This window comes from Streptomyces sparsogenes subsp. cuspidosporus, from assembly GCF_039532705.1.
Classification (GTDB): Bacteria; Actinomycetota; Actinomycetes; order Streptomycetales; family Streptomycetaceae; genus Streptomyces; species Streptomyces sparsogenes.
Window position 1 is genome coordinate 57,672 of sequence record NZ_BAAASD010000012.1, and the last position, 113,550, is coordinate 171,221.

At 72.8% G+C, this 113,550-nt stretch carries 105 protein-coding genes, 7 tRNA genes and 1 pseudogene (1 of these 113 cut by a window edge); 88 read left to right on the plus strand and 25 right to left on the minus strand.

The window, feature by feature from the left end:
• Positions 1 to 141 precede the first annotated feature (141 nt).
• Genes ABFY07_RS16795 through ABFY07_RS16805 form a run of 3 tightly spaced genes read right to left on the minus strand, consistent with a single transcriptional unit; the run spans position 142 to position 2,784 of the window.
• Positions 142 to 879 carry an FAD:protein FMN transferase gene (locus ABFY07_RS16795; RefSeq protein ID WP_346175385.1) on the minus strand — a complete coding sequence of 246 codons (738 nt, stop codon included), beginning with the start codon at positions 877 to 879 and terminating at the stop codon, positions 142 to 144.
• Between the two features lie 41 nt (positions 880 to 920).
• Complete coding sequence (locus ABFY07_RS16800) at positions 921 to 1,409, minus strand: FMN-binding protein (protein WP_346175283.1); 489 nt, start codon at positions 1,407 to 1,409, stop codon at positions 921 to 923.
• Positions 1,410 to 1,455: 46 nt separating this feature from the next.
• Positions 1,456 to 2,784 (minus strand): ferredoxin reductase family protein, encoded by a 1,329-nt coding sequence (locus ABFY07_RS16805; protein ID WP_346175386.1) that lies wholly within the window; start codon positions 2,782 to 2,784, stop codon positions 1,456 to 1,458.
• 283 nt (positions 2,785 to 3,067) lie between these two features.
• Between ABFY07_RS16805 and argH the strand changes: the two genes are divergently transcribed.
• The 3 genes from argH (at position 3,068) to ABFY07_RS16820 (ending at position 6,518) form a co-directional block, all read left to right on the plus strand.
• Positions 3,068 to 4,498: an argininosuccinate lyase gene (gene argH / locus ABFY07_RS16810; RefSeq protein ID WP_346175284.1), complete on the plus strand. Its 1,431-nt coding sequence runs from the start codon at positions 3,068 to 3,070 to the stop codon at positions 4,496 to 4,498.
• Positions 4,499 to 4,606: 108 nt separating this feature from the next.
• Positions 4,607 to 5,581, plus strand: a complete 975-nt coding sequence (locus ABFY07_RS16815; RefSeq protein WP_346175285.1) for an aldo/keto reductase — start codon at positions 4,607 to 4,609, stop codon at positions 5,579 to 5,581.
• Positions 5,582 to 5,696: 115 nt separating this feature from the next.
• Positions 5,697 to 6,518, plus strand: coding sequence for a class I SAM-dependent DNA methyltransferase (locus tag ABFY07_RS16820; protein ID WP_346175286.1), 822 nt, complete (start codon positions 5,697 to 5,699; stop codon positions 6,516 to 6,518).
• 74 nt (positions 6,519 to 6,592) lie between these two features.
• Here the strand turns inward: ABFY07_RS16820 and ABFY07_RS16825 are convergent, their stop codons facing one another.
• Entirely contained in the window at positions 6,593 to 7,264 is a 672-nt protein-coding gene (locus tag ABFY07_RS16825; protein ID WP_346175287.1) for a lysophospholipid acyltransferase family protein, read from the minus strand.
• 274 nt (positions 7,265 to 7,538) lie between these two features.
• On the opposite strand from ABFY07_RS16825, the gene ABFY07_RS16830 reads away from it, so the two are divergent.
• From ABFY07_RS16830 to ABFY07_RS16840, 3 genes are all read left to right on the plus strand, one after another.
• Positions 7,539 to 8,684, plus strand: a complete 1,146-nt coding sequence (locus tag ABFY07_RS16830) for a glycerophosphodiester phosphodiesterase (RefSeq protein ID WP_346175288.1) — start codon at positions 7,539 to 7,541, stop codon at positions 8,682 to 8,684.
• A gap of 191 nt (positions 8,685 to 8,875) precedes the next feature.
• Entirely contained in the window at positions 8,876 to 9,397 is a 522-nt protein-coding gene (locus ABFY07_RS16835; protein ID WP_065966030.1) for an RNA polymerase sigma factor, read from the plus strand.
• A 285-nt stretch (positions 9,398 to 9,682) separates the two neighbouring features.
• A complete protein-coding gene (locus tag ABFY07_RS16840; RefSeq protein ID WP_065966032.1) occupies positions 9,683 to 10,186 on the plus strand; it encodes a GNAT family N-acetyltransferase in 504 nt (167 codons plus the stop codon).
• 78 nt (positions 10,187 to 10,264) lie between these two features.
• Here the strand turns inward: ABFY07_RS16840 and ABFY07_RS16845 are convergent, their stop codons facing one another.
• The 3 genes and pseudogenes from ABFY07_RS16845 to ABFY07_RS16850 form a co-directional block, all read right to left on the minus strand.
• Positions 10,265 to 10,630 (minus strand): hypothetical protein, encoded by a 366-nt coding sequence (locus ABFY07_RS16845; protein ID WP_065966056.1) that lies wholly within the window; start codon positions 10,628 to 10,630, stop codon positions 10,265 to 10,267.
• 118 nt (positions 10,631 to 10,748) lie between these two features.
• A pseudogene (locus ABFY07_RS43400) lies at positions 10,749 to 10,850 on the minus strand (hypothetical protein); the annotation flags it as partial.
• 12 nt (positions 10,851 to 10,862) lie between these two features.
• Entirely contained in the window at positions 10,863 to 11,231 is a 369-nt protein-coding gene (locus ABFY07_RS16850; protein WP_065966034.1) for a hypothetical protein, read from the minus strand.
• A gap of 120 nt (positions 11,232 to 11,351) precedes the next feature.
• Here ABFY07_RS16850 and ABFY07_RS16855 point away from each other — a divergent pair, with 120 nt between their 5' ends.
• From ABFY07_RS16855 to ABFY07_RS16900, 10 genes are all read left to right on the plus strand, one after another.
• Positions 11,352 to 12,002: an HAD family hydrolase gene (locus tag ABFY07_RS16855; protein ID WP_065966036.1), complete on the plus strand. Its 651-nt coding sequence runs from the start codon at positions 11,352 to 11,354 to the stop codon at positions 12,000 to 12,002.
• Between the two features lie 333 nt (positions 12,003 to 12,335).
• Complete coding sequence (locus ABFY07_RS16860; RefSeq protein WP_346175289.1) at positions 12,336 to 13,457, plus strand: methionine ABC transporter ATP-binding protein; 1,122 nt, start codon at positions 12,336 to 12,338, stop codon at positions 13,455 to 13,457.
• Positions 13,454 to 14,212: a methionine ABC transporter permease gene (locus tag ABFY07_RS16865; protein ID WP_346175290.1), complete on the plus strand. Its 759-nt coding sequence runs from the start codon at positions 13,454 to 13,456 to the stop codon at positions 14,210 to 14,212. The genes ABFY07_RS16860 and ABFY07_RS16865 overlap by 4 nt, the downstream gene beginning before the upstream one ends.
• Before the next feature lie 91 nt (positions 14,213 to 14,303).
• Complete coding sequence (locus ABFY07_RS16870) at positions 14,304 to 15,125, plus strand: MetQ/NlpA family ABC transporter substrate-binding protein (protein WP_346175291.1); 822 nt, start codon at positions 14,304 to 14,306, stop codon at positions 15,123 to 15,125.
• Between the two features lie 58 nt (positions 15,126 to 15,183).
• Positions 15,184 to 16,002, plus strand: a complete 819-nt coding sequence (locus ABFY07_RS16875; RefSeq protein WP_346175292.1) for a MetQ/NlpA family ABC transporter substrate-binding protein — start codon at positions 15,184 to 15,186, stop codon at positions 16,000 to 16,002.
• Between the two features lie 147 nt (positions 16,003 to 16,149).
• Entirely contained in the window at positions 16,150 to 16,800 is a 651-nt protein-coding gene (locus ABFY07_RS16880) for a GNAT family N-acetyltransferase (protein ID WP_346175293.1), read from the plus strand.
• A 358-nt stretch (positions 16,801 to 17,158) separates the two neighbouring features.
• Positions 17,159 to 18,412, plus strand: a complete 1,254-nt coding sequence (gene cbiE / locus ABFY07_RS16885; RefSeq protein ID WP_346175294.1) for a precorrin-6y C5,15-methyltransferase (decarboxylating) subunit CbiE — start codon at positions 17,159 to 17,161, stop codon at positions 18,410 to 18,412.
• A gap of 2,016 nt (positions 18,413 to 20,428) precedes the next feature.
• Entirely contained in the window at positions 20,429 to 24,142 is a 3,714-nt protein-coding gene (cobT, locus tag ABFY07_RS16890) for a nicotinate-nucleotide--dimethylbenzimidazole phosphoribosyltransferase (RefSeq protein WP_428836944.1), read from the plus strand.
• A gap of 167 nt (positions 24,143 to 24,309) precedes the next feature.
• On the plus strand, positions 24,310 to 25,530 hold the full coding sequence (cobA, locus tag ABFY07_RS16895; RefSeq protein WP_065966060.1) for a uroporphyrinogen-III C-methyltransferase: 1,221 nt from the start codon (positions 24,310 to 24,312) through the stop codon (positions 25,528 to 25,530).
• 54 nt (positions 25,531 to 25,584) lie between these two features.
• A complete protein-coding gene (locus tag ABFY07_RS16900) occupies positions 25,585 to 26,403 on the plus strand; it encodes a TrmH family RNA methyltransferase (protein ID WP_346175296.1) in 819 nt (272 codons plus the stop codon).
• Here ABFY07_RS16900 and ABFY07_RS16905 read toward each other — a convergent pair.
• Positions 26,378 to 27,907, minus strand: a complete 1,530-nt coding sequence (locus ABFY07_RS16905) for a serine/threonine-protein kinase (protein WP_346175297.1) — start codon at positions 27,905 to 27,907, stop codon at positions 26,378 to 26,380. The genes ABFY07_RS16900 and ABFY07_RS16905 overlap by 26 nt on opposite strands.
• A gap of 254 nt (positions 27,908 to 28,161) precedes the next feature.
• On the opposite strand from ABFY07_RS16905, the gene ABFY07_RS16910 reads away from it, so the two are divergent.
• From ABFY07_RS16910 to ABFY07_RS16925, 4 genes are all read left to right on the plus strand, one after another.
• The gene (locus tag ABFY07_RS16910; protein WP_346175298.1) at positions 28,162 to 28,428 is read left to right on the plus strand and encodes a hypothetical protein; all 267 of its coding nucleotides are present in this window, start codon (positions 28,162 to 28,164) and stop codon (positions 28,426 to 28,428) included.
• Positions 28,429 to 28,701: 273 nt separating this feature from the next.
• On the plus strand, positions 28,702 to 28,905 hold the full coding sequence (locus ABFY07_RS16915; protein WP_346175299.1) for a hypothetical protein: 204 nt from the start codon (positions 28,702 to 28,704) through the stop codon (positions 28,903 to 28,905).
• A gap of 277 nt (positions 28,906 to 29,182) precedes the next feature.
• Positions 29,183 to 30,115, plus strand: coding sequence for a phosphotransferase (locus ABFY07_RS16920; protein ID WP_428836943.1), 933 nt, complete (start codon positions 29,183 to 29,185; stop codon positions 30,113 to 30,115).
• Positions 30,116 to 30,185: 70 nt separating this feature from the next.
• Positions 30,186 to 30,476, plus strand: a complete 291-nt coding sequence (locus tag ABFY07_RS16925) for a TFIIB-type zinc ribbon-containing protein (RefSeq protein ID WP_346175300.1) — start codon at positions 30,186 to 30,188, stop codon at positions 30,474 to 30,476.
• Positions 30,477 to 30,540: 64 nt separating this feature from the next.
• On the opposite strand, the gene ABFY07_RS16930 is transcribed toward ABFY07_RS16925, so the two are convergent.
• The 5 genes from ABFY07_RS16930 to ABFY07_RS16950 form a co-directional block, all read right to left on the minus strand.
• Positions 30,541 to 30,612, minus strand: a tRNA-Val gene (locus ABFY07_RS16930).
• A gap of 35 nt (positions 30,613 to 30,647) precedes the next feature.
• Positions 30,648 to 30,719: transfer RNA gene (locus ABFY07_RS16935), tRNA-Val, on the minus strand.
• Between the two features lie 22 nt (positions 30,720 to 30,741).
• A tRNA-Val gene (locus tag ABFY07_RS16940) sits at positions 30,742 to 30,813 on the minus strand.
• A 1-nt stretch (position 30,814) separates the two neighbouring features.
• Positions 30,815 to 30,885: transfer RNA gene (locus ABFY07_RS16945), tRNA-Cys, on the minus strand.
• A gap of 26 nt (positions 30,886 to 30,911) precedes the next feature.
• A tRNA-Gly gene (locus ABFY07_RS16950) sits at positions 30,912 to 30,984 on the minus strand.
• Positions 30,985 to 31,166: 182 nt separating this feature from the next.
• Between ABFY07_RS16950 and ABFY07_RS16955 the strand changes: the two genes are divergently transcribed.
• Genes ABFY07_RS16955 through ABFY07_RS16965 form a run of 3 tightly spaced genes read left to right on the plus strand, consistent with a single transcriptional unit; the run spans position 31,167 to position 33,917 of the window.
• A complete protein-coding gene (locus ABFY07_RS16955; RefSeq protein ID WP_065966069.1) occupies positions 31,167 to 32,219 on the plus strand; it encodes a chorismate-binding protein in 1,053 nt (350 codons plus the stop codon).
• Complete coding sequence (locus ABFY07_RS16960; protein WP_065966072.1) at positions 32,216 to 33,043, plus strand: aminotransferase class IV; 828 nt, start codon at positions 32,216 to 32,218, stop codon at positions 33,041 to 33,043. Before ABFY07_RS16955 ends, ABFY07_RS16960 begins: the two co-directional genes overlap by 4 nt.
• A 43-nt stretch (positions 33,044 to 33,086) precedes the next feature.
• On the plus strand, positions 33,087 to 33,917 hold the full coding sequence (locus ABFY07_RS16965; protein WP_346175301.1) for a GNAT family N-acetyltransferase: 831 nt from the start codon (positions 33,087 to 33,089) through the stop codon (positions 33,915 to 33,917).
• Between the two features lie 49 nt (positions 33,918 to 33,966).
• Here ABFY07_RS16965 and ABFY07_RS16970 read toward each other — a convergent pair whose 3' ends face one another.
• Positions 33,967 to 34,518, minus strand: a complete 552-nt coding sequence (locus ABFY07_RS16970) for a DsbA family protein (RefSeq protein ID WP_346175302.1) — start codon at positions 34,516 to 34,518, stop codon at positions 33,967 to 33,969.
• Between the two features lie 200 nt (positions 34,519 to 34,718).
• Here ABFY07_RS16970 and ABFY07_RS16975 point away from each other — a divergent pair, with 200 nt between their 5' ends.
• Both ABFY07_RS16975 and ABFY07_RS16980 read left to right on the plus strand, forming a co-directional pair.
• The gene (locus ABFY07_RS16975) at positions 34,719 to 35,153 is read left to right on the plus strand and encodes a hypothetical protein (protein WP_346175388.1); all 435 of its coding nucleotides are present in this window, start codon (positions 34,719 to 34,721) and stop codon (positions 35,151 to 35,153) included.
• A 68-nt stretch (positions 35,154 to 35,221) separates the two neighbouring features.
• Positions 35,222 to 35,392, plus strand: a complete 171-nt coding sequence (locus ABFY07_RS16980; RefSeq protein WP_346175303.1) for a hypothetical protein — start codon at positions 35,222 to 35,224, stop codon at positions 35,390 to 35,392.
• Positions 35,393 to 35,410: 18 nt separating this feature from the next.
• Here ABFY07_RS16980 and ABFY07_RS16985 read toward each other — a convergent pair whose 3' ends face one another.
• Both ABFY07_RS16985 and ABFY07_RS16990 read right to left on the minus strand, forming a co-directional pair.
• On the minus strand, positions 35,411 to 35,968 hold the full coding sequence (locus ABFY07_RS16985) for a CGNR zinc finger domain-containing protein (RefSeq protein ID WP_346175304.1): 558 nt from the start codon (positions 35,966 to 35,968) through the stop codon (positions 35,411 to 35,413).
• A 255-nt stretch (positions 35,969 to 36,223) separates the two neighbouring features.
• Entirely contained in the window at positions 36,224 to 36,637 is a 414-nt protein-coding gene (locus ABFY07_RS16990; RefSeq protein ID WP_003959770.1) for an SsgA family sporulation/cell division regulator, read from the minus strand.
• Between the two features lie 191 nt (positions 36,638 to 36,828).
• On the opposite strand from ABFY07_RS16990, the gene ABFY07_RS16995 reads away from it, so the two are divergent.
• The 9 genes from ABFY07_RS16995 to ABFY07_RS17035 all read left to right on the plus strand — a co-directional run bounded on the left by ABFY07_RS16995 (position 36,829) and on the right by ABFY07_RS17035 (position 42,769).
• Positions 36,829 to 37,284: a TIGR02611 family protein gene (locus ABFY07_RS16995; RefSeq protein WP_346175305.1), complete on the plus strand. Its 456-nt coding sequence runs from the start codon at positions 36,829 to 36,831 to the stop codon at positions 37,282 to 37,284.
• Positions 37,285 to 37,361: 77 nt separating this feature from the next.
• Positions 37,362 to 37,433 (plus strand) — tRNA-Val (locus ABFY07_RS17000).
• A gap of 220 nt (positions 37,434 to 37,653) precedes the next feature.
• Positions 37,654 to 38,934, plus strand: a complete 1,281-nt coding sequence (locus tag ABFY07_RS17005; protein WP_346175306.1) for an ABC transporter substrate-binding protein — start codon at positions 37,654 to 37,656, stop codon at positions 38,932 to 38,934.
• 10 nt (positions 38,935 to 38,944) lie between these two features.
• The gene (locus ABFY07_RS17010) at positions 38,945 to 39,946 is read left to right on the plus strand and encodes a carbohydrate ABC transporter permease (protein WP_346175307.1); all 1,002 of its coding nucleotides are present in this window, start codon (positions 38,945 to 38,947) and stop codon (positions 39,944 to 39,946) included.
• Positions 39,947 to 39,975: 29 nt separating this feature from the next.
• On the plus strand, positions 39,976 to 40,800 hold the full coding sequence (locus ABFY07_RS17015; RefSeq protein WP_428836945.1) for a carbohydrate ABC transporter permease: 825 nt from the start codon (positions 39,976 to 39,978) through the stop codon (positions 40,798 to 40,800).
• A gap of 11 nt (positions 40,801 to 40,811) precedes the next feature.
• Complete coding sequence (locus ABFY07_RS17020) at positions 40,812 to 41,456, plus strand: DUF624 domain-containing protein (protein WP_346175309.1); 645 nt, start codon at positions 40,812 to 40,814, stop codon at positions 41,454 to 41,456.
• A gap of 188 nt (positions 41,457 to 41,644) precedes the next feature.
• Positions 41,645 to 42,112 carry an SRPBCC family protein gene (locus ABFY07_RS17025; protein WP_346175310.1) on the plus strand — a complete coding sequence of 156 codons (468 nt, stop codon included), beginning with the start codon at positions 41,645 to 41,647 and terminating at the stop codon, positions 42,110 to 42,112.
• A gap of 65 nt (positions 42,113 to 42,177) precedes the next feature.
• A tRNA-Val gene (locus tag ABFY07_RS17030) sits at positions 42,178 to 42,249 on the plus strand.
• A gap of 142 nt (positions 42,250 to 42,391) precedes the next feature.
• Positions 42,392 to 42,769, plus strand: coding sequence for a VOC family protein (locus ABFY07_RS17035; protein ID WP_346175311.1), 378 nt, complete (start codon positions 42,392 to 42,394; stop codon positions 42,767 to 42,769).
• Positions 42,770 to 42,808: 39 nt separating this feature from the next.
• Here the strand turns inward: ABFY07_RS17035 and ABFY07_RS17040 are convergent, their stop codons facing one another.
• Complete coding sequence (locus ABFY07_RS17040) at positions 42,809 to 42,985, minus strand: hypothetical protein (protein ID WP_158080284.1); 177 nt, start codon at positions 42,983 to 42,985, stop codon at positions 42,809 to 42,811.
• 130 nt (positions 42,986 to 43,115) lie between these two features.
• Complete coding sequence (locus tag ABFY07_RS17045; protein ID WP_346175312.1) at positions 43,116 to 43,841, minus strand: 3'-5' exonuclease; 726 nt, start codon at positions 43,839 to 43,841, stop codon at positions 43,116 to 43,118.
• 161 nt (positions 43,842 to 44,002) lie between these two features.
• On the opposite strand from ABFY07_RS17045, the gene ABFY07_RS17050 reads away from it, so the two are divergent.
• The 4 genes from ABFY07_RS17050 to ABFY07_RS17065 all read left to right on the plus strand — a co-directional run bounded on the left by ABFY07_RS17050 (position 44,003) and on the right by ABFY07_RS17065 (position 48,863).
• Positions 44,003 to 44,581 carry a DUF4365 domain-containing protein gene (locus ABFY07_RS17050; RefSeq protein WP_346175313.1) on the plus strand — a complete coding sequence of 193 codons (579 nt, stop codon included), beginning with the start codon at positions 44,003 to 44,005 and terminating at the stop codon, positions 44,579 to 44,581.
• Positions 44,581 to 45,819, plus strand: a complete 1,239-nt coding sequence (locus tag ABFY07_RS17055; protein ID WP_346175314.1) for a hypothetical protein — start codon at positions 44,581 to 44,583, stop codon at positions 45,817 to 45,819. The genes ABFY07_RS17050 and ABFY07_RS17055 overlap by 1 nt, the downstream gene beginning before the upstream one ends.
• Positions 45,820 to 46,173: 354 nt before the next feature.
• Positions 46,174 to 48,153: a threonine--tRNA ligase gene (thrS, locus tag ABFY07_RS17060; RefSeq protein ID WP_346175315.1), complete on the plus strand. Its 1,980-nt coding sequence runs from the start codon at positions 46,174 to 46,176 to the stop codon at positions 48,151 to 48,153.
• A gap of 149 nt (positions 48,154 to 48,302) precedes the next feature.
• A complete protein-coding gene (locus ABFY07_RS17065; protein WP_346175316.1) occupies positions 48,303 to 48,863 on the plus strand; it encodes an HIT family protein in 561 nt (186 codons plus the stop codon).
• A gap of 73 nt (positions 48,864 to 48,936) precedes the next feature.
• Here the strand turns inward: ABFY07_RS17065 and ABFY07_RS17070 are convergent, their stop codons facing one another.
• Together ABFY07_RS17070 and ABFY07_RS17075 are read right to left on the minus strand one after the other, a co-directional pair.
• A complete protein-coding gene (locus ABFY07_RS17070) occupies positions 48,937 to 50,592 on the minus strand; it encodes a hypothetical protein (protein WP_346175317.1) in 1,656 nt (551 codons plus the stop codon).
• A 171-nt stretch (positions 50,593 to 50,763) separates the two neighbouring features.
• Positions 50,764 to 52,965: an elongation factor G-like protein EF-G2 gene (locus ABFY07_RS17075; protein ID WP_346175318.1), complete on the minus strand. Its 2,202-nt coding sequence runs from the start codon at positions 52,963 to 52,965 to the stop codon at positions 50,764 to 50,766.
• Between the two features lie 191 nt (positions 52,966 to 53,156).
• On the opposite strand from ABFY07_RS17075, the gene pgsA reads away from it, so the two are divergent.
• From pgsA to ABFY07_RS17150, 15 genes are all read left to right on the plus strand, one after another.
• A complete protein-coding gene (gene pgsA / locus ABFY07_RS17080) occupies positions 53,157 to 53,825 on the plus strand; it encodes a phosphatidylinositol phosphate synthase (protein ID WP_346175319.1) in 669 nt (222 codons plus the stop codon).
• Positions 53,822 to 54,760, plus strand: a complete 939-nt coding sequence (locus ABFY07_RS17085) for a phosphatidylinositol mannoside acyltransferase (protein WP_346175320.1) — start codon at positions 53,822 to 53,824, stop codon at positions 54,758 to 54,760. Before pgsA ends, ABFY07_RS17085 begins: the two co-directional genes overlap by 4 nt.
• Positions 54,757 to 55,929, plus strand: a complete 1,173-nt coding sequence (locus tag ABFY07_RS17090) for a glycosyltransferase family 4 protein (RefSeq protein ID WP_346175321.1) — start codon at positions 54,757 to 54,759, stop codon at positions 55,927 to 55,929. Before ABFY07_RS17085 ends, ABFY07_RS17090 begins: the two co-directional genes overlap by 4 nt.
• 119 nt (positions 55,930 to 56,048) lie before the next feature.
• Entirely contained in the window at positions 56,049 to 56,588 is a 540-nt protein-coding gene (locus tag ABFY07_RS17095) for a hypothetical protein (protein ID WP_065966115.1), read from the plus strand.
• 125 nt (positions 56,589 to 56,713) lie between these two features.
• The gene (gene pdxS, locus ABFY07_RS17100) at positions 56,714 to 57,628 is read left to right on the plus strand and encodes a pyridoxal 5'-phosphate synthase lyase subunit PdxS (RefSeq protein WP_346175322.1); all 915 of its coding nucleotides are present in this window, start codon (positions 56,714 to 56,716) and stop codon (positions 57,626 to 57,628) included.
• A 97-nt stretch (positions 57,629 to 57,725) separates the two neighbouring features.
• Positions 57,726 to 58,307, plus strand: a complete 582-nt coding sequence (gene pdxT / locus ABFY07_RS17105) for a pyridoxal 5'-phosphate synthase glutaminase subunit PdxT (protein ID WP_346175323.1) — start codon at positions 57,726 to 57,728, stop codon at positions 58,305 to 58,307.
• 62 nt (positions 58,308 to 58,369) lie between these two features.
• Positions 58,370 to 59,122, plus strand: a complete 753-nt coding sequence (locus tag ABFY07_RS17110; protein WP_065966121.1) for a YebC/PmpR family DNA-binding transcriptional regulator — start codon at positions 58,370 to 58,372, stop codon at positions 59,120 to 59,122.
• Positions 59,123 to 59,479: 357 nt separating this feature from the next.
• On the plus strand, positions 59,480 to 60,013 hold the full coding sequence (gene ruvC / locus ABFY07_RS17115) for a crossover junction endodeoxyribonuclease RuvC (RefSeq protein ID WP_346175324.1): 534 nt from the start codon (positions 59,480 to 59,482) through the stop codon (positions 60,011 to 60,013).
• Positions 60,010 to 60,621, plus strand: coding sequence for a Holliday junction branch migration protein RuvA (gene ruvA / locus ABFY07_RS17120; RefSeq protein WP_065966124.1), 612 nt, complete (start codon positions 60,010 to 60,012; stop codon positions 60,619 to 60,621). The genes ruvC and ruvA overlap by 4 nt, the downstream gene beginning before the upstream one ends.
• Positions 60,622 to 60,703: 82 nt before the next feature.
• On the plus strand, positions 60,704 to 61,783 hold the full coding sequence (gene ruvB, locus ABFY07_RS17125; protein WP_346175325.1) for a Holliday junction branch migration DNA helicase RuvB: 1,080 nt from the start codon (positions 60,704 to 60,706) through the stop codon (positions 61,781 to 61,783).
• A gap of 197 nt (positions 61,784 to 61,980) precedes the next feature.
• On the plus strand, positions 61,981 to 62,436 hold the full coding sequence (gene yajC, locus ABFY07_RS17130; RefSeq protein ID WP_065966128.1) for a preprotein translocase subunit YajC: 456 nt from the start codon (positions 61,981 to 61,983) through the stop codon (positions 62,434 to 62,436).
• A gap of 148 nt (positions 62,437 to 62,584) precedes the next feature.
• Positions 62,585 to 64,387: a protein translocase subunit SecD gene (gene secD / locus ABFY07_RS17135; protein WP_346175326.1), complete on the plus strand. Its 1,803-nt coding sequence runs from the start codon at positions 62,585 to 62,587 to the stop codon at positions 64,385 to 64,387.
• A gap of 1 nt (position 64,388) precedes the next feature.
• A complete protein-coding gene (gene secF / locus ABFY07_RS17140) occupies positions 64,389 to 65,522 on the plus strand; it encodes a protein translocase subunit SecF (RefSeq protein ID WP_346175327.1) in 1,134 nt (377 codons plus the stop codon).
• Positions 65,519 to 66,100, plus strand: a complete 582-nt coding sequence (locus ABFY07_RS17145) for an adenine phosphoribosyltransferase (RefSeq protein WP_346175328.1) — start codon at positions 65,519 to 65,521, stop codon at positions 66,098 to 66,100. Before secF ends, ABFY07_RS17145 begins: the two co-directional genes overlap by 4 nt.
• Before the next feature lie 200 nt (positions 66,101 to 66,300).
• Complete coding sequence (locus ABFY07_RS17150) at positions 66,301 to 68,805, plus strand: RelA/SpoT family protein (RefSeq protein WP_346175329.1); 2,505 nt, start codon at positions 66,301 to 66,303, stop codon at positions 68,803 to 68,805.
• A 148-nt stretch (positions 68,806 to 68,953) separates the two neighbouring features.
• On the opposite strand, the gene ABFY07_RS17155 is transcribed toward ABFY07_RS17150, so the two are convergent.
• Together ABFY07_RS17155 and ABFY07_RS17160 are read right to left on the minus strand one after the other, a co-directional pair.
• Positions 68,954 to 70,183: a DUF349 domain-containing protein gene (locus tag ABFY07_RS17155; protein WP_346175330.1), complete on the minus strand. Its 1,230-nt coding sequence runs from the start codon at positions 70,181 to 70,183 to the stop codon at positions 68,954 to 68,956.
• Between the two features lie 211 nt (positions 70,184 to 70,394).
• The gene (locus ABFY07_RS17160) at positions 70,395 to 71,270 is read right to left on the minus strand and encodes a peptidylprolyl isomerase (protein WP_346175331.1); all 876 of its coding nucleotides are present in this window, start codon (positions 71,268 to 71,270) and stop codon (positions 70,395 to 70,397) included.
• Between the two features lie 146 nt (positions 71,271 to 71,416).
• Between ABFY07_RS17160 and ABFY07_RS17165 the strand changes: the two genes are divergently transcribed.
• From ABFY07_RS17165 to ABFY07_RS17180, 4 genes are all read left to right on the plus strand, one after another.
• Entirely contained in the window at positions 71,417 to 72,133 is a 717-nt protein-coding gene (locus tag ABFY07_RS17165) for an MBL fold metallo-hydrolase (protein WP_065966141.1), read from the plus strand.
• Between the two features lie 13 nt (positions 72,134 to 72,146).
• The gene (gene hisS, locus ABFY07_RS17170) at positions 72,147 to 73,409 is read left to right on the plus strand and encodes a histidine--tRNA ligase (RefSeq protein WP_346175332.1); all 1,263 of its coding nucleotides are present in this window, start codon (positions 72,147 to 72,149) and stop codon (positions 73,407 to 73,409) included.
• Between the two features lie 331 nt (positions 73,410 to 73,740).
• Positions 73,741 to 74,400, plus strand: coding sequence for a vitamin K epoxide reductase family protein (locus tag ABFY07_RS17175; protein WP_346175333.1), 660 nt, complete (start codon positions 73,741 to 73,743; stop codon positions 74,398 to 74,400).
• An 83-nt stretch (positions 74,401 to 74,483) separates the two neighbouring features.
• Complete coding sequence (locus ABFY07_RS17180) at positions 74,484 to 75,944, plus strand: replication-associated recombination protein A (protein ID WP_346175334.1); 1,461 nt, start codon at positions 74,484 to 74,486, stop codon at positions 75,942 to 75,944.
• A 5-nt stretch (positions 75,945 to 75,949) separates the two neighbouring features.
• Here the strand turns inward: ABFY07_RS17180 and ABFY07_RS17185 are convergent, their stop codons facing one another.
• Entirely contained in the window at positions 75,950 to 76,852 is a 903-nt protein-coding gene (locus ABFY07_RS17185; RefSeq protein WP_346175335.1) for a DUF2470 domain-containing protein, read from the minus strand.
• Positions 76,853 to 76,908: 56 nt separating this feature from the next.
• Between ABFY07_RS17185 and rpsD the strand changes: the two genes are divergently transcribed.
• The 15 genes from rpsD to nusB all read left to right on the plus strand — a co-directional run bounded on the left by rpsD (position 76,909) and on the right by nusB (position 91,409).
• Entirely contained in the window at positions 76,909 to 77,520 is a 612-nt protein-coding gene (gene rpsD / locus ABFY07_RS17190; protein WP_346175336.1) for a 30S ribosomal protein S4, read from the plus strand.
• Positions 77,521 to 77,746: 226 nt separating this feature from the next.
• Positions 77,747 to 78,178 carry a DUF948 domain-containing protein gene (locus ABFY07_RS17195; protein WP_346175389.1) on the plus strand — a complete coding sequence of 144 codons (432 nt, stop codon included), beginning with the start codon at positions 77,747 to 77,749 and terminating at the stop codon, positions 78,176 to 78,178.
• A gap of 9 nt (positions 78,179 to 78,187) precedes the next feature.
• Positions 78,188 to 78,517 carry a DUF6167 family protein gene (locus ABFY07_RS17200; RefSeq protein ID WP_346175337.1) on the plus strand — a complete coding sequence of 110 codons (330 nt, stop codon included), beginning with the start codon at positions 78,188 to 78,190 and terminating at the stop codon, positions 78,515 to 78,517.
• On the plus strand, positions 78,517 to 81,186 hold the full coding sequence (gene alaS, locus ABFY07_RS17205) for an alanine--tRNA ligase (protein WP_346175338.1): 2,670 nt from the start codon (positions 78,517 to 78,519) through the stop codon (positions 81,184 to 81,186). Before ABFY07_RS17200 ends, alaS begins: the two co-directional genes overlap by 1 nt.
• A gap of 5 nt (positions 81,187 to 81,191) precedes the next feature.
• Positions 81,192 to 81,656, plus strand: coding sequence for a Holliday junction resolvase RuvX (gene ruvX / locus ABFY07_RS17210; protein ID WP_346175339.1), 465 nt, complete (start codon positions 81,192 to 81,194; stop codon positions 81,654 to 81,656).
• 96 nt (positions 81,657 to 81,752) lie between these two features.
• A complete protein-coding gene (mltG, locus tag ABFY07_RS17215; protein WP_346175340.1) occupies positions 81,753 to 83,651 on the plus strand; it encodes an endolytic transglycosylase MltG in 1,899 nt (632 codons plus the stop codon).
• Positions 83,652 to 83,657: 6 nt separating this feature from the next.
• A complete protein-coding gene (locus ABFY07_RS17220) occupies positions 83,658 to 84,506 on the plus strand; it encodes a shikimate dehydrogenase (protein ID WP_346175341.1) in 849 nt (282 codons plus the stop codon).
• A 359-nt stretch (positions 84,507 to 84,865) separates the two neighbouring features.
• Complete coding sequence (gene aroC, locus ABFY07_RS17225) at positions 84,866 to 86,050, plus strand: chorismate synthase (protein ID WP_346175342.1); 1,185 nt, start codon at positions 84,866 to 84,868, stop codon at positions 86,048 to 86,050.
• The gene (locus tag ABFY07_RS17230; protein WP_076970613.1) at positions 86,047 to 86,577 is read left to right on the plus strand and encodes a shikimate kinase; all 531 of its coding nucleotides are present in this window, start codon (positions 86,047 to 86,049) and stop codon (positions 86,575 to 86,577) included. The genes aroC and ABFY07_RS17230 overlap by 4 nt, the downstream gene beginning before the upstream one ends.
• Positions 86,574 to 87,665 carry a 3-dehydroquinate synthase gene (gene aroB / locus ABFY07_RS17235; protein WP_346175343.1) on the plus strand — a complete coding sequence of 364 codons (1,092 nt, stop codon included), beginning with the start codon at positions 86,574 to 86,576 and terminating at the stop codon, positions 87,663 to 87,665. Before ABFY07_RS17230 ends, aroB begins: the two co-directional genes overlap by 4 nt.
• On the plus strand, positions 87,662 to 88,102 hold the full coding sequence (gene aroQ, locus ABFY07_RS17240) for a type II 3-dehydroquinate dehydratase (protein ID WP_065966174.1): 441 nt from the start codon (positions 87,662 to 87,664) through the stop codon (positions 88,100 to 88,102). The genes aroB and aroQ overlap by 4 nt, the downstream gene beginning before the upstream one ends.
• A 149-nt stretch (positions 88,103 to 88,251) precedes the next feature.
• Positions 88,252 to 89,157: a Pro-rich N-terminal domain-containing protein gene (locus tag ABFY07_RS17245; protein ID WP_346175344.1), complete on the plus strand. Its 906-nt coding sequence runs from the start codon at positions 88,252 to 88,254 to the stop codon at positions 89,155 to 89,157.
• Between the two features lie 60 nt (positions 89,158 to 89,217).
• A complete protein-coding gene (locus ABFY07_RS17250; RefSeq protein ID WP_346175345.1) occupies positions 89,218 to 90,333 on the plus strand; it encodes a M24 family metallopeptidase in 1,116 nt (371 codons plus the stop codon).
• 60 nt (positions 90,334 to 90,393) lie between these two features.
• Positions 90,394 to 90,960 carry an elongation factor P gene (efp, locus tag ABFY07_RS17255; protein ID WP_346175346.1) on the plus strand — a complete coding sequence of 189 codons (567 nt, stop codon included), beginning with the start codon at positions 90,394 to 90,396 and terminating at the stop codon, positions 90,958 to 90,960.
• Positions 90,961 to 90,962: 2 nt separating this feature from the next.
• Positions 90,963 to 91,409 (plus strand): transcription antitermination factor NusB, encoded by a 447-nt coding sequence (nusB, locus tag ABFY07_RS17260; RefSeq protein ID WP_065966183.1) that lies wholly within the window; start codon positions 90,963 to 90,965, stop codon positions 91,407 to 91,409.
• A gap of 168 nt (positions 91,410 to 91,577) precedes the next feature.
• Here the strand turns inward: nusB and bldD are convergent, their stop codons facing one another.
• Positions 91,578 to 92,078: a transcriptional regulator BldD gene (gene bldD, locus ABFY07_RS17265; protein ID WP_014056259.1), complete on the minus strand. Its 501-nt coding sequence runs from the start codon at positions 92,076 to 92,078 to the stop codon at positions 91,578 to 91,580.
• A gap of 197 nt (positions 92,079 to 92,275) precedes the next feature.
• Here bldD and pyrR point away from each other — a divergent pair, with 197 nt between their 5' ends.
• The 14 genes from pyrR (at position 92,276) to ABFY07_RS17335 (ending at position 109,228) form a co-directional block, all read left to right on the plus strand.
• Entirely contained in the window at positions 92,276 to 92,869 is a 594-nt protein-coding gene (gene pyrR / locus ABFY07_RS17270; RefSeq protein ID WP_346175347.1) for a bifunctional pyr operon transcriptional regulator/uracil phosphoribosyltransferase PyrR, read from the plus strand.
• A gap of 187 nt (positions 92,870 to 93,056) precedes the next feature.
• Positions 93,057 to 94,034, plus strand: a complete 978-nt coding sequence (locus tag ABFY07_RS17275; protein WP_346175348.1) for an aspartate carbamoyltransferase catalytic subunit — start codon at positions 93,057 to 93,059, stop codon at positions 94,032 to 94,034.
• Positions 94,035 to 94,036: 2 nt separating this feature from the next.
• Complete coding sequence (locus tag ABFY07_RS17280) at positions 94,037 to 95,332, plus strand: dihydroorotase (protein ID WP_346175349.1); 1,296 nt, start codon at positions 94,037 to 94,039, stop codon at positions 95,330 to 95,332.
• Positions 95,329 to 95,943, plus strand: a complete 615-nt coding sequence (locus tag ABFY07_RS17285) for a PH-like domain-containing protein (protein WP_346175350.1) — start codon at positions 95,329 to 95,331, stop codon at positions 95,941 to 95,943. Before ABFY07_RS17280 ends, ABFY07_RS17285 begins: the two co-directional genes overlap by 4 nt.
• A complete protein-coding gene (carA, locus tag ABFY07_RS17290; RefSeq protein ID WP_346175351.1) occupies positions 95,940 to 97,082 on the plus strand; it encodes a glutamine-hydrolyzing carbamoyl-phosphate synthase small subunit in 1,143 nt (380 codons plus the stop codon). Before ABFY07_RS17285 ends, carA begins: the two co-directional genes overlap by 4 nt.
• Positions 97,075 to 100,386 carry a carbamoyl-phosphate synthase large subunit gene (carB, locus tag ABFY07_RS17295; RefSeq protein WP_346175352.1) on the plus strand — a complete coding sequence of 1,104 codons (3,312 nt, stop codon included), beginning with the start codon at positions 97,075 to 97,077 and terminating at the stop codon, positions 100,384 to 100,386. Before carA ends, carB begins: the two co-directional genes overlap by 8 nt.
• Positions 100,387 to 100,600: 214 nt before the next feature.
• Positions 100,601 to 101,743 (plus strand): quinone-dependent dihydroorotate dehydrogenase, encoded by a 1,143-nt coding sequence (locus ABFY07_RS17300; protein ID WP_346175353.1) that lies wholly within the window; start codon positions 100,601 to 100,603, stop codon positions 101,741 to 101,743.
• Positions 101,740 to 102,591: an orotidine-5'-phosphate decarboxylase gene (pyrF, locus tag ABFY07_RS17305; protein ID WP_346175354.1), complete on the plus strand. Its 852-nt coding sequence runs from the start codon at positions 101,740 to 101,742 to the stop codon at positions 102,589 to 102,591. The genes ABFY07_RS17300 and pyrF overlap by 4 nt, the downstream gene beginning before the upstream one ends.
• Before the next feature lie 204 nt (positions 102,592 to 102,795).
• Positions 102,796 to 103,119: an integration host factor gene (locus ABFY07_RS17310; protein ID WP_065966208.1), complete on the plus strand. Its 324-nt coding sequence runs from the start codon at positions 102,796 to 102,798 to the stop codon at positions 103,117 to 103,119.
• A gap of 38 nt (positions 103,120 to 103,157) precedes the next feature.
• Positions 103,158 to 103,751, plus strand: coding sequence for a guanylate kinase (gmk, locus tag ABFY07_RS17315; protein WP_065966210.1), 594 nt, complete (start codon positions 103,158 to 103,160; stop codon positions 103,749 to 103,751).
• Between the two features lie 105 nt (positions 103,752 to 103,856).
• Positions 103,857 to 104,129 (plus strand): DNA-directed RNA polymerase subunit omega, encoded by a 273-nt coding sequence (gene rpoZ / locus ABFY07_RS17320; protein WP_005319902.1) that lies wholly within the window; start codon positions 103,857 to 103,859, stop codon positions 104,127 to 104,129.
• Positions 104,130 to 104,223: 94 nt separating this feature from the next.
• On the plus strand, positions 104,224 to 105,432 hold the full coding sequence (gene coaBC / locus ABFY07_RS17325; protein ID WP_346175355.1) for a bifunctional phosphopantothenoylcysteine decarboxylase/phosphopantothenate--cysteine ligase CoaBC: 1,209 nt from the start codon (positions 104,224 to 104,226) through the stop codon (positions 105,430 to 105,432).
• Positions 105,433 to 105,699: 267 nt separating this feature from the next.
• Positions 105,700 to 106,908, plus strand: coding sequence for a methionine adenosyltransferase (metK, locus tag ABFY07_RS17330; protein WP_346175356.1), 1,209 nt, complete (start codon positions 105,700 to 105,702; stop codon positions 106,906 to 106,908).
• A gap of 136 nt (positions 106,909 to 107,044) precedes the next feature.
• On the plus strand, positions 107,045 to 109,228 hold the full coding sequence (locus tag ABFY07_RS17335) for a primosomal protein N' (protein ID WP_346175357.1): 2,184 nt from the start codon (positions 107,045 to 107,047) through the stop codon (positions 109,226 to 109,228).
• A 597-nt stretch (positions 109,229 to 109,825) separates the two neighbouring features.
• Here ABFY07_RS17335 and ABFY07_RS17340 read toward each other — a convergent pair.
• Positions 109,826 to 110,344, minus strand: a complete 519-nt coding sequence (locus ABFY07_RS17340) for a hypothetical protein (protein ID WP_346175358.1) — start codon at positions 110,342 to 110,344, stop codon at positions 109,826 to 109,828.
• Between the two features lie 325 nt (positions 110,345 to 110,669).
• Here ABFY07_RS17340 and fmt point away from each other — a divergent pair, with 325 nt between their 5' ends.
• Positions 110,670 to 111,602, plus strand: coding sequence for a methionyl-tRNA formyltransferase (fmt, locus tag ABFY07_RS17345; RefSeq protein WP_346175359.1), 933 nt, complete (start codon positions 110,670 to 110,672; stop codon positions 111,600 to 111,602).
• Between the two features lie 327 nt (positions 111,603 to 111,929).
• A protein-coding gene (locus tag ABFY07_RS17350) for an ABC transporter ATP-binding protein (protein WP_346175360.1) crosses the window boundary here: on the plus strand, positions 111,930 to 113,550 show its 5' portion. Its footprint extends 317 nt past the window's final position; only the first 1,621 of its 1,938 coding nucleotides appear in the window; its start codon is at positions 111,930 to 111,932; the stop codon falls past the right edge of the window.

Consider the following 113,550-nt stretch of genomic DNA (forward strand, 5'->3'; position numbering starts at 1 on the left):
CAGCGCCCAAGGACCCGGGGCTCACAGCGCCCAAGGACCCGGGGCTCACAGCGCCCAAGGACCCGGGGCTCACAGCGCCCAAGGACCCGGGACTCACAGCGCCCAAGGACCCGGCGCGACTCGGGCTCCGGGCGCGGCGCGTCAGACGCACATCGCCGCGTCGTACCGCGTGAAGCCGCTCGTCCGCCATGTGGTGCCGTCGGCCGTCACGGCGAACGCCGCCGCGTCCGGCAGCCGCTGAAGCCAGCGCCGGGCCCGCTCGGCGCCCATCGCACAGGCCGCGGTGGCCCAGGCGTCCGCGTCGGCCAGGCCGCGGCACACCACGGTGACCGAGGCGAGCTGGTCCGCGGGGGGCGCGCCGGTGTACGGGTCCAGGATGTGGCAGCCGCGCTCGGCCGGGCCCGAGGTCGCCACCGCCAATTCGCCGCGCGCCTCCACCACGGCGGCCAGTTCTCCGGGGCGCAGGGGGTTGGCGATGCCCACCCGCCACGGCCCCCCGTGGGTCTGGACGTCCCCGCCGCCGTTGACGCACACCGACCCGGCGCCGGCCGACACCAGCATCCGGGCGGCGCGCTCCACCGCCCAGCCCTTGACCAGGCCGGTGGGATCCACCTCTCCGGCGTAGCGGGCGCTGAACCAGCCACCGCTCGTCCGCTCGGCCTCGTCGCACAGCCGCAGCACGTCCCGCACATCGGCGTCGCACCGCGACAGCTCCAGTTCGCCGCGGCGCAGCCGGCTGAGCTGGCTGTCCGCCCGCCAGGGGGAGAAGACCTCGTCGACCCGGTGCAGCCAGGCCGCCGCCCCGTCCAGCGCGGCCCGCACCCGGGGCCGGCCGGCGTCGGGCACCTCGCGGACGTCCAGGGAGAAGACCGTGCCCATGGCCTCCTCGACGTGCAGCATGCGCCGCGGCTCGCCGTCCCTCACAGCCCGGCCTTGTCCAGCGCGCTCTGCAGCGACTTCCGGTAGCCCTCGCTGGTGTACGTGGCGCCGGAGACGGTGTCGATCCTCGCGCTCTGGGCGGTCAGCGCCGCCTGGTTCAGCTTGGGGACCGAGCTCGCGGCGATCTGTTCGCTCCGCGGGCCGGAGTCGGGGGTCTTGACGGCCGTGGCGGCGGTGATCCTCCCACCGCTGACGGTCACGCTCACCTGGACCGGGCCGTACTGGGTCCGGGCCGCGTCGCCGGTGACCGTACGCCCGCCGCCTCCGCCGCCTCCGCCGTCACCGCCCCTGCCGCCCGCGGCGGGCGGCGCCGCCGGCGCGGTGGCGGACGCCTGCCCGGCGGGGCTGCCCGGGCCGGCCGCGGCGACCGGCTCCGAGCCGGGCTGCTTCAGGGCGAGCAGCAGCACGACCCCGGAGACGGTGGCCGCGGTGCCCAGGACGATCCGGCGCAGCGGATGTTTCCTCTTCATGACTCCGCCTCCCTCGCGTTTCGACTGCACTACACGGTTCGCAGGACTACATCTCGAAGGACTCGTGGTGGATGCGGCGATCGGGCACCCCGGCCTCGCGCAGCGCCGCGTACGCGTGCTCGGCCAGGCCCGGAGGCCCGCACAGAAAGACGTCGTGGCGGTCGATGTCGGGCAGCACGGTGCGCAGCCGCTCGGCGGTGATCTCCGGGCGCGCGCCGTCCGGCCCGTTCACGGCGTACAGCAGCCGGGCCCCGCGCTCCTCGGCGATCCGCTGGAGCTCGTCCCACAGCGCCAGGTCCTCCATGCTGCGGGCCCGGTAGAGGAGCGTGATGTCGCTGCCACGGCCGGGCAGCGTCTCGAACAGCGCCCGCAGCGGGGTGATCCCCGCCCCGCCCGCGATCAGCAGCACCTTGCTGCGGCTGCGCCGGCCGGGGGTCATCGACCCGTACGGCCCCTCGGCCCACACCCGGGTCCCCGGCTCCAGCGCGGCGAGCGCCGAGCTGTGCCCGCCCACCGCCTTGACCGTGATCCGCAGCCGCTCGGGCTGCGGGGGAGCGGACAGCGAGTACGGATGCGAGCCCCACCGCAGGCCCGGCGCCAGGAACCGCCAGCGGAAGAACTGCCCCGGCTCCGCGCCCAGCCGGTCCAGATCCCGCCCGCCGATCACCACCGAGACCATGCCGGGCGCCTCGGGCACGACCGCCAGCACCCGCATCCGGTGCCGCAGGTTAAGCCCCACCGGGACCAGCACCCGGAACCACACCAATGCGGCGGTGACGGTGCCGTACAGCGCGTACCAGGCGGTGCGCGCCGTCTCGTCGGCGACGAACTCGGCGCCGGCGGCCAGCTGGTGCCAGAAGGCCAGGTACACGCCCGCGTAGGTCATCAGGTGCAGGTAGTACCAGGCCTCGTACGGCATCCGGCGGCGCACCGCCCCCGCGGAGACCAGGCCGACCAGGAGCAGCAGCGCGGTGCCGATCACCGCCCCGATCATGTCGGGGTACCCGGTCACCACGGTCACGGTCTGGTCGACGACGCCGGTCCGCGCCTGGGTGGCGTACCCCCAGATGATCAGCACGATATGGGCGAGGACGAGGCACAGCGTGTACCGGCCGCTCATGGCGTGCCACCGCGCGACCCGGTCCGACCCCACGCGCCGCTCCAGCGCCGGAACGCGCGCCATCAGCAGCACCACCAGCGCGATGGAGTACCCGCTGAGCAGCCCGGTCAGCCGCCCTCCGCCGACCAGCCAGGCGGCCTCGCCGACCACGTTCGGGGTGTTCCGCCACCACAGCGCCACCACGGCCGCGGCCCCCGCCCAGCTCAGCAGGGAAAGCGGCACGGCGGGAGAGCGGCGGGGACGGATGCGCCGCATCACCTCCCGCCGCTCGGTCCGGCTGTTCGTCACCGTCGTCAACGGCCTGTCCCCTTTCCGCACGCGTCCGCGCGTCACCGGACGGCTCCGGTGCCGGGGAGTACGGTTCGGGGGCGCCCGTGTCTCAACGGCGCCGAGATTTCCCGAAACCCCAGCCACCGCCCGCCATGCGCTCGTGACACTTTGACGAAACATACGGCCCAGTGCATACTTATGCCATCGGTCGGGAGGCCTCCGTCGCCATCCGGTGGTCGCACCCCCATAGCCTTCAAGGAGCAGCAGCGTGAGCAACGGCAACAACGGTGACGTACGCCTGTGGGGCGGCCGCTTCGCCGACGGGCCGTCCGAGGCACTGGAGAAGCTGAGCGCCTCCGTGCACTTCGACTGGCGCCTGGCCCCGTACGACATCGCCGGGTCCCGCGCCCACGCGCGCGTCCTGCGCGGGGCGGGGCTGCTCACCGAGGACGAGCTGGAGCGGATGCTGGCGGGGCTCGACCGGCTGGAGGCCGACGTCGCCTCCGGCGCGTTCACCGGCACCATCGCCGACGAGGACGTGCACAGCGCCCTCGAGCGCGGGCTGCTGGAGCGGCTCGGCCCCGAGCTGGGCGGCAAGCTGCGGGCCGGCCGCTCACGCAACGACCAGGTCGCCACGCTCTTCCGGATGTATCTGCGCGACCACGCCCGGATCATCGGCGGCCTGATCGCCGATCTCCAGGGGGCGCTGGTCGGGCTCGCCGAGGCCCACCCGGATGTCGCCATGCCCGGCCGCACCCACCTCCAGCACGCCCAGCCCGTCCTCTTCGCCCATCACGTCCTGGCCCATGTCCAGGCGCTGTCCCGGGACGCGGAGCGGCTGCGCCAGTGGGACGAGCGCACCGCCGTCTCGCCGTACGGATCGGGGGCGCTGGCCGGCTCCTCCCTGGGCCTCGACCCGCAGGCGGTCGCCGCCGACCTGGGCTTCGAGCGCGGCTCCTCGGCCAACTCCATCGACGGCACGGCCTCCCGCGACTTCGTCGCCGAGTTCGCCTTCATCACCGCGATGATCGGCATCGACCTCTCCCGGATCGCGGAGGAGGTCATCATCTGGAACACGAAGGAGTTCTCCTTCGTCACCCTCCACGACGCCTTCTCCACCGGCTCGTCGATCATGCCGCAGAAGAAGAACCCGGACATCGCCGAGCTCGCCCGCGGCAAGTCCGGCCGTCTGATCGGCAATCTCACCGGCCTGCTCGCCACCCTCAAGGCGCTGCCGCTGGCGTACAACCGCGACCTCCAGGAGGACAAGGAGCCGGTCTTCGACTCCTGCGACCAGCTCGAGGTCCTGCTCCCCGCCTTCACCGGCATGATGGCCACGCTGACCGTCAACCGCGAGCGCATGGAGGAGCTGGCCCCGGCCGGCTTCTCGCTGGCCACCGACATCGCCGAATGGCTGGTCAAGCAGGGTGTGCCGTTCCGGGTGGCGCATGAGACGGCGGGGGAGTGCGTCAAGGAGTGCGAGCGGGAGGGCATCGAGCTCGACCAGCTCAGCGACGAGCAGTTCGCGAAGATCTCGCCGCACCTGACGCCCGAGGTCCGCACCGTCCTCAACGTGCACGGCGCGCTCGCCTCCCGCGACGGCCGCGGCGGCACGGCCCCCTCCGCGGTGGCCGCGCAGCTCGCCGAGGTGAAGGCCGACCTGGCCGTGCAGCGGGAGTGGGCGGACGCCAAGCGCTGACACCGCGCGCCGCCGCACGGCACACTGACCGGACGGCCACCCGGCCCGGCACCCGGCCGTCCGGCCCGTCGTCCGACCCGCCGTCCGATACGAGGAGGCAGACAGACCATGCCGTTCGCGCGCCTCGCGGCAGCCACCACCCCCACGGCCCGGATCGGCCTCGGCCTGGCCGCCGTGGGCCGCCCCGGCTACATCAACCTCGGCCGGGAGCGGGACCTGCCGGCCGGGCGCGGCGTCGAGGCGATGCGCGAGCGCACCCATGAGCTGCTGGACGCCGCGTACGCGCGGGGCGTGCGCTACCTCGACGCCGCCCGCTCGTACGGGCGGGCCGAGGAGTTCCTGGCCGGCTGGCTGGAGAGCCGCCCCGAGGCGCGGGACGTGGTGATCGGCAGCAAGTGGGGCTACACCTACGTCGCCGACTGGCGCACGGACGCCGAGACCCACGAGGTCAAGGACCACAGCCTCGCGACGTACGAGCGCCAGAGCGCGGAGAGCCGCGCCCTGCTCGGCGACCGGCTCGACCTCTACCAGGTGCACTCCGTCACCCCCGGCAGCCCGGCCCTCACCGACCCCGGGCTCCAGGCCCGGCTGGCCCGGCTCGCGGCCGAGGGCGTCACCGTCGGGCTGTCCACGAGCGGACCCGCCCAGCGTGACGCGATCCGCGCCGCGCTGGAGGTCACCGTGGACGGGGAGCCGCTGTTCCGGACCGTCCAGTCCACGTACAACCTGCTCGAGCCCTCGGCCGGGGCGGCCCTGGCCGAGGCGCACGAGGCGGGCCGCGCGGTGATCGTCAAGGAGGCCGTGGCCAACGGCCGCCTCGCGGCGCCCGAGCAGATCCCGGCGGCGCTGCGCCGCGTCGCGGAGGAGACGGGCGCGGGCCCCGACGCGGTCGCCCTCGCGGCGGTGCTGCACCAGCCGTGGGTGAGCGTGGTCCTCTCCGGCGCGGCGACGACCGCCCAACTGGAGTCCAACCTGACGGCGACGGCGCTGCGGCTGGACGGGGGACAGCGGGCGGCCCTGGCGGAGCTGGCCGAGGCCCCCGGGGAGTACTGGGACCACCGGGCGAAGCTGGCGTGGTCCTGAGCCGCCCCACCGCCTCGGCGGGGCCCGGACGCCACGCGCGGCTGGCGAGGGCGCGCGGGCGCGGCGAGGATGGGCCCGACCACGACGTAACCCCTGCGTCAGGCGAGGTCTCCGCATGCCCATACGCACCACGACACCCCACGCGACGTCACCCCGCACCAAGAACCGCGCGAGCCCGCTGCACAAGGTCCGCTACGCCGTACGCCACCCCGAGCGGGTGCCGCGCTACATGCGGCGGCTGGCCCGGGACCTGCGGCTGCGCGTCTCCACGCGCGACCACATCGCCTACTACCGGGCGGTGATGCGGGACGACACCGCCCGCAGTCCCGAGGCGGCCGTCGGCAGCGCCTCGCATGAGCGTTGGCTCGCCCTGGGGAAGATGCAGTACGACTACCTCCTGTGGCACGGCCTGAGGCCCGACGACCGGGTCCTGGACATCGGCTGCGGCAATCTGCGCGCCGGGTGGCGCCTCATCGACTACCTCGACGCGGGCCACTACCACGGGATCGACATCTCACCCGACATCCTTCTCGCCGCCCAGGACGTCGTGGTGGGGCGCGGGCTGCAGGCCAAGCTGCCCTTTCTGAGCCTGGTGCGCGATCTGCGCCTGGCGGCCCTCCCCGAGGCGCACTTCACCGTGGTGCACGCGCACAGCGTCTTCTCCCACTCGCCCCGGGAGGTGATCGAGGAGTGCCTGGCCCATGTCGGGCGCGTGCTCGCCCCGGGCGGATACTTCGACTTCACCTTCAACCGTACCGAGGGGCCCGAGCACCACGTGCTGCGCGAGGACTTCTACTACCGCACGGACACCCTGGTGCGGCTCGCCGCAGACCACGGGCTCGCGGCGCGGTTCATGGAGGACTGGGAGGAACTGCCCCACCGGCAGTCGAAGATCCGCGTCACACACCGCGCCGCACACGGCGAAGAGGCCGCCTGAGCCAATGTCAGGCGGCCTCGCGCCGAAAACCGAACTGCGTTCCGAACGAAGAAGGACGAACGGGACAGAGCCCGTCAGGCGGCCTTGGCCTTCGTGGCGTACATGTCCACGTACTCCTGCCCGGACAGCCGCATGACCTCGCTCATGACCTCGTCGGTCACCGCCCGCAGCACGAAGCGGTCGCGGTCCATGCCCTCGTAGCGCGTGAACTCCAGCGGCTCGCCGAAGCGGACCGTGACCCGGCCCGGCCGCGGCAGGCCCTTGCCGCCCGGCTGGAGCCGGTCCGTGCCGATCATCGCGAACGGCACCACGGGGGCGCCCGTCATCAGGGTGAGCCGGGCGATGCCGGTGCGGCCGCGGTAGAGACGGCCGTCGGGGGAGCGGGTGCCCTCGGGGTAGATGCCGAAGATCCTGCCCTCCTCCAGCACCCGACGGCCGGTCATCAGCGCGGCCACGCCGCCGTGCCCGCCGTCCCGGTCCACCGGGATCATGCCGACGCCGGTGAAGAACCAGGCCATCAGCCGGCCCTTGAGGCCCTTGCCCGTGACGTACTCGTCCTTGCCGATGAAGAAGACCTGCCGGTCACAGACCAGCGGCAGGATCATCGAGTCGATGAAGGTGAGATGGTTCCCCGCCAGGATGACCGGGCCGGAGCCCGGGATCCGCTCCGCCCCCTCGACCTGCGGGCGGAACATCAGGCGCATCAGCGGACCGAGCACTGCCTTCAGGAACGCGAATCGGGACAACGGGCCCTCCGGTCGGGGTCATGGGCGAAGGCGCCCGTACGCGGCGGGTCACCCAGGGTGAGTCAACCCGATACCGCACACTTGCGCCGATGAGACGATACTCGCCGGTCACGCCCCCGCGCACACCGGGTTCACCCACCTGATACGCACTGTTGACCCACGTTTCCCACGCGTTCCGTCCAACGTCTCCCGCCCGAAAGGCCTACGCCCCTACCATCGGGCCGTCATTTGATCAGTTTTTGACGGGTACCGGACTCCACAGCGAGGAGTGGTCATGGAGCGGGAGCAACAGCTCGGACGGCGCGCCATCCTGGGGGCCGCGGCCCTCGGCGCGGGCGCGGTGGCGCTGGGCGGCGCGGGTACGGCCGCGGCGGCGGAGGCGTCGGCGTCCGGGAAGGGCCACGGGCTGCCGGTGCCCACCGTCATCGGGCACCGGGGGGCCAGCGGATACCGGCCCGAACACACCCTCGGCTCCTACCAGCTCGCCCTCGACCTGGGCGCCGACATCATCGAGCAGGACCTCGTCCCCACCAAGGACGGGCATCTCGTCTGCCGCCACGAGAACGACATCACGGCCACCACGGACGTGGCCGCGCACCCCGAGTTCGCGGACCGCAAGACCACCAAGACCGTCGACGGCACCGCGCTGACCGGCTGGTTCACCGAGGACTTCACGCTCGCCGAGCTGAAGACCCTGCGCGCCAAGGAGCGCATCCCCGGCACCCGCCAGCGCAACACGCTCTACGACGGCCGCTGGGAGGTGCCCACCTTCGAGGAAGTGCTCCAGTGGGCCGAGCGCGAGGGCCGCAAGCGCGGCCGCCGGATCTGGCTGTACGTGGAGACCAAGCACCCCACCTACTTCCGCAAGCTCGGCCTCGGCCTGGAGGAGCGGCTGGCCAAGCTGCTGCGCGCGTACGGGCGGCACCGCAAGGACTCGCCGACCTTCCTCCAGTCGTTCGAGCCCAGCAGCATCCAGCGGCTGCGCAAGCTGGTCGCCACCCCGGCGGTCGTGCTGCTGTCCACCGCGAACAGCCGGCCCTGGGACTTCGTCGAGGCCGGCGACCCGCGCACGGTCGCGGACCTGGTCAAGCCCGAGGGCCTGGAGTGGATCGCGGGCTACGCCGACGGCATCGGGCCCGACCTGTCGCTGATCATCCCGCGCGACTCCAGCGGCAGGCTCACCACCCCCACCACGCTGGTCAAGGACGCGCACGCGGCCGGTCTCGTGCTGCACCCCTACACCATGCGCAACGAGAACTCCTTCCTCCCGGCCGACTTCCGGCGCGGCACCGACGCCACCGCCTACGGGGACGCCTTCGGCGCCTTCAAGAAGTACTTCGAGACGGGCATCGACGGGATCTTCTCCGACAACCCGGACACCGCGCTGCTCGCCCGCGAGGACTTCCGCAAGAACCGGTGAACGCCCGCCCCAACCGGTGAACGCCCGCTCCGGCGCGCGGCGGTGCCCTGCCCGTACGGGGGCACCGCCGCGCGCCGGGCGTTTCCGGACACCGGCGCGACGCCGTCAACCCGCGTCCGCGCGGCCGCCCTGTCGGGTGAGAGACCGGCGCGTCGGCAACCCGGCCCCGCGCGGCCCGCGTCCCGCCGGGTATGGACCTTCTGGAGAAACTCCGCCCCCTGCTCGCCGCCGAGGCGGCGGCCGAGGCCTACGGTGCGGGCATCGAACCCGCCGAGCTCGAACAGGCGGTGTGGCTGCGGCTGCTGGAGCGCACCCACGAGGAGGGGCCACCGCCCGAACCCGCCGCCTGGCTGCGCGGAGCGGTCCGGGCCGAGGTGCGCGGCGCCCGGCGCCGGGCCCGGCGGGAGGTGCCATACGACCCGGTGGGCGACGGCCCGCCCTCCGGCCCGGAGGCCCGGCCGGCCGAGCAGGCCGTACTCGCGGCGGAGACGGGCCGGGCGCTGCGCGCGGCGGTGCGCCGACTGCCCGGCCGCTGCCCTCTTTTATTGGGCGCGCTGCTGTCCCGCGCCGACCTGACCTACCGCGAGATCGCGGGGGAGTTGGGAATGTCACAGGGCAGCCTGGGCCCGGTACGTTCCCGATGTCTGGGTTGCCTGCGCAGAATGCTCACGGCGGAGATTGCGGCTCCTGAACTCTGGGGAAAGGAGCGTTAGACCGTCCGGCAGTAGGGAGCGCGGGTGAAGGAGCGGGTCGAGGGCCGAGTCTGGGCGTGCCGCGTGAGGAGAGCGCAGCGGCGCTGCGTGCGACGAGCGCGGTGCGGTCAGGCGAGAGCCATCGGCCCGCGACGCCGCGGGCCCTACTGTTGGACGGTCTAAGACAATCGGCGCCTCGGAGGCGGACGTGCGTACCTTTCACGGCGGCTCCGGTCAGGCCACACCCCGGTCGCGTCCTTACCCTCATCGCGGCCGGTGGACCGAGACTAGGGGAGGCATGCGCACATGGGCATGAGCGTGACCATCTCCGCGGCGACCGCGGACGACGCCGAGCAGATCCTCAAGCTGCAGTACCTGTGCTACCAGCGGGAGGCCGAGCTCTACGGGGACTACTCGATCGAGCCGCTGACCCAGTCGCTGGACGACCTCCGCGCCGAACTGGGCCAGGGCTGCGTGCTCGTGGCCCGGCTCGGCGCGGAGGTCGTCGGATCGGTCCGCGGCACGGTCGACGACAAGGGCACCGCCGCCATCGGCAAGCTCATCGTGCACCCGCGGATGCAGCGCCACGGCCTGGGCGGCCGGCTGCTCGCGGCGATCGAGGAGCGACTGGCCGAGGAGCGGGACGCCAAGCGGTACCGGCTGTTCACCGGCCACCGCAGCGAGGGCAATCTGCGGCTGTACCGGCGGTACGGCTACGCGCAGGTGGGCACCGAAGAGGTCAACCGCCGGCTGAGCCTGGTCACTCTGGAGAAGGAGGCCACGCCCTCGGCGTACGCGGCCAGCGCCTGACGCCACCGGGACCGCCCGCCCCACCGGCTCGTCGCCCGGGCTCGTCGCCCGGCTTTGTCACCGCGGGGCCCGCCGGGGTCAGTCCTGGCGGGCCTTGCGCTTGCGCAGCCAGATCAGCCCGGTGACCGGCAGGAAGATCGGGATGAAGAGGTAGCCCATCCCGTAGTCCGACCACACCGTCTCGTCGGGGAAGGCGGAGGGGTCCGCGAGCGTCCAGGTGCCGATGGTCAGCACCCCCAGCAGCTCGGCGGCGCAGCAGACGAACGCCGCCTTGCGCGCCCCTTCCCCGCCGCGGACCAGCGAGACCGTGATGAAGGCGTACACGACGCCCGAGACCGCGGAGAGGATGTACGCGAGCGGGGCCTCGTGGTACTGGGCGGCGAGCTGGTAGATCGAGCGGGACGCGGCCGCGACGGTGAACACCCCGTAGAGCAGCACCAGCAGCCGGCCCGGCCCCTGGCCGAGCCCGCCCGCCCGGGCCCGCCCCGGCGCGGCGGCGTCGGGCGCGGGAGAAACAGGCGCGGGAGAAACAGGCGCGGGAGAAACAGGCGCGGGAGAAACAGGCGCGGGAGAAACAGGCGCGGGAGAAACAGGCGCGGGAGAAACAGGCGCGGGAGAAACAGGCGCGGGGGATTGGGACTCGGGGGCTTGGGGCGTGGTGGATTCGGACGCCGGCTCAGGCACCGCTGCCTCCCCAGATGTCGTACAGCCGCACCTCGAGCACGGCCAGCACCACCGCCGCCCCCGCCACCGTCGCCGACCCCCACCGGGTCCGCTCCGCCAGCGACATGAACGCCGCGACCGGCACGGCCAGCGCCGAGCCGATCAGATACGCCACGAAGATCGCCACACTGTCGTGGGGGTGCTCCCCGCGCGCCAGCCGCACGATCCCGACGACGAGCTGGGCGAGGCCCAGCAGGGTCACCACGGCCATGCCGATGAAGTGCCAGTCCTTGGTGGGCTGGTCGCGGTAGGCGGCGAAACCGCACCACGCGGCGAGCGCGAGGGCGGTCACACCGAGCGCGATCGTCAGCGCGTCGATCAACGTGACCTCCGCGCGGTGCGGCGGCGCACACAGGGGGTGGCAAGCATGGGGACGAGGGTAATCGGCCCCGGCGGACACCGCGTGCCCGGCCCCGGGCCGGGCCTCGTACGCTGACCCGATATGAAGATCTCCGCTGACGCCCTGCTGTTCGACAATGACGGAACCCTGATCTCGTCCCTGGAGTCGGTCCACCGTTGCTGGAGCCGCTGGGCGGCGGAGTACGGAATTCCGGCGGAGGACTTCGCGCGGGTCGAGCTGCACGGCCGCCCCGCCTCCGACATCATCGGCGACCTGCTGCCCGCGCACCGCGTCCCGGAGGCCCGCGCCCGCATCGACGAGCTGGAGCTCGCGGACGTGCCGGGCGGCGGGGTGGTGGCGCTGCCCGGGACGGTCGAGCTGCTGGGGAGGCTCCCCGCGGACCGCTGGGCGGTGGTGACCTCCGCGAACCGCCGGCTGGCCGAGGCCCGCCTGGCCGCGGTCGGGATCTCCCCGGCCCTGCTGATCAGCGCGGACGACATCACGCGCGGCAAGCCGGACCCCGAGCCCTTTCTGCTGGCCGCCGCCAAGCTCGGCTTCGAGCCCGCCCGCTGTGTGGTCTTCGAGGACGCCCCCGCCGGGCTCACGGCGGGCCGGGCCGCCGGGATGCGAACCGTGGCGTTGACCACAACCGCCGGCCGGGACGAGCTGATCGCCGACGTCGTCGTAGAAGACCTGTCGGCCGTGTCCGTCCAGGCCACGCAGGACGGACTGGAGATCACGGCGGGGGAGTGAACGACCCCGCCGCTGTCCACACACTGGTCCGACAAGTCCGCTATTCGGACATGTTTGATCGGCCCGCACATGTGTCTGCTTTACTTACGCCCATGACCACGACGAGCAGCCGCGCCCACGCGACCGAGGCGATCCAGACGCCCGGTGCTCGCTGTATGTGTCGAATGTGTGACCGCTGAGGGCCCCTGCCTGAGCCTCGCGCCCCGAAGCGAGACCCGCTGAGCCGAGCCGCGTCCGCACCCACCCGTGCCGGACGGGCCGCCCCGCGTCACCGGACCCCGAAGCCGCGCCGCGCCCGCGTGCGCCTCGGGCACCTCCACGCCGCGTTCCGGAATGAACGAACCGTGCCCGGCGGCACCATCCGCCGCGCACTCAACAGTGACGGAAACCCCTGTGATCACCACGACAGGCCTGACCAAGGTCTACCGCTCACGAGGCCGCGAGGTCACCGCCCTCGACGGCGTCGACCTCCATGTCCGCGAGGGTGAGGTGTACGGCGTCGTCGGCCAGAGCGGCGCCGGCAAGTCCACCCTCATCCGCTGCGTGAACCTTCTGGAGCGCCCCACCTCCGGCACGGTCAGCGTGGCCGGCCAGGACCTCACCGCGCTCGCCGGGCGGGGCCAGCGCGCGGGGTCGGCGCTGCGCAAGGCCCGCACCGGGATCGGGATGGTCTTCCAGCACTTCAACCTGCTCTCCTCGCGCACCGTGCGGGACAACGTCGAGTTGCCGCTGGAGATCCTCGGCGTCTCCGGCAAGCAGCGCACCCGCAAGGCCCTGGAACTGCTGGACCTGGTGGGCCTCGCCGACAAGGCCAAGGCGTACCCGGCGCAGCTCTCCGGCGGCCAGAAGCAGCGCGTCGGCATCGCCCGCGCGCTGGCCGGCGACCCCAAGGTGCTGCTGTCCGACGAGGCGACCTCCGCCCTGGACCCGGAGACCACCCGCTCGATCCTCCAGCTGCTGCGCGACCTGAACCGGCAGCTCGGGCTGACGGTGCTGCTGATCACCCACGAGATGGACGTCGTCAAGTCGATCTGCGACTCGGCCGCGCTGATGCGCGCCGGCCGGGTCGTGGAGTCCGGCACGGTCGCCGACCTGCTCGCCACGCCCGGCTCCGAGCTGGCGCGGGAGCTCTTCCCGGTCGGCGGGGAGCTGCCGGGCATCGACCGGACCGTGGTGGACGTCACCTTCCAGGGCGAGGCCGCGACCAAGCCGGTCATCTCCCAGCTGGCGCGCACCTACAACATCGACATCTCCATCCTCGGCGCCGCCATGGACACCGTCGGCGGCCGGCAGGTCGGCCGGATGCGGATCGAGCTGCCCGGCCCGTTCGAGGAGAACGTCGTGCCGATCGGCTTCCTGCGCGAGCAGGGGCTGCAGGTCGAGGTGGCGGGCGGCGCCGAGGCGGCCCACCTCGGGGCGAGTGACCTCGAGCTGACCAAGGAAGGTGCCAAGTGACCTGGTCCGAGATGGAGCCCCTGCTCGAGCAGGCCTGTTGGGACACCCTCTACATGGTCGGCTGGTCGGCCCTGATCGCGGTCGTCGGCGGACTGCCCCTCGGGATCCTGCTGGTGCTCACCGACCGCGGCGGGGTACTGCAGAACGTCGTGGTGAACAAGGTCGTCGGCCAGATCGTGAACATCGGCCGCTCCATGCCGTTCATCATCCTCATGGTCGCGCTGATCTCCTTCACCCGCTTGATCGTGGGCACCACCATCGGCCCCGAGGCCGCGATCGTGCCACTGGCGATCGGCGCCATCCCCTTCTTCGCCCGGCTCGTGGAGACCTCGGTGCGCGAGGTGGACGGCGGGCTCGTCGAGGCGGTGCAGTCCATGGGCGGCTCGACCTGGACCGTTGTACGCAAGGTCCTGCTGCCCGAGGCGCTGCCCTCGCTGATCTCCAGCGCGACCACCACGATCGTGGCGCTCATCGGCTACTCGGCGATGGCCGGCACGGTCGGCGCCGGCGGCCTGGGCGACCTCGCCATCCGCTACGGCTACCAGCGCTTCGAGACCGAGCTGATGTGGATCACCGTCGGGATCCTCGCGGTGGTGATCTCCATCATCCAGTTCGCCGGTGACTTCGCCGCGCGGGCCCTGTCCCACCGCGGACGCTCCTCGGCCGCCGCGTGGCCGTGGCTCTCGCGGGGCCCGAAGCGGGCCGAGGAGACCGGCCCGGTGGCCAAGGTCGCCGAAGCCCCCGAGGCCCCCTGAACCCCGGCCCCTCTCCACCACCCAACCCCTTTTCCGCTGAGCGCCCCGCACCCGCCGCGGCCTCGTACGTCCAAAAAGAAAGGCACTTTTCGTGCGTAACACCACCAAGACCCTCGCTGTCGCCCTCACCGCCGGCGCCCTCACCCTGGGCCTGGCCGCCTGCGGCAAGGACTCCGGCTCCGACAAGAACGGCGCGCTCGTCGTCGCCGCGAGCCCGGTCCCGCACGCCGAGATCCTCAACTACGTCAAGGACCACCTGGCGGACAAGGCCGGCCTCAAGCTCGAGGTCAAGGAATTCACCGACTACAACACCCCGAACACGGCGACCGAAGACGGGTCGGTGGACGCCAACTACTTCCAGAACCAGCCGTTCCTCGACGACTTCAACAAGAAGAAGGGCACCCACATCGTGCCCGTCGTGACGGTGCACCTGGAGCCGCTCGGCCTGTACTCGCACAAGGTGAAGAAGGCCGGCGACCTGGGGAGCGGCGCGACCGTCGCCATCCCCAACGACACCGTCAACGAGGCCCGCGCCCTCAAGCTGCTGGATTCCAACGGCGTCATCAAGCTGAAGAGCGGCGCAGGCAACGAGGCCACCCCCAAGGACATCGCCGACAACCCCAAGAACCTGAAGTTCAAGGAGCTGGAGGCCGCGCAGCTGCCCCGCTCCCTGGACGACGTGGACGCCGCGGTCATCAACGGCAACTACGCCATCGAGGCCGACCTCAAGCCCGCCAAGGACGCCCTCGTCCTGGAGTCGCCCAAGAACAACCCCTACGGCAATTTCCTCGCCGTGAAGAAGGGCAACGAGAACGACCCCCGCGTCAAGAAGCTCGCGAAGCTCCTCACCTCCCCCGAGGTGAAGAAGTTCATCCAGGACAAGTACGACGGCTCCGTCATCGCGTCGTTCTGATCGCGGACCCCGACCCGGACCCCGGCCCGGAACGCGCGACACCGAAGGAAGCCACCCCATGCGCAAGATCGCGGTCCCTCTCGCCGCGGCGGCACTCGCCCTCGGGCCGACCGCGTGCGGCGCGGGCTCCGGCGGCGGCCCGGACGACGACACGCTCGTCGTCGGGGCCACCGCCGTCCCGGCCGGCGAGGTGCTCGACTACATCAAGAAGCACCTCGCCGACAAGGAGGGCCTCAAGCTCGAGGTCAAGGAGTTCACGGACTACGTCCTGCCGAACACCGCCCTCCAGGAAGGCTCGCTGGACGCCAACCTGTACCAGAACGCCCCCTTCCTGGATAACTTCAACAAAACGAAGGGCACCGACCTGGTGTCCGTCTCGGACGCCTATCTGCCGCCCATGGGCGCCTACTCCAAGCGCGTCAAGGACCCCTCCGACATCAAAACCGGGGCGACCGTCGCGGTGCCCAACGAGAGCACCAACGAGGGACGGGCCCTCAAACTGCTCGCGGCCAAGGGGCTCATCGAGCTGAAGAAGGACGCCGGGGTCGCCGCGAGCCCCGCCGACATCACCGCCAACCCGAAGAAGCTCACTTTCAAGGAGCTGGAGCCGGCGCAGCTGCCGCGCTCACTCGACGATGTCGACCTGGCCGTTGTCAACAGCAATTACGCGCTCGACGCCGGACTCGACCCGGCCAAGGACGCGGTGCTGCTGGAGTCGGTGAAGGGAAACGAATACGCCAACGTCCTCGCCGTGAAGAAGGGCAATGAGGACGACCCGCGGGTGAAGAAACTGGCCAAGCTCCTCACCTCGCCCGAAGTGCGGAAATTCATCCAGGAGAAGTACAAGGGGTCGGTGCTGCCGGTCACCGGCGGTTAGCCGCTCCCCGCGTGCGAAGGCTCCGTATCCGAACCCCGCAAACGGATACGGAGCCTTCCGCTTGGCCACCCCGTGCTGCATTTCCCTCGAGCGATGCTGCATGCTGGGCTCTTCCTGAAGCCTTGGACCCCGGTTACGGAGCGGCGCATGACATCCACCTTCCCGGACATCTCCATCAGCACGGAACGGCTGGTGCTGCGCCCGTTCGAGGAAGCGGACGTGCCGGCGCTCACGGAGATGATGAACGACGAACTCGTCACCGCCTGGACCTCGGCGCCCCACCCCTACACCATCCGAGACGCCCGCGAATGGGCGCTGCGCATCGCGCCCGCCGAGCGCACCGAGGGCCGCGGCATCGTCTTCGCCGTGGCCGAGTTCCTCACCCAGCGCCTCGTCGGCATCGTGCACCTCAGCAACACCGACTGGCGCGTGCTGGCCACCGAGATCTCCTACGTCACCGCCCCCTGGGCGCGCGGCGAGGGCTACGCCTCCGAATCCGCGCTGGCCGTCGCCCGCTGGCTCTTCCAGGACCAGAAGTTCGAACGGCTCGAGTTGCGCACCGCGGCCGACAACGCCGCGTCCCAGCAGGTCGCCCAGAAGATCGGCTGTATCAGCGAGGGCGTGCTGCGCAACGCCTGGATAGCGCGCACCCAGACGGAGGACGGCGGCTGGACGGATCTGCGCACCGACGTCATCGTCTGGAGCCTGCTGCCGGAGGACCTCCACGGCGTGCACGGCGACCCGATGGCGGACACGGACGGCTTCAGCGCGTACCCGTCGTACTCCGACTGGAACTGACGCGCCCGCATCCCGCGCCCGGCGCGCCCAGCTATCGGCGCGCCTCCCGCCCGCGCTCCGCGCCCGGCGCGCTCCAGGCCGAGCGCCGTGCTCGGGTGACGCGCCCGGGCGCCGTGCGGCGGCCTTCCCGGCGCCTCCCCGCACCCCGCCGACAGGCGCTTCCACCGCATCGAGCAGCGCCTCGGCGCGCCCGGCGCGCCCCCGCGGTCCGCGCCCTGTGTCCCGCGGTCCGGACCAGGCGGGATAATCTCTCCGGGCCCGTGCATCCCGCGCCCCCCGAACCACGGCGCGCGCACCGGCGCCACCCCTCTCGGCGGCGACCCGCCGCGCACCCGCGACCCTTGGGAGACATACGACGATGGCCGACCGCGTCACGGTGATCGGTTGGGACGGCTCCCCGCTCACGGACGTGGCCCGCTCCGCCCTCGGCGCGGCCACCCTCGTGGCCGGCGCCGCCCACCACCTGGCGCTGCCCGAAGTGCCGCCGGGCGCCGAGCGGATCAGGCTCGGCAGCGTGGACCTCGCCGCCCGCCGCATCGCGCAGCACCGCGGCTCGGCCGTGGTCCTGGCCGACGGCGACCCCGGGTACTTCGGTGTCGTACGCGCGCTGCGGGCGCCCGAATACGGCCTGGAGGTGGAGGTCGTCCCCGCGGTCTCCTCCGTCGCCGCCGCCTTCGCCCGGGCCGGAATGCCCTGGGACGACGCCCAGGTCGTCGTCGCCCACAGCCGCGACCTGCGCCGCGCGGTCAACGTCTGCCGCGCCCACCCCAAGGTGGCGGTGCTCACCTCGCCCGGCGCCGGCCCCGCCGAACTCGCGCTCCTCCTCGGCCCGGTGCACCGCACCTTCGTCATCTGCGAGGCCCTGGGCACCCAGCGGGAGCAGGTCACCGTGCTGACCTCCGACAAGGCCGTCGACCACACCTGGCGCGACCCGAACGTCGTCATCGTCATCGGCGGCTCCGGCGCCACCGCAGCGCGCGGCGCGCCGGCCCCGGGCGCCGCGCGCGGCGCGCTGCAGGTCGGTGGGTGGCTCGCCGGGCGCGACCCGGGCTACCCGGGCGCGGTACGCGGCTGGGCGCTGCCCGCGCCCGCCTACGCCACCGTCCTGGGCGAGAGCGAGTCGCCCCAGATGCGCGCCGCCCAACTGGCCCGACTCGGCCCCCGGGTCGGCGACCTGGTCTGGGACATCGGCGTCGGCAGCGGCGCGGCCGCCGTGGAGACGGCCGGATTCGGCGCCGCCGTCATCGCCGTGGACCGCGATCCGGACGTCTGCGAGCGCACCGAGGCCCTCGCCCGCCGCTTCGGCGTACAGCTCCAGGTCGTCCACGGCACCGCGCCCCAGATCCTCGAAGACCTGCCCGAGCCGGACGTCGTGCGGATCGGCGGTGGAGGCCCGGACGTCGTCGCCGCGTGCGCCGCCCGCCGCCCCGAGCGGATCGTCACACATGCCGTGACCCGGGACGAGGCGGAAGCCGTCTGCCGGGCGCTCGAGGACGGCGGCTACGCCGTCGAGTGCGCCCTCGTGCAGTGCGTGGAAATGGACACCCGGGTGTGGGCCGAACGGGAGCGGGCGGTGGCCTTCCTGGTGTGCGGTCACCGCGCGCACCTGTGAGTTTCGCCTGGTGACGTTCTCCCCGCCCACCGGCGGGAACCGCCCCGGACCCTGTCCCGCGACCCTCGCCCCATGACCCTCGCCGGGCGGCGCCCGAGGTAGGCTGGCAGATCGTTGTACTGCCTGTGCCGCTGCCCGGCGTTCGGCGCTATATCGGCCAATGGCCGGATTGCGTTCCCCTCTTGACGGGCCGCGGTAGGCAATGCCTCGGGCGTGCTACGTGCCGCGCACCGCGTGCGCTCGTTCTTGCCTCTGAGGCTTGCTCTAGGCGGTAGGCGGGTTGGAAGGAGCACTAGCGATGGGCGAGGGGTACGCATGACCGACACCGGCCAGGTCCCGGGCGAGGGGCTGCCGGAGAACGCGGGCGGACGACTCGGGCAGCCGCATCCCGCGGATGCCCACACCCCCCCTGCCGACGCCGGCTTCATCGAGCAGTCGCAGCCACAGCCGCAGTCCCCGTATACCTTCCTCGACCCGCAGGACGCGGCCGGCGAGGAGGACGACCTCCTCCTCATGCCCGGCGCGCAGGGCGCCTGGAACGAGCACCAGCCGCAGTACCAGGACCCGTACCAGCAGCCCATGACCCACCTGCCCGGCGGGTACGACACCGGGGGCTTCGCCTACGACCAGGCCCAGGCCCAGGGCTACGACCCGGCGTCGGCCGGGATCTACGACCAGGGCGCGGGCGGCTACGGTGGGGGACCGGTGGAGGCCGGGTACGCCGACTACGCCGAGCAGGTGGAGCACGTCGAGTACGCCGCGCACGTCGAGCACGCCCAGTTCGAGGACGTACAGCGGCCCGACCCCCAATTTGCCCAGGCCGCTCCCGCCCAGCCGGCGCCCGCGCAGCCCGCCGCCAACCAGGACGCCCCCGCCCAACCCACTGCCGCCCAGCCCAACCCCGCCCAGCCGAACCCTGCGCAGGCCACCCCGTCGCCCAAGCCACTCGCGCACGCCGCCCCCACCCCGCCCCGGCGCCCGCTGCACATGGGCCCGCCGGTACCCGACCTGTCCAACGGCATCGTGCGCTCACTCGCCGACCGCGGCCCGGCCGACGCTCCCACCCCCGTCGCTCCCGTCCGCCAGGCCGAACCGCCCGCCGCCGGGCCCCCATACGCCGAGGCGCCGCGCGAGGACGCCGAGCCGCTCCCGGGCCCGCAGCTCGCGGACATCCCCCAGCCCGGCAGACCCTGGGACGCCCAGGGCCCCCAGGCCGCGACCCCGGTGACGGAAGAGCCGAGCCCCGCCGAGGGGCACGACGCGCCGGGCCCGTACGAGCAGGAGCAGTTCGCCGACCCGGCGGCGGCCGACCCGCAGGGCATGGACCCGGCCGTCGGCATCCCCGCGCAGGTCCGCCCCGACCCCGCCGCAGCGCAGCAGGGCCCGGCGTACGCCCCCGGCACGGACACCGCGCCGGGCGCCGCAGAGGCTTACGCGGGCCCTGTGCCCGGGATCCCGGCCCAGGGCCACCCCCACGCAGAGGCGGGTGCGCAGCCCGCGCAGCCCACCGCGCAGCCGCCCGGCGGCATCACCATCCCGGCCCAGGCGGACGGCGCCGCGCCCCCGGCCGAGCCCGCCCCGCAGCCGGTACCCGTGGCCCCTGGCCACGCCATAGTCGCTGAGGCCCCCTCACCCGAGGCCCCCGAGCAGCCCCAGGAGCCGCCCGCGGCGGAGGACGCCCCGGCCGAGCCCGCCGCCGAGCAGGCCGCGGCTCCCGAATCCGCCGCGCAGCAGGCCCCGCAGGGCCGTGCCGCACGCCGCCGCGCGGCCCGCGGCCGAGCCCCCGCCCAGAGCGCGTCCCCGGCTGACGAGCCTCAGGCAGAGCTCCCCGCCGACCCGGCAGCGGCCCCCCAGGGACGGGCCTCCCGCCGCCGCGCCGCGCGCGGCCAGAGCCGGCAGGCCGAGCAGACGCCCGGTCAGAACACAGCCGCCGAAGCCGCCCCCGCGCCGGCCGACGATCTCTCCGACGCGCCGCCGACGACTGACGACAACGCGCCCGCCGCTGACGCAGCCGGGGTGGAGAACGCCGTCGCGCCCGGCGGAGACGCGGGTGTCGCGGACCCGTCGGCGGGTGAGGACGCGCCCGCCGCGCCCGACACGGAGGACGCCGAGGCGGCTATGGCCGCCCCGACCGACGAAGCACCCGCGGAGGGCTCCCCCGCGACCGAGGAGGCCTCAGCCGCGCCACCCGGCGACGCCCCTGCGACGGCCCCTGCCGCGACCCCTCCGGCTGACGCCGCGACGCTCGGCACGCCTGAAGCCGAGACGCCCGCTGACGCGGTCGGCGAGGACCCTGCCGACGAGGCCGAGGCGCCGGCCGCTGCCGCGCCGCCCGCCGAGGGCGACGCCGCCACGGGCGTTCCTGTGGCCGAGCCGTCCGGCGGCGAGGGCGCCGCTGCGCCGGAGGCCGTTGCCTCCGATGCCGCGCCTGCCGCCGCCCCGGAGGAGGCTGCGACTGTGGCTGCGGCGCCGGCCGGTGAAGGCGCTGCGGTTGTGCCTGTGGCTGAAGTGCCCGGTGGTGAGGGCGCGCCTGTCGCGCCGGAGGCCGCCGCTTCCGACGCTGCGCCTGCCGCCGCCCCGGAGGAGGCTGCGGCTGAGGCTGCGGCGCCGGTTCAGGAACCGGTTCAGGAAGATGCGACGGCCGTGCCTGCGGCCACCGCACCCGCTGGTGACGGCGACGCGGCTGGGTCGTCCGGTGTTGAGGACGCGCCTGTCGCGCCGGAGGCCGCCGCTTCCGACGCTGAGTCTGCTGCCGCCCCCGATGGGGATGCCGCTGCGGCTGCGGCGCCGGTTCAGGAGGACGTGACCGCCGCGCCTGCGGCTGAGGCGCCCACTGGTGAGGGCGCGCCTGCCGCGCCTGTGGCCGACGCCTCGGACGCTGCGTCTGTTGCCGACCCTGGTGAGGGTGCTGCCCCCGCTGAGGCGTCTGCTGGTGAGGGTGACGCCGCCGGTGTTCCCGTGGCCGAGCCGTCCGGTGGTGAGGCCGCCGCTTCCGATGCTGCGCCTGTCGCCGCCCCGGAGGAGGATGCCGCTGCGGCTGCCGCGCCTGTGGCCGACGCTCCCGATGCTGCGTCTGTTGCCGACCCTGGTGAGGGCGCTGCCCCCGCTGGGGCGTCTGCTGGTGAGGGTGACGCCGCCGGTGTTCCCGTGGCCGAGCCGTCCGGTGGTGAGGGCACGGCTGTCGCGCCGGAGGCCGCTGCTTCCGACGGTGGGGACGCTGCTGCGGCCACCGCTCCGGTGCAGGAGGACGCGACTGCCGCGCCCGCCGCCGCATCGGCGGGCGACGCGGTCGGCGAGGACTCCGCTGCCTCCTCTGCCGAGGCCGAGGAGGCGGTGGCTGCCGAGCCGCATGGCGACGCCGCCACTGGCGTTGCTCCGGCTGAGCCGTCGGGCGGCGAGGCCACGCCTGCCGCGCCGGAGGCAGCCGCTTCCGCCGCCGCGCCTGCCGACGCCGCGCCTGCCGCCGCCACCGGCGAGGACGCCGCCGCGCCCGCCGACCACCCAGCCGGCGAGGACTCCACCGCTCCTTCCGCCGAAGCCGAGCAGGCGGTGGCTGCCGCGTCCGATGCCACGCCCGCGGCCGCGGAGGCCGCCGTGGCCACCGCGGCGCCGACGGCTGACGAGTCCGGCGCAGCGCAGGCCGCCGACGCGACGGGCGACGACGCGGCCGCAGCGCAGGCTTCCGAGCCCGCCTCCGACGAGCCCGCCTCCGACGAGGCAGCCGCCGACGCGCCCGCACCCGAGCCGGTATCGGCCGACGACCCGGCCGCGACCGAGCCCGTCGCCGCACCCGCGCCCGACGCCGAAGCCGCCGCCCCCGAAACCGAAAAGGCCGAGGCCGAGGCCGAGACCGAAGCCGAAACAGCCGGAACCGAAGCCGAAGCCCAGCCAACCGAAACCGAAACCGAACCAACCGGCACCGAAGCCGCCGAAACCCAGGCAACGGAAACCGACGCCCCCGAAACCGACCCCCCCGCACCCGAGGCCACCCCCCTCCCTCCCGCCGAGGGATACGCCGAGGCCGAGCGGGCCGCCGTGCACCGGGTCATCCGCGACCGCCGGGACATCCGTAACGGCTTCCGTTCCGACCCCATCCCGCACGAGGTGCTGCTGCGCGTGCTGGAGGCCGCGCACACCGCGCCCAGCGTCGGGCACTCGCAGCCGTGGGACTTCGTCGTCATCCGCTCGGAGGAGACCAGGCGCACCATGCACGAGCTGGCCACGCGCCAGCGCGACGCGTACGCCAAGTCGCTCCCCAAGGGCCGGGCCAAGCAGTTCAAGCAGCTCAAGGTCGAGGCGATCCTCGAGACGCCGGTCAACATCGTCGTGACCGCCGATCCGACCCGGGGCGGCCGCCACACCCTCGGCCGGCACACCCAGCCGCAGATGGCGCCGTACTCCTCCGCGCTCGCCGTGGAGAACCTGTGGCTCGCGGCGCGCGCCGAGGGGCTCGGCGTCGGGTGGGTCAGCTTCTTCGACGAGCGTGAGATGGTGCGCGCGCTCGGGCTGCCGGACCACCTGGAGGTCGTGGCGTATCTGTGTGTGGGGTACGTCGACGAGTTCCCCGAGGAGCCGGAGCTGATGAAGACGGGGTGGTCCAAGCGCCGCCCGCTGTCGTGGGTGGTCCACGAGGAGGCGTACGGGAGGCGCGCGCTGCCCGGGGAGGATCCGGCCGATCTGCTGCAGGAGACGCTCAAGGGCATCCGCCCGCTGGACGCCAAGGCGCTCGGGGAGGCGTGGGAGCGGCAGAAGCGCATGACCAAGCCGTCGGGCGCGCTGGGCATGCTGGAGATCATCTCGGCGCAGCTGAGCGGGTTGTCCAGGAAGTGCCCGCCGCCGATCCCCGAGCCCGCCGCCGTGGCGATCTTCGCGGGGGATCACGGGGTGCACGCCCAGGGCGTGACCGCCTGGCCGCAGGAGGTCACCGCCCAGATGGTGGCCAACTTCCTGGGCGGCGGGGCGGTGTGCAACGCCTTCGCGAGCCAGGTCGGCGCCGAGGTGTGCGTCGTGGACGTGGGCGTGGCGAGCGAGTTGCCGAACACCCCGGGTCTGCTGCCGCGCAAGGTGCGGCCGGGCACCGGCGATTTCACCGCGGGGCCGGCGCTGACCCGCGAGGAGGTGCTGCGCGCCGTCGAGGTGGGCATCGAGACCGCGCGCGACCTGGTGGCGGCGGGGAACAAGGCGCTGCTCACCGGCGAGATGGGGATCGCCAACACCACCGTGTCGGCCGCCCTGATCTCCGTCTACACCGACGCCGACCCGGCCGAGGTCACCGGGCGCGGCACCGGCATCAACGATGAGATGCACGCCCGCAAGGTCGATGTCGTACGGCGCGGTCTGGAACTGCACCAGCCCGATCCGGCCGATCCCATCGGCGTCCTCTCCGCGTTCGGCGGCCTGGAGCACGCCGCGATGGCCGGGCTGCTGCTGGGCGGCGCGTCGCTGCGTACGCCCGTCATCCTGGACGGGGTGAGCGCGGGCGCGGCGGCCCTGGTCGCGCGGGCGATCGCGCCCGAGGTGCTGGCGGCGTGCATCGCCGGGCACCGCAGCGCCGAGCCGGGTCACGTGGCCGCGCTCAACAAGCTGGGGCTGCGGCCGCTGGTCGACCTCGATCTGCGGCTGGGAGAGGGGACGGGCGCGCTGCTCGCCCTCCCCGTGGTGCAGAGCGCCGCCCGGGCGATGCACGAGGTGGCGACTTTCGACGCCGCCGGGGTCACGGAGAAGAGCTGACGTACGCCCCCGCCACGTAGGGTGTGCGCGGGGGCACGTCCCACAGCAGCTCAGCCGATCAGAAGCCGATCAGCCGATCCGCCGATCGGTTTCCATCAGCCGAGCAGTCGATCAGCCGCTCCAGCGCCGCAGCGGCAGCGCATTCGCACGAGGAGAGCCGCATCGCCATGTCCGAGAACTTCGCATATCCCGTGGGGCTGCGCCTGTCGGGGCGCCGGGTCGTCGTCCTCGGGGCGGGCCAGGTCGCCCAGCGCCGGCTGCCGGCGCTGATCGCGGCGGGCGCGGACATCCTGCTGATATCGCCGTCCGCCACGGCGTCCGTCGAGGCCATGGCGGAGGCCGGGGAGGTGCGCTGGGAGCGCCGCACCTACCGCGACGGCGACTTCGAGGGCGCCTGGTACGCCCTGATCACCACGGACGACCCGGAGGCCAACGCCGCCGCGTCCGCGGAGGCCGAGGCGCGCCGGGTGTGGTGCGTGCGCAGCGACGACGCCGAGGCGTCCACCGCCTGGACCCCCGCCACCGGGCGCAGCGAGGGCGTGACGGTGGCCGTGCTGACCGGCCGCGATCCGCGCCGCTCCGCCGCCGTGCGGGACGCCGTCGTCGACGGGCTGCGCGACGGGACGCTCGCCGCGCCCCGCCACCGCGCCCGCGGCCCCCAGGTCGCGCTGGTGGGCGGCGGTCCCGGCGACCCGGACCTGATCACGGTGCGGGGCCGCCGGCTGCTGGCGGAGGCGGACGTGGTAGTGGCCGACCGCCTGGGCCCGCGCGATCTGCTCGACGAACTTCCGCCGCACGTCGAGGTGATCGACGCGGCGAAGATCCCGTACGGCCGCTTCATGGCGCAGGAGGCGATCAACAACGCGCTGATCGAGCACGCGAAGGCGGGCAAGGCCGTGGTCCGCCTCAAGGGCGGCGACCCGTTCGTCTTCGGGCGCGGCATGGAGGAGGCCCACGCACTCGCCGAGGCGGGCATCCCCTGCACCGTCGTGCCGGGTGTCACCAGCGCTATCAGTGTGCCGGGCGTGGCGGGGATCCCGGTGACCCACCGGGGCGTCGCGCATGAGTTCACCGTGGTCAGCGGGCATGTGGCGCCCGAGGACCCCAGCTCGCTGGTGGACTGGGCGGCGCTGGCCAGGCTCCGCGGCACCCTGGTCCTGCTGATGGCGGTCGAGAAGATAGGCGCCATCGCCGCCGCCCTGATCGAGCACGGCCGGGACGCGGACACCCCGGTGGCCGTCGTCCAGGAGGGCACCACCGCCACCCAGCGGCGCGTGGACGCGACCCTGGCCACGGTGGCCGAGCGGGTCGCGGCCGAGGGGGTGCGGCCGCCGGCGGTCGTGGTGATCGGCGACGTCGTCGCCCTCGCCTCGGGTAACCATCGGTAACGCAATCACGTAGGCGTCATTGGCACGACCTCCAGGACAAGGCAGTATCACCCTGTGGCTGATCTCATCACCGTCGATGACCCCGACGACCCGCGGCTGCGCGACTACACCGGCCTGACCGATGTGGAGCTGCGGCGCAAGCGCGAGCCCGCCGAGGGCCTGTTCATCGCCGAGGGCGAGAAGGTCATCCGGCGGGCCAGACAGGCCGGTTACGAGATGCGCTCCATGCTGCTGTCGGCGAAGTGGGTCGACGTCATGCGGGACGTCATCGAGGACGTCCCGGCGCCGGTCTACGCGGTCAGCCCCGACCTCGCCGAACGCGTGACCGGCTACCACGTCCACCGGGGCGCCCTCGCCTCCATGCAGCGCAAGCCGCTGCCCGAGGCCGAGCGGCTCCTGGAGGGCGCCCGGAGGGTGGCCATCATGGAGTCCGTCAACGACCACACCAACATCGGCGCGATCTTCCGCAGCGCCGCGGCGCTCGGGATGGACGCGGTGCTGCTCTCCCCGGACTGCGCCGACCCGCTCTACCGGCGGTCGGTGAAGGTGTCGATGGGCGCCGTCTTCTCCGTGCCGTACGCCCGTCTCGAGGCCTGGCCGCGCGATCTCGAGGCGGTCCGGCACGCCGGCTTCAAGATTCTGGCCCTCACGCCCGACGAGAAGGCCACCACCATCGACGACGCCGCCCCGCACCGCCTGGAGCGCGTCGCCCTGATGCTGGGCGCGGAGGGGGACGGGCTGTCCGCGCAGGCGCTCATGGCCGCGGACGAATGGGTCCGCATCCCCATGGCACACGGCGTCGACTCGCTGAACGTGGGCGCGGCGGCGGCGGTCGCCTTCTACGCGGTCACGGCCGGCCGCCCCCAGGGCTGAGCCCCTGGGCCGGGGCCCGGTCCACCGGCTGGGTGGCCGCGGGCACCGGCGCGCCCAGCCCGTAGGTCGGCCCCTGGCAGCCCTGGGCCGCCGCGATGCCCAGCGCGACCAGCAGCGTCACCACCACGAAGACGATCAGCCGCTGGCGCAGCAGCCGGCGGTCCGGCCCGACGGGCCGGCGCCCGTTGCGCGGCAAACGGGCCGTACGGACCGGCGGCCGCGCGCCGTTGCGCCCCGAGGGGCGCGCGGGGGTCTGGCGGGCGCCGGGGTTGCGGCCGGTGGAACCGGTGGAGCGGCCCCCCGTGCCGGGCCCCGAGCGCGGCGCGGAGGCGCGCGGGGCCTGCGCGCGGGGCGCGGGAGGGGGCGTACCACCGGCGCGCCGCTCCGTGCGCTGGCGCGCGTACTCGTCGGCGCGTCGGCCGCTCGGGCGCTCGGACGACTGCCGCGGCCCGGAGTGGCTCCCGCCGGACGGATGGCCCCCGGAAGCGTGGCCGCCCCCCGAGGGGTGGCCTCCCCCTGAAGGGTGACCCCCGGAGTGGTGTGCTCCAGGGTGATGACCCCCGGCGTGGTGACCCCCGGCGTGGTGCCCCCCGGACTGGTGCCCGTCGGGCTGGGCGGGCCCGCCGGGGCCGAGGCCGCCATGCCCGCCCAACGCCCCGTGCCCATGGCCGTGTCCGTGCCCGTGCGCCTCCCGGGCCGCGATCTCCTTCAGCCGCAGGGACAGCTGAAGTGTGCTCGGCCGGTCCTCGGGGTCCTTGGCGAGACAGGCGTGGAGCAGCGGCGCCAGCGCGTCCGGCACCCCCGCCAACTGCGGCTCCTCGTGCACCACCCGATACAGCATCACCTCGGAACTCCCCTGGCCGAACGGGGAGTCAGCCATCGAGGCGTACGCGAGCGTCGCGCCCAGCGCGAAGACGTCGGTCGCGGGGGTCACCGTCGCGCCGCGCACCTGCTCGGGCGCGAGGAAGCCGGGGGAGCCCACCGCCGTGCCGACGTGGGTGAGCGTGCTCGCCCCGGTCGCCCAGGCGATGCCGAAGTCGATGATGCGCGGGCCCTTGGGCGAGAGCAGGATGTTCGACGGCTTGAGGTCGCGGTGCACCACCCCCGCCTCGTGCACCGCCAACAGGCCCTCGGCCAGCGCCGACCCGATGGCGGCGACCTGGGCGGCGGGCAGCGGGCCCGCCTCGTTCACCTTGTCGTGCAGGGACGGCCCCGGCACGTACTGGGTGGCGAACCACGGCCGGTCCGCCTCCAGGTCGGCGGCCACCAGCCGGGCCGTACAGCCCCCGCGGATCCGCCGCGCGGCGGACACCTCGCGCGCGAACCGGGATCTGAACTCGCGGTCCTCAGCCAGATCCGGCCGGATCACCTTCAGCGCCACGCGCTGCCCGCGCCGGTCGGAGCCGAGGTAGACCACCCCCATGCCGCCCGCGCCGAGCCGCCGGTGAAGCCGGAAGGAGCCGACGACACGCGGGTCCTCGCGCCGGAGCCGCATCATCGCCATGTCCGTCCCCTACCTCCGGTGGGAAGGCCCCTTCCCAGTACCCCTGGCGGGGAGGCCCCATCCGCTGCCGTCCGTCTGACGTGCACAGCTTACGGATTGACGGCCCGGCGCGCTGAGAGGCCGGGCATGCGTCGGCCGATGGATTGTCAGTGGTGGGTGGAATCCTTGGAGAAGTGGGGCGGAATCGCGGCAATCCGCGCTCCGGCCCGCGATGCGAGATCTCAAGGGACCGTCGCAGAAGGGGGATTGAGCCCGTGAAGGGTGATCGTGTGGAGATAGTCGTGGACGCGGGTGACACGACCCGGACGTATGAAGTGGTCGCGAGCCGGGCCGGCCGCCGGGTGGAGACGGCGGTGCGGCGAGGCGTGGTGGAAGTGAGCGAAGTCACCCGAAACGGGTCGGTGGTGCGCACCGCCCGCTTCATGGCCAACAGGGTGCTGGCGCTGGTCGAGCAGCCGGTGCCGCGGACCGACGACGGGGAGCGCGGGGAGGGCTCCCTCAGGGAAGACCCCAAGCCCTGACCCCATCCCCGACCCCGACCCCTGACCCCATCCCCTATCCCGAGTCCGACCCCGAGTCCGACCCCGAGTGGGGGCTCCGGGTCCCGAGCCCGGGTCTCCACCCAGGGGAGTAGTCGTCGGCGCGCGACGTCATCCTCCGGGAGGCCCGGCATCGATACGAGGGCATGACGCCGTCCTCCGCCCCCGCGCCTAATGTTGAGGTCAAGCGGCGGGCGCAGCACTCGTCCCCCGAGGTCAGACGCTCGCCGCCCCAGATGTGACAGGAGAGTGACGATGGCGGATCCGGCGGTACGGATGGCCACCCGGGCGCGCGGACACCGCGCGGCGGAGCCGTTCGGCGATCGGTCCGGCACCCGTCATCCTCTGGTCGCGGCGGCCATGGTGCTGCCCCTGGCCACGCTCCTGGTCATCGTGTTCGACGGCTGGGAGGCCGTCGTCACACAAGCGTCGTCCGTGGCGGGAAAGCTGGGGCGCTGAGGCGCCCCAGGCCCGGGAGAGCGGCCCGGGCGGGGACTTCCCGTCATCAACCCCGTGGGGACGGGGGTGCGGCGGACGGCACGAATGCCCGGACAGCTGGGGAGCTGTCCGGGCATCGCGCCGTTTACGGGCTCCACCGGTGCCGTCCTTTCCGTTCTTTCCGCCCTCTCGGCTTTTCCGCCGGTTCGGGCCGGGTGCGCCCGGGGTGCGCGGGCCGACCTAGGATCCAGGGGGCGGCGCGCGGTACGAGTCGGCGCGCCGTACGAGAGGGGGAGCCGTGAGCGAGACCGCGCGGGGCGGCGTCGTCCCTCAGTTGGTGGAGGCTGTGCGCCGGGTCGCGCCCCGGCGTGCGCCGGGCGGCGAGGTGGTCATGCTGGCCGACCGCGTCGACGCCACCGTCATACGCCACGGGCAGGTCGTCGCGAAGGCGCACGCCCCCGGCACCGAGGTGGGGGAGCTGGTCGTCCGGGTGGGGGTGGCCGCCGATCCCGCGTGCGCGGGGGTTCTGCTGCCGCCGCTGGGCGGGCCCGAGATGCTGCCCGAGGGGCGGGCGGTGACCCTGTGGCCGTACGGGGAGCCGGTGTCGCCCGCGGAGCCGGGGGCCGCCCCGTGGGCCGAGGCCGGGGCGCTGCTGGCGCGGCTGCACGCCGTGCCGCCCGCCGCGCTGCCGGGCCCGCTGCCGCCGATGCGCGGGCCCGCCAAGGCCGCCCGCGCCGTGGCCCGGCTGCGCGCCGCGGCCGCGGGACCGGCGGCGGCCGTGGCGGCCGTGCTGCGGGCGTGGGCGGCGCTGCCCGGCTGGGCCCGTGGTGAGGGGGCGGCCCCGGAGGGCGGCGCCCTGTGCCACGGCGACCTCCATCTGGGGCAGTTGGTGAGACCCGCCTCGCACTGGCTGCTCATCGATGTCGACGACCTCGGCCTGGGAGACCCCGCGTGGGACCTGGCGCGCCCCGCCGCCTGGTACGCGGCCGGGCTGCTCGGCCCCGACGACTGGGGGCGCTTCCTGGGGGCGTACCAGACGGCGGGCGGCCCCGCCGTGCGCCGGCGCGGGGAGGACCCCTGGCCGCGGCTCGACGTGCCCGCGCGGGCGCTGACCGTGCAGATCTCCGCGCTGGCGCTCGCCAAGGCGGCGGTGGCGGGGCGGCCGTTGGACGAGGCGGAGGAGGCCATGGTGGAGGCCTGCGCCCGCATCGCGCGGCTCGCCGGAGCGTAGGGTGAAGTCAACGCCGCCGGACGACCGTTCCGGCAGCGCTTTTTTCTGATGCTGAGGAGTTGAGCGGACCATGCAGTGTCCCAAGTGCGGTGCGCCGATGCACACGTACAACCGCAATGGCGTGCAGATCGAGCAGTGCAGCGGCTGCCGGGGGATCTTCCTGGACTACGGGGAGCTGGAGGCGCTGACCCGGCTCGAGTCGCAGTGGGCCGGGCAGGTTCCGCCGGTGCCGCCCGCGGCGCCCGCTCCTCAGGCGTACCCGGCGGCCCCCGCCTGGGGTGCCCCCCAGCACGGCCACCACGGCCACCATGGCCACAACAAGCATCACCGTGGCTTCGGGCACATGCTCTTCTCCTCCTGAGGATCCTGAGCACGGACACGACCGAGGGCCGGGGCGAGCTGCCCCGGCCCTCGGGCCGATCATGTGGACGATACTGGGATTGAACCAGTGACCTCTTCCGTGTCAGGGAAGCGCTCTCCCGCTGAGCTAATCGTCCTGGGGAACCGCGACGGAGATCGTGGTTCCGTGGTGTGCGCGATACTGGGATTGAACCAGTGACCTCTTCCGTGTCAGGGAAGCGCTCTCCCGCTGAGCTAATCGCGCGAGCGGGTCCAGGGGACCCGAGTGGACGATACTGGGATTGAACCAGTGACCTCTTCCGTGTCAGGGAAGCGCTCTCCCGCTGAGCTAATCGTCCGAGGTGGAGACGGGATTTGAACCCGTGTAGACGGCTTTGCAGGCCGTTGCCTCGCCTCTCGGCCACTCCACCACGCAGGGGCCGGAACCCCCACTCCGAGCGGACGACGAGATTCGAACTCGCGACCCTCACCTTGGCAAGGTGATGCTCTACCAACTGAGCCACGTCCGCAGGTGTCGTTTCTCCGGGGCGCTTCCGCGTCCCGGCGACGTGTTGAACTCTAGCGGATTCCGCAGCCAGCTCAAATTCCGTTTGCGCAGGGTGCTCCTTCCGTTTCCGCAGCGTGCCGCCCTGCCCGCGGCCGGAAGCCCCTCCCGCCGCGTTCCCGGGGCCACCGCCCTAGACTCGCAACCGTGTACGACCTGCCCCCTCTGGCTCGCTTCGGCGGCCTCGTCGCCACCGGTCTCCGCGAGGTGACCAGCGACCCCGCGGCCCTGGACTCCGAGGGCTTCTGGGCGGTGGTCGCCGACTTCGAGGGCGGCCTGGTCTGCGCCCGCTTCGAGGACGTACGGCCCGAGCCCGTCCCGGCGCCCGGCCGCTGGCGCGGCCCCGCCCCCGAGGACTGGACCTCGTCGCTGGACCGCGCCGCCTACACCGAGGGCGTGCGGCGCATCCGGCGGCGCATCGCGGCGGGGGAGGTGTACCAGGCGAACCTGTGCCGGGTGCTGACCGCGCCGCTGCCCGACCCCGACCGCGCCGACGTGGACCAGCTGAGCGCGCTGCTGGCCCTGGGCAACCCCGCCCCGTACGCCGGCACCGTCCGCCTGCCGGACCACGGCGTCGAGGTCGCCACGGCCTCACCCGAGCTCTTCCTGCGGCGCGCCGGGCGGACCGTCGAGTCCGGGCCGATCAAGGGCACCGGGCGCGAGGCGGCGGACCTGCTGGAGAAGGACCACGCCGAGAACGTGATGATCGTCGACCTGGTCCGCAACGACCTGGGGCGGGTCTGCGCCACCGGCTCGGTGACCGTGCCCGCCCTGTGCGCGATCGAAGAGCACCCCGGGCTGGTCCACCTCGTGTCCACCGTGCGCGGCGAACTGGCGGCCGGCGCGGGCTGGCCCGAGCTGTTCGCGGCCGCCTTTCCGCCCGGCTCCGTCACCGGAGCGCCCAAGTCCAGCGCGCTGCGTGTCATCGAGGAGCTCGAGACGGCGCCCCGCGGCCCGTACTGCGGCGGCGTCGGCTGGGTGGACGCGGACCGGGGCACCGGCGAGCTGGCGGTCGGGATACGCACCTTCTGGATCGACCGCGCGGCCGCCGGCGGCCCCGTGCTGCGCTTCGGCACCGGAGCGGGCATCACCTGGGGCTCCGACCCGGAGCGCGAATGGGACGAAACCGAACTCAAGGCCGCCCGACTGCTCTCCGTGGCGTCGGGCGCGCCCCAGCCGACGGGAGGCACCGCACGATGACACTCGCCATCTGGCTCGACGGTTCGCTACGGGAGGCGGACAGCGCGCGGGTGTCCGTCCTCGACCATGGGCTGACGGTCGGCGACGGGGTCTTCGAGACGGTCAAGGCAGTCGACGGACAGGCCTTCGCGCTCACCCGTCATCTGCACCGGCTGGCCGGCTCGGCCCGCGGCCTGGGGCTGCCGGAACCGGACCTGGACGAGGTGCGGCGCGCCTGCGCGGCGGTGCTGGAGGCCGGCCCGGTGCCGCTCGGCCGGCTGCGGATCACCTACACGGGAGGGGTCTCGCCGCTCGGCTCCGACCGGGGCACGGCGGGACCCACGCTGGTCGTCGCGCTCGTCGAGACCGAGCGGCGGCCCGATACGACCGCGGTGATCACCGTCCCGTGGACCCGCAACGAGCGCGGGGCGCTGGCCGGGCTGAAGACCACCTCGTACGGCGAGAACGTCGTGGCGCTCGCCCGCGCGCGGGAGCGCGGCGCGAGCGAGGCGCTGTTCGCCAACACCCTCGGGCGGCTGTGCGAGGGCACGGGGTCCAACGTCTTCGTGGTCCTCGACGGGGAGCTGCACACCCCGCCGCTCGCCTCCGGCTGCCTCGCCGGCATCACCCGGCAGCTCGTGCTCGACTGGGTGGGCGCCAAGGAGACGGACCTGCCGTTCGACGTGCTGGAGCGGGCGGAGGAGATCTTCCTGACCTCCACCACCCGGGACGTCCAGGCGCTCCACCGGCTGGACGAGCGGCCGCTGCCCGGCGCGCCCGGCCCCGTCACCGCGCGGGCGATGCGGATCTTCGCCGAGCGGGCGGCCGACGACCTCGACCCCTGAAAAACCTGGTGACGACCGCCCGCAGGGCAGGTAGAACACCATCGTGACCACTACCCTGCGGCCCACCGGGCCGGAACAGCGCACCGAGAACGGCGGGCGGGCCCGCTCGTACGAGGTGACCGTCAACGGCCGCCCCGTCGGCTCCCTCCAGCTCGCCACCGACGAGCGGCTGGGCGCGGATGTCGGGCGGATAGAGCGGCTGGACATCGACGCGCCGGACCGGCACCGCGGCCGCGGCACGGTCGCCGCGCTGGCCGCCGAGGAGGTGCTGCGCGGCTGGGGCTGCACGCAGGTGGCGGTGAGCATCCCGGCAGAGGCCACGGCCGGGCTCGGGCTGGCGGGGGCGCTCGGCTTCGGCGAGCGCAGCCGCAACATGGTCAAGGAGCTGACCGAGGCTCCCGAGCTGCCGCCGGGCAGCGAGGTACGGCCCATGGGGGAGGCGGAGTACCCGGCCTGGCTCGAGCACGAGCGGGCGGACTACATCCGCGACTGGCTGGAGCGCGGGGTGTCCGAGGAGGCGGCCCGGGCCAAGGCCGACGCCGAGTACCCGACCCTCCTGCCGGACGGCCCCGCGACGCCGGGCGCCCTGCTGCGCGTCCTCGCCCATCGCGGCACGGACGTGGGCACCATATGGGTCTCGCTGCGCCCGGGGGAGTCCCCGGAGGCGTACGTCTTCTCGGTGCTGGTCGCCGAGGAGTACCGCGGCCACGGCCACGGCCGCACCCTCATGCTGGCCGCCGAGCGAGACGCCCTGCAGGCGGGGGCCCGCGCGATCGGGCTGCACGTCTTCGGCGGCAACACCCCGGCCCTGCGGCTGTACGAGTCGCTCGGCTACCGGTCGACCCAGTACCACCTCTACAAGCAGCTGCTCTGACGCCGCGGCCGCTCCGACCGCGCAGCTGCTCTGGCCCCCGGGCCCCGGCTCAGCCGGCGAGCAGCCGGTCGGCGATCTCCTCGACGCGCTCGCGCAGCCCCTCCTGGCTCTTCCCGCCGTCGAGCCGCTCCCCGCCGATCACATACGTCGGGGTGCCGGTCACCCCGATCGCCTTGCCCTCGGCCTGATCCGCGTCCACGATCAGGATGTGCCGGCCGTCGATCAGCGCGGTGTCCATCTCCTCGGCGTCCAGGCCCAGCTCCCGGGCGACCTCCACCAGCACCACCTCGCCGCGCGAGGCCAGCTCCTCGGCCCGGGCCAGGACGGCCTCGGCGTACGGCCAGCCCCGGCCCTGCACGATGGCCTCCTCGAGGGCCTGGGCGGCGGCGTGGGCGTGCTGGTGGCGCTCCAGCGGGAAGTGCCGTATCCGGATCTCCAGGGCGTCGCCGTAGCGGGCGCGCAGCGCGTGCAGGTCGGTCTGCGCGGTACGGCAGTCGGGGCACTGGAGCTCGCACCACACATCCAGCACGACGGGCTGGGGGCGGCCGGGGCCGGCGCCTTCACCGGGGCCGGGGGACGGAGAGGGCTGGGGGTCGCTCATGGGGCCAGTCTTCCAGCCGGAGCCGGGTCCTCCGAATCCGGACCGCGACATCGGGCCCCGGCGGCCTCGCCTCGCCGCCTCGCCCCCGGGGAGGAGCGCTGCCCGGAGATGTCCCTGATCCTTCTCCCCGGCACGGCCCTCATGTCGTCGCGAGGGTGCACGATGGGAACTCGGCACCCGATCGGCAGGAGGACCCGATGCTGCTGACTGACACGGTCTGCGCCGCGGCATCCGCGGCGGGCCTCGCTGTCGCCTTCGTGACGGCATACCGCAGGCGTTTCCTGGCCGCCACCCGTATCGCCGGCTACGCCCTGCTGCCGGTGGGCCTGGCGATGACGGGCGTCCTGGACTGGATCACCGACCTGGTCTTCAAGCCGGCCGTCTGGCTGGGCTTCGGGGTGCTCGGCCTGTCCTGGCTGCTGCTCGCGGTGAGCCGCGCGGTGGAGCGCCGCCGGGGCGGCGGCACCCGCGAGGAGCGGCGCGCGGCGGCGGAGCGGGGCGGGGCCCCCGCGCTGGGCGCCGGCGGCGGTACCCGCGGGCCCGGGCGGACCAGGGGAGCGACCAAGTCCGGAGCCGGCTCGGGCACGGACGACTTCTCGGATATCGAGGCCATTCTCAAAAAGCACGGAATCTGACGCTCAACCGGTCAATTACGGCTCCCCGACCGCGGGCATGGTTCCCCTGCGCCATGATCTTCCGCGAGATGCCGCACACACCCGGGGAGCGATCCCCTATCGAAACACCCCCCGCACCGCCGAGCGAGGAGCCGCGTGGCTGTCTCTTCGCCCTTTCCCAGCCCCCGCTGATGCTCTTCCTCGCGGTCGTGGGCACCCTGCTGTTCGTCACCGCCGTCCACGACCTCTACCGGTGGTGAGCGCCCATCGCCGGGCGCTCAGCCGGCGGCCTCCCGGCGCCGGGCGCGGTAGGCGGCCACATGCAGACGATTGCCGCAGGTGCGGCTGTCGCAGTAGCGGCGTGAGCGGTTGCGCGAGAGGTCGACGAAGGCGTACCCGCAGTCCGGCGCCTCGCAGCGGCGCAGCCGCCCCCGCTCGCCCGCCTCCAGGAGGAACACCAGCGCCATGCCGCCGTCGGCGGCGAGGTGGTCGGCCAGCGACGCCCCGGGAGCGAAGTAGTGCACATGCCAGTCGTAGCCGTCGTGGTCGGTGAGCCGGGGCGTGGTGCCCGCCGCGGCGACCATCGCGTTGAGCAGCTCGGCGGCGCGCCGGGTGTCGGGCGCGGCGAAGACCTCGGCGAACCGGGCGCGCACCGCCCGCACGGCCACCAGGTCCCGCTCCTCGAGCGTGCCGACGTCGCTGATGGCGTGGTGCGCCACGAAGCGGCGCAGCGCGTCGACGTCTGCCAGGCCGTCCGGGCCGTCGCCGTCGGGGGTGGTGTTCACCAGGGCGACGACCGCGTCGAGCGCGCACCGGGTGTCGTGGTTGATCAGCACGGTTGGCTCCCTGGCCGGCCGGATCGGAGGCTGCACTCGCCTGCCCTTCGATCTGACCGACTCTAGCGGCGTTCCCGACACCGCGTTCCCGACACCGCGTTCCCGACACGGCGGTGCCGCCACCGCGGACGGCTCCGCGGCGACGGCACCGTCGCCTGCCTATGACGTTGTCGGTATGTCACTGCCTTCATGCCGCGGCCGGGCTCGCGCCGTCTCCCCGAGTCGGACGGCCGCGCGCTCAGCTCTCTCCGGGTCTCAGCTCTCCGCCAGGATGTGGGAGAGCTCCGTGTCGAGGTCGAAATGACGGTGTTCGGTGCCGGGTGGCACCGCGGCGTCGGTCCGCTTCAGGAACGACTCCAGGGCCCGCGCCGGGGCTTCGAGCAGAGCCTCTCCCTCCGGGGAGCTCAGGGCGATGCAGACGACGCCCTGCCCATGGCTGCGGGACGGCCACACGCGGACGTCGCCGGTGCCCGTGGGCCGGTGCAGGCCCTCGGCGAGCAGGTCGCGGGCGAAGACCCATTCGACCGTCTCTTCGGCTCCGGTGTGGAAGGTGGCGTGCACGGCGTAGGGATCGGCCGTGTCGTACCGCAGGCCCGCGGGTACAGGCAGTGAGGACTCGCTCGACACAACGAGGCGCAGGTGCAGCTCGCAGCTGACCGTGGTGTTCATAAGCGCCAGGGCCTTTCGCTCAGTGTGCGCTCGGGGATTCGCACGTCGGCGAAATCGACATGCCACCTACGGTGCCGTTGTAAACCCCTCTGCCCGTTTTGTGGTCCTTCCAGTAGCTCTAGCAGCGCAGTCTCCGCGTGGTCGGTACCGCCATTCCGGTGAACGGTTTTCGATCAGGTAGGTTGGGTCACATGAACGCGGAGAGTGACGAGCGGCAGGGGGTCACCGAGTCGGCGGCCCCGGGGCCCGCGGCGGGGGAGAGCGCTTCCGAGGAGCCGGCGCTCGGCTCGCGGGCGCCGCGGTTCATCCAGAGGTCCCGGGCGCTCCACCTGAGCTGGCAGGTCGGGGTGTTCATCGTCGGGCTCGCGGTGGTGGTCGTCGGCATCATCATGCTGCCGCTGCCCGGCCCCGGGTGGCTGGTGATCTTCGCCGGCATGGCAATCTGGGCGACCGAGTTCGTCTGGGCCCAGCTGGTGCTGCGCTGGACCAAGCGCAAGGTCACCGAGGCGGCGCAGCGCGCCCTCGACCCCCGGGTGCGCAAGCGCAACCTCATCCTGACCACGATCGCCGTGGTGATCTGCGCCGCGGCGGTGGCGGTGTACGTGGTGAAGTTCGGCCTGGTCATGCCGTGGAAGATCAAGGAGTGACGGCCGGGGGCGGCCGGCCCTGAGCCGGCCGTGGTCGGGGGCATGGTCCGGCATACGCTAATGTTGGGCGTGCGCCAGGGCGATTAGCTCAGTGGGAGAGCGCTTCGTTCACACCGAAGAGGTCACTGGTTCGAACCCAGTATCGCCCACCCTGGACCGAGGGCCCGGAGGCTTCATGCCTCCGGGCCCTCGGTGTTTTCACGCCCCGTCCTGACCGGATGGGGCGCTTTTGGTGAAGCGCTTCGAATTGATCCTGCCCGAACCGTTGACGTCCGGGGGAGACGTCCATAACTTAGCCCGGCAAGCGCTTTCCTAAAACGTTTCAAGGCTCGTTGGGCAGTCGGACGACCTGCCCGGGAGGGGCGTCTCATGAGTGCTCGATGGGTGCGGAGGAGCGGAAGACTGCGGGCGGCCGCGGTGGGCCTGCTCGGGCTGGGGCTGCTGGCCTCGGGATGCGGGGGCGGCGGCGGGGGCTCCGGCGACGGCACGGTGACCATCCGCTACTCCTGGTGGGGTGCGAAGGACCGCGCCGAGCTGATCCAGAAGACGGTCGAGCTGTTCGAGAAGAAGTACCCGAACATCAAGGTGAAGACGGACTTCGCCGAGTACGCCGACTTCTGGAGCAAGTTCAACACCCAGGCGGCGGGCGGCAACCCGCCCGATGTGTTCCAGAACTCGGTCGCGTTCCTGCGCAAGTACGGCGAGAAGAACATCCTGCTGGACCTGAACCAGCAGGTGAAGGCCGGAAACCTCAGCATGAAGGACTTCCGGGCCGGGCTGGAGAAGGCCGGCGAGGTGGACGGCAAGCTCTACGGCGTGCCCGTCGGCGCCAACACCTTCGCGCTGTTCTACGACCCCACCGAGTTCAAGAAGGCCGGGGTGACCCCCAAGGACGGCTGGACCTGGGACGAGTTCTTCTCCGCCGCCCAGAAGGTCAGCAAGGACGGGGACGGCCTCTACGGCGCCGGCGACAACGCCGGGGTGATGTACCTCTACGACCTGTATCTGCGCCAGGAGGGCAAGGCCTTCTTCACCGAGGACAAGAAGCTCGGCTTCACCGAGGGCGACCTCAAGACATGGTGGGGCGACTGGTACGGCAAGAACAAGGACGGCGTGCTGGTCCCGGCCAAGAAGGCCGAGCAGGTCAAGCCCAAGGCCACGATCAGCGCCGACCTCGCCGCCGCCGAGTTCACCTGGGACAACTTCCTGGTCCGCTTCGCGGCCGAGACCAAGACCGAACTCGACCTCGGCCCGATCCCGACCCTGGACGGGAAGAAGACCGGGCAGTACCTCTCCTCCCTGATGCTGAGCGGCTCCGCCCGCACCCAGCACCCCAAGGAAGTCGCGAAGTTCATCGACTTCATGACCCACGACCCCGAGGTCGGCAAGATCATGGGCTACAACCGCGGGGTGCTGCCCACCAACGCGCAGTACAAGGCGTTCAAGCCCACCGGAGTGAACGCCAAGATCGCCAAGTACGAGGAGAGCGTCACCGACAAGCTGGAGCCGATCACTCCGCACCCGGCCGGCGCGGATGTCGCGGAGGCCGCCTTCCTGCGCATCTACGGCCAGGTCGCGCAGGGCAAGACTTCGGTGGACGACGCCGTCGACCAGTTCTTCAGCGAGGCGAAGACCGCGCTCGGCTCCTGAGGAGAGCTTCGTGACCCCTACCAAGACCTCCGCGGCGGACCATCTCGGACGCAAGGATCCCGCGCCGCGGGAGGCCAGGGCTCGGAAAGCCGCCCCCGCCGCCCTCGCGCGGCGGCGGGGGCGCCGGGAGACGCTGGCCGGCTATCTGTTCCTGACGCCGTGGTGCGTCGGGATCCTGCTGCTCACCCTCGGCCCGATGCTCGTCTCGCTCTACCTGGCGTTCACTGACTACAACCTCTTCGACTCGCCCGAGTGGGTGGGCCTGAAGAACTTCCGGGAGATGTTCCAGGACGACCGGTGGTGGACCTCGGTCGACGTGACGCTGAAGTACGTCCTGATCGGCACCCCGCTGAAGCTGCTGGTCGCCCTCGGCGTGGCGCTGCTGCTGGTCAAGCCTCGCAAGGGGCAGGGCTTCTACCGCTCGGCCTTTTACGCCCCGTCCCTGATCGGCGCCAGCGTCAGCATCGGCATCGTGTGGCGGTCGATCTTCCAGGACGACGCGATCGTCGACAAGTCGATGAGTCTCTTCGGCTGGGACGTCGGCGGCTGGATCGGCGACCCGGACTGGATGCTGCCCACCCTCGTGACCCTCACCGTCTGGCAGTTCGGCGCCCCGATGGTGATCTTCCTCGCCGGGCTCAAGCAGGTCCCGCGCGAGCTGTACGAGGCCGCGGAGATGGACGGCGCGGGGCGGTGGCGGCGGTTCCGTTCCATCACCCTGCCGATGATTTCCCCGGTGCTGTTCTTCAATCTGCTGCTGGAACTCATCCACTCGTTCCAGGTCTTCACCTCGGCGGTGGTCATCGGCGGCACCGGAGGCTCCGGCGCGGGCGGTCCGGCCGACTCGCTGCTGGTCTACACCTGGTACCTGTACGAGCAGGGCTTCCGCAACCTGCGCATGGGCTACGCCTCCGCGATGGCGTGGATGCTGATGCTGGGCATCGGCCTGGTGACGGTGGTGCTGTTCAAGACCCAGCGCGGCTGGGTGCACTACGAGGAGGATGCCCGGTGACGGCGCTGACGAATACGGCTCGGCGCAGGGTGCGGTCCGTGGGGTGGCACGTGGGGGCGCTCGCGCTGCTGGCCGTGATCCTCTACCCCGTGGTGTGGGTGATCGGCGCCTCGTTCAAGCCCGGCGACAAGATCGTCGGCAGTCTGCGGCTGCTGCCCACCGACCCCATCACCGACAACTACCGGCGGCTGTCGGAGGGCATCGCCGACATCCCGATCTCCAGCTTCTTCTACAACTCGCTGTTCATCGCGGTGGGTTCGGTGATCGGGGTGCTGTTCTCCTGCTCGCTGGCGGCCTACGCGTTCGCCAGGATCCGCTTCGCGGGGCGCAACCTGCTGTTCTCGGTCATGATCGCGACGCTGCTGCTGCCCTTCCAGGTGCTGATCATTCCGCAGTACGTGCTGTTCCAGAAGCTGGAACTGATCAACACCTTCGTGCCGCTGCTGCTCGGCAAGTACCTGGCCGTGGACGCCTTCTTTGTCTTCCTGATGATGCAGTTCATGCGCAATCTCCCCAAGGAACTGGACGAGGCGGCCCGCATCGACGGCTGCGGCCATCTGCGCATCTACTGGAACATCGTGCTCCCGCTGTGCCGTCCGGCCCTGATCACCAGCGCGATCTTCAGCTTCATCTGGTCCTGGAACGACTTCATCGGACCGCTGCTGTATCTGAACACCCCGGACAAGTACACGGTCTCGCTCGGCCTGAAGATGTTCATCGACCAGGACACCGTCGCCGACTACGGCGGCATGGTCGCCATGTCGCTGGTGGCGCTGGCGCCGGTGCTGCTGTTCTTCCTCGCCTTCCAGCGCTATCTGGTCGAGGGCGCGGCGACCTCCGGGCTCAAGGGCTGAGGGGCGGCGCCATGGACGTACGGGAGGTGAGCGCGCGGCCGTGGGCCGGGCGGCGGGAGTCACGGCTGTTCCTGTTCTCCGCGTTCGCGGAGTCCCTGCTGACCGGGGTGTGGGTGGTGCTCGCCGCCCTGCCCGTGGTCACCCTGCTGCCCGCCTTCGCGGCCGGGTGCGCGCATCTGCGCCGCCACCTGGACGGGGAGCGCGCCACCTGGCGGGACTTCCTCGCCGGACTGCGGGAGGCCATGCGCGCCGGCTGGCGGTTCTCGCTCCTGTGGTGGGCGGTGCTCGCCCTGCTCGCCTTCGATCTGCGGGTGGCCCGCTCCGGGGCGCTGCCCGGCGGGCCCGCGCTGGTCGCCGTGAGCGTGGCGGGGACGCTCACGGTGATCGTGCTCGGGCTGCGCACGGCCGCCCAGTGGCGGCCGGGCCTCGGCTGGTCCGCCGTGGCCCGGGCCGCCGCCCGCCGCGGCCTCGGCGCCGACCTGGGCGGTTCGCTGCTGCTCGCCGGCGGGCTCGCGGTGGTCACCGTCGCCGCCTGGCAACTGCTGCCGCTGGTCGCGCCCGCCGTGGGAGCCCTGGCGGCCTGCGCCGTCGCGGTCGACCGCCGCCGCGGGCCCGCGGCGGCGAGCGAAGCGGAGCCGCGGCCCGCCCGCGGCTGACGGCGGCCCTTCGGCCGACGGCGGCCCCGCGGCCGTGGACGGGTCCGATCCCACCGCCGCGACCCCTCATCAGCTCCATGCCATGCGCCTGCCGCATGGGCCCGCCGACCTGGCCCGCGCCAAGGTCTTCGGCGGCCTGTCCGCAGGGTGGCGGCCCGTCGGGGGCGGGGCCGTCGCAGACTGGAGGGATGGACTGGTGCCGCTACCGCTTCCACAGCCACTGGGACCTCGACGCCCCGCCCGCGGCGGTCTACCGGCTGCTCGCGGCGGGAGACGACTATCCGCGGTGGTGGCCACAGGTCCGCGAGGCGGTCCGGTCCGACGAGCGGACCGGCACCGCCCGCTTCCGCTCCCTGATCCCTTACGACCTGGTCATCACCGTCCGCGAGGCGCGCCAGGACCCGGCGGCCGGGGTGCTGGAGCTGGCCATGTCCGGCGACCTGGAAGGGTGGGTGCGCTGGACCGTGACGGCGCGCGGCACCGGCGCGCGCGCCGTCTTCGACCAGGAGGTGGTGGTCCGCAAGCCGCTTCTGCGCCGGTTCGCGCTCCCCGGCCGCCCCCTCTTCCGCCTCAACCACGCGCTGATGATGCGGAGCGGGCTGCGGGGCCTGCGGGCGCACCTGGCCGCGCCGCCGTCCGGCGCGTATCCGGTTTGAACGAGACCCCTCGCGACCTGTATTGTTCACGTCGTTCCACCGGGGAGCACCCCACCGGGACACCGGGGCGATTAGCTCAGTGGGAGAGCGCTTCGTTCACACCGAAGAGGTCACTGGTTCGAACCCAGTATCGCCCACCCCGTCGAGGCCGGGCCGCCAGCAGGCGGCCCGGCCTCGACGCGTACCGGCCGGGGCGCCCTGGGCCGAGGAAAGCATGCGTGCCGTCCCCGAAGGCGGGTAGCCGGAGATAGCGCCGGATACGCGAACGGGAGGGAACTCATGGCCGCCGTGGAAACCGCCGTCCTGGCCCTGGACTGTGCCGAGCCCGAAGCGCTCGCGGAGTTCTACGCGACCCTGCTCGGCGCGGAGATCCAGGCGATGACCAACGCGGACCGGATCGAGATCGTCGCGAAGAGCGGGGCACGGATGGCCTTCCTCCGCGACCACGGCTTCGCCCCGCCGAGCTGGCCCCGCCCGGACGACTCGCAACAGGCCCACCTCGAACTGATCGTGGCCCAGGGCGACATGGACGCCGCCGAGCGGCAGGTCATCGATCTGGGGGCGCGGCCGCTCGACACCAAGCACAACGGCGGCCCGCGCGACGTCCGCCTCTACTCGGACCCGGCGGGCCACCCCTTCTCGCTGCGCTGCGCCTGACGGCGCGGACCCCCGCGCCGCCCGGCGGTGCGAACGGGGTCAGCGCGACCGCTCGACGGCGTCCTCGTTCGCGTCGGCACTCGGCGTCATCGGGTCGCCGCCCTTGCCGCCGGCCGCCTGGTTCCCGCGCTCGTCCTCGGTCGCCGTCTGCGCCTCCTCGGCCTCCTCCGTCAGCTCCTCGGCCGCCGTGTCGGCCTTGTGGCGGTGCTCGCCCATGCCGGCTCCTCTTCCGCGTCGGCGGGGGCCCGGCCGGGCCCCGGGGGAGATACGAACGCCGCGGCGGGTATCCCGGCGCGCCGCGGCCAAACACCAGGCCGCGGGAGGCGCACGACACGGCGCCGCCCCCCTACGCCGCGGCGGGCAGCTCCGGCCGCAGCGGCCAGGCCGGGTCGCAGGTCTCCTGCGAGCCGTTGAGCGCGAACCACGCCTGCAGCCCGCGGGCCTGCGCCGCGTACCACACCGTCTGCCGGTCGTGGAGCTCCGCGGGCGTCATGGTCCCCAGACGGGAGGTGAAACGGCGGCCGACCGCCCGCACCACTTCCAGGGCGGCCGTGGCGTCCGCCGCCGCGTCATGGGCCCCCGTCAACTCCACGCCGTAGTGGGCGCACAGGTCGGTGAGCGTGCGGCGGCCCTTGCGGTAGCGGTCGAGGTGCTTGTCCAGCACCCGGGGGTCCAGGACGAACAGCGAGCGCAGCGAGACGTACGAGGACAGGCTCGAATTGCGGTGCCGCCGCAACTCCCGGTCCAGCAGGGTCAGATCGAACGGCGCGTTCATCACCACCACCGGGGTGCCCCGCGCCGCCTGCTCGGCGAGCGCCCGCGCCACCTCGTCCATCACCGGGGCGGGCCACCTGCCGTGCCGCTGGAGATGCGCGTCGGTCAGCCCGTGTATCGCGGTGGCCGCCTCCGGCACCGGTATCCCCGGGCTCACCAGCCAGCGCCTGACCTCCGGAAGGCTTCCGGCCCCGCGCTGGACCACCAGCGCCGCCGACACGATCCGGTCCCGCTCGACATCGATCCCCGTGGTCTCCGTGTCGAATGCGGCGAGAGGCCCCTCGAACCAGGACGGCATGGCCTCAACTCCTCGTGCTCGCTCACCGAATGGCTCCTACGACCCCGCCCCACCTGGTGATACCCGGGGAGAGTGGCTCGAACCGCCGCCGTTTGCCGAGGTCCTGACGCGGAGACAACACCTGTGTAGCAACCGGCAATACCCGGAAGGCGCTCGACGACATGGCGCTCGCGCAGCCCGACCCGGCCACGCCGGCGAGCAGTCTGCTGCCCGAGCGGATCGCACCGCCGCGAGGCTCCCTCGCCACCACCGCCTGCATGGAGACCCTGCAGGTCGGCTATCTGCACGCGGTCGCGGCGGCGGCCGGCTGCTCCCTGGCGCAGCCCTTCCCCGACCACGGCATCGACTGGCACGTGAGCCACAGCGCGCGCGGACACGCCGTCGACGACGAAGTGACGATCAAGGTGCAGCTCAAGGCCACCTACCAGATCGCCCCCCACCCGCCCGGGCCGACCTTCTCCTTCACCCTCGACAACGACCACCTGATCAAGCTGGCCCGCAGCCCGGTCTCGGTCCACAAGATCCTCGTCGTGATGATCGTGCCGCGCGCCCGGGACGACTGGCTGCGGGCCGGCCACGATCGCCTCGCGCTGCGCCACTGCTGCTACTGGATCAATCTGGCCGGCCATCCCGTCACGGGCAGCCGCCGGACCACCGTGCGGATCCCGACCTCGCGGATCTTCGACGACCGCGCGCTCTGCGAGATCATGACCCGGGTCGGGGCGGGAGGGAGACCCTGATGGACCGGTACCGCCCGACCGACGAGCCCGCCCCCGCCCCGCCCGTCCCCTCCCCGGACGAGGTGGACCCCGTCGTGCTCGGCGCCCTGCTGGCCCGCCACGGCTGGCGGCGGCGCGGTGGAGCGGCGGGGCGGTACGCGCGCTGGACGCCACCGGGCGACCCGGGCGGCGGCACGAGCGGTGGGACGAGCGGTGGGACGAGCGGCGGCACGAGCCTGCTGGTGCCCGAGAGCCGGGAGTTCCCCGACAGCGGCGACCTGCTCGGCGAGGCGGTGACCGCGCTGGCCCGCAGCGCCGCCCCGTCCGCCCGCGAGGTGCTGATCGGCCTGGCCGTGCCCAGCGACGAGATCCGCTGGCGGCGCGAGGTGCCCGAGCCCCGGTCGGGCGCCGCCGCCTGGAGCGCACAGGAGCGGCTGAGCGCCGCCGCCCGCGCCACGCTGCTGGCCGGCGCGCTGGCCGCCCGGGGGCGGGCGGGCTACTACGGGGCGCGGCACCGCCGCGAGGCCGAGGCGTCCCTGGAGCACATCCTGGTCGGACCGCCCGGCCCGGGCGGGCGCGAGCTGACCGTCTTCGTGCCGGTGGAGCACGGGCGGGCCGTCACCGGGACGCTGCTGCGCGCGCTGCACGCGCTGCGCGACGCCGTGGACTACCAGCGGACCACCGGCGGGCAGGAGGCCTTCGACACCGCCGTGGAGGCGGGGGTGAGCCGCGAGCTGACCAAGGCGGTGGTGTCCCTCGTCGAGGGGACGGAGGGGGCCCGGGTGGCGCTGGAGTGGTCGCCCGGGGCCGGCCCGCCGGCCGGCGTCGCGGCCCGGCCCGAGCCCGTGGACTTCAGCCCCGGCGACCTGCCGGCCCTGCGGGAGGCCGGGGTCCGTTACGTACGCTCCGAGCCGGCCGTGCCGGTGCGGGTCACCGGCGCGGTGGTGCGGCTGCGGCGCACCGGCCCGGGCGGCCCCGGGACGGTCCGGCTGCGGGTGCTCACCGGCGCCGATGTGGCGCAGGTGCGGGTCGCGCTGGGGGAGGACGACTACCGGATCGCGGTCCACGCCCACCTGGTGGGGCTGCCGATCCGGGTGAGTGGCAGGCTGGAGAGCCGGGGCGGGTTCCGCCGGATCACCGGGGCCAGGGACGTCACGCCGGTGCGGGTCGACGAGGCCGACCGGGACCGGCTGCTGAAGTCGCTGCGGGAGCACCTGGACGGCGCGGACTGCTTCGAGGAGCCGTGCGGTGGGCCCTAGTGCCGCATCAGCCAAGGTTTGCCCCGCTCGCCGCCCTGGCACGCACGCTCGCTGCGTTGGCCGAAAGCCCCAGTAGGCCCACTACGAGGGCTTACGGCCGCCTTGCGATCGCACGCACCAGGACGCCTCGCTACCGGGCAAACCTTGACTGACGCGGCACTAGCTAGGAGGAGCACGGCGACGGATGCCCGGCGTGATCCACAGGACGCCCCCTGGCCCTGACCCCGGCCACCGGGCTCACCCGCGGCGGTGATCGCTCTTCTTAACCGTTTCGCGGTCCGGCCCTCCGGCTCGGTACGATTCACGCTGCGCAGCAATCGCTGCCCGAGTGACCCCATCAGTCAGGAGAGACCGGTGTCAGACGTCCGTGTGATCATCCAACGCGATTCCGAGCGGGAAGAGCGCGTGGTGACCACGGGCACCACGGCGGCGGACCTCTTCGACGGCGACCGCTCGATCGTCGCCGCGCGCGTCGCCGGGCAGCTGAAGGACCTGGCGTACGAGGTCGCCGAGGGCGACGAGGTCGAGCCGGTCGAGATCACCAGCCAGGACGGCCTGGACATCCTGCGCCACTCCACCGCGCATGTCATGGCGCAGGCCGTGCAGGAGCTCTTCCCGGAGGCCAAGCTCGGCATCGGCCCGCCGATCAAGGACGGGTTCTACTACGACTTCGACGTCGAGACCCCCTTCCACCCGGACGATCTCAAGCGCATCGAGAAGAAGATGCAGGAGATCATCAAGCGGGGCCAGAAGTTCTCCCGCCGCCCCGTCACCGACGAGGCCGCGCGCGAGGAGCTGGCGGCGGAGCCGTACAAGCTGGAGCTGATCGGGCTCAAGGGGTCGGCCGCGGACGCCGCCGAGGGCGCGTCCGCCGAGGTCGGCGCCGGTGAGCTGACCATCTACGACAACCTCGACGCGAAGAGCGGCGAGCTGTGCTGGCGCGACCTGTGCCGGGGGCCGCACCTGCCGACCACCCGGAACATCCCGGCGTTCAAGCTGATGCGCAGCGCCGCCGCGTACTGGCGTGGCAGCGAGAAGAATCCGCAGCTCCAGCGGATCTACGGCACCGCCTGGCCGACCAAGGACGAGCTCAAGGCGTATCTGGACTTCCTGGTCGAGGCCGAGAAGCGCGACCACCGCAAGCTGGGCGCCGAGCTGGACCTGTTCTCCTTCCCCGACGAGCTGGGATCCGGGCTCGCGGTGTTCCACCCCAAGGGCGGGATCATCCGCCGGGAGATGGAGGCGTACTCGCGCAAGCGCCACGAGGACGCCGACTACGAGTTCGTCAACACCCCGCACATCACCAAGGCCAAGCTCTTCGAGACCTCGGGGCACCTGCCGCACTACATGGAGGGCATGTTCCCCCCCATGGAGTTCGAGGGGCAGGACTACTACCTCAAGGCCATGAACTGCCCGATGCACAACCTGATCTTCAAGGCGCGCGGGCGTTCCTACCGTGAGCTGCCGCTGCGGCTGTTCGAGTTCGGCACGGTCTACCGGTACGAGAAGTCCGGCGTCGTCCACGGCCTCACCCGGGCCCGCGGCTTCACCCAGGACGACTCGCACATCTACTGCACCCGGGAGCAGGCGCCCGACGAGCTGGACTCGCTGCTCACCTTCGTGCTGGATTTGCTCCGCGACTACGGCCTGAGCGACTTCTACCTGGAGCTGTCCACCCGGGACGACAGCGACAAGTTCATCGGGTCCGACGAGCAGTGGGCCGAGGCCACCGAGATGCTGCGGCAGGCCGCCCAGAAGCAGGGCCTGGAGCTGGTCCTGGACCCGGGCGGCGCGGCCTACTACGGGCCCAAGATCTCGGTCCAGGTGAAGGACGCGATCGGCCGGACCTGGCAGATGTCGACCATCCAGGTGGACTTCAACCAGCCCGCCAGGTTCGAGCTGGAGTACACGGCGGCGGACGGCTCGCGGCAGCAGCCGATCATGATCCACCGCGCCCTGTTCGGCAGCATCGAGCGCTTCTTCGCGGTGCTGCTGGAGCACTACGCGGGCGCCTTCCCGGTCTGGCTCGCGCCGGTCCAGGCGGTCGGCATCCCGATCGGCGACAGCCATGTGCCGTACCTGGAGGAGTTCGCCGCGCAGGCCAAGGCGAAGGGGCTGCGGGTCGAGGTGGACTCGTCCTCGGACCGGATGCAGAAGAAGATCAGGAACGCTCAGCGCGCCAAGACTCCGTTCATGATCATCGCCGGTGACGACGACATGGCGGCTGGGGCGGTCAGCTTCCGCTACCGGGACGGCTCGCAGAAGAACGGCATTCCGCGTGACCAGGCCATCGCCGAGATCGTTGACGCCGTGGAGCGCCGGATCCAGGTGTGATGTGATCCCCGCTGATGCGGGGGTGTTCCGAAGATCCGGAAGGCGCATAAGGCCAAGGTGCCGTGCTCCCCGCCCGCGCGGGGGTCGTATCGAGGGGCGGTCCCGAACGGGGTCGCCCCTCACCGCATCCTCCGCCGCCTCGGACGAATATGCTGGCCCGCATGACGAGTGAGCCGGAGCAGCAGATCGGAGTGGGGACGCCCGACGCGTTCCAGCGCCTGTGGACCCCCCACCGGATGGCGTACATCCAAGGCGAGAACAAGCCCACCGGCCCGGGTGCCGGGGACGGCTGCCCCTTCTGCTCCATCCCGGAGAAGTCCGACGAGGACGGACTGATCCTCGCCCGGGGCCGGCATGTCTACGCCGTGCTCAACCTGTACCCGTACAACGGCGGACACCTCATGGTCGTCCCCTTCCGGCACGTCGCCGACTACACCGAGCTGAACGCCGACGAGACGGCCGAGCTGGCGGAGTTCACCAAGGCCGCCATGGTCGCGCTGCGTACCGCGTCGGGTGCGCACGGTTTCAACATCGGCATGAACCAGGGCGCCACCGCGGGCGCCGGGATCGCCGCCCACCTCCACCAGCACGTGGTGCCCCGCTGGGGCGGGGACACCAACTTCATGCCCGTCGTCGGTCACACCAAGGTGCTGCCCCAACTGCTGGCCGACACCCGCCGGATGATCGCCGACGCCTGGCCGCGGCCGTAACCGGGGCCCGCCCCTCGGGGCAGCCCCTCGCGGCCGACCGTGGTCCCGGCCGCCCGGCCGGGACCGGCGCCGCTCACGCGTCGTAGAGGTCGGCCTTCTTCGGGGCCACGTCCTGCACCTGGCCGCTGAGCGCCAGCGAGCGGCTGCCGAAGCGCTCGGTGTCCACGCCGTGGTGCTTGAGCACGCCGATCGCCGCCTCGTGGACCACGCGCAGCACGGGGGTGGCGGCGCGCAGCGCGTCGTCCGCCATGAAGCGGTGCCGCCACGGCTTGTCCGCCCAGGCGTGGCGCAGGCCGAACGGCTCGGGCAGGACCAGCTTCCCGCCCAGGTGGTCCAGCAGCGGCGGATACCAGGTGAAGGGGGCGCGGACGGCGAGCCGCACCACTTCCTTCGCGTCCACGAGCGGCAGCGGGACCGACTTGGTCTCCCAGAACCTGAAGGTCTTGCTGACCGTCTTGGAGGGCTTGGAGGGCTTGGTGGTGAACAGGGGGTGCACCGGCCCGAGCGCATGGCCGGTGACCTCGATCCGCAGTGTCTTGTGCAGCAGGGTCACCGTGACCAGCAGCGTGATCACCAACTGGCCGTCCCAGAGGACGAACTGCACGCCCAGGTAGTGCCGGTCGCCGGGGCCGAAATGGTGCTCGTCGCAGATCCGCTGCAGCTCGACTCCCTTTATCTGGAAGCCTTCCTCCTCAGAAGTGCCGCCGCGCTCCACCGACTTGGCCCCCTCGGCGATCGGCGAGACCACCCAGTGGCGCACCGACGGGGTGGGGAAGCCGCCGGTGTGCAGCGGGGTGCGCTCCAACAGCCGGAGCTGGTCGTGGATCGCGCGTATCACGTCCCAGCTGCGGAAGGGGTCGATCTCCTTGCCCGGGTCGGCCGACACCAGGTCCTCGGCGAGCTGCCAGCTGCCCCAGCGGGTGCCCATGCCGAGTATGCCCTTGGGGCCGGCGTAGAAGACGACATTGCTGTACTGCTCGGCGGTGAGCTTGTGCAGCGCCTTGCGCAGGTCCTCGGCCGATTTCTGGCCGGGGTGGTTGGGCACCGTCTCGGGCACCTTGGCGCCGATCCCGCCGCCCGTGAGGAGGCCCTCCCAGCACTCCCGCAGGTGCTTGGCCGTGCGCTCGCTGATCTGCTTGGCCACGTACCACCCGACGATGGGGGCGATGACCACGCCGCGCAGATAGATCCCCCAGAAGCCGTGGAAGGGGAGCTTGACCAGGAAGATGGCGGTCAGCACGGCGAGCCCCACCAGGAAGACGGTGCCCAGCGCCCCCATCCGCTTGTCCTGGGCCCCGGCGATGGTGCGCCGCAGCTGGAAGGCGCCGAGCCACAGCAGCACTCCGGGGAGGAAGAGCAGCCCGAAGATCACCATGACGGCGGTGAGCCGGGCGTCCCTGGTCTTGCGGATGCGGTTGGCCGCGAGGCAGTGCTCGACCACCGTCTGCGGCTCCATGCCGAAGGACTGGATCACCTGGCCCCGGCCGCCGCCCAGCATCCGCAGCTGCACCGCGCGCGAGAAGGCCTCGCCCAGATTGGGCTCGAACAGGGAGATCTTCGGTGGCTTGACCTCGGAGACCGTCCACTCCGAGTTGGCCTCCAGCAGCTTGGCCACCGGGCTGTCGCGGTAGGCGGCCGAGGCGAGCGCCTGCGTCACCTCGGTCTGGCCTGCCGCGCCGGAGAGCGGGACCTGCGCCCCCGGGCTGAAGTCGAATCCGTCCGCCGTCACCAACGCCCCCAATACCGCATGCCGCTTGAGCTGCGACCTCAGCGTATCGGGGGTGTGCCGTCCCTGTCGCCAGGGCGTCGCTCCCTGTGGAAAACCCGCACACCGGGCGCCGCGGCCTGTGGAAGGCCGCCCGCCCCACGCGAGTTGGGGCGGGCGCCCGGTGAACGGGGCTCAGGCCTCGGCCTGTTCCCGGATCCGGTCGGCCAGCTGTGCGGGCATCGGCTCGTGCCGGGCGTACGAGCGGCTGAACCGCCCGGTGCCGTGCGACAGCGACCGCAGGTCGACCGCGTACCGGCCGATCTCGATCTCCGGCACCTCGGCCCGGATCAGGGTCTGGCCGCCGCCCGACTGCTCGGTGCCCACGACCCGGCCGCGCCGCCCCGACAGATCGCTCATCACCGCGCCGACGTACTCGTCGGCCACCAGCACCGACACCTCGACCACCGGCTCCAGCAGGTGGATCCGGGTGTCGGCGGCCGCCTCCCGCAGCGCCAGCGCGCCCGCCGTCTGGAAGGCGGCGTCGGAGGAGTCCACCGAGTGCGCCTTGCCGTCCAGCAGGGTCACCCGCACATCGACCAGGGGATAGCCCGCGGCCACCCCCCGCGCCGCCTGCGCGCGCACGCCCTTCTCCACCGACGGGATGAACTGCCGGGGCACCGCCCCGCCGACGACCTTGTCCACGAACTCGATGCCGGAGCCCTCGGGCAGCGGCTCCACCTCGATCTCGCAGATCGCGTACTGTCCGTGCCCGCCCGACTGCTTGACGTGCCGCCCCCGCCCGGCCGACCTGGCGCCGAACGTCTCGCGCAGCGAGACCCGGTACGGCTCCGCGTCCACCTGCACGCCGTACCGGGAGCGCAGCCGCTCCAGCGCGACGTCCATATGGGCCTCGCCCAGGCACCACAGCACCACCTGGTGGGTGTCCTGGTTCTGCTCCAGGCGCATCGTCGGGTCCTCGGCGACCAGCCGCCCGAGCCCCTGCGACAGCTTGTCCTCGTCCGCCTTGCTGTGCGCCCGGATCGCGACGGGCAGCAGCGGATCGGGCATCTCCCAGGGCTCCATGAGCAGCGGCCGGTCCCTGGCCGAGAGGGTGTCCCCGGTCTCGGCGCGGCTCAGCTTGGCCACGCACGCCAGATCGCCCGCGATGGCCTGGTTCAGCATGCGCTGCGCCTTGCCGAAGGGCGTGGTCAGGGCGCCCACCCGCTCGTCCACGTCGTGGTCCTCGTGGCCGCGGTCCTCCAGGCCGTGCCCGGACACGTGCACGGTCTCGTCCGGGCGCAGCGTCCCGGAGAAGACCCGCACCAGCGAGATCCGGCCGACATACGGGTCCGAGGAGGTCTTGACGACCTCGGCGGCCAGCGGGCCCTCGGGGTCGCAGGTCAGCCGCGGGCAGGGCTTGCCCTCCGGGGTGGTGACGGTGGGCGCCTCCCGCTCCAGGGGGGTCGGAAAGCCGCCGGTGATCAGCTCGAGCAGCTCGGTGGTGCCCAAGCCCTGCTTGGAGCCCTCGGCGGCGGGCGCCGCCGCCAGCACCGGGTGGAAGGAGCCGCGCGCCACGGCCTTCTCCAGGTCCCCGATGAGCGTCTTGAGGTCGATCTCCTCGCCGCCGAGGTAGCGATCCATGAGGGTCTCGTCCTCGCTCTCGGAGATGATCCCCTCGATGAGCCGGTTGCGGGCCTCCTCGATCAGCGGCAGCTGCTCGGGCGAGGGCGCGGCCTCGGTCCGCACGCCCGAGGCGTAGTCGTACACCTGCTGCGAGAGCAGGCCGATCAGGCCGGCCACGGGAGCGTGGCCGTCCGGGGTGGGCTCACCGCGCAGCGGCAGGTAGAGCGGCAGCACCGCGTCGGGGTCCTCGCCGCCGAAGGTCTGCCGGCACAGCTCCGTCATCTCCTCGAAGGAGGCGCGCGCCGCCTCCAGGTGCGTGATGACCAGGGCGCGCGGCATCCCGACCGCCGCGCACTCGTCCCACACCATGCGGGTCGCGCCGGCGATCCCCAGGGCGTCCTGGGACGCCGAGACGACGAAGAGGGCCGCGTCCGCCGCCCGCAGACCGGCCCTCAGCTCCCCGACGAAGTCGGCGTACCCCGGGGTGTCCAGTAGGTTGATCTTCACCCCGCCCCATTCGACGGGGACGAGGGACAGCTGGACCGAGCGCTGCTGCCGGTGCTCGATCTCGTCGTAGTCGGACAGGCAGCCCCCGTCCTCGACCCGGCCCGCCCGGTTGATCGCTCCGGTCGCCAGCGCGAGGGCCTCCACCAGCGTCGTCTTTCCGGACCCGCTGTGGCCGACCAGCACCACGTTCCGCACGGAGCTGGGCCGGTCGGCCGTCGCTGCCCTGCCGGCGGCCCCTGATTGCGTGCTCGTCTTGTCGCCCATGTCTCGCCTCCAGGTCGACACCTGCGATACTTCGAGCTTTCCACCGAGGTCATGGTGCGTCCATACGTCGCACATCCGGGCGTCTGCCCGCATTGGTCCGAGGCGCGCGCCGCCCTTCCCGGGGCGTGGCTACGATGGGCCAGCCGGTGGCCTGTTGACCACCCGGCCCGTTTCGACCCCCCGGGAAGGTCATGCTGAACAAGTACGCGCGTGCATTCTTCACGCGTGTTCTCACCCCGTTCGCCGCCCTGCTCATCCGCCTGGGGGTCAGCCCAGACGCGGTGACCCTCGCCGGGACCGGCGGGGTGGTCGCGGGCGCACTGGTCTTCTATCCGCGGGGCGAGTTCTTCTGGGGCACCGTCGTCATCACCCTCTTCGTCTTCTCCGACCTGGTCGACGGCAACATGGCGCGGCAGCTCGGGCGCTCCAGCCGCTGGGGCGCGTTCCTGGACTCCACGCTGGACCGGGTCGCCGACGGCGCGATCTTCGGCGGTCTCGCGCTGTGGTACGCGGGGCGCGGCGACGACAACGCGCTGTGCGCGGTGACGATCTTCTGCCTGGCCAGCGGCCAGGTCGTGTCGTACACCAAGGCCAGGGGCGAGAGCATCGGGCTGCCGGTGAACGTCAACGGGCTGGTCGAGCGCGCCGAGCGGCTGGTGATCTCGCTGGTCGCCTGCGGCTTCTCCGGGCTGCACAAGTTCGGCGTGCCGCACATCGACATCCTGCTGCCGATCGCCCTGTGGATCGTGGCCCTCGGCAGCGCGGTGACCCTCGTGCAGCGGGTGGTGACCGTGCGGCGTGAGGCGGCCGAGGCCGACGCCGCCGACCGGGCGGTGGTCCAGAGGGGCGAGGGGCGGTGAGCGAGAAGCTGGCCGACGCGCTGTACGGGGTCGGCTGGAGCACGGTCAAGAAGCTCCCCGAACCCGTCGCCACGGCGCTCGGCCGGCGCATCGCCGACGTGGCGTGGAAGCGGCGCGGCAAGGGGGTGCTGCGCCTGGAGTCCAATTACGCCCGCGTCGCCCCGGACGCCTCCGCGCGGCGCCTGGCCGAGCTGTCCCGCGCCGGGATGCGCTCGTACATGCGCTACTGGATGGAGTCCTTCCGGCTGCCGGCGTGGAGCGATCAGCGGATCCGCGGCGGCTTCGCCCCCGAGGGGCTGCACCACCTCACCGACGGTCTGGCCAGTGACCGCGGGGTCGTGCTGGCGCTGCCCCACATGGCCAACTGGGACCTGGCCGGCGCCTGGGTCACCACGAAGCTCGGGGTGCCGTTCACCACCGTCGTGGAGCGGCTCAAGCCCGAGTCGCTGTACGACCGCTTCGTGGCCTACCGGGAGGGCCTGGGCATGGAGGTGCTGCCGCACACCGGCGGAAGCGCCTTCGGGACGTTGGCGCGCCGGCTGCGGGAGGGCGGGCTGGTGTGCCTGGTCGCGGACCGGGACCTGTCGGCGTCGGGCGTCGAGGTGAAGTTCTTCGGAGAGGCGGCCAAGATGCCCGCCGGGCCCGCCATACTGGCGGCGAGGACGGGTGCGCTGCTGCTGCCGGTCACCCTCTGGTACGACGCGTCCCCGGTCATGCGGGGGCGGGTGCACCCGCCGATCGAGGTCCCCACGACCGGCACCCGCGCGGAGCAGGCCGTGGCCATGACGCAGGAACTCGCCGACGTGTTCGCCGCGGGGATCGCCGAGCATCCGCAGGACTGGCACATGCTCCAGCGGCTCTGGCTGGCGGATCTCGAACCACGTCCCGGCGGTGCCGCGGACGCCGACGACAGCTCCGGAACGGAGAAACGGTGAGGATCGGGATCGTCTGCCCGTACTCGTGGGATGTCCCCGGGGGCGTCCAGTTCCACATCCGCGACCTGGCCGAGCACCTCATCCGGCTCGGGCACGGCGTCTCCGTGCTGGCTCCGGCGGACGACGAGACGCCGCTGCCGCCGTACGTCGTCTCCGCGGGGCGCGCCGTGCCGGTGCCCTACAACGGCTCGGTGGCGCGGCTCAACTTCGGCTTCCTCTCGGCGGCGCGGGTGCGGCGCTGGCTGCACGAGGGCGGGTTCGACGTGATCCACATCCATGAGCCCGCCTCGCCCTCGCTCGGCCTGCTCGCCTGCTGGGCGGCGCAGGGACCCATCGTCGCGACCTTTCACACCTCGAACCCCCGTTCCCGCGCGATGATCGCCGCGTATCCGATACTGCAACCCGCGCTGGAGAAGATCAGCGCCCGGATCGCGGTGAGCGAGTACGCGCGGCGGACGCTGGTCGAGCACCTGGGCGGGGACGCGGTCGTCATCCCCAACGGCGTCGATGTGCGCTTCTTCGCCGACGCCCGGCCCAAGCCGGAGTGGCAGGGGGAGACCCTGGGCTTCATCGGCCGCATCGACGAGCCCCGTAAGGGCCTGCCGGTGCTGATGCGGGCCCTGCCGGAGATCTTCGCGGCCCGGCCCGGGGCCCGGCTGCTGGTCGCCGGGCGCGGCGACGAGAAGGAGGCCGTGGCCACGCTGCCCGAGGAGCTGCGCGGCCGGGTGGAGTTCCTCGGCATGGTGAGCGACGAGGACAAGGCGCGGCTGCTGCGCAGCGTGGATGTGTACGTCGCGCCGAACACGGGCGGGGAGAGCTTCGGCATCATCCTCGTCGAGGCCCTGTCGGCGGGCGCCGCCGTGCTGGCCAGCGACCTGGACGCGTTCGCGCAGGTGCTCGACGGGGGAGCGGCCGGAGAGCTGTTCGCCAATGAGGACGCGGAGGCGCTGGCGGGGGCCGCGATCCGGCTGCTGGGCGACCCCGGGCGGCGGGCGGAGCTGCGGGAGCGGGGCAGTCGGCATGTGCGGCGCTTCGACTGGGAGACGGTCGGGGCGGACATCCTCGCGGTGTACGAGACGGTGACGGACGGGGCGGCCTCGGTGGCCGCCGACGAGCGCGCCGGCCTGTGGGCCCGGCTGGGCCTGGCCCGCGACCAGGCCCGCGACTAGGCCCGCGACCAGGCCCGCGACTGGGTCCGGGGCCGGGCCCGCGACCAGGCCCGGAGCCGGGCCCCGGCCGGTGCCGGATGGGGCGGGGGCGGCGGGCGTAGGCGGTAGCGTGGCGCGGCGTGACCACTTTGATCTGGATCGCGGCCGCCCTGGTCCTCATCGCCGTCTACCTGAGCTGGACCGCCGGGCGGCTGGACCGGCTGCACAGCCGGCTGGACGCGGCGCGGGCGGCGCTCGACGCGCAGCTGCTGCGCCGGGCCTCGGTCGCCCAGGAGCTGGCCACCGCCGGGGTGCTCGATCCGGCGGCCTCCATCGTGCTGTACCAGGCCGCGCACGCGGCGCGGCAGGCGGAGGAGGAGCAGCGCGAGGTCGCCGAGAGCGAGCTGAGCCAGGCGCTGCGCGCGGTGTTCGCGGAGAGCGCCCAGGTCGAGGCGGTCCAGGAGGCGCCGGGGGGTGAGGCGGCGCTGGGCGAGCTGACGGAGGCCGTGCGGCGGGTGCCGATGGCCCGGCGGTTCCACAACGACGCGGTGCGGGCGGCGCGGGCGCTGCGCCGGCACCGCACGGTGCGCTGGTTCCGGCTCGCGGGCCACGCGCCGTTCCCGATGGCCTTCGAGATGGACGACGAGCCCCCGGCGGCGCTCGCGGCCCGGACGGTCTGAGAGGCCCGTCTGGAGCCACCGGCCCTCGATTGGCCCTTGTCGGGTGAGGACCCGGACGGCTTTTGTGTATCGAACGGCCCTACGATGGGCTCATCGCACTTTTCGTCATCGAGTGAGGTCAAACCGTGTCCATCACGCCCGCCAGCACGCCCCAGACCCCGGAGACCGGCACCGCGCGCGTCAAGCGCGGCATGGCCGAGCAGCTCAAGGGCGGCGTGATCATGGACGTCGTCACGCCGGAGGAAGCGAAGATCGCCGAGGACGCGGGCGCCGTCGCGGTCATGGCCCTCGAGCGCGTTCCCGCCGACATCCGCAAGGACGGTGGCGTGGCCCGCATGTCCGACCCGGACATGATCGAGGGGATCATCAACGCGGTCTCCATCCCGGTGATGGCCAAGTCCCGGATCGGCCACTTCGTCGAGGCCCAGGTACTGCAGGCCCTCGGCGTCGACTACATCGACGAGTCCGAGGTCCTCACCCCCGCCGACGAGGTCAACCACAGCGACAAGTGGGCCTTCACCACCCCGTTCGTGTGTGGCGCCACCAACCTGGGCGAGGCCCTGCGCCGCATCGCCGAGGGCGCGGCGATGATCCGCTCCAAGGGCGAGGCCGGCACCGGCAACGTCGTCGAGGCGGTCCGCCACCTGCGCCAGATCAAGGGCGAGATCGCCCGGCTCAAGGGCCTGGACAACCACGAGCTGTACGCCGCGGCCAAGGAGCTGCGCGCCCCGTACGAGCTGGTCAAGGAGGTCGCCGAGCTCGGCAAGCTGCCGGTCGTGCTGTTCTCCGCCGGTGGCGTGGCCACCCCGGCCGACGCCGCGCTGATGCGCCAGCTCGGCGCCGAGGGCGTCTTCGTGGGCTCCGGCATCTTCAAGTCCGGCGACCCGGCCAAGCGCGCCGCCGCGATCGTGAAGGCCACCACCTTCTACGACGACCCCAAGGTCATCGCGGATGTCTCCCGCGACCTGGGCGAGGCCATGGTCGGCATCAACTGCGACACCCTGCCCGAGGGCGAGCGCTACGCCAACCGCGGCTGGTGACGGCCGGGCCGGCCCCCGGCCCGTCGGCAAGCCGCCTCCCCGGTGGACGGCCCCCGCGGGCCGTCCACCCGTTTCCCGTTCTGTCCCGAGAGGTCCTATGTCCATCGGAGTACTCGCCCTCCAGGGCGATGTCCGCGAACACCTCGCCGCGCTCGCCGCGGCCGGTGCCGAGGCCCGGCCGGTCCGCCGCGCCGAGGAGCTCGCCGAGGTGCACGGCCTGGTGATCCCCGGCGGGGAGTCCACCACCATGTCCAAGCTCGCCGTCGTCTTCGGGATGCTGGAGCCGCTGCGGGAGCGGGTGCGCGCCGGGATGCCGGTGTACGGCACCTGCGCGGGCATGATCATGGTCGCGGACAAGATCCTCGACGGCCGGGACGACCAGGAGACCCTCGGCGGCATCGACATGACCGTGCGCCGTAACGCCTTCGGCCGCCAGAACGAGTCCTTCGAGGCCGCGGTCGACGTCGCGGGCGTCGAGGGCGGCCCGGTGGAGGGCGTCTTCATCCGGGCGCCGTGGGTCGAGTCCGTGGGCGCGGGAGTCGAGGTGCTCGCGACGTACGGGGACCACGCCGTGGCCGTGCGGCAGGGAAATGTCCTCGCGACCTCGTTCCACCCCGAACTGACCGGCGACCACCGGGTGCACGCGCTGTTCGTCGACCTGGTGCGGGCCGCGGGCTGACGCGGTCCCGGTAGGATCTCAGGCGTTCGTACAGCAATGGGTTACGCGAAGGAGACAGGCGGATGTCCGGCCACTCTAAATGGGCTACGACGAAGCACAAGAAGGCCGTGATCGACGCCAAGCGCGGCAAGCTCTTCGCCAAGCTCATCAAGAACATCGAGGTCGCCGCCCGCACAGGCGGCGCGGACCCCGACGGCAACCCCACCCTCTTCGACGCCATCCAGAAGGCGAAGAAGCAGTCCGTGCCGAACAAGAACATCGACAGCGCGGTCAAGCGCGGCGCGGGGCTCGAGGCGGGTGGCGCCGACTACGAGACGATCATGTACGAGGGCTACGGGCCGAACGGCGTCGCGGTGCTCATCGAGTGCCTGACCGACAACCGCAACCGCGCCGCCTCCGACGTGCGCGTCGCCATGACGCGCAACGGCGGGTCCATGGCGGACCCGGGTTCCGTCTCGTACCTCTTCAACCGCAAGGGCGTGGTGATCGTCCCCAAGGGTGAGCTGACCGAGGACGACGTGCTGGCCGCGGTCCTGGACGCGGGCGCCGAGGAGGTCAACGACCTGGGCGAGTCCTTCGAGGTGATCAGCGAGGCCACCGACCTGGTCGCGGTGCGCACCGCGCTCCAGAAGGAGGGCATCGACTACGACTCGGCCGAGGCGAACTTCGTTCCCACCATGCAGGTCCAGCTGGAGGAGGAGGCGGCGCGGAAGATCTTCAAGCTGATCGACGCGCTGGAGGACAGCGACGACGTGCAGAACGTCTTCGCCAACTTCGACGTCTCCGACGAGGTCATGGCCAAGGTGGACGCCTGAGGCAGGGCCAGCGGCGCACGGGCCGGCGGGGACACACACCCCACCGGCCCGTCGCTGTCAGTGGCGCCCGCTAGGGTCTGTCGTCAAAGGGGGCGTCCGGCCGCGAGCGGGGTCTGGCGCAGGGGGCACCTCCCAGCGGTAGCTGGGGGAGCCTCGCAAGGCGGAGCATCGCCCTCGTACTGGGCGTACTCGGGCGTTGCGACAACGCAGCGAGGTGCCGCCCGCCGCCGCAGCGGCTGATGTCACTGCGGCGTCGGGAGCAGGGCGCCCCCTTTGAAGACAGGCCCTGGGGTCTGTCGTCGACAGGCCCGGGGCCTGTCGTCGCGGGTGATCGGAAAAGCGGCGAGGGAGGGCGCGGTGCGGGTGCTGGGCGTGGATCCGGGGCTGACCCGGTGCGGCGTCGGCGTGGTCGAGGGGGTCGCGGGCCGGCCGCTGCGCATGCTGGGGGTCGGGGTCGTACGGACTCCGGCGGACGCCCCGATCGGTGACCGGCTCGTCCTCATCGAGCGCGGCCTGGAGGAGTGGCTGGAGACCCACCGGCCCGAATTCGTGGCGGTGGAGCGGGTGTTCAGCCAGCACAACGTGCGGACGGTCATGGGCACCGCGCAGGCGAGCGCGGTCGCGATGCTCTGTGCCGCCCGCCGCGGGCTGCCGGTCGCCCTCCACACGCCCAGCGAGGTCAAGGCGGCCGTGACCGGGACAGGCCGCGCGGACAAGGCGCAGGTCGGCTCGATGGTCACCCGGCTGCTGCGGCTGGACGCCCCACCGAAACCGGCCGACGCCGCCGACGCGCTGGCGCTGGCCATCTGCCACATCTGGCGGGCGCCCGCGATGAACCGGCTCCAGCAGGCCGTCGCCGCCCACCGCACCACGAAAGGCCGTATCTCATGATCGCGTTCGTCTCCGGCCCGGTCGCGGCCGTCGGCCCGGACACCGCCGTCGTCGAGGTCGGCGGCGTCGGCATGGCCGTCCAGTGCACTCCGACCACGCTGTCCGGACTGCGCGTCGGCCAGCCGGCCCGGCTCGCCACCTCCCTCGTGGTCCGCGAGGACTCGCTCACCCTCTACGGCTTCGCGGACGACGACGAGCGCCAGGTCTTCGAGCTGCTCCAGACCGCCAGCGGCGTCGGCCCCCGCCTCGCCCAGGCCATGCTGGCCGTCCACTCGCCCGACGCGCTGCGGCTGGCCGTCGCCACCGGTGACGAGAAGGCGCTGACCACGGTCCCCGGCATCGGCAAGAAGGGCGCCCAGCGGCTGCTGCTCGAGCTTAAGGACCGGCTCGGCGAGCCGGTGGGCCGCCCCGCCGCGGCCGCCGCCGCCCCCGGCTGGAGCGACCAGCTGCACGCGGCCCTCGTCGGCCTCGGCTACGCGCCCCGGGAGGCCGAGGACGCGGTCGCGGCCGTCGCCCCGCAGGCCGAGGCCGCCCTGGCCGACGGCGGCAGCCCCCAGGTGCCGCAGCTGCTGCGGGCCGCACTCCAGACCCTGAACCGGGCCCGCTGACCGCCGGCCCCGAACCGGGCCGGCGGCCTCCCCGCGCGCCCGGCCGCACTGCCCGATACGACATCGCGAGGCGAGACTTTCCGTGAACTGGGACGAGACCGCACCGGCCACCGCCGACGACGCCCGCTCCGGGCGGCTGGTGGGCGCCGACGCCGACGGCGAGGACCAGGCGGTCGAGGCCGCGCTGCGCCCCAAGGACCTGGGGGAGTTCGTCGGCCAGGAGCGCGTCCGCGAGCAGCTCGACCTGGTCCTCAAGGCCGCCCGGCAGCGCGGCGGCACGGCCGACCACGTACTGCTGTCCGGCGCGCCCGGCCTCGGCAAGACCACCCTGTCGATGATCATCGCGGCCGAGATGGGTGCCCCCATCCGGATCACCTCGGGCCCCGCCATCCAGCACGCGGGCGACCTCGCCGCGATCCTGTCCTCGCTCACCGAGGGCGAGGTGCTCTTCCTCGACGAGATCCACCGCATGTCGCGGCCCGCCGAGGAGATGCTCTACATGGCGATGGAGGACTTCCGCGTCGATGTGATCGTCGGCAAGGGCCCCGGCGCCACCGCCATCCCCCTGGAGCTGCCGCCGTTCACCCTGGTGGGCGCCACCACCCGGGCCGGACTGCTGCCGCCCCCGCTGCGCGACCGCTTCGGCTTCACCGGCCACATGGAGTTCTACGCCCCGGCCGAACTGGAGCGCGTCATCCACCGCTCCGCCGGGCTGCTGGACGTGTCCATCGAGCCGGAGGGCGCGGGCGAGATCGCCGGGCGCTCCCGGGGCACCCCGCGCATCGCCAACCGCCTGCTGCGCCGGGTGCGCGACTACGCCCAGGTCAAGGCGGACGGCGTGATCACCCGAGAGATCGCGGCCCGCGCCCTGGACGTGTACGACGTGGACGGCCGCGGCCTGGACCGGCTGGACCGCGCGGTGCTGACCGCCCTGCTCAAGCTGTTCGGCGGGGGCCCGGTGGGCCTGTCCACCCTGGCCGTCGCGGTGGGGGAGGAGCGTGAGACGGTGGAGGAGGTCGCCGAGCCCTTCCTGGTACGGGAGGGACTGCTGGCCCGCACCCCCCGGGGCCGGGTGGCCACCCCCGCGGCCTGGACCCATCTGGGGCTGACCCCACCGCAGCAGGGCGGGGCCGGGGCCCAGCAGGGACTCTTCGAGGGCTGAGGCGGAAGGCGGCCGATAGCCGATAATGGTCGGGTCAGGAACCCCCGGGCCGTGCCGGGCGTTGTTCCATAGGCGCGGGCTCGCTTAGACTCCGCCGATGCCGTCCGTATGCCGTGTCCGGGTCCGGTGCGGCATGACCACCCCATAGTCCAGGCCGCCTCCCCGCGGTCATGTGAAGGAATTTCCGTCCCGTGTATATGACTCTCCTGCCGTTCATCGTGCTCATCGGGGCCATGTTCCTGATGACCCGATCGGCCAAGAACAAGCAGCGCCAGGCCGCGCAGATGCGTGACCAGATGGGGCCCGGCACCGGCGTGCGGACCATCGGCGGTATGTACGCCACGGTCAAGGAGGTCCACGAGGACACGGTCCTCCTGGAGGTCGCTCCCGGCGTCCACGCCTTCTACGCGAAGAACGCGGTGGGAGCCGTCCTCGAGGACGCCGAGTACAACCGGATCGTGCACGGCATCGACCCCGACGCCGACGACACCCCTGTCGTCCCCGACGACGCCTCCTCGCTCACCGGGGCCGAGGGCGAGACGGCCGACGCCGAGGCGGCGGACGAGGACAAGAAGACCGACCTCACCAAGCCGGCGGCCGCGGCCGACGCGCCGAAGGAGGACAAGCGGGACGGCGACGCCGACGCCAAGTAGCACCGGTGCCGGGAACCGCGGCGCGCCACCGCTCGGCGCGCCGCGGTTCCCGGACGGTTAGGCTCCGGCGGGGGCTCGTCCCACAAGACTTCGTGGCCGCCCGGCGCACACCCGATGCGGGGCGGTTGGACAGGGAGATTACGAGAAGGTGGCAGCACCGAAGAAGGGCCGCAGGTCCTCCGGGTCACAGGGCAGGCCCGGGCGCGCCCTGGTCGCGATCCTGGTCGCCATCGTGGCGCTCACCGCGGGGATGTTCATCTCCGGTCACACCAAGCCACGGCTGGGCATCGACCTGGCAGGCGGCACCAGCTTCACGCTGGAGGCCAAGAACCAACCGGGTAAGCCCAACGCGATCAACTCGGACAACATGAACACCGCCGTCAACATCATCGAGCGGCGGGTCAACGGTCTGGGTGTGACCGAGGCCGAAGTCCAGACGCAGGGCGACAAGCACATCATCGTGAACATCCCCAAGGGGATGAACGCGAAACAGGCCCGTCAGCAGGTCGGCACCACCGCCCAGCTCTACTTCCGCCCCGTGGTGACCTACACCGACGGCAAGAAGACCGAGCCCACCCCCACGCCCTCGGCGACCGAGAGCGGCAAGGGCAAGAACGACAAGGGCAAGGGGGACGAGAAAGGCAAGGCATCGGGCACCCCGACCGCCACCTCGACCCCCAGCGGGTCGAGCAGCCCGAGCGCGTCCGGCAGCAGCCAGGGGCGGGCCGTCTCCGAGGGCCTGAAGGCCGACAAGACGCCGACCGCCACGCAGAGCCCCAGCGCCACGCAGAGCCCCAAGGCGACCAAGACCCCGAAGAGCGACTCCTCCAAGTCCGACGATCTGAACAAGCAGCTCGCGGACCTGGTGTGCACCACCCCCGCGGACCGCGCCAAGGCGCGGGAGAAGGCCGCCGCCGCCAAGCCCAGCGACTCCATCGTGGCCTGTGACCGCGACGGCTCGCGGAAGTTCATCCTCGGCCCGTCCGAGGTGGAGGGCACCGACGTCAAGGACGCCGCCTCCGTCTACGACAGCCAGGGCGGCGGGGGCTGGATCGTCCAGCTCAACTTCACCGGCTCGGGTGGCAAGAAGTGGGCCAAGGTGACCGGCGAGCTGGCCACGCAGCAGCCGCCGCGGAACCAGTTCGCGATCGTCCTGGACGGCGAGGTCTACTCCGACCCGCGGGTCGACGAGTCCATCGTCGGCGGCCGGGCCCAGATCTCCGGCCCCGACTTCGACCAGAAGAACACCGCCGACCTGGCCAACGTGCTGTCCTACGGCGCGCTGCCGCTGTCGTTCGACATCGCGGACGAGACCACCGTCTCCGCCGCGCTCGGCGGCGAGCAGCTGCAGGCCGGCCTCGTCGCCGGTGCCATCGGCCTGGCGCTCGTGGTCCTCTACCTGGTGGTGTACTACCGGGGTCTGGCGCTGGTCGCCATCGCGAGCCTCGGGGTCTCCGCCGTCCTGACGTACACGATCATGGTGCTGCTCGGCCCGGGCATCGGCTTCGCGCTGAACCTGCCGGCCGTCTGTGGCGCGATCGTCGCGATCGGCATCACGGCCGACTCGTTCATCGTGTACTTCGAGCGCATAAGGGACGAGATCCGCGAGGGCCGCTCGCTGCGCCCGGCCGTGGCGCGCGGCTGGCCCCGGGCCCGGCGCACCATCCTGGTGTCCGACTTCGTGTCCTTCCTCGCGGCCGCGGTGCTCTACATCGTCACGGTCGGCAAGGTGCAGGGCTTCGCCTTCACCCTGGGCCTCACCACGCTGCTGGACATCGTGGTGGTGTTCCTGTTCACCAAGCCGCTGATGACGATCCTCGCCCGGCGCAAGTTCTTCGCGAGCGGTCACCCGTGGTCCGGCCTCGATCCGAGGCGCCTGGGCGCCAAGCCGCCGCTGCGCCGCGGCCGTCGCACCACCCCGCCCGCCCCCGCTGACCCGAAGGAGGCGTGAGATGTCGCGACTCGGCACTCTCGGCGCCAGGCTGTACCGAGGCGAGGTCGGCTACGACTTCGTCGGCAAGCGGAAGATCTGGTACGGCATCTCGATACTGATCACCATCACGGCCATCGTGGGCCTGGCGGTGCGCGGGCTCAACATGGGCATCGAGTTCTCCGGCGGCGCGGTCTTCACCACCCCCAAGACCAGCGTGTCGGCCTCCGAGGCGCGCCATGTGGCGGAGTCGGCGTCCGGGGGCCACACCGCGGTCGTCCAGGAGCTCGGCCGTGGTGGCCTGCGGATCCAGATCAGCGAGCTGGGCACCAAGGAGGCGCTGCCGGTCCAGGAGAAGCTCGCCAAGGAGCTGGACGTCCAGACCAGCAAGATCGACACCCAGCTGGTCGGCCCGAGCTGGGGTGAGGAGATCGCCAGCAAGGCATGGCAAGGCCTGGCGATCTTCATGGTCCTGGTGGTGATCTATCTCGCCATCGCCTTCGAGTGGCGCATGGCCCTGGCCGCCCTGATCGCGCTGATCCACGACCTCACCATCACGGTCGGGGTCTACGCGCTGGTCGGCTTCGAGGTCACCCCCGGCACCGTGATCGGTCTGCTGACCATCCTCGGTTACTCGCTCTACGACACCGTCGTCGTCTTCGACGGTCTCAAGGAAGCGTCGAAGGACCTCACCAAGCAGACCCGCTTCACCTACAGCGAGATCGCCAACCGCAGCCTCAACTCGACCCTGGTGCGCTCCATCAACACCACGGTCGTGGCGCTGCTGCCGGTCGGCGCGCTGCTGTTCATCGGCGGCGGCGCGCTGGGCGCGGGCATGCTCAACGACATCTCGCTGGCGCTGTTCGTCGGCCTCGCCGCCGGCGCGTACTCCTCGATCTTCATCGCCACCCCGCTGGTGGCCGACCTCAAGGAGCGCGACCCGCAGATGAAGGCCCTGGCCAAGCGGGTGCGCGCCAAGCGCGCCGCCGCGGCCGCCAAGGCCGACGCCGGCACCGGACAGGCGTCGGAGGACCCCGACCCGCCGGCCGCCGAGGACGGCGACCAGCCCACCCCCGCGGTCGCGGGCGCCGGCCAGCGCCGCCAGCCCGCCTCCCGCGGCCGGGGCCGCGGCCGACCGTCGGGGAAGCGCCGATGAGCGCCGCGACGACGACCGCGGGGATCGGCGGGCTCGACGGCGAGGAACTGCGCGGGCTGCTGCTCAGCCGGATCCTGGACGTGCCGGACTATCCGAAGCCGGGGGTGATGTTCAAGGACATCACCCCGCTGCTCGCCGACGCCGCCGCCTTCGGCGCGCTCACCCACGCGCTCGCCGAGCTGTGCGTCAAGCACCGCGCCACCAAGGTGGTGGGCCTCGAGGCGCGCGGCTTCATCCTGGCCGCACCGGCCGCCGTGCGCGCCGGGATCGGCTTCGTCCCCGTGCGCAAGGCGGGCAAGCTCCCCGGGGCGACCCTGGGCCAGGCGTACGAGCTGGAGTACGGCACCGCGGAGATCGAGATCCACGCCGACGCCCTGGAGCCCGGCGACCGGGTCCTGGTCATCGACGACGTGCTCGCCACCGGCGGCACCGCCGAGGCGTCGCTGCGGCTCATCCGCCGCGCGGGGGCCGAGGTCGCCGGGGTCGCGGTGCTGCTGGAGCTCGGCTTCCTCGAAGGCCGCGGCCGCCTCCTCCCCACGCTCGACAGCGCCCCGCTGGAGGCCCTGATCACGGTCTGAGCGGAGCACGGTCCGACCCGATCACGGTCTGAGCCGGGTCGTGGTGTGAGCCGATCATCCCGAGGGCGGGAGCCGGAACGATCCGGCTCCCGCCCTCGGGCGTGACAGGGGCCGCGAGCGGTCGGGAGGCAAGTGGAGTGGCGGGATCGATACCATGGCACCCCGACCTCTTTGAGGCCCGGACCGCCTGAGGAGTGCTCTTGCCAGACGAGGCCCAGCCGCTCTCCGCCGCGCAACCGGCAGAGCCGACCGCCGTCGCCGAGACCACGGCGGCCCCCGAGGTGCCCGAGAACAGCCCTGAGGCGGGCCCCCGGCCGGAGCCCTCCGCGGCCCGGCCGCCGACGGAGCGCGGCAGCGGCACACGGTCCCCCGCGCCGGCCCCCCGCCCCCTGCAGAGCCCCGCCCCCCGGGGCGGCTCCTCCAACCGGGTCCGCGCCCGCCTCGCCCGCCTCGGCGTGCAGCGCTCCAGCCCGTACAACCCGGTCCTGGAGCCGCTGCTGCGCATCGTGCGCGGCAACGATCCCAAGGCCGACGCCTCGACGCTGCGCCAGATCGAGCGCGCGTACCAGGTCGCCGAGCGCTGGCACCGCGGCCAGAAGCGCAAGAGCGGCGATCCGTACATCACCCACCCGCTCGCCGTGACCACCATCCTGGCCGAGCTGGGTATGGATCCGGCCACCTTGATGGCCGGCCTGCTGCACGACACCGTCGAGGACACCGAGTACGGCCTGGACACCCTGCGCCGCGACTTCGGCGACCAGGTGGCCCTCCTCGTGGACGGCGTCACCAAGCTGGACAAGGTCAAGTTCGGCGAGGCGGCCCAGGCCGAGACCGTGCGCAAGATGGTCGTCGCCATGGCCAAGGACCCCCGAGTCCTGGTCATCAAGCTCGCCGACCGCCTGCACAACATGCGCACCATGCGCTACCTGAAGCGGGACAAGCAGGAGAAGAAGGCCCGCGAGACGCTGGAGATCTACGCCCCGCTCGCCCATCGCCTGGGCATGAACACCATCAAGTGGGAGCTGGAGGACCTCGCCTTCGCGATCCTCTACCCCAAGATGTACGACGAAATCGTGCGCCTGGTCGCCGAGCGGGCCCCCAAGCGCGACGAGTACCTCGCCGTCGTCACCGACCAGGTCCAGGGCGATCTGCGCGCGGCCCGCATCAAGGCGACCGTCACCGGCCGCCCGAAGCACTACTACTCGGTCTACCAGAAGATGATCGTGCGCGGCCGCGACTTCGCCGAGATCTACGACCTGGTGGGCATCCGGGTGCTCGTCGACACCGTCCGCGACTGCTACGCGGCGCTCGGGACCATCCACGCGCGGTGGAACCCGGTGCCCGGGCGGTTCAAGGACTACATCGCGATGCCCAAGTTCAACATGTACCAGTCGCTGCACACGACGGTCATCGGGCCCAGCGGCAAGCCGGTCGAGCTGCAGATCCGCACCTTCGACATGCACCGCCGCGCCGAGTACGGCATCGCCGCGCACTGGAAGTACAAGCAGGAGGCCGTCGCGGGCGCCTCCAAGGTGCGCACCGACGTCCCCCGCAAGGCCGGCAAGGACGACGCCATCAACGACATGGCGTGGCTGCGGCAGCTGCTGGACTGGCAGAAGGAGACCGAGGACCCCAGCGAGTTCCTGGAGTCGCTGCGCTTCGACCTGTCGCGCAACGAGGTCTTCGTCTTCACGCCCAAGGGCGACGTCATAGCGCTGCCGGCCGGGGCCACCCCGGTGGACTTCGCGTACGCCGTGCACACCGAGGTCGGCCACCGCACCATAGGGGCCCGGGTCAACGGGCGGCTGGTGCCGCTGGAGTCCACCCTCGACAACGGCGACCTGGTGGAGGTCTTCACCTCCAAGGCGACCGGCGCCGGCCCGTCCCGGGACTGGCTGGGCTTCGTCAAGTCCCCGCGCGCCCGCAACAAGATCCGCGCCTGGTTCTCCAAGGAGCGCCGCGACGAGGCCATCGAGCAGGGCAAGGACGCCATCGTGCGGGCCATGCGCAAGCAGAACCTGCCGATCCAGCGGATCCTCACGGGCGACTCGCTGGTCACCCTCGCCCACGAGATGCGCTACCCCGACATCTCCTCGCTGTACGCGGCCATCGGCGAGGGCCATGTCTCCGCGCAGAACGTCGTCGGCAAGCTGGTGCAGGCCCTCGGCGGCGAGGAGGCCGCCAACGAGGACATCGCCGAGACCGCGCCGCCGATCCGGGACCGCCGCAAGCGCCGCTCCAGCGCCGACCCGGGCGTCGTCGTCAAGGGCGTCGACGACGTGTGGGTCAAGCTGGCCCGCTGCTGTACGCCCGTGCCCGGCGACCCCATCATCGGCTTCGTCACCCGGGGCAACGGCGTCTCCGTGCACCGCGCGGACTGCGTCAACGTCGACTCGCTCTCCCAGCAGCCGGAGCGGATGCTCGACGTCGAGTGGGCGCCCACCCAGTCCTCCGTCTTCCTGGTCGCCATCCAGGTCGAGGCCCTGGACCGGTCCCGGCTGCTGTCCGATGTCACCCGCGTGCTGTCCGACCAGCACGTCAACATCCTGTCCGCCGCCGTGCAGACCTCCCGCGACCGGGTGGCCACCTCGCGCTTCACCTTCGAGATGGGCGACCCCAAGCACCTGGGCCACGTCCTGAAGGCCGTACGGGGCGTCGAGGGCGTCTACGACGTGTACCGGGTGACCTCGGCCCGCCAGCGCTGAGACACCTGGCCGCATGGCACGGCCCCCGGCGCGATCGATGCGCCGGGGGCCGCTGCCGTGTGTGGCTCATCAGCCATCAATTGAGGAACCCGGACGGCGAGTAACCACCTCCGCGAGAGCGGCGGCGGCTTAGCCGCAAAGAGGTGCCTCAGCCGCCGAACTCCTCCAGGCCCTTGAGCGCCTGGTCCAGCAGCGCCTGCCGGCCCTCCAGCTCCTTGGCGAGCTTGTCGGCCTTGGCGTTGTTGCCGGCCGCGCGCGCCGCGTCGATCTGCCCGCGGAGCTTGTCCACGGCGTCCTGGAGCTGACCGGTCAGCCCCTGGGCGCGGGCCCGCGCCTCGGGGTTCGTACGCCGCCACTCGGCCTCCTCGGCCTCCTGGATGGCGCGCTCCACCGCGTGCAGCCGGCCCTCGATCCGCGGCCGGGCGTCCCGCGGCACATGGCCGATGGCCTCCCAGCGCTCGTTGACCGAGCGGAAGGCCGCCCGCGCCGCCTTCAGATCGGAGATCGGAAGCAGCTTCTCCGCCTCGGCGACCAGCTCCTCCTTGCGGGTCAGATTCTCCCGCTGCTCCGCGTCGCGCTCCGCGAACACCGCGCTGCGGGCCTGGAAGAAGACGTCCTGAGCGCCGCGGAAGCGGTTCCACAGGTCGTCCTCGGCCTCGCGCTGAGCGCGCCCGGCCGCCTTCCACTCGGCCATCAGCTCCCGGTAGCGCGCGGCGGTCGGACCCCAGTCGGTGGAGTCGGACAGCGACTCGGCCTCGGCGACCAGCTTCTCCTTGGTCTGCCGGGCCGTCTCGCGCTGCGCGTCCAGCGCCGCGAAGTGCGCCTTGCGCCGCTTGGAGAACGCCGAGCGGGCGTGCGAGAAGCGGTGCCACAGCTCGTCGTCGGTCCGGCGGTCCAGGCGCGGCAGGCCCTTCCAGGTGTCGACCAGCGCGCGCAGCCGCTCCCCGGCCGCTCGCCACTGCTCGCTGGCGGCCAGCTCCTCGGCCTCGGCGACCAGCGCCTCCTTGGCCCGCCGGGCCTCGTCGGCCTGCACCGCCTTGGCCGCGCGGCGCTCCTCCCGGCGCGCCTCGACATCGCCGGCGAGCTTGTCGAGCCGCTTCCTGAGCGCCTCCAGGTCACCGACCACATGGTGCTCGTCGACCTGTCGGCGGATGTGCTCGATGGCCGCCGTCGCGTCCTTGGCCGACAGGTCCGTGGTCCGGACCCGGCGCTCGAGGAGGCCGATCTCGACGACCAGGCCCTCGTACTTGCGCTCGAAGTAGGCGAGGGCCTCTTCAGGAGATCCCGCCTGCCACGACCCGACGACCTGCTCGCCGTCGGCCGTACGCACGTACACGGTCCCCGTCTCGTCGACGCGGCCCCAAGGCTCGCTGCTCACAGCGCCTCCTCCACATGATGCCGGGGCGGGCGCGCGGCCCGCGGGCATCGTCCACAGTTTCTTACGGCCGGCCGGGAGCCACCCTGACCGGTCTCGCGGCAGGGTGCGCCGACGGAGGCAAGCACCCTGTACAACGCCAACATAGGCGACCGGTGGCCCGGCTGTCCGTATCCTGCGCGACCGAAATTTCGCAGTACGCGCGCCGGAGCCGTCAGGACTTGGTGACCGTGGCCTTGTTGATCAGCACGGTGGCGTTCGGAGCGGTGTTCCCGGTCTGCGGGTCCGGCGCCGCCGCGCCCGCGTTCCCGATCTTCGTCAGGACCTTCATGCTGTCCTTGTCGAGGGTGCCGAAGGGCGTGTAGTACGGCGGGAGCTGGCTGTCCTTGTAGACCAGGAAGAACTGGCTGCCGCCGCTGTTCTTGCCCTTGCCGGTCTGCGGGTCGAACTTGTTGGCCATCGCCACCGTGCCGGCCGGGTACGTGTTGCCCTTGAGCCTGGAGTCCTTCAGGTTCTCGTCCGGGATGGTGTAGCCGGGACCGCCCCTGCCGGTGGCCTTCGGGTCGCCGCACTGCAGCACGAAGATCCCCTGGTTCGTCAGCCGGTGGCACTTGGTGTGGTCGAAGTAGCCCTTCCCGGCCAGGAACGCGAAGGAGTTCACGGTGTGCGGGGCCTTGGCCGCGTCCATGGAGACGGTCATGTCACCGCAGGTGGTCGCCAGCGTCATGGCGTAGGTGGCCGACTTGTCGATGGTGACGTCCGGCTCCTTCTTCCACGACATGGTCTTCGGCTTCTGCTTCCCGGCCGCCTTGGCCCCCTTGGCGCAGGGGTCCGGCGCCTTGGTGGTGGGGGTGGGGGAGGGCGTGGGCATCGTGGGCTCGGCGGCCTTGTCGGACTCCTTCTTGCCGTCGCCGCCGGACAGGGCGCTCACGGCGGTCACCACCCCGCCCGCCGCCAGGACCACGGCCAGCGTGGAGGCGATCACCACATTGCGGCGGCGCCGCTTGTGCCGGGCGGTCTCCCGGCGCTGCTGCTGCCGAAGGTACTTCTCCCGTGCGAGCTGCCGCCGCCGCTGCTCGTTACTGACCACCGGGTCGTCTCCCTCATCGTGGGCCGTCGCTGTCGTGTGTGATGACTCGGCCGTACCGTATACGGGTTCGCTATGGCGGGAGCGCCGCCGGTAGGCTCTGAACGGCCAAACTTCCAAACTTCTGCCAGCGACTCTTAAGGACGATCGTGCTCATTGCCGGGTTCCCCGCCGGGGCCTGGGGGACCAACTGCTACCTGGTCGCCCCCGCCGCCGGTGAGGAGTGCGTGATCATCGACCCGGGCCACCAGGCGGCCCAGGGAGTCGAGGAGACACTCGCCAAGCATCGGCTCAAGCCCGTCGCCGTCGTCCTCACCCACGGCCACCTCGACCACGTCGCCTCGGTGGTCCCGGTCTGCGGCGCCCATGACGTACCGGCCTGGATCCACCCGGCCGACCGCTACATGATGAGCGACCCGGCGAAGGCCTTCGGGCGCTCCATCGGGCTGCCGCTGCTGGGCGAGCTGACCGTGGGCGAGCCGGACGACCTCAAGGAGCTGACCGACGGCGCGCGGCTGGAGCTGGCCGGTCTCGAGTTCTCCGTCGCGCACGCCCCGGGCCATACCAAGGGGTCGGTGACCTTCCGGCTGCCCGAGCGGGCGGACATCCCGTCCGTCTTCTTCTCGGGCGACCTGCTCTTCGCCGGCTCCATCGGACGCACCGATCTGCCCGGCGGCGACCACGCCGAGATCCTCGAGTCCCTGGCCCGTGTGGTCCTGCCGCTCGACGACTCGACCGTGGTGCTGTCCGGCCACGGCCCCCAGACCAGCATCGGCCGCGAGCGCGCCACCAACCCGTTTCTGCGGCAGGTGGCCGACGGCCTCGGAGACGGCGCCCCGGCGCCGGCTCCGCGACGAGGAATGTGACGAGAGACCTTCCGTGAGCACCTTCAAGGCCCCCCGGGGCACCTATGACCTGATCCCGCCGGCCTCCGCGGCCTACCTCGCGGTGCGCGACGCCATCGCCGCCCCGCTCAAGCGGTCCGGCTACGGCTACGTCGAGACGCCCGGCTTCGAGAACGTCGAGCTGTTCGCGCGCGGTGTCGGCGAGTCCACCGACATCGTCACCAAGGAGATGTACACCCTCACCACCAAGGGCGGCGACCAGCTCGCGCTGCGTCCCGAGGGCACCGCCTCCGTGCTGCGCGCGGCGCTGGAGGCCAACCTCCACAAGGCCGGGAACCTGCCGGTCAAGCTCTGGTACTCCGGCTCCTACTACCGCTACGAGCGCCCCCAGAAGGGCCGCTACCGCCACTTCTCGCAGGTCGGCGCGGAGGCGATCGGAGCCGAGGACCCCGCCCTCGACGCCGAGCTGATCATCCTGGCCCACGACGCGTACCGCTCGCTGGGGCTGCGGAACTTCCGGATCCTGCTGAACTCGCTGGGCGACGCCGCCTGCCGCCCCGCCTACCGGACCGCCCTCCAGGACTTCCTGCGCGCGCTCGACCTCGACGAGGACACCCGGCGCCGGATCGAGATCAACCCGCTGCGGGTCCTCGACGACAAGCGCGAGGCGGTGCAGAAGCAGCTCGTCGGCGCGCCGGTGCTCGGCGACCACCTGTGCGAGGAGTGCAAGCGCTACCACGAGCAGGTGCGCGAGCTGCTGACCGCCGAGGGCGTGGCCTTCGAGGACGACCCCAAGCTGGTGCGCGGCCTCGACTACTACACCCGCACCACCTTCGAGTTCGTCCACGACGGGCTCGGCTCGCAGTCCGCGGTCGGCGGCGGCGGCCGCTACGACGGCCTCTCCGAGATGATCGGCGGGCCGGCGCTGCCCTCCGTGGGCTGGGCGCTCGGCGTGGACCGCACGGTGCTGGCCCTGGAGGCCGAGGGCATCGAGCTGGACCTGCCCCCCGCCACCAGCGTGTTCGCCGTGCCGCTCGGCGAGGAGGCGCGCAAGGTGCTGTTCGGCACGGTCGCCGCGCTGCGCCGGGCGGGCGTCGCCACCGACTTCGCGTACGGCGGCAAGGGTGTGAAGGCGGCGATGAAGGCCGCGAACCGGAGCGGTGCGCGGCTCGCGGTCATCGCGGGGGAGCGGGACCTCGAGGAGGGCGTGGTCCAGCTGAAGGACCTGGAGTCCGGCGAGCAGGCGCCGGTCCCGCTGGACGGCGTCGTCGAAGCGGTCCGCGCCCGTCTCGGCTGACCCCGCCCGGGTGTGCGCCCGCCTCGGCGCCCCCGCCCGGGTGCGCGCCCGCCTCGGCTGACCCCCGGCCGCGCAGTCCCCTGTCCGCCCCGCCGTCAACCCGGCGGGGGCGGATTCACTCCGGCGATCCGGGACCGCCGTGACCACCCGCCGAGGCCCGGTCCGGCCCGGTCAGCACGGCCTTACGCCCACCCGACGGGTGCCGGAGCAGGATGGGCCGGACGGCCCTGATTCTCCCGAAGGGACGCTGCGGCCGTCCCCGATGCGGCAGAATGTCCGTGCTCGACGGGGGCTGGACATGGCGGACACGGCGGGACGACGGAACGGCGATATGGCGACGACAGCGGTGGACGAGGTGCACTCCGACCAGGCGCGGCAGGACGGCGCGCGGGTCGCGGTCGGAGGCGGCCGGGCATTCGCCCTGCTGCTCGTGATCACCGGCGCGCTCGGACTGCTGGCCGCATGGGTCATCACGATCGACAAGAACAAGATCCTGGAAGCCAAGGCCAACGGCACGCACTTCACGCCCGGCTGCAGCCTCAACCCGATCGTGTCCTGCGGCAACATCATGGAGAGCGACCAGGCCCAGGCGTTCGGCTTCCCCAACCCGATGCTCGGGCTGGTCGCCTACGGGATCGTCATCTGCGTGGGGATGTCCCTGCTGGCCGGGGCCCGCTTCCCCCGCTGGTACTGGCTGACCTTCAACGCGGGCACCTTGTTCGGCGTCGGATTCTGCGCCTGGCTGCAGTACCAGTCGCTGTACGTCATCGGCTCGCTGTGCCTGTGGTGCTGCCTGGCCTGGGTCGCCACCATCGTCCTGTTCTGCTACGTCACGGGCAAGAACATCAAGCACGGCTTCCTGCCGGTGCCGGCCGGGCTCCGGCGTGGGCTGCTGGAGTTCCACTGGGTGGTGCCGGTGCTGTGGGTCGGCGTCATCGGCATGCTGATCCTGACCCGGTGGTGGAACTTCTGGACCGGCGGCCAGGCCTGACGCGCCGCGCTCGCACCGGTCGGTCTCGGCGGCCCGTCGCGCGGCCCGGCGGCGCTGTCAGTGGGGTGGCATAGGCTTCCCGCGTGGAGCCAGACCTGTTCACCGCCGCCGCAGAGGAACGCCAGGAGAAGGACCCGGCCAGCACCCCGCTGGCCGTGCGCATGCGCCCGCGCACGCTCGACGAGGTCGTGGGCCAGCAGCATCTGCTGCGGCCCGGTTCCCCGCTGCGGCGGCTCGTCGGCGAGAGTGGCGGCGGCCCGGCCGGGCCGTCCTCGGTCATCCTGTGGGGCCCGCCCGGCATCGGCAAGACGACTCTGGCGTACGTCGTCAGCCAGGCCACCCAGAAGCGCTTCGTCGAGCTGTCGGCGATCACGGCGGGCGTGAAGGAGGTGCGGGCCGTCATCGACGGCGCGCGCCGCTCCTCCGGGGCGTACGGGCGGGACACCGTGCTCTTCCTCGACGAGATCCACCGCTTCAGCAAGGCCCAGCAGGACTCGCTGCTGCCCGCCGTCGAGAACCGCTGGGTCACGCTCATCGCGGCCACCACGGAGAATCCCTACTTCTCCGTCATCTCCCCGCTGCTGTCGCGCTCGCTGCTGCTCACCCTGGAGCCGCTGACCGACGACGACCTGCGCGGGCTGCTGCGCCGCGCCCTGACCGACGAGCGCGGCCTCGGCGGCGCGGTCACGCTCCCCGAGGACGCCGAGGGCCATCTGCTGCGGATCGCGGGCGGCGACGCGCGGCGCGCGCTGACCGCGCTGGAGGCGGGCGCCGGGGCGGCGCTGGCCAAGGGCGAGCCGGCGATCACCCTCACGACGCTGGAGGAGGCGGTCGACCGCGCCGCGGTGAAGTACGACCGCGCCGGCGACCAGCACTACGACGTGGCCAGCGCCCTGATCAAGTCCATCCGCGGCTCGGATGTGGACGCGGCGCTGCACTACCTGGCCCGGATGATCGAGGCGGGGGAGGACCCGCGGTTCATCGCGCGGCGGCTGATGATCTCCGCGAGCGAGGACATCGGGCTCGCCGACCCGACCGCTCTGCAGACGGCCGTGGCCGCCGCCCAGGCGGTCGCGCTGATCGGCTTCCCCGAGGCGGCGCTGACCCTCGGCCACGCCACGGTGGCGCTGGCGCTGGCCCCCAAGTCCAACGCGGTCACCCGCGCGATCGGCGACGCCCTCGCCGACGTCCGCGCGGGGCTCGCCGGCCCGGTCCCGCCGCACCTGCGCGACGGCCACTACAAGGGCGCCGAGAAACTGGGGCACGCGCAGGGCTATCTCTACCCGCACGACCTGCCCGGCGGGATCGCGGCGCAGCAGTACGCGCCGGACAAGATCCACGGCAAGCGGTACTACGAGCCGACGCGCTACGGGGCGGAGGCCCGCTACGCGGACGTCGTCGAGCGCGTCAGGGCCCGCCTCCGCGGCGAAGCCCCGCCCCCACCCCCGCGCCCGTCCCAGCCCGCCGGCCCGGGCGCGTCGGGCGCGCCGCCCTCCTCGGACGAGACGCCGCCCCCCGACGGCCCGGCCGCCGCGGAGGCATAGGGGTCCTAGCGGGTCCTGGGGGGCTGGTCCGTCGCCGCCTCGAAGAGCGCGTGCATCGCCCGGCGGAGTTCGGAGATGTTGCGTACCGGCTCGGGGAAGTCGAAGCGCGCGTCGAAGGGGGCGCCGGGCGCGTCGGGGAAGCGGACGCGGAGGCCGAAGCGGTCCAGGGCGACCGGGACGGCGCGGTCCCGCGCGCCGCACGCGCGGCCCGGGTGGTCGCCGAGCAGGGCGCACAGGTCGCGCATCCGGTCGTCGTGGGCGGCGTGCAGATGCTGGAGGAGTTCGGCCTCGTGCGGGGCGAGCGGGTCGGGCGCGGCGGTCGCGAACTCCTCGGGCTCGACCGGCTCCGCGCCCCACAGGTCGTCCACGTACGCCTCGCCGACCTCCAGCCGCAGCAGCGCCCATCCGCCGCCGTCCCCGGTCAGCGCCTCGCGCAGGCCGAGCAGCTCCCCGACCGGGTGCCGCCGGGCCAGCAGCGCCGCGCTCGCCGCGCGGTCCCGGTCGCGTACGGGCGTGAGCCACCCGCCGACCCAGGCGCGCCCGCGGATCCGGTGGGGGACGGCGACCGGAGCGACGTCCGTGATCTCCATCACGCAGGCCGGCTCGTCGTCCTGGGCGTACGCCGCGGCGCGGGCGGCGGCCCCGGCGCCGGGGAGGAGCAGGAGCACATCGCCGTCGGGGGTGACGGCGCGCGCGGCGGGGAGGTCGGCCCCGGGGTCTCCCGCGGGCTCGTCGGTGGCGGCCGCGGGCTCGATTCCGGGAATGGAGAGCGACGCCGTAGCCTTGGATTCGACGAGAGTACGTACCCGCTCCGCCGCCGACGGCCGTGGAGCGTCTTCCCCGGGACGCGGCTGACCCTCCTCGGTGCTCTGAGCAGCGCTGGGCAGGGGGATCCCAGGTCGAAACATGCGTCCTCCTCGGCTAAGGTAAGGCTCACCTAACTTATATCGGAGGTTCGTTCCCCGTGAACCAGTCGCGTCCTAAGGTCAAGAAGTCGCGAGCGCTCGGCATCGCCCTGACCCCGAAGGCTGTCAAGTACTTCGAGGCCCGCCCCTACCCGCCGGGCGAGCACGGCCGTGGCCGCAAGCAGAACAGTGACTACAAGGTCCGACTGCTGGAGAAGCAGCGCCTGCGCGCCCAGTACGACATCAGCGAGCGCCAGATGGCCCGCGCCTACGACCGCGCGCGCAAGGCCGAGGGCAAGACCGGTGAGGCCCTGGTCGTCGAGCTCGAGCGCCGTCTGGACGCGCTCGTCCTGCGGTCCGGTCTGGCCCGCACCATCTACCAGGCCCGCCAGATGGTGAGCCACGGCCACATCGAGGTCAACGGCCGGAAGGTCGACAAGCCGTCCTTCCGGGTCCGCCCGGACGACGTGGTGACGGTCCGCGAGCGCAGCCGCGACAAGCACCCCTTCCAGGTCGCGCGCGAGGGCGGCTACGCCCTGGACGGCGAGACCCCGCGCTACCTCCAGGTCAACCTTCAGGCCCTGGCCTTCCGCCTGGACCGGGACCCGAACCGCAAGGAGATCCCGGTGATCTGCGACGAGCAGCTGGTCGTGGAGTACTACGCCCGCTGAGGCCGTACGCACGCATCCCGCGGGTTCCCCTCGACATGGGTCGACGGGGAGCCCGCGATGCGTTTTCCGGCCGACCGAAACACGGTTCGGGTGGGGCTGTCCGGCGCGATAAGGTCGATACCTGCCGCCCGTCCCGGATGACCCACCCGCCCGAGACGGCGGCCGACGGACGACTGACACCCACCACGAGCAGCAGCAGGGAGCGTGCAACGTGTCCGGTGGAGAGGTGGCCGGGATCCTCGTGGCCGTCTTCTGGGCGATCCTGGTGTCCTTCCTCGCCCTCGCCCTGGTGAGGCTCGCGCAGACGCTGAAGGCGGCCACCAAGCTGGTGGCCGAGGTCACCGAGCAGGCCGTGCCGCTGCTCAGCGAGGCGTCCGCGACGGTGCGCTCCGCCAATACCCAGCTCGCCCGCGTCGACTCGATCGCGGCGGATGTGCAGGAGGTCACCTCGAACGCCTCCGCGCTCTCCTCGACCGTCTCCTCGGCCTTCGGCGGGCCGCTGGTGAAGGTCGCCGCCTTCGGCTACGGCGTGCGGCGCGCGATCGGCCGCAAGGGGCAGCCGCACCCGGAGGACGGGACCGCGCGCACCGTCGTCGTCGGCAAGACCCTGCCGTCCGCCCGCCGGGGCGGCCGCCGCAACCGTGGATCGAAGGGCTGAGAGACCGGAATGTTCCGCCGCACGTTCTGGTTCACCACCGGTGTCGCAGCCGGTGTGTGGGCCACCACCAAGGTCAACCGCAAGCTGAACAAGCTGACCCCGGAGAGCCTGGCGGCGCAGGCCGCCGACCGGGCGGTACTCGCCGGGCGGCGGATCAAGGTCTTCGCGCTCGACGTGCGCGACGGCATGGCCGACCGGGAGGCGGCGCTCAAGGACGCCCTCGGCCTGAGCGCGCCGCCCGCGGACGACCGGAGGCAACTGCCCGCGCAGCGCTCCCGCGCCCAGCTCCCGCAGAATTACTCGTACAACCACCCGAACGCCGGAAATGAGGACCACTAATGGAGTCGGCTGAAATCCGCCGCCGCTGGCTGCGCTTCTTCGAAGAGCGCGGGCACACCGTCGTGCCTTCGGCGTCGCTCATCGCGGACGACCCGACCCTGCTGCTGGTCCCCGCGGGCATGGTCCCGTTCAAGCCGTATTTCCTCGGCGAGGTGAAGCCGCCCTTCGACCGGGCCGTCAGCGTGCAGAAGTGCGTGCGCACACCGGACATCGAAGAGGTCGGCAAGACCACCCGCCACGGCACGTTCTTCCAGATGTGCGGCAACTTCTCCTTCGGCGACTACTTCAAAGAAGGCGCCATCAAGCTCGCCTGGGAGCTGCTGACCACCTCCGTCGAGGAGGGCGGCTACGGCCTGGAGCCCGAGAAGCTGTGGATCACCGTCTACAAGGAGGACGACGAGGCCGAGCGCATCTGGCGTGAGGTCATCGGCGTGCCCGCCGAGCGCATCCAGCGGCTGGGCATGGGCCCCAACTTCTGGTCCATGGGCGTCCCCGGCCCCTGTGGCCCCTGCTCCGAGATCAACTACGACCGCGGCCCCGAGTTCGGCGTCGAGGGCGGCCCCGCCGTCAACGACGAGCGGTACGTGGAGATCTGGAACCTGGTCTTCATGCAGTACGAGCGGGGCGAGGGCGAGGGCAAGGAGGACTTCCCGATCCTCGGCGACCTGCCCTCCAAGAACATCGACACCGGTCTCGGCCTCGAACGCCTCGCGATGATCCTCCAGGGCGTGCACAACATGTACGAGACCGACAACCTGCGCGCCGTGATCGACAAGGCCACGGAGCTGACCGGGGTCGCCTACGGCGCGGCCGAGGACTCCGACGTCTCGCTGCGCGTGGTCGCCGACCACATGCGCACCTCCGTGATGCTCATCGGCGACGGCGTCACCCCCGGCAACGAGGGCCGCGGCTATGTGCTGCGCCGCATCATGCGCCGCGCCATCCGCAACATGCGCCTCCTGGGCGCCACCGAGCCGGTCGTCGGCGAGCTGGTCGACGTCGTACTCAAGACGATGGGCCAGCAGTACCCGGAGCTGCTGACCGACCGCAAGCGCATCGAGACCGTCGCCCTCGCCGAGGAGGCCGCCTTCCTCAAGACGCTGAAGGCCGGCACCAACATCCTGGACACCGCCGTCACCGACACCAAGGCCGCCGGCGGCACGGTGCTCCCCGGCGACAAGGCGTTCCTGCTCCACGACACCTGGGGCTTCCCGATCGACCTCACCCTCGAGATGGCCGCCGAGCAGGGCCTGGCCGTGGACGAGGAAGGCTTCCGCCGCCTGATGCGGGAGCAGCGGGAGCGGGCCAAGGCCGACGCCAGGGCCAAGAAGACCGGCCACGCCGACCTGTCCGCCTACCGCGAGGTCGCCGACACCGCCGGCTCCACCGTCTTCACCGGCTACACCCACACCGAGGGCGAGTCCACCGTCGTCGGCCTGCTGGTCGACGGCCTGCCCTCGCCCGCCGCGACCGAGGGCGACGACGTCGAGGTCGTCCTCGACCGCACCCCGTTCTACGCCGAGGGCGGCGGCCAGCTCGCCGACACCGGCCGGATCCGGCTGGACTCGGGCGCCGTGGTCGAGGTGCGGGACGTCCAGCAGCCGGTGCCCGGCGTCAGCGTGCACAAGGGCACCGTCCAGGTCGGCGAGGTGACCCTCGGCGCCGGCGCGTACGCCCAGATCGACGTGAAGCGCCGGCGCGCCATCGCCCGCGCCCACAGCGCCACCCACCTCACCCACCAGGCGCTGCGCGACGCCCTGGGCCCGACCGCCGCCCAGGCCGGTTCGGAGAACTCGCCCGGCCGCTTCCGCTTCGACTTCGGCTCGCCGGCCGCCGTGCCCGGCGCGGTGCTCACCGACGTCGAGCAGAAGATCAACGAGGTCCTCTCCCGCGAGCTCGACGTCACCGCCGAGGTGATGAGCATGGATGAGGCGAAGAAGCAGGGCGCCATCGCCGAGTTCGGCGAGAAGTACGGCGAGCGGGTGCGCGTGGTGACCATCGGCGACTTCTCCAAGGAGCTGTGCGGCGGCACCCACGTCCACAACACCGCCCAGCTGGGTCTGGTGAAGCTGCTCGGCGAGTCCTCGATCGGCTCCGGCGTGCGCCGCGTCGAGGCCCTGGTCGGCGTGGACGCGTACAACTTCCTCGCCCGCGAGCACACCGTCGTCTCCCAGCTCACCGACCTGGTCAAGGGCCGGCCGGAGGAGCTGCCGGAGAAGATCTCCGGGATGCTGGCCAAGCTCAAGGAGGCCGAGAAGGAGATCGAGCGGTTCCGCGCCGAGAAGGTGTTGCAGGCCGCCGCCGGGCTGGCCGCGGGCGCCAAGGACGTGCGGGGCGTCGCCCTGGTCACCGGCCGGGTGCCGGACGGCACCTCCGCCGACGACCTGCGCAAGCTCGTGCTGGACGTGCGCGGCCGCATCCAGGGCGACCGTGCCGCCGTCGTCGCCCTGTTCGCCGTGGCGAACGGCCGCCCGCTGACCGTCATCGCCACCAACGAGGCCGCCCGCGAGCGCGGCATCAAGGCCGGCGACCTGGTCCGCGCCGCCGCCAAGACCCTCGGTGGCGGGGGCGGCGGCAAGCCGGACGTCGCCCAGGGCGGCGGCCAGAACCCGGACGCCGTCGACGACGCCGCGGCCGCCGTCGAGCGGCTCGTCGCGGAAGCGGCCTGAGCCCCGTGCGACGCGGCAGGCGCCTCGCGATCGACGTCGGGGACGCCCGCGTCGGGGTCGCCTCGTGCGACCCCGACGGGATCCTCGCCACCCCGGTGGAGACCGTGCCGGGGCGGGACGTCCCGGCCGCCCACAAGCGGCTGGTGGCCCTCGTCGAGGAGTACGAACCGATCGAGGTGGTGGTCGGCCTCCCCCGCTCGCTCAGCGGGCGGGAGGGGCCGGCCGCGGCCAAGGCCCGGGCCTTCGCGCGGGAGCTGGCCCGGCGCATCGCGCCGCTCCCGGTCCGGCTGGTCGACGAGCGTATGACCACCGTCACAGCGACCCACGGCCTGCGGGCCTCCGGGGTGACGTCCAAGAAGGGCCGCTCGGTCGTTGACCAGGCGGCAGCCGTCGTCATCCTGCAAAGCGCACTGGAGAGCGAGCGGACCTCCGGGCGGGCGCCGGGCGAGGCCGTCGAAGTGGTCATCTGATCGCGATACGGTAACGTTCCGCGCGACCCTGGCAGCCGTCGCCTGTGACGCCGGCGCGCACACCCTCGGCTGCCGTCTTGCGTCGCTAGGGGATTGATGACTGACTACGGCCGGGGTACCGGCTCCCAACCGTGGCATCCCGAGGACCCGCTGTACGGGGACCAGGGGTGGGGCGGGCACCAGACGGTGACCGGTCACGATCCGTACGCGCAGGAGCCCTACGCCCAGGATCCCTACGCTCAGGAGCAGTACGCGCAGCACGGCTCCTACGGCCAGGACGGCTACGGTCAGGACCCTTCCTACGGTCAGGACGGCTACGGTCAGGACCCTTCCTACGGTCAGGGCCCCTACGCGCAGGACCCGAACGGTCAGGGCCCCTACGCGCAGGACCCGAACGGTCAGGACCCCTACGCGCAGGACCCGTACGGGCAGGGGGGCCATGGGCAGGGTGGTCATGAGCAGGGCGGCCACCACCCGGAGCAGTACCCGCAAGGCGGCTACGGCCACGAGGGGTACGGGCAGGGGCACGAGGGCTACGGGCAGGACTACGCCCAGGACCCGTACGCCCACCAGCAGTACCCCCAGGGCTACCCGCAGGACCCCCAGCAGCCGCAGCAGCACCACCACCAGCAACAGCCGCAACAGTCACAGCAGCCCCACTGGGACGGCCACGACACCGGCGGCTACCCGCAGCAGCACCAGCAGCAACAGCAGCACCAGCAGCCGTATGGCGCCGACCCGTACGACGGCCAGGAGGCGCCCCAGGAGCCCGTCGCCGAGCAGGACGAGCCCGACGACGACCACCCGTTCTTCCAGGACGGCGACGGCGTCGCCCGCCGCGGCCGCCGTGACGACGACGAGTACGACGAGGACGACGAGGACCACGACGAGCCGCGCGGCGGCCGGGAGCGCCGGAACAAGCCCCCCAAGCGCCGCAGCGGTGTCGCCTGCCTCTTCGTGACCGTGGTGCTGGTCGGGGTCGTCGGCGGGGGCGGCTACTTCGCCTACCAGTTCTGGCAGAGCCGCTTCGGCCCGGCGCCGGACTACTCGGGCGAGGGCAGCGGCCAGGCCCAGGTCGTGATCCCCGAGGGCACCGGCACCGCCGAGATGGGCAGCATCCTCGTCGACAAGGGAGTCGTCAAAAGCAGCGGCGCCTTCGTCGAGGCCGTCAAGGACAGCGGCAAGTTCGTCCAGCCCGGCACCTACACGCTGCGCAAGCACATGTCCGCCGCCGCGGCCGTGAAGCTGATGAACGACCCGGCGAGCAGCAACGGCCTGATCATCGCCGAGGGCTGGCGCAACGCGCGGATCTACGCCGAGATCGACAAGAAGATCGGCCTCAAGGCGGGCACGACCAAGAGCGTCGCCGCCAAGGAGGCCAAGAACCTCGGGCTGCCCGACTGGGCCGACGACAACCCCAAGATCAAGGACCCGCTGGAAGGGTTCCTCTACCCGTCCCGCTACAGCGTCGGCAAGGACGCGAAGCCCGAGGACGTCCTGCGGCAGATGGTCGCCCAGGCGAAGAAGAACTACGCCCGCTACGACCTCGACGGCAAGGCCAAGGAACTGGGCCTCAAGTCGCCGCTCCAACTCGTCACCGTCGCCAGCCTGGTCCAGGCGGAGGGCCTCACCCACGACGACTTCCGCAAGATGGCCGAGGTGGTCTACAACCGGCTCAAGCCCGGCAACACCGAGACCAACGGCAAGCTGGAATTCGACTCGACGTACAACTACATCAAGAACCAGAGCAAGCTCGACATCTCCATCGCGGAGATCAAGAACTACGACAACCCCTACAACACGTACTTCTACGAGGGGCTGCCGCCCGGCCCGATCGGCAACCCGGGGGAGGACGCGCTCAAGGCCTCCGTGAACCCCACGGACGGCGGCTGGTACTACTTCGTCGCCATCGACGGAAAGACGTACTTCTCCAAGACCTACGCGGAACACCAGAAGTGGGTCGACAAGTTCAACCGGCAGCGCAAGAACGGCTGAGGAAAGATGTCGCACAACCGCAGGGCCGCGGTGCTCGGCTCGCCGATCGCCCACTCCCTGTCCCCGGTGCTCCACCGGGCCGCCTACGAGAAGCTGGGCCTGGCCGGATGGGCCTACGACCGCCACGAGGTGGACGAGGCCGGGCTGCCCGGCTTCTTCGAGCGGCTGGACGCCACGGCCGGTGACCGCCCGTGGGCGGGGCTCTCGCTGACCATGCCGCTCAAGCGCGCCGTCATTCCGCTGCTCGACGAGATCAGCGACACGGCCGCGTCGGTGGAGGCCGTCAACACCGTCGTCTTCACCGACGACGGCCGCCGGACCGGCGACAACACCGATATCCCGGGTATGGTGGCGGCGCTGCGCGAGCGCGGCGTCGAGCGGGTGGCGGGCGCCGCCGTGCTGGGCGCGGGGGCCACGGCCTCCTCGGCCCTGGCCGCGCTGTCCCGCGTCTGCGAGGGCGAGGTCACCGCGTACGTCCGCAGCGAGGCGCGGGCGGCGGAGATGCGGCAGTGGGGCGAGCGGCTCGGGGTGACGGTCCGCACGGCGGACTGGGCCGACGCGGCCGAGGCGTTCCGCGCCCCCCTGGTGATCGCCACCACCCCCGCGGGCACCACGGACGAGCTGGCCGCGGCGGTGCCCGACCGCCCCGGGGCGCTCTTCGACGTGCTGTACGACCCGTGGCCGACCCAGCTCGCGGCCGCCTGGGCGGCGCGCGGCGGCGCGGTCGTCGGCGGCCTCGACCTGCTGGTGCACCAGGCGGTGCTCCAGGTGGAGCTGATGACCGGCCGCGCCCCCGCCCCCCTGGCCACCATGCGCGAGGCGGGCGAAGCCGCCCTCGCCGCCCGGGCAAGCTGAGCCCCCGGTGAGTGAGCCGCCCCCGGCGAGTGAGCCGAAGGGGCGCGCCGCCCGCGCCGGAGGCGCTGATGTCACCGTGAAAGGGAGAGCGCGCGGAGACCGCGAGGCTGCAGTCGATTTGCGGCTCCGCCGCGCGGAGCGGGCGAGCACGGTCGACCGTCGACAGGGGCTCCAGCGCCCCGGCGGGGGCACCTCCCAGCGGTAGCTGGGGGAGAACCGAGCCCTTAAAAGGGGGGTCCGCTGGTTGGACCGGCGCTCGGGCCTGCCCGGGGACGTGGGAGGATCGGAGGTGGCGGGCCGGGGCCGCGCTCTCCCGGGCCACGCCGCCGTACGTCGAGGCGCGAGCATGAGGAGCACCGTTGAGCAGGTTGCGCTGGCTGACCGCGGGGGAGTCGCACGGCCCCGCACTCGTGGCGACGCTGGAGGGACTGCCCGCCGGTGTGCCGATCACCACCGACATGGTGGCGGACGCCCTCGCGCGCCGGCGGCTCGGTTACGGACGTGGCGCCCGGATGAAGTTCGAGCGCGACGAGGTCACCTTCCTCGGCGGCGTCCGGCACGGGCTGACCCTCGGCTCCCCCGTGGCGATCATGGTCGGGAACACCGAGTGGCCCAAGTGGGAGCAGGTCATGGCGGCCGACCCGGTGGACCCGGAGGAGCTCGCCGGGCTGGCCCGTAACGCGCCGCTGACCCGGCCCCGCCCCGGCCACGCGGACCTGGCGGGCATGCAGAAGTACGGGTTCGACGAGGCCCGGCCGATCCTGGAGCGGGCCAGCGCCCGCGAGACCGCCGCGCGCGTCGCGCTCGGCACGGTCGCCCGCTCGTACCTCAAGGAGACGACCGGCATCGAGATCGTCTCCCATGTCGTGGAGCTGGCCGCGGCCAAGGCCCCGTACGGCGTCTACCCGACCCCCGCGGACGTGGAGCGGCTGGACGCCGACCCGGTGCGCTGCCTGGACGCCGACACCAGCAAGGCGATGGTCGCCGAGATCGACCAGGCTCACAAGGACGGCGACACGCTCGGCGGCGTCGTCGAGGTGCTGGCCTACGGCGTGCCGGTGGGCCTCGGCTCGCACGTCCACTGGGACCGGCGACTCGACGCCCGGCTCGCCGCCGCCCTGATGGGCATCCAGGCCATCAAGGGCGTCGAGGTCGGCGACGGTTTCGAGCTGGCCCGGGTGCCCGGCTCCAAGGCGCACGACGAGATCGTGCCGACCGAGGACGGCATCAGGCGGACCTCCGGCCGCTCCGGCGGCACCGAGGGCGGGCTGACCACCGGCGAGCTGCTGCGCGTGCGGGCCGCGATGAAGCCGATCGCGACCGTGCCGCGGGCGCTGGCCACGGTCGACGTCACGACCGGCGAGCCGACCCAGGCCCACCACCAGCGCTCGGACGTGTGCGCGGTCCCGGCCGCGGGCATCGTCGCCGAGGCGATGGTGGCGCTCGTCCTCGCCGACGCGGTCGCGGAGAAGTTCGGCGGCGACTCGGTCGCCGAGACCCGCCGGAATGTGCGGGGCTTCCTCGACAACCTGGCCGTCAAGTGAGCGGCCCAGCAGCCGGGGGGCCGGCGATCGTGCTGGTCGGGCCCATGGGCGTGGGGAAGACCACCGTCGGGCGGGTGCTCGCCGAGCGGCTCGGCACCGGCTTCCGGGACACCGACACCGACATCGTCGAGACGGCGGGCAAGCCGATCTCCGAGATCTTCATCGACGAGGGCGAGCCGCACTTCCGCGAGCTGGAGCGGCGGGCCGTGCGCGCCGCGGTCGCCGAACACCGCGGCGTGCTGGCCCTGGGCGGCGGCGCGATCCTGGACGAGGGCACCCGCGCCCTGCTGGCCGACCTGCCGGTCGTCTTCCTGGAGATGGGCGTCGCCGAGGCGGTCAAGCGCACCGGCCTCGACGCGCCGCGCCCGCTGCTCGCCGTCAACCCGCGGCAGCGCTGGCGGGAGCTGATGGAGCAGCGCCGTCCGCTGTACACCGAGGTGGCCCGCGCGGTCGTGTCGACCGAGGGCCGTACCCCCGAGGACGTCGCCGACGCGGTCCTCGACGCACTGGAGCTGAAGGACGCATGAGCACGGACACCCCCACCCGTATCCAGGTCGGCGGCACCGCGGGCAGCGAGCCGTACGAGGTCCTGGTCGGCCGGCAGCTCCTCGGCGAGCTGCCCGGCCTCATCGGCCCGGCCAAGCGCGTGGCCGTGCTGCACCCCGAGGCGCTGGCCGAGACCGGCGAGGCCGTCCGCCGGGACCTCCTGGACCAGGGCTACGAGGCCATCGCGATCCAGCTGCCCAACGCGGAGGAGGCCAAGACCGCCGAGGTCGCCGCGTACTGCTGGAAGGCGCTCGGCCAGACCGGCTTCACCCGCAGCGATGTGATCGTCGGCGTCGGCGGCGGCGCCTCCACCGACCTCGCCGGCTTCGTCGCCGCGACCTGGCTGCGCGGAGTGCGCTGGATCGCCGTCCCGACCACCGTGCTGGGCATGGTGGACGCGGCGGTCGGCGGCAAGACAGGCATCAACACCGCCGAGGGCAAGAACCTGGTCGGCGCCTTCCACCCGCCCACCGGGGTGCTGTGCGACCTGGCCGCGCTCGACTCGCTGCCGGTCCACGACTACGTCAGCGGCCTCGCCGAGATCATCAAGGCGGGGTTCATCGCGGACCCGGCGATCCTCGAGCTGATCGAAGCGGACCCGCAGGCGGCCCGCACCCCCGCGGGGCCGCACACCGCCGAACTCATCGAGCGCTCCATCCGGGTGAAGGCCGAGGTCGTCTCCTCCGACCTCAAGGAGGCCGGGCTGCGGGAGATCCTCAACTACGGCCACACCCTGGCCCACGCCATCGAGAAGAACGAGCGCTACAAGTGGCGGCACGGCGCGGCGGTGTCCGTCGGCATGGTCTTCGCCGCCGAACTGGGCCGTCTCGCCGGGCGCCTGGACGACGCCACGGCCGACCGGCACCGCGCCGTCCTGGAGTCCGTCGGCCTGCCGCTGACCTACCGCGGCGACCAGTGGCCCCGGCTGCTGGAGACCATGAAGGTGGACAAGAAGTCCCGCGGCGACCTGCTGCGCTTCATCGTCCTCGACGGCCTGGCCAAGCCCGCGGTGCTGGAGGGCCCGGACCCGGCCGTGCTGCTCGCGGCGTACGGGGAGGTGTCCGCGTGACCCGCAAGGTGCTCGTCCTCAACGGCCCCAACCTGGGGCGGCTCGGCAGCCGCGAGCCGGACGTCTACGGCGCGACCTCCTACGCCGGTCTGGTGGAGGAGTGCGTGAAACTCGGCGCGGAACTCGGTTTCGAGGTGGACGTGCGGGAGACCAACGACGAGGGCGAGATGATCCGCTGGCTGCACGAGGCGGCGGACGGCTCGATCCCGGTCGTCATCAACCCCGGTGCCTTCACGCACTACTCCTACGGCATGCGGGACGCGGCCGCGCAGCGCACCGCCCCGCTGGTCGAGGTGCACATCTCCAACCCGCACGCGCGGGAGGAGTTCCGTCACAACTCTGTCATCGCCGCCGTCGCCAGCGGCACCGTCGCCGGGTTCGGAATCGGGTCGTATCGGCTCGCATTGCGCGCTCTGGCGGACGAATTGGCCGGTTGACGGCGGGCGCTGGGCACACACCGTATTCCCCGGCCGTTCACACAGCGGCGGCCGGGGCGGGTACCGTTCGGTAGAACCGGCCTCGCCGCCGCGTCCTCACGCGACAGTTGCCAGTACCAGACCGCCTGCACGAGACGGAGTGCCACCGGATGCAGCACTCAGTGGGAGCTCCGCTGCCACCGCCCCACCAGCCCGGGCACGGGCCGGGTCAGGGCGGCGCCGGCTGGGCCCAGGGCACGAGCCACCACCCGGGCCACCCACCGGCCCACCACCCGGGCCCCCCGCCGGCCCCGCACCATGGCTCCCCCCCACCTCAGCCCCCTGGCTCCCACCCGGCCCACCCGGTGCCTCCTGTTCCCCCCGCCCCGCTCCACCCCACCCCGGCCCCGCCGCCCATGGACCCGTCCGGGGCGACCGGCCACATCCAGCTCCCGCCCGGCGGCCCGGTGCCGCTGCCCCACCCCCCGGCGGGCGGCGCGGCGGTGGCCGACGCCTCCCAGGCGGCGGTGGCGGTGCTGCTGATCGGTCCCGCCGGCGCGGGCAAGACGACGGTGGCCCGCTATTGGGCGGACCACCGGCGGGTGCCGACCGCGCACATCAGCCTGGACGACGTCCGCGAATGGGTCAGGTCCGGATTCGCCAACCCCCAGTCGGGGTGGAACGAGAACTCCGAGGCGCAGTACCGTCTCGCCCGCCGCACCTGCGGCTTCGCCGCCCGTAACTTCCTGGCCAACGGCATCTCCTGCATCCTGGACGACGCCGTCTTCCCGGACCGCCCGGTCGTGGGCCTCGGCGGCTGGAAGCGGCACGTCGGCCCCGGCCTGCTGCCGGTCGTGGTGCTCCCCGGCCTGGAGGTCGTCCTGGAGCGGAACGCGGCCCGCAGCGGCAACCGCCGGCTGAGCGACGAGGAAGTGGCCCGGATCCACGGCCGGATGGCCGGCTGGTACGGCTCCGGCCTGCCGATCATCGACAACTCCACGTACGACGTGGCGACCACCGCCCGCATGCTCGACGAGGTCGTCACCCGCAGCATCGCCAGCCCGCCCAACTGGTGAACTCACCCGCCGGGACCCTTCCGACCGGCCGTGGGAGGCGCGAGTGCGTAGGCTCGGGGCATGTCCCAGGCGTACGCGGCCCGACGTGCCCGGCTGCACGACCAGTGCGCGGCGGCGGGCTGTGAGGCCGCGCTGGTCTCCAGCCCCGCCAATGTGCGTTATCTGTGCGGCGGCGGGGTGCCGCCCGGGGCGGTGCTGCTCCTGGGGCCGGTCCAGGACGTCCTGGTCGCACCCGTGACGCCGTCCTGGGAGCCGCTGCCCGGCGGCCCGCGCCACCCGGAGGACCTGCGGATCCTCGTGCTGCCCGGACCCGGCGGGGACCCGGCGGCGGCCGCCGCCGACCTGGCCGCGGCGGACGGCGCCGAGTCGCTGGCCGTCGAGGAGCACCATCTGACCGTCGCCCGCCACCGGGCGCTGGCCGCGGCCGCTCCCCGGCTGCGCCTGGCGGACCTGGGCCGCGCCGTGGAGCAGCTGCGGCTGGTCAAGGACGACGAGGAGATCTCCTGTCTGCGGATCGCCGCCGAGCTGGCCGACCAGGCGCTCGGCGAGCTGCTGGAGTCGATCCTGGTCGGCCGCACCGAGCGGCATCTGGCGTTGGAGCTGGAGCGCCGGCTGGTGGACCACGGCGCGGACGGCCCGGCCTTCCCCACGGTCGTGGCGACCGGGCCGCACTCGGGCCGGGCCGGGCACGTGCCCACCGACCGGCGGGTCGAGGAGGGCGACTTCCTCACCATCGGCCTGGGCGCCGACTACCGCGGCTACCGCTGCGAGGTGGGGCGCACCTTCGTGATCGGCCCGTCGCCCGCCACCTGGCAGGTGGAGCTGTACGAGGTGGTCTTCGCGGCGCAGCGGGCCGGGCGGGAGGCGCTGCTGCCGGGCGCGGCCTGCCGGGACGTGGACCGCGCGACCCGGCAGGTGCTGGACTCCGCGGGCTTCGGCGAGGGGGTGGGACCGCGGACGGGACACGGCGTGGGCCTGGAAATCGACGAGGACCCTCGGCTGGCACCCTCCGCCATGGGTAAACTGGACGCTTGTGTGCCGGTCACCGTCGAACCGGGGGTCCACCTCCCGGGCCGGGGCGGTGTCCGGATCGACGACACGCTCGTCGTCCGCCCCGAGGCGGACGGCGGACCCGAGCTACTCACCATCACGACCAAGGAGCTGCTCGCGCTCTGAATTCCGGCGCGTCGCATCTTTCTGGTTCCCACCAGCTGTAGTCCAGGAGATCCCGCAACCGTGGCATCCACGAACGACCTCAAGAACGGCATGGTGCTCAAGCTCGACGGGGGCCAGCTCTGGTCCGTCGTAGAGTTCCAGCACGTCAAGCCCGGCAAGGGCCCTGCTTTCGTCCGCACCAAGCTCAAGAACGTGCTGTCCGGCAAGGTGGTCGACAAGACCTTCAACGCCGGTGTGAAGGTCGAGACGGCCAATGTCGACAAGCGCGGCATGCAGTTCTCGTACAAGGACGGCGAGAGCTTTGTGTTCATGGACATGGACACCTACGACCAGATCTACATCAGCCCCGAGGTCGTCGGCGACAACGCCCGCTACCTGCTCGAGGGCTTCGAAGCCGTCGTGGCGATGCACGAGGGCAACCCGCTGTACGTCGAGCTGCCGGCCGCGGTCGAGCTGGTGATCGAGTACACCGAGCCCGGCGTCCAGGGCGACCGCTCCACCGGCGGCACCAAGCCCGCGAAGCTGGAGACCGGCTACGAGATCGGCGTCCCGCTCTTCATCACCACCGGTGAGAAGATCAAGGTCGACACCCGCTCCGGTGAGTACCTCGGTCGGGTGAACAACTAACCGTGGCTGCCCGCAACAAGGCCCGTAAACGAGCCTTCCAGATCCTTTTCGAGGCCGACCAGCGTGGCAGCTCCGTGCAGACGGTCCTCGCGGACTGGATCCGGCTCGCCCGGACCGACGACCGGCAGCCGCCGGTCAGCGAATACACGATGCAGCTGGTCGAGGGGTACGCCCAGTACACGGACCGGATCGACGAGCTGATCTCCACCTACGCGGTGGGCTGGACGCTGGACCGGATGCCGGTCGTCGACCGGAACATCCTGCGGCTGGGCGCCTACGAGCTGGTGTGGGAGGACGACACACCGGACGCCGTCGTGATCGACGAGGCGGTCCAGCTGGCCAAGGAGTTCTCCACCGATGACTCGCCGGCCTTCGTCAACGGCCTCCTGGGCCGCTTCAAGGAGCTGAAGCCGAGCCTGCGCCGTGAGCAGTCGGGCACGGAGGCCTGAGGAGCGCACGACCCCGCGGGCCCGGCCCGCGGGCACAAAGCCGCCGGGGGCGGTAGAACCTCTCAGGTTCTACCGCCCCCGGCGGCTTTCTGCTGACTGTGCTGACCTTCGATAAAGGTGCGCGGTTAAGGGTGCGCGGTCTTCAGGGGAGGCGCGGCGCGCGCGGCGTCACACGTCCTCGTGCTGGACCGCCCGGCGCGCGTCGGCACCCAGCACACCCCAGCTGATCAGCTGCTCGGTGAGCACCGACGGCGACTGGTCGTAGATCACGGCGAGGGTGCGCAGATCGTCCTGGCGGATCGACAGCACCTTGCCGTTGTAGTCCCCGCGCTGGCTCTGGATCGTGGCGGCATACCGCTGCAGCGGGCCCGCCTTCTCGACCGGCACATGGGCCAGCCGCTCCAGGTCCAGCACCAGCTTCGGCGGCGGCTCGGCGGCGCCGGCCGGGCTGGTGCCCGGGAGCAGCTCCTGGACCGGGACGCCGTAGAAGTCGGCCAGCTCGGCGAGGCGCTGCACGGTCACGGCACGGTCCCCGCGCTCGTACGAGCCGACCACGACGGCCTTCCAGCGGCCCTGGGACTTCTCCTCGACACCGTGGAGGGAGAGGCCCTGCTGGGTGCGGATGGCACGGAGCTTGGCTCCGAGCTGTTTGGCGTATTCGCTGGACATAAAGCTCCCCGGACGAAGACTGGTAACTCACTGTGAGGTTACGCAGCGTAATCTCCATTCGTCAAGCCGAACGGGGCGCGGGGGGCCGTCGCCAGGGGCGATGACGGGCGGGCCGTCCTCTCCTGCTACTGTGAATGGCGCAATTCCGACGTCCTTTAAGGTCCGTCCCGTGAGGCGGAGAAGGAGGTCCGTTTCATATGGACGCACGTACCACCCACGCGGCCACCGCGGCGCGCTCCGTGCTCGAGGCACCGGACATCGCCCGCGTTCTGACCCGCATCGCCCATGAGATCGTCGAGCGCGCCAAGGGCGCCGACGACGTGGTGCTGCTCGGCATCCCGACCCGCGGTGTGCACCTCGCCCGGCGGCTGGCCGCCCGGCTCGAGGAGATCACCGGCAAGGACCCCGGCCAGATGCCGGTCGGCTCGCTCGACATCACCATGTACCGCGACGACCTGAGACTGCGCCCGGCCCGCGCGCTCGCCCGCACCGAGATCCCCGGCGACGGCATCGACGGCCGTCTGGTGGTCCTGGTCGACGACGTGCTCTTCTCCGGTCGCACCATCCGCGCCGCCCTGGACGCCCTGGGCGACATCGGCCGGCCGCGCGCCGTCCAGCTCGCGGTCCTGGTCGACCGCGGCCACCGCGAGCTGCCGATCCGCGCCGACTACGTAGGCAAGAACCTCCCCACGTCGCTGCGGGAGACGGTCAAGGTCCAGCTCACCGAGGAGGACGGCCGCGACAGCGTGCTCCTCGGCGCGCGCGGGACCGCCCCCGCGGACGGGCAGTAGCCCCCCGCCGGGCCCGCCCGGGACCGCGTCGGACGACCGCATCGCGCACCGCCTCCGGGCACCGCCCAGCGGACACCCGGGGCCGCCCGTGCCCCGGTGACCGGCCCCGGCCCGGCGCGTCGGCCACGACGACCTCCCGCGTGCCCGCCGCACGCCTGTACATCTCCCTCACCCACGGAGCATCCGGATGAAGCGCCACCTCATCTCGGCCGCCGATCTCACGCGCGACGACGCCGTCCTGATCCTCGACACCGCCGAGGAGCTGGCCCGTATCGCCGACCGGCCGATCAAGAAGCTGCCGACCCTGCGCGGCCGTACCGTCGTCAACCTCTTCTTCGAGGACTCCACCCGCACCCGCATCTCGTTCGAGGCGGCCGCCAAGCGGCTGTCCGCCGACGTCATCAACTTCTCCGCCAAGGGCTCCTCGGTCTCCAAGGGCGAGTCCCTGAAGGACACCGCGCTCACCCTGGAGGCGATGGGCGCCGACGCCGTCGTCATCCGCCACCACGACTCCGGCGCACCGCACCGGCTGGCCACCTCCGGCTGGATCGGCGGCTCGGTCGTCAACGCCGGGGACGGCACCCATGAGCACCCCACCCAGGCGCTGCTCGACGCCTTCACCATGCGCCGCCACCTGACCTCGGGCACCGGCCAGGACCTGGCGGGCCGGCGGATCACGATCGTCGGCGACATCCTGCACAGCCGGGTCGCCCGCTCCAACGTCCACCTGCTGTCCACCCTGGGCGCCGAGGTGACGCTGGTCGCCCCGCCGACGCTGGTGCCCTTCGCCGTCGAGAGCTGGCCGTGCGAGGTCTCGTACGACCTCGACGCCGTGATCGGCAAGTCCGACGCCGTGATGATGCTGCGCGTCCAGCGCGAGCGCATGAACGCCGCCTTCTTCCCCACCGAGCGCGAGTACGCCCGGCGGTACGGGCTGGACGGCGACCGGATGGCCCGCATGCCCGAGCACGCCATCGTCATGCACCCCGGCCCCATGAACCGCGGCATGGAGATCACCGCCGAGGTGGCGGACTCCCCGCGCTGCACCGCCGTCGAGCAGGTCGCCAACGGCGTCTCGATCCGCATGGCCGTCCTGTATCTGCTGCTCGGCGGGAACGAGCCCGCCGTCGCCACGACCCGCACCGCCACCGAGGAGAGCAAGTAACCATGAGCGACACCCCCAAGACCCTCCTCCGCGGCGCGAAGGTCCTCGGCGGCGAGGCCCGTGACGTGCTGATCGAGGGCGAGCGGATCGCCGCGGTCGGCACCGGCGTCGAGGCGGGCGACGCCACCGTGATCGACGCCACCGGGCAGATCCTGCTGCCCGGCCTGGTCGACCTCCACACCCATCTGCGCGAGCCCGGCCGCGAGGACTCCGAGACCGTCCTCACCGGCACCCGCGCGGCCGCCGCCGGCGGCTACACCGCCGTCCACGCCATGGCCAACACCTTCCCGGTCGCCGACACCGCCGGCGTCGTCGAGCAGGTGTGGCGGCTCGGCAAGGAGTCCGGCTACTGCGACGTCCAGCCGGTGGGCGCCGTCACCGTCGGGCTGGAGGGCAAGAAGCTCGCCGAGCTGGGCGCCATGCACGACTCCGCCGCCGGGGTGCGGGTCTTCTCCGACGACGGCAAGTGCGTGGACGACGCCGTGATCATGCGCCGCGCCCTGGAGTACGTGAAGGCCTTCGACGGCGTCATCGCCCAGCACGCCCAGGAGCCGCGGCTGACCGAGGGCGCCCAGATGAACGAGGGCGTGGTCTCCGCCGAGCTCGGCCTCGGCGGCTGGCCGGCCGTGGCCGAGGAGTCGATCATCGCCCGCGATGTGCTGCTCGCCGCCCACGTCGGCTCCCGCGTGCACATCTGCCACCTGTCCACCGCCGGCTCGGTCGAGATCGTCCGCTGGGCCAAGTCCAAGGGCTGGAACGTCACCGCCGAGGTCACCCCGCACCACCTGCTGCTCACCGACGAGCTGGTGCGCTCCTACAACCCGGTCTACAAGGTGAACCCGCCGCTGCGCACCGAGGCCGACGTCATGGCGCTGCGCGAGGCGCTCGCCGACGGCACCATCGACTGCGTCGCCACCGACCACGCCCCGCACCCCCACGAGGACAAGGACTGCGAGTGGGGCGCGGCGGCCATGGGCATGGTCGGCCTGGAGACCGCGCTGTCCGTCGTCCAGCACACCATGGTGGACACCGGCCTGCTGGACTGGGCTGGCGTCGCCGACCGGATGTCGCACCGCCCCTCGGCCATCGGCCGCCTGGCCGGCCACGGGCGCCCCATCGCCCCGGGGGAGCCCGCCAACCTCACCCTCCTCGACTCCGCATACCGTGGTGTGGTGAACCCCGCGGGCTTCGCCTCCCGCAGCCGCAACACCCCCTACGAGGGCCGTGAACTGCCGGGCCGCGTGACGTACACCTTCCTGCGGGGCCGGGCGACGGTCGTGGACGGGAAACTGGCGTGACACCTCTCATCAACGCGGCGGCGGGCTCCCTCGGGGGCCTCGCGGCCGAGCAGAAGTCCCAGGACGTGACGGACTGGGCGGCGCGCATCGGCTGGGTGGCCGGCCTGCTGCTCCTCATCGCGCTCGTCTACTGGCTGATGCGCGAGGGCTGGAAGTGGCGGGGCACGCTCCAGGGCGACCTGCCCGAGCTTCCGCAGGCCCCGGCGGAGCCCGGACCCGCCCGGCTCGCCCTGTCCGGCCGCTACCACGGCTCGACCACCGCCGGGCAGTGGCTCGACCGGATCGTCGCCCAGGGCCTGGGCACCCGCAGCCGCGCCGAGCTCACCCTGACCGAGCAGGGCCTCGCCGTCGTACGCCCCGGGGCGCGCGACTTCTTCATCCCGGCCGGGAGCCTGCGCGGCGCCCGGCTCGATGCGGGCATCGCCGGCAAGGTCCTCGCCGAGGGCGGGCTGCTGGTGATCACCTGGCAGCTGGGCGACCGCCTGATCGACTCCGGCTTCCGCTCCGACCACGCGGCCGAGCACACCGCGTGGGTGGACACCCTCACCGAACTCTCCGGCGGCCCCAGCGACGCGGCCGCCCACCAGCACGACACGGAAGGCGCACGATGACCACCTCCAACCGGGGACTGAACACGGCCCCCGCCGTCCTCGTCCTGGAGGACGGCCGCACCTTCCGCGGCCGGGCCTACGGGGCCGTGGGCGAAACCTTCGGCGAGGCGGTGTTCTCCACCGGCATGACCGGCTACCAGGAGACCCTGACCGACCCCTCGTACCACCGCCAGGTCGTCGTGATGACCGCGCCGCACGTCGGCAACACCGGCGTCAACGACGAGGACCCGGAGTCGAAGCGGATCTGGGTCGCCGGCTATGTGGTCCGCGACCCCGCCCGGGTGCCCTCCAACTGGCGCTCGCGCCGCACCCTGGACGAGGAACTGGCCGCCCAGGGCGTCGTCGGCATCAGCGCCATCGACACCCGCGCCCTCACCCGCCACCTGCGCGAGCGCGGCGCCATGCGGGTCGGCATCTTCTCCGGCGAGGCGATCGCCGACGAGGCCGCGCTGCTGGCCAGGGTGCGGGCCGTGCCGCAGATGAAGGGCGCGGACCTCAGCGGCGACGTCGCCACCACGGAGCGTTACGTCGTCCCCGCGATCGGCACCAGGAAGTTCACCGTCGCCGCGGTCGACCTCGGCATCAAGGGCATGACCCCGCACCGGATGGCCGAGCGCGGCATCGAGGTGCACGTGCTGCCGGCGAACGCCACGGTCGAGGACGTCTACGCGGTGAACCCGGACGGGGTGTTCTTCTCCAACGGGCCGGGCGACCCGGCCACCGCCGACCACCCCGTCTCCGTGATGCGCGCGGTCCTGGAGCGCGGCACCCCGCTGTTCGGCATCTGCTTCGGCAACCAGATCCTCGGCCGCGCGCTGGGCTTCGGCACCTACAAGCTGAAGTACGGCCACCGCGGCATCAACCAGCCGGTGCAGGACCGCACCACCGGCAAGGTCGAGGTCACCGCGCACAACCACGGCTTCGCCGTCGACGCCCCGCTGGACGGGCCCTCCGACACCCCCTACGGGCGGGTCGAGGTCTCCCATGTGTGCCTCAACGACAACGTGGTCGAGGGCCTCCAGCTGCTCGACCGTCCCGCGTTCAGCGTCCAGTACCACCCCGAGGCCGCCGCCGGCCCGCACGACGCGGCCTACCTGTTCGACCGCTTTGTCTCCCTGATGGAGGGCCAGCGTGCCTAAGCGCACCGACATCCAGTCCGTTCTGGTCATCGGCTCCGGCCCGATCGTCATCGGCCAGGCCGCCGAGTTCGACTACTCCGGCACCCAGGCCTGCCGCGTCCTCAAGGCGGAGGGGCTGCGGGTCGTCCTGGTCAACTCCAACCCCGCGACGATCATGACCGACCCGGAGATCGCCGACGCCACGTACGTCGAGCCGATCACCCCCGAGTTCGTCGAGAAGATCATCGCCAAGGAGCGCCCCGACGCGCTGCTGCCCACCCTCGGCGGGCAGACCGCGCTCAACACCGCGATCTCCCTCCACGAGGCGGGCACGCTCGACAAGTACGGCGTGGAACTGATCGGCGCCAACGTCGAGGCCATCCACAAGGGCGAGGACCGCGACCGGTTCAAGGAGGTCGTCGAGGCCGTCAACGCCAAGATCGGCCACGGCGAGTCCGCCCGCTCGGTCATCTGCCACTCCATGGACGACGTGCTCGCGGGCGTCGAGCGGCTCGGCGGCTACCCCGTCGTCGTACGCCCCTCCTTCACCATGGGCGGCGCCGGCTCCGGCTTCGCCCACGACGAGGAGGAGCTGCGCCGCATCGCCGGCCAGGGCCTGACGCTCTCGCCCACCACCGAGGTGCTCCTGGAGGAGTCCATCCTCGGCTGGAAGGAGTACGAGCTGGAGCTGATGCGCGACAAGCACGACAACGTGGTGGTCGTCTGCTCCATCGAGAACTTCGACCCCATGGGCGTGCACACCGGCGACTCGATCACCGTCGCCCCCGCGATGACGCTCACCGACCGCGAGTACCAGATCCTGCGCGACATCGGCATCGCCGTCATCCGCGAGGTCGGCGTCGACACCGGCGGCTGCAACATCCAGTTCGCCGTCAACCCGGTTGACGGCCGGGTCATCGTCATCGAGATGAACCCGCGCGTCTCCCGCTCCTCCGCGCTCGCCTCCAAGGCGACCGGCTTCCCCATCGCCAAGATCGCGGCCAAGCTCGCCGTCGGCTACACCCTCGACGAGATCCCGAACGACATCACCCAGGAGACCCCGGCGTCCTTCGAGCCCACGCTCGACTACGTCGTCGTCAAGGTGCCGCGCTTCGCCTTCGAGAAGTTCCCCGCCGCCGACGCCCGGCTCACCACCACCATGAAGTCGGTCGGCGAGGCCATGGCCATCGGCCGCAACTTCACCGAGGCGCTCCAGAAGGCGCTGCGCTCGCTGGAGAAGAAGGGCAGCCAGTTCGACTTCACCGGCGACCCGGGCGAGAAGTCCGAGCTGCTGGCGCGGGCCGAGGCGCCCACCGACGGCCGGATCAACACCGTCATGCAGGCCATCCGCGCCGGGGCCACCCCCGAGGAGGTCTTCGAGGCCACGAAGATCGACCCGTGGTTCGTCGACCAGCTCTTCCTGATCAAGGAGATCGCGGACGAGGTCGAGGCCGCCGACGAGCTGGACCCGGAGCTGCTCGCCGAGGCCAAGCGGCACGGCTTCTCCGACGCCCAGATCGCCGGCATCCGCTCGCTGCGCGAGGACGTGGTCCGCGAGGTGCGCCACGCGCTGGGGGTGCGGCCCGTCTACAAGACCGTCGACACCTGCGCCGCCGAGTTCGCCGCCAGGACCCCGTACTTCTACTCCTCCTACGACGAGGAGTCCGAGGTCGCGCCGCGTGAGAAGCCCGCCGTGATCATCCTGGGCTCCGGCCCCAACCGGATCGGCCAGGGCATCGAGTTCGACTACTCGTGTGTGCACGCCTCCTTCGCGCTGCACGACGCGGGCTACGAGACCGTCATGGTCAACTGCAACCCGGAGACCGTCTCCACCGACTACGACACCTCCGACCGGCTCTACTTCGAGCCGCTCACGCTGGAGGACGTGCTGGAGATCGTCCACGCCGAGCAGCAGGCGGGCCCGGTCGCCGGCGTCATCGTCCAGCTCGGCGGCCAGACTCCGCTCGGCCTGGCCCAGGCGCTCAAGGACAACGGCGTGCCCATCGTGGGTACCTCGCCCGAGGCGATCAACCTCGCCGAGGAGCGCGGCGCCTTCGGCCGGGTGCTGACCGAGGCCGGGCTGCCCGCCCCCAAGTACGGCACCGCCTTCTCCTTCGAGCAGGCCAAGGGCATCGCCGCCGAGATCGGCTACCCGGTCATGGTCCGCCCCTCGTACGTCCTCGGCGGCCGCGGCATGGAGATCGTCTACGACGAGCCCTCCCTGGCGGCCTACCTGGAGCGGCACGCGGGCCTGATCTCCGAGCACCCGGTCCTCATCGACCGGTTCCTCGACGACGCCATCGAGATCGACGTGGACGCGCTCTACGACGGCCACGAGCTCTACCTCGGCGGCGTCATGGAGCACATCGAGGAGGCCGGCATCCACTCCGGCGACTCGGCCTGCGCGCTGCCCCCGATCACCCTCGGCGGCTTCGACATCAAGCGGCTGCGGGCCTCCACCGAGGCCATCGCGCGCGGCGTCGGGGTGCGCGGCCTGATCAACATCCAGTTCGCCATGGCCGGCGACATCCTGTATGTCCTGGAGGCCAACCCGCGCGCCTCCCGCACCGTGCCCTTCACCTCCAAGGCCACCGCCGTGCCGCTCGCCAAGGCCGCCGCCCGCATCTCGCTGGGCGCGACCATCGCCGAGCTGCGCGCCGAGGGCCTGCTGCCGAGCAGCGGCGACGGCGGCACGCTGCCGCTGGACGCGCCGATCTCCGTCAAGGAGGCCGTGATGCCGTGGAGCCGGTTCCGCGACGCCTCCGGGCGCGGCGTGGACACCGTCCTCGGCCCGGAGATGCGCTCCACCGGCGAGGTCATGGGCATCGACTCGGTCTTCGGCGCGGCGTACGCCAAGTCGCAGGCCGGGGCGTACGGGGCGCTGCCCCACAAGGGCCGGGCGTTCGTGTCGGTGGCCAACCGCGACAAGCGCTCGATGATCTTCCCGGCCCGTGAGCTGGTCGCCCTCGGCTTCGAGCTGCTGGCCACCTCCGGGACCGCCGAGGTGCTCAAGCGCAACGGCATCAACGCCACCGTGGTGCGCAAGCAGAGCGAGGGCGAGGGCCCGGGCGGTGAGAAGACCATCGTCCAGCTGATCCACGCCGGCGAGGTCGACCTGATCGTCAACACCCCGTACGGCACCGGCGGCCGCCTGGACGGCTACGAGATCCGTACGGCGGCCGTGGCCCGCGGCATCCCCTGCCTGACCACGGTCCAGGCCCTCGCGGCCGCCGTGCAGGGCATCGAGGCGCTCGGCCGGGGCGCGGTCGGCGTCCGGTCCCTCCAGGAGCACGCGGAGCACCTGATCGCGGCCCGCGAGCAGTAGCCGCGCGGAGGGGGACGCCGGGCCCGTACGCCCGGCGTCCCCCTGCCCCGGCGAGCCCTCCGGGCCGGAATCTCCCGGCTGGGCCCTCCCGGCCGGGCCCGCTCAGCCGGGCCCTCCCGGCCGGGCGCCCGCTCGCCCGGGTCACCTGAGCCCTCGACCTCCCCTCCCGTGCCCCGCCTTCCGGCCCGGAGCGCGGACGCGTAGAAAGCCCGCCATGTACCAGCTCTTCTTCCGCCTCGTCTTCCGCCACATGGACCCGGAGCGGGCGCACCACCTGGCCTTCGCCTGGATCCGGCTCGCCGCCCGCGTCCCGGTCCTGCGGACCTTCCTCGCGGCCCTCCTCGCGCCGCGCCACCGCGCGCTGCGCACCGAGGCGCTCGGCCTGCGCATGCACGGGCCCTTCGGGCTCGCGGCCGGATTCGACAAGAACGCGGTCGGCATCGACGGCATGGCCATGCTCGGCTTCGACCACGTCGAGATCGGCACCGTCACCGCCCGGCCGCAGCCCGGCAACCCCAGGAAGCGGCTCTTCCGCCTGGTCGCGGACCGGGCGCTGATCAACCGCATGGGCTTCAACAACGAGGGCTCGGAGGCGGTCGCCGCCCGCCTCGCGGCCCGCCGCGCCGGCCGCCCCGCCTTCCGGACCACCGTCGGCGTCAACATCGGCAAGACCAAGGTCGTCCCGGAGGCGGAGGCCGTCGCCGACTACGTGACCTCCACCGAGCGGCTGGCCGCCCACGCCGACTACCTGGTCGTCAACGTGTCCTCGCCCAACACCCCCGGGCTGCGGAACCTCCAGGCCGTGGACCACCTGCGGCCCCTGCTCAGCGCGGTGCGCGAGGCCGCGGACCGCACCGTGCCCGGCCGCCGGGTGCCGCTCCTGGTCAAGATCGCCCCCGACCTCGCCGACGAGGACGTGGACGCGGTCGCCGACCTCGCGGTCGAGCTGGGCCTGGACGGCATCATCGCCACCAACACCACCATCGCCCGCGACGGCCTCGGCCTGCGCTCCGGCGCGGCGCTCACCGGCGAGACGGGCGGCCTGTCCGGGGCGCCCCTCAAGGAGCGCTCCCTCCAGGTGCTGCGCCGCCTGTACGCCCGGGTCGGCGACCGGATCACACTGGTCGGCGTCGGCGGGATCGAGACCGCGGACGACGCCTGGGAGCGGATCCTGGCCGGGGCCACGCTGATCCAGGGCTACAGCGGCTTCATCTACGCGGGCCCGTTCTGGAGCCGCCGCATCCACCGCGGTCTCGCGGCCCGGCTCGCGGACAGCCCGTACGCCACGCTCGCCGACGCGGTCGGCGCGGACGCCCGCAAGGACGAGGCCCCCGAGGCCGACAAGGAGAACGCATGACCACCCCCTTCGGTACGCGGCTGCGCCGCGCCATGGACGACCGCGGCCCGCTGTGCGTCGGCATCGACCCGCACGCCTCGCTGCTCGCCGACTGGGGGCTCGGGGACGACATCGCGGGCCTGGAGCGGTTCACCCGCACGGTCGTGGACGCCCTCGCCGAGCGGGTCGCGGTCCTCAAGCCGCAGTCCGCGTTCTTCGAGCGCTTCGGCTCGCGCGGCATCGCCGTGCTGGAGCGGGCCGTCGCGGACGCCCGGGCCGCCGGGGCGCTGGTGCTCATGGACGCCAAGCGCGGCGACATCGGCTCCACCATGGCCGCGTACGCCGCCGCTTATCTGGACCCCGGCAGCCCGCTGTTCTCGGACGCGGTGACCGTCAGCCCGTATCTGGGCTTCGGCTCGCTGCGCCCGGCGCTGGACGCGGCGCGGGCGAGCGGGGCGGGGGTCTTCGTGCTGGCGCTCACCTCCAACCCGGAGGGCGCCGAGGTGCAGCACGCCGTGCGGGCCGGCGGGGCGACGGTCGCCGCCACGGTGCTGGACCACCTCAGGGAGGAGAACGCGGACGAGGCCCGCGCGGGCCGCCTCGGTTCGTTCGGCGCGGTCGTCGGGGCCACCCTGGGGGGCGCGGCGGGGGAGGCCGGCGCGGATCTGGCGATCGGCGGGCCGCTGCTGGCCCCGGGCATCGGGGCCCAGGGCGCGACGCCCGCGGACCTGCCCGAGGTCTTCGGCGCGGCGGTGCCGAACGTGCTCCCGAGCGTCAGCCGGGGGGTGCTCCGGCACGGTCCCGACCCGGCTTCGCTGGCCGAGGCGGCGCTCCGAATGGCTGATCAAGTGCGCGCTGTGGCCGAATAACCGGGGTGTTTTGCCCCTAAATGTCCAAGTCGAGCGAGTCTGACCAGGACTTTTCGTCTGTTCTCGCTGACTGGAGCGGAATGGGCCGCTAGTCTCCGACGAGAGCGAACGCGCTGCTGCGTTGCGCGTTGCTCCCCAGGTGAGGGGCGACTAGGTTCCTCACCGGTCCGTATCCGACAGTTCGACATCCGAGGTGACGTAGGCGTGGCTCTTCCGCCCCTTACCCCTGAACAGCGCGCAGCCGCGCTCGAAAAGGCCGCCGCGGCTCGCCGGGAGCGCGCCGAGGTCAAGAATCGGCTCAAGCACTCCGGCGCGTCCCTGCACGAGGTCATCAAGCAGGGCCAGGAGAACGATGTCATCGGCAAGATGAAGGTGTCCGCTCTCCTGGAGTCCCTGCCTGGCGTCGGCAAGGTCCGCGCCAAGCAGATCATGGAGCGGCTCGGCATCTCCGAGAGCCGTCGTGTCCGCGGTCTGGGCTCCAACCAGATCGCATCGCTTGAGCGCGAGTTCGGCGGCGCCGCCAACTGACGTTTCCAGGCACTCCCGGGAACCTGGATAATCGCTGCATGGCAGCACACTCTCGGGGGGCGACCCCCGTACCCCCGGACGCACGTCCGCGGCTGACCGTGCTCTCCGGCCCTTCCGGGGTCGGCAAGAGCACGGTCGTCGCTCATATGCGCAAAGCACACCCCGAGGTGTGGCTCTCCGTCTCCGCCACCACGCGCAAGCCGCGACCCGGCGAGCGCCACGGTGTCCAGTACTTCTTCGTGGACGACGGGGAGTTCGACAAGCTCATCGCCAACGGTGAGCTGCTGGAGTGGGCCGAGTTCGCGGGCAACCGCTACGGCACCCCGCGCGAGGCGGTCCAGGACCGCCTCGCCGCCGGCGAGCCGGTGCTGCTGGAGATCGACCTGCAGGGCGCCCGCCAGGTCCGCGAGTCCATGCCGGACGCCCAGCTGGTCTTCCTCGCCCCGCCGAGCTGGGAGGAGCTGGTCCGGCGGCTCACCGGCCGGGGCACCGAGCCGCCCGAGGTGATCGAGCGGCGGCTGGAGGCCGCGACGACCGAGCTGGCCGCCGAGCCGGAGTTCGATGTGACCTTGGTCAATACCTCCGTCGAGGGCGTGGCGCAAGAGCTGCTAACCTTGATGCGAGTCGTTTGATCTTCGCTGGTATCCACCGCCTTGAAGGCCGCAGCGGTACTCACGGCGCGGGCCGCCACCGATCGAATTTCTCAACTTCTTCATCACCCCTTCGGAAGGCAGAGAGTGTCCTCTTCCATCACCGCGCCCGAGGGCATCATCAACCCGCCGATTGATGAGCTGCTCGAGGCCACCGACTCCAAGTACAGCCTGGTGATCTACGCGGCCAAGCGCGCCCGCCAGATCAACGCGTACTACTCGCAGCTCGGCGAGGGCCTGCTCGAGTACGTCGGCCCGCTGGTGGACACCCACGTCCACGAGAAGCCGCTGTCGATCGCGCTCCGCGAGATCAACGCCGGTCTGCTGACCTCCGAGGCCATCGAGGGCCCGGCGCAGTAGTCGACACCTCCCACCACGGGCCCGGCGGCACCCCCGCCGGGCCCGTGGTGTGTCATGGGTACGTACACGAGGGAGCTGCGGGGAGAGGCGAGCGATGGACAAGCCCAAGGTCGTCCTGGGGGTCAGCGGCGGGATCGCCGCCTACAAGGCGTGCGAGCTGCTGCGCCGCCTCACCGAGTCCGGGCACGAGGTGCGGGTCGTACCGACCGCCTCGGCGCTCCACTTCGTCGGGGAGGCGACCTGGTCGGCCCTGTCCGGCAACCCGGCCACCACGGAGGTCTGGGAGTCCGTCCACGAGGTGCCGCACGTACGCATCGGCCAGTCCGCGGACCTGGTCGTGGTCGCCCCCGCCACCGCCGACCTGCTCGCCAAGGCCGCCCACGGCCTCGCCGACGACCTGCTCACCAACACTCTGCTGACCGCCCGCTGTCCGGTCGTCTTCGCGCCCGCCATGCACACCGAGATGTGGGAGCACCCGGCCACCCGGGAGAACGTGGCCACGCTGCGCCGCCGGGGGGCCGTCGTCATCGAGCCCGCCGTCGGACGGCTGACCGGCGTGGACACCGGCAAGGGCCGGCTGCCCGACCCCGGCGAGATCTTCGAGGTCTGCCGCCGGGTGCTCGCCCGCGGCACCGCGGAACAGCGGCTCGACCTCGCCGGCCGCCATGTCGTGGTGAGCGCGGGCGGCACCCGGGAGCCCCTGGACCCGGTGCGCTTCCTCGGCAACCGCTCCTCCGGCAAGCAGGGCTACGCCCTGGCCCGGGCCGCCGTCGCCCGCGGGGCCAGGGTGACCTTGGTCTCGGCCAACAGTGAGCTGCCCGACCCGGCCGGGGCCGATGTGGTGCGCGTGAGCACCGCCGTGCAGCTGCGCGAGGCGGTACTCAAGGCCGCCGCGGAGGCCGACGCCGTGGTGATGGCCGCGGCCGTGGCCGACTTCCGGCCCGCCCGGTACGCCGAGGGGAAGATCAAGAAGCGGGACGGGCAGGAGCCCGACCCCATCGCCCTGGTCCGCAACCCGGACGTGCTCGCCGAGATCTCCGCCGACCGCGCCCGGCCCGGGCAGGTCGTGGTCGGTTTCGCCGCCGAGACCGACGACGTGCTCGCCAACGGACGCGCCAAGCTCGCCCGCAAGGGCTGCGACCTGCTGGTCGTCAATGAGGTGGGGGAGCACAAGACCTTCGGCGCCGAGGCCAGCGAGGCCGTGGTCCTGGCGTCCGACGGCACCGAGACGCCGGTGCCCTACGGGCCCAAGGAGGTCCTCGCCGACACGGTCTGGGACCTGGTGGCCCGGCGCCTGGCCTGACCGGTCCCGGGTGGTCGGCCCGGCCCGGGGCGGCCGATCGGCCGGTTCGGGCCATCGGAGGGAATGACATTTTCCTGCCTCCCCGGCAAGGCTGAATTTCCGGTCAGGCCGGGGTATGTTCCAGGTCACGGCCTGCCCGTCCTGTGGGACCGGGATGCTCGACCGGCCCACCCGCCGGATAAACTGGCCGAGGAACCGCACCGGGCGCAGCTCCCGGGCGGTCCCAACCATGATCAGCCAGCAGCCGCTGCAACCCCAGGGAGCGATGTGTCCCGCCGCCTGTTCACCTCGGAATCAGTGACCGAGGGTCACCCCGACAAGATCGCTGACCAGATCAGCGACACCATCCTCGACGCGCTCCTCAAGGAGGACCCGACCTCCCGGGTCGCCGTCGAGACCCTGATCACCACCGGCCTGGTGCACGTGGCCGGCGAGGTGACGACCAAGGCGTACGCACCGATCGCCACGCTGGTGCGCAACAAGATCCTCGAGATCGGCTACGACTCGTCGAAGAAGGGCTTCGACGGAGCCTCGTGCGGCGTCTCGGTGTCCATCGGCTCCCAGTCGCCGGACATCGCGCAGGGTGTGGACTCGGCCTACGAGGCCCGGGTCGAGGGTGACGAGGACGAGCTGGACAAGCAGGGCGCGGGCGACCAGGGCCTGATGTTCGGCTTCGCCTGCGACGAGACCCCCGAGCTGATGCCGCTGCCGATCCACCTGGCCCACCGGCTCTCCCGCCGCCTCTCCGAGGTCCGCAAGAACGGCACCATCCCCTACCTGCGGCCCGACGGCAAGACTCAGGTCACCATCGAGTACGACGGCAACAAGCCGGTCCGCCTGGACACCGTGGTCGTCTCCTCGCAGCACGCCTCCGACATCGACCTGGAATCGCTGCTGGCACCGGACATCCGGGAGTTCGTGGTCGAGCACGTGCTGAACCAGCTCTTCGAGGACGGCATCAAGCTGGACACCGAGGGCTACCGCCTGCTGGTCAACCCCACCGGACGGTTCGAGATCGGCGGCCCCATGGGCGACGCCGGCCTCACCGGCCGGAAGATCATCATCGACACGTACGGCGGCATGGCCCGCCACGGCGGCGGCGCCTTCTCCGGCAAGGACCCGTCCAAGGTCGACCGCTCCGCCGCGTACGCCATGCGCTGGGTCGCGAAGAACGTCGTCGCGGCCGGCCTGGCCGCGCGCTGCGAGGTGCAGGTCGCCTACGCGATCGGCAAGGCCGAGCCGGTCGGCCTGTTCGTCGAGACCTTCGGCACGGCCACGATCGACCACGAGAAGATCGAGAAGGCCATCTCCGAGGTCTTCGACCTCCGCCCGGCCGCCATCATCCGCGACCTGGACCTGCTGCGCCCGATCTACGCCGAGACGGCGGCGTACGGCCACTTCGGCCGCGAGCTGCCGGACTTCACCTGGGAGCGCACCGACCGCGTGGACGCGCTCCGCGCGGCGGCGGGGCTGTAAGGCCATCCAGGAGGCCCTGTAAGGCCCTGTAAGGCCCTTCTGCTTTCGCCTCTCTGCTTGCGCGTCTTTCGCATCGGACACCGGCCCGGGCACCACGCCCGGGCCGGTGTCCGTGTCTTCTGCTAAGACTGAAGCTGTGAGCAGCGACAACGGGCGGCCGGAGCGGGATCCGGCGGGGCGGGCCCCGGGGGCGGACCTCCAGGGGAGTGAGCAGCTCGCGCTCATCCGGGAGACCGTGCGCAAGGCCAAGGTGCCGAAGGCCAAGCCGCGGACGTGGCGGGGGGCCGCGCTGGCGCGGGAGCTGCCGGTCGCCAAGGTGCTGGTGGACAAGGGCCCGGTGCACCTGGACAAGCTGTGGGACTACGCGGTGCCCGCCGAGATGGACGCCGAGGCGCGGCCCGGGGTGCGGGTCCGGGTGCGGTTCGGGGCCGGCACGGGGAAGGTGCGCGAGGGGCGCCGGGAGGGCGGCGGGCTGCTCGACGGGTACATCGTCGAGCGGGTCGCCGAGTCCGACTACCGGGGTCCGCTGGCGGCGGTGGCGCAGGTGGTGTCGCCTGAGCCGGTGCTGGGGCCCGGGCTGCTCGCGCTGTGCCGGGCGGTCGCCGACCGGTACGCGGGATCGCTCGCCGATGTGCTGCAGCTGGCCCTGCCCAAGCGCAACGTCCGGGCCGAGCGCGAGCCCTCCCCGCCGCCGCTGCCGCCGCCGGGGGTGCCCGCGCCCGGGGGCTGGGAGCGCTATCCGGCCGGGCCCGGGTTCCTGGACGCCCTCGCCGGCGGCGGGACGCCGCGTGCGGTGTGGACCGCGCTGCCCGGACCGCACTGGCCGCGCGAGTGGGCCGTCGCCGTGGCCGCCACCCTCGCCTCGGGGCGCGGCGCGCTCGTCGTCGTCCCCGACGGGCGGACGGCCGCGCGGGTCGACGCGGCGCTCACCGAGGTGCTGGGCGCGGGGCGGCATGTGCTGCTCACCGCGGACCTCGGGCCCGAGGAGCGCTACCGCCGGTGGCTGGCCGTCAGCCGGGGCTCGGTCAGGGCCGTGGTGGGCACCCGGGCGGCCATGTTCGCGCCCGTGCGGGACCTGGGCCTGGTGGGGATCTGGGACGACGGCGACCACAGCCACAGCGATGTCCACGCGCCGTACCCGCACGCCCGGGACGTCCTGCTGCTGCGGGCCGTGCACGAGCGGACCGGCTTCCTGCTGGGCGACCTCGGCCGCACCGTGGAGGCCGCGCAGCTGGTGGAGAACGGCTGGGCGCGGCCGCTGGAGGCCGACCGGGAGACCGTGCGCGCGGCGGCGCCGCTGATCCGTACGGTCGACGAGGGCGAGACGGCCCGGGACGCGCAGGCCCGCGCCGCCCGGCTGCCGACCCTGGCCTGGCAGACCGTGCGGGAGGGGCTGACCCGGGGTCCGGTGCTGGTCCAGGTGCCGCGCCGGGGGTATGTGCCGCGGCTGGCCTGCGAGCGCTGCCGCGAGCCCGCGCGCTGCGCGCACTGCTCGGGCCCGCTGGAGGCCCCGGACGCGGGCACCCTCCACTGCGCCTGGTGCGGTCGGCCCGAGGCCGCCTGGCACTGCCGGGAGTGCGGGGGCGTGCGGCTGCGGGCCAGCGTGGTCGGGGCCCGGCGCACCGCCGAGGAGCTGGGGCGCGCCTTCCCTGACGTCCCGGTGCGCACCTCCGGCCGCGACCACATCCTCGCCACGGTCCCGGGCCGCCCGGCGCTCGTCGTCGCGACGCCCGGCGCCGAGCCGGTCGCCGAGGGCGGTTACGCCGCGGCGCTGCTGCTCGACGGCTGGGCCCTGCTCGGCCGCCCGGATCTCCGCGCCGGGGAGGAGGCGCTGCGCCGCTGGCTGGACGCAGCGGCCCTGGTGCGCGGCCACGGCGGGGCCGCGGGGGGAGGCGGGGGCGGCACCGTCGTGGTGCTCGCCGAGCCCACCCAGCGGCCCGTCCAGGCGCTGGTGCGCTGGGACCCGGCCGGTTACGCGGCCAGGGAGCTGGCCGAGCGGGCCCAGCTGGGCTTCCCGCCGGTCTCCCGGATGGCCGCGGTCGCCGGCCCCGCCGAGGCCGTGTCCGAGCTGATCGCCGCGGCCCCCCTGCCGGAGGGCACCGAGACCCTCGGCCCGGTCCCGCTCCCCCTCACAGAGCCCGGCCGCCCCCGCCGCCCCGGCCAGCCGCCGCCGGGGGAGGAGTGGCACCGCGCGCTGCTGCGCGTCCGCCCGGGCCAGGGCAGCGCCCTCGCGGCGGCCGTCAAGGCGGCCAAGGCGCAACGGTTGGCCCGGGGCGAGAAGGACCCGGCGGTACGGATCGACCCGCTCGACATCGGCTGACGCGCTTGCCGCGGCGCCGGCTACCGGCCGCCGCGCCCGGCGCGCGGCCGGCGCGGGCCTGGCGCCCGCCCGCCGTGCCCGGCCGAGGCCGGTCGGGCAGGCGCGCCGGGACAGGGCGTCCGGGGGGATCCGGGAGGGGCCACCGTCGCGGGGGAGCCGTCACGGGGCGGCCGCGAGGGGGCAGCCGGGGCGGGCCTCTGTGGCGGGGCGGCCGCGACAGGCACCCCCGGCGGGGCAATCGGGCGGGGGAGCGGTCGCGGGCAGCCGTCGCGGGGGAGCGGTCGTGGGGCAGCCGTCGCGGGGGAGCGGTCGTGGGGCAGCCGTCGCGGGGGAGCGGTCGTGGGGGAGCCAACAGCCGTCACGGGGCGGTCGCGGTGGGGCAGCCGGGCGGGCATCCGGGGCGGAGCGGCCGCGACAGGCACCCCCGCGGGGTATCCGGGCGGGGCCGCCGCCGCAGGGGCAGCCGTCGCGGGGGAGCGGTCGCGGGGGGTCCGTGACAGGCATCCGGGGCGGGGCAGCGGTCGCGGTTGCCCCGTCGCGGTGCAGCCGTCACGGGGCGGCGGTCGCGCGGGCGGCTCGGGATGCCCGCCGTGGGCCTCAGCCGTGGCGGGGGTTGGGGAGCGCGCCCGGGCGCGGCTCGTCGCGCAGTGCCGGGGCGGGCTGCGGCGGCATCGAGCGCGCGGCGGGCACCGACGGCACCGGGGGCACGGCGCCCGGCTCGGCGGTGCGCACCGACGTCTCGGTGCCCTCGGCGGCGCTCTGCGCGGCGGCCCGCCGCGCCCCGTAGCGGCGGTGCACCGCCTGCTTGGTGACGCCGAGCGCCGAGCCCACCGCGTCCCAGGAGAAGCCGAGCGAGCGGTCGAAGTCCACGGCGGCCGTGACCAGCGTCTCCACGCTGTCCCGCAGCTCCTGGGCCAGGCGCACGGTGGGCGCCGGGGCGCGCCCGTAGACGACGAAGCCCGCGGAGGGGCCCGTGCGCCGGGGGCGGTAGACATTGCCGAGCTGGGCGGTGAGCGTGCGCAGCGCGTCCACCTGTCGGCGGACCCGCTCGATGTCCCGGACCAGGAGGTGCAGGCTGGCCCGTGCCTGGGCGTCGTGGGTTGCGTGGTCGGCCATGAACAAGCCTCTCGAATCCGGCGTTTGATACTCGAAGGCAGGGGACGGAGGTCGGAAACGCGCCGGGCCGCCGCAGCGGCCCGACGCGGTCAATCTGCCTTGACTGCCTTGACCAACGCGACACCCGCCCGTCGGTCACGGTCCGGGGGCGTGCGTCACCGCTCCCGTACGCCCCCCGTGGCGCCGCCGCCCCCCGTGGCGCCGCCGCCCCCCGTGGCGCCGCCGCCCCCCATGGCCCGCCGCCCCCGGGGCGCTGCCCCCCTGTGAAGGCGGGCCCTAGACTGGTGCGCTGTTTCCGCTGCGCGTGAGAGGTAGTTCGCCACCCATGAGGCTCGTCTTCGCCGGTACTCCCGAGGTCGCCCTGCCCGCACTGGACGCGCTGATCGCGTCCGACCGGCATGAGGTGGTGGCCGTCGTCACCCGGCCGGACGCGCCGGCCGGGCGTGGCCGGCGGCTGGTGGCGAGCCCGGTCGCCGAGCGGGCGGCGGAGGCGGGGATCGAGGTGCTCAAGCCGGCCAGGCCGCGCGAGCCGGAGTTCCTGGAGCGGCTGCGGGAGATCGCGCCGGACTGCTGCCCGGTGGTCGCCTACGGCGCGCTGCTGCCCAAGGCGGCTCTGGAGATCCCCGCCCATGGATGGGTCAATCTGCACTTCTCCCTGCTGCCCGCCTGGCGCGGGGCGGCCCCCGTGCAGCACGCGGTGCTGGCGGGCGACGAGGTGACCGGCGCCTCGACCTTCCTGATCGAGGAGGGCCTGGACTCCGGCCCGGTGTACGGGGTGGTGACGGAGGACGTACGGCCCACGGACACCAGCGGCGATCTGCTCACGCGGCTGGCGCTGGCCGGGGCCGGGCTGCTGGCCGCCACCATGGACGGCATCGAGGACGGCACCCTGCGCGCCGAGCCCCAGCCCGCCGAGGGCGTCTCGCTCGCCCCGAAGATCAACGTCGAGGACGCGGAGATCGACTGGGCCGCGCCCGCGCTGCGCGTGGACCGGCTGGTGCGGGCCTGCACCCCCGCGCCGGGGGCGTGGACGACCTTCCGCGGGGAGCGGCTGAAGGTCAACGCGGTGACGCCGGCGACGGACCGTACGGACCTGGCGCCCGGCGAGCTCGCGGTGACGAAGAAGGACGTGTACGTCGGCACCGGCAGCCACGCGGTGCGGCTGTCATGGGTGCGCCCGCAGGGCAAGCGGCCGATGGCCGGGGCCGACTGGGCGCGCGGCGTGCGGATCGCCCAGGGCGAGCTGCTCGGCGGATAGCGCCCTGCCCCCACGGCTCGGCGGATGACGCCCGGCATCCGCGGCTCGGCGGGCAGCCCCCTGCCCCGACGGCTCGGCGGGCAGCGCCCTGCCGCTCCGGCCCGGCGCGGACGGCGCGCACTGCCCCCGCGGCCCGGCGGACGCCGCCCCGTCCCGCGGCGCCTTCCGCCCACCGCTCCCGTCCCCCTGCCCCCCGTCCCGCGCCCCGAGCGCGAGGCGGGATCAGTTGACTTGAACATTGGTTGAGGTCTTACGGTCCTGATCGTGTGCCGCCGGTCCGGAACAGCCGCGATCCCGCGACGGCACCCAGACACACGGAGGTGCGCGATGGACATGGAAGCCACCGCCATGCACTCGCTCTACCGGACCGCGAACGCCAACGACGACCGGCGTCCCTTCTCCCGCGCGACCCTGCGGCGCATCGGCGGCTTCGCCCGCCCCCACCGCCGCCGACTCACCCTCTTCCTGGTGGGCAGCGTCGTCACGGCGGTGCTCGCGGTCGCCACCCCGCTGCTCGCCGGCCGGGTGGTCGACGCGATCGTGCACCGCTCCGACCAGGGCGTGGTCCTCGGGCTCGCGGCGCTGATCGCCGTCATCGCCGTGGCCGAGGCCGGGCTCGGGCTGTTTACGCGCTGGCTGTCCGCGAACATCGGCGAGGGGCTCATCCTCGACCTGCGCACCGCCGTGTACGACCACGTCCAGCGCCTGCCCGTCGCCTTCTTCACCCGCACCCGCACCGGCGCCCTGGTCAGCCGGCTCAACAACGACGTCATCGGCGCCCAGCGGGCGTTCAGCGACACCCTGTCCGGCGTGGTCGGCAATCTGGTCACCCTGCTGCTCACCCTCGCGGTGATGCTGGGCATCTCCTGGCAGATCACCCTGCTGGCACTGCTGCTCCTGCCCCTGTTCCTGCTGCCCGCCCGGCGGGTCGGCGGCAAGCTGGCGCGGCTGCGGCGCGAGGCGGCGGCCCACAACGCCGCGATGGCCACCCAGATGACCGAGCGCTTCTCGGCGCCCGGAGCCACGCTCGTGAAGCTTTTCGGCCGACCGGAGGAGGAGTCCGCCGAGTTCGCCGCCCGGGCCCGTCGCGTGCGCGACATCGGGGTGCGCACCGCGATGGTCCAGGTCTCCTTCGTCACCGCCCTGACCCTCGTCTCCGCCCTGGCCCTGGCCCTCGTCTACGGCCTCGGCGGCTACTACGCGCTGCGCGACCAGCTCGACCCCGGCGCGGTCGTCGCCCTCGCGCTGCTGCTCACCCGCCTGTACGCGCCGCTGACCGCCCTGGCCGGCGCCCGGGTGGAGGTGATGAGCGCCCTGGTCAGCTTCGAGCGGGTCTTCGAGGTGCTGGACCTGGAGCCGCTGATCGCCGAGAAGCCGGACGCCCGGCCGGTGCCCGAAGGGCCGGTGTCGGTCGAGTTCGACCGCGTGGACTTCGGCTACCCCTCGGCGGACAAGGTCTCCCTCGCCTCCCTGGAGGAGGTGGCGACCCTGGACACCCGCGGCGGGGAGCAGGTGCTGCACGGGGTGTCCTTCCGCGCCGAGCCGGGCCAGATGGTCGCGCTGGTGGGCTCCTCCGGCGCCGGGAAGTCGACCATCGCGCAGCTGCTGCCCAGGCTCTACGACGCCGACGGGGGCGCCGTGCGGCTGTCCGGCGTGGACGTCCGCGACCTGACGGCCGAGTCGCTCCGCCGGACGCTCGGCATGGTCACCCAGGACGGGCACCTCTTCCACGACTCGATCCGCGCCAACCTGCTGCTGGCGCAGCCGGAGGCGACCGAGGAGGAGCTGTGGGAGGTGCTGCGCCGGGCCCGCCTCGACGGGCTGATCGCGGCCCTGCCCGACGGCCTGGACACCGTGGTCGGCGAGCGCGGCTACCGGCTCTCCGGCGGCGAGCGCCAGCGGCTGACCATCGCCCGGCTGCTGCTGGCCCGCCCCCGCGTGGTGATCC

Coding starts and splice junctions, on each gene's coding strand:
- ABFY07_RS16795 (WP_346175385.1), bottom strand. CDS start 879: ATGGGCACGGTCTTCTCCCTGGACGTCCGCGAGGTGCCCGACGCCGGC.
- ABFY07_RS16800 (WP_346175283.1), bottom strand. CDS start 1,409: ATGAAGAGGAAACATCCGCTGCGCCGGATCGTCCTGGGCACCGCGGCC.
- ABFY07_RS16805 (WP_346175386.1), bottom strand. CDS start 2,784: ATGCGGCGCATCCGTCCCCGCCGCTCTCCCGCCGTGCCGCTTTCCCTG.
- ABFY07_RS16815 (WP_346175285.1), top strand. CDS start 4,607: ATGCCGTTCGCGCGCCTCGCGGCAGCCACCACCCCCACGGCCCGGATC.
- ABFY07_RS16820 (WP_346175286.1), top strand. CDS start 5,697: ATGCCCATACGCACCACGACACCCCACGCGACGTCACCCCGCACCAAG.
- ABFY07_RS16830 (WP_346175288.1), top strand. CDS start 7,539: ATGGAGCGGGAGCAACAGCTCGGACGGCGCGCCATCCTGGGGGCCGCG.
- ABFY07_RS16835 (WP_065966030.1), top strand. CDS start 8,876: ATGGACCTTCTGGAGAAACTCCGCCCCCTGCTCGCCGCCGAGGCGGCG.
- ABFY07_RS16840 (WP_065966032.1), top strand. CDS start 9,683: ATGGGCATGAGCGTGACCATCTCCGCGGCGACCGCGGACGACGCCGAG.
- ABFY07_RS16855 (WP_065966036.1), top strand. CDS start 11,352: ATGAAGATCTCCGCTGACGCCCTGCTGTTCGACAATGACGGAACCCTG.
- ABFY07_RS16860 (WP_346175289.1), top strand. CDS start 12,336: ATGAACGAACCGTGCCCGGCGGCACCATCCGCCGCGCACTCAACAGTG.
- ABFY07_RS16875 (WP_346175292.1), top strand. CDS start 15,184: ATGCGCAAGATCGCGGTCCCTCTCGCCGCGGCGGCACTCGCCCTCGGG.
- ABFY07_RS16880 (WP_346175293.1), top strand. CDS start 16,150: ATGACATCCACCTTCCCGGACATCTCCATCAGCACGGAACGGCTGGTG.
- cbiE (WP_346175294.1), top strand. CDS start 17,159: ATGGCCGACCGCGTCACGGTGATCGGTTGGGACGGCTCCCCGCTCACG.
- cobA (WP_065966060.1), top strand. CDS start 24,310: ATGTCCGAGAACTTCGCATATCCCGTGGGGCTGCGCCTGTCGGGGCGC.
- ABFY07_RS16905 (WP_346175297.1), bottom strand. CDS start 27,907: ATGGCGATGATGCGGCTCCGGCGCGAGGACCCGCGTGTCGTCGGCTCC.
- ABFY07_RS16915 (WP_346175299.1), top strand. CDS start 28,702: ATGGCGGATCCGGCGGTACGGATGGCCACCCGGGCGCGCGGACACCGC.
- ABFY07_RS16925 (WP_346175300.1), top strand. CDS start 30,186: ATGCAGTGTCCCAAGTGCGGTGCGCCGATGCACACGTACAACCGCAAT.
- ABFY07_RS16960 (WP_065966072.1), top strand. CDS start 32,216: ATGACACTCGCCATCTGGCTCGACGGTTCGCTACGGGAGGCGGACAGC.
- ABFY07_RS16970 (WP_346175302.1), bottom strand. CDS start 34,518: ATGAGCGACCCCCAGCCCTCTCCGTCCCCCGGCCCCGGTGAAGGCGCC.
- ABFY07_RS16980 (WP_346175303.1), top strand. CDS start 35,222: ATGCCGCACACACCCGGGGAGCGATCCCCTATCGAAACACCCCCCGCA.
- ABFY07_RS16990 (WP_003959770.1), bottom strand. CDS start 36,637: ATGAACACCACGGTCAGCTGCGAGCTGCACCTGCGCCTCGTTGTGTCG.
- ABFY07_RS16995 (WP_346175305.1), top strand. CDS start 36,829: ATGAACGCGGAGAGTGACGAGCGGCAGGGGGTCACCGAGTCGGCGGCC.
- ABFY07_RS17005 (WP_346175306.1), top strand. CDS start 37,654: ATGAGTGCTCGATGGGTGCGGAGGAGCGGAAGACTGCGGGCGGCCGCG.
- ABFY07_RS17020 (WP_346175309.1), top strand. CDS start 40,812: ATGGACGTACGGGAGGTGAGCGCGCGGCCGTGGGCCGGGCGGCGGGAG.
- ABFY07_RS17025 (WP_346175310.1), top strand. CDS start 41,645: ATGGACTGGTGCCGCTACCGCTTCCACAGCCACTGGGACCTCGACGCC.
- ABFY07_RS17035 (WP_346175311.1), top strand. CDS start 42,392: ATGGCCGCCGTGGAAACCGCCGTCCTGGCCCTGGACTGTGCCGAGCCC.
- ABFY07_RS17040 (WP_158080284.1), bottom strand. CDS start 42,985: ATGGGCGAGCACCGCCACAAGGCCGACACGGCGGCCGAGGAGCTGACG.
- ABFY07_RS17045 (WP_346175312.1), bottom strand. CDS start 43,841: ATGCCGTCCTGGTTCGAGGGGCCTCTCGCCGCATTCGACACGGAGACC.
- ABFY07_RS17050 (WP_346175313.1), top strand. CDS start 44,003: ATGGCGCTCGCGCAGCCCGACCCGGCCACGCCGGCGAGCAGTCTGCTG.
- ABFY07_RS17055 (WP_346175314.1), top strand. CDS start 44,581: ATGGACCGGTACCGCCCGACCGACGAGCCCGCCCCCGCCCCGCCCGTC.
- ABFY07_RS17065 (WP_346175316.1), top strand. CDS start 48,303: ATGCTGGCCCGCATGACGAGTGAGCCGGAGCAGCAGATCGGAGTGGGG.
- ABFY07_RS17075 (WP_346175318.1), bottom strand. CDS start 52,965: ATGGGCGACAAGACGAGCACGCAATCAGGGGCCGCCGGCAGGGCAGCG.
- pgsA (WP_346175319.1), top strand. CDS start 53,157: ATGCTGAACAAGTACGCGCGTGCATTCTTCACGCGTGTTCTCACCCCG.
- pdxT (WP_346175323.1), top strand. CDS start 57,726: ATGTCCATCGGAGTACTCGCCCTCCAGGGCGATGTCCGCGAACACCTC.
- ABFY07_RS17110 (WP_065966121.1), top strand. CDS start 58,370: ATGTCCGGCCACTCTAAATGGGCTACGACGAAGCACAAGAAGGCCGTG.
- ruvA (WP_065966124.1), top strand. CDS start 60,010: ATGATCGCGTTCGTCTCCGGCCCGGTCGCGGCCGTCGGCCCGGACACC.
- yajC (WP_065966128.1), top strand. CDS start 61,981: ATGACTCTCCTGCCGTTCATCGTGCTCATCGGGGCCATGTTCCTGATG.
- secF (WP_346175327.1), top strand. CDS start 64,389: ATGTCGCGACTCGGCACTCTCGGCGCCAGGCTGTACCGAGGCGAGGTC.
- ABFY07_RS17145 (WP_346175328.1), top strand. CDS start 65,519: ATGAGCGCCGCGACGACGACCGCGGGGATCGGCGGGCTCGACGGCGAG.
- ABFY07_RS17175 (WP_346175333.1), top strand. CDS start 73,741: ATGGCGACGACAGCGGTGGACGAGGTGCACTCCGACCAGGCGCGGCAG.
- ABFY07_RS17185 (WP_346175335.1), bottom strand. CDS start 76,852: ATGTTTCGACCTGGGATCCCCCTGCCCAGCGCTGCTCAGAGCACCGAG.
- ABFY07_RS17200 (WP_346175337.1), top strand. CDS start 78,188: ATGTTCCGCCGCACGTTCTGGTTCACCACCGGTGTCGCAGCCGGTGTG.
- alaS (WP_346175338.1), top strand. CDS start 78,517: ATGGAGTCGGCTGAAATCCGCCGCCGCTGGCTGCGCTTCTTCGAAGAG.
- mltG (WP_346175340.1), top strand. CDS start 81,753: ATGACTGACTACGGCCGGGGTACCGGCTCCCAACCGTGGCATCCCGAG.
- ABFY07_RS17220 (WP_346175341.1), top strand. CDS start 83,658: ATGTCGCACAACCGCAGGGCCGCGGTGCTCGGCTCGCCGATCGCCCAC.
- aroB (WP_346175343.1), top strand. CDS start 86,574: ATGAGCACGGACACCCCCACCCGTATCCAGGTCGGCGGCACCGCGGGC.
- ABFY07_RS17245 (WP_346175344.1), top strand. CDS start 88,252: ATGCAGCACTCAGTGGGAGCTCCGCTGCCACCGCCCCACCAGCCCGGG.
- ABFY07_RS17250 (WP_346175345.1), top strand. CDS start 89,218: ATGTCCCAGGCGTACGCGGCCCGACGTGCCCGGCTGCACGACCAGTGC.
- bldD (WP_014056259.1), bottom strand. CDS start 92,078: ATGTCCAGCGAATACGCCAAACAGCTCGGAGCCAAGCTCCGTGCCATC.
- pyrR (WP_346175347.1), top strand. CDS start 92,276: ATGGACGCACGTACCACCCACGCGGCCACCGCGGCGCGCTCCGTGCTC.
- ABFY07_RS17275 (WP_346175348.1), top strand. CDS start 93,057: ATGAAGCGCCACCTCATCTCGGCCGCCGATCTCACGCGCGACGACGCC.
- ABFY07_RS17280 (WP_346175349.1), top strand. CDS start 94,037: ATGAGCGACACCCCCAAGACCCTCCTCCGCGGCGCGAAGGTCCTCGGC.
- carA (WP_346175351.1), top strand. CDS start 95,940: ATGACCACCTCCAACCGGGGACTGAACACGGCCCCCGCCGTCCTCGTC.
- ABFY07_RS17300 (WP_346175353.1), top strand. CDS start 100,601: ATGTACCAGCTCTTCTTCCGCCTCGTCTTCCGCCACATGGACCCGGAG.
- pyrF (WP_346175354.1), top strand. CDS start 101,740: ATGACCACCCCCTTCGGTACGCGGCTGCGCCGCGCCATGGACGACCGC.
- gmk (WP_065966210.1), top strand. CDS start 103,158: ATGGCAGCACACTCTCGGGGGGCGACCCCCGTACCCCCGGACGCACGT.
- coaBC (WP_346175355.1), top strand. CDS start 104,224: ATGGACAAGCCCAAGGTCGTCCTGGGGGTCAGCGGCGGGATCGCCGCC.
- ABFY07_RS17340 (WP_346175358.1), bottom strand. CDS start 110,344: ATGGCCGACCACGCAACCCACGACGCCCAGGCACGGGCCAGCCTGCAC.
- fmt (WP_346175359.1), top strand. CDS start 110,670: ATGAGGCTCGTCTTCGCCGGTACTCCCGAGGTCGCCCTGCCCGCACTG.